Raw genomic sequence first — 115,343 nt, 5'->3', positions numbered from 1 at the left:
CTGACATACTTGAACATGGGATTTCCATTTCTACTGAAGCGGAATGTTTTAAAAAATCCATGCGAATGGCAATTGGCAATGTTCCTTTAGAGGAAATTGATGCGATTGTGATGCATGCACCCGGGACCCTTAAAGGAGATACGTCGGAATATAAGGCGATTCAGAATGTTTTTGGTGATGCTTTGCCGATGCTGACTACCAACAAATGGAAAATCGGACATACGTTTGGTTCGTCCGGAATCTTGAGTCTGGAGATGGCGGTATTAATGATGCAGCACCAGCAGTTTATTGAAGTTCCTTTTGTGAAACCGCAAGCGAAACGAAATGCCATCCGTAAAGTTCTGGTGAATGCCGTAGGTTTTGGCGGAAATGCGGTGAGTGTGCTGATTTCCAAACCGGTTTAATCTTTGGCTAAATCATTCAGTTTTTCATAAATGAGGTTGCTTTCGTAGCCTTTGCGCAGTAAATAATCGCAAAATTTCTTTTTCTTTTTCTGAATATTTCTTTCGGAAATGGAGTCCCATTGGCTTTCGGCCAAATCATGAAAGCTTTTAGTATATTCTTCGGGCATGATTTCTTTCAGCGCCCTCTCAATGTTGTATTTGGAAATTTGACGGTATTTGAGCTCGTTCACGATACGGATTTTTCCCCATTTCTTAATGTTGTGCTTCCCACGGGCAAAACTCACGGCAAAACGTTCCTCGTTTAAAAAATTATTTTCGATGAGATGCACGGTGATGGCATCGATTACCTGCGGAATCATATTTAGTGATTTCAGCTTTTCTGTAACCTCATAATGACAGCGCTCCTGGTAGCTGCAGTAATATTCCAGTTTTCGTTTGGCTTCGTCTACGGTATGGGTTTTTGGTGAATTGGTGTTCATAAGTTATTCTTAACCTAACATTAATTTAATCACAAAAGATGTTAATTCTGTTATTTTTATCTACTTTTGATGCCCGCTTTTTTGCGTTTTGTCGATTAAGGCGGATTAAATATAGGGAATTGTTTAAAATTTTACCTCAAATCTTATGAAATTAAAATTACTGTTGTTGGCTTTTTTGTTGTTTGTGACTTTGGGTTGGGGGCAAACCACTTTGGCAAATTATAAGTTTGAAAATAACCTAACAGTTGAAGCTGGCTCGATTGGTTCTCCAAATTTAACTTTTTCAATAGCACCTACATATAACGCTGGTGTTATTGGAGTTGCTTTAAGTACCGGTACCGGGGCAAATGCCAACGGGGCTTTTTTGGAAGTAACAATTGCAACAACTGGATATACTGGCGTTACTGTAAGTTGGGCTGGCAGAACCTCAAATGCTGCGACCCCTGGAAGTTGGGTTTTAACGGGTGATTCTGGATCTGGTTATGGAGCAACAATTCTTTCTCAAAGTTTAACAACAACATTTGTTAATACGGGAGATATTTCTTTGGGAGCTTCTTTTGATAATAATGCGTCAATAAAGATTAAGATAGCTGCAAATAATTCGTCTTTTAGAAATCTTAGAATTGATGATTTGATTATAAAAGGAACATTAGCGTCCCCAACAATCACTTTATCTCCAACTACTTTATCCGGATTTAATTATGTTGTGGGTTCAGGTCCTTCAGCAGAACAAACTTTTACGGCGAGTGGTTCAAATTTGGTAAACAATAGCACCGGAGATATTACGATTACACCTCCAATCGATTATGAAATTTCAACAACGTCTGGTGCGGGTTTCGGAAGTTCAATTACATTGACGCAATCAGGAGGGGTGGTAAACAATACGACAATTTATGTCCGGTTAAAAGCAGGTCTGGCTGTAAATACCTATAACGGAGAGGCTATTACGGCAAGTTCGGCAAGTGCAACCAATAAAATAGTTACTTGCAGTGGTTCGGTAACTAATCCAGTTCCGGTAATCACTCTTGCGCCTACTGCATTAGCCGGGTTCGCTTATATTCTTGGGACCGGCCCGTCTGCTGAGCAGCCTTTTATGGCAAGTGGTATAAATCTGACAAGTAATATTACCCTTACCGCGCCTGCGAATTATGAAATATCCACTGTATCGGGTGCCGGTTTTGGAAGTTCAGTATCGCTCACACAAGTGGCGGGAACTGTAACTGCAACCATTATTTATGTCAGGTTGAAAGCAGGGCTTGCTTCGGGTAATTATAATCTTGAAAATGTAACTGCAAGTGCAACGGGAGCTATAAGTAAAACGGTGGCTTGCAGCGGAACCGTTACTACGCCTACAATTACATTAACGCCTACTGCACTTACGGGGTTTACCTATGTTTTTGGATCAGGGCCTTCTACAGAGCAGACTTTTACGGCAAGTGGAGTTAATCTGTCTTCAGATATTTTGCTGACTCCGCCAACGGATTATGAAATTTCAACGACTTCTGGAGCAGGTTTTGGAAGTTCAATCACCTTAATGCAATCGGGAGGAGTAGTAAACAATACCACAATTTATGTTCGGTTAAAAGCAGGATTGGCTGTTGCAACTTATAATTCGGAAACAATCACTGCAACGGCTACAAATGCTGTAAGTAAAACGGTTACTTGTAGCGGAAACGTTGTGGCACCTCCACCAGTAAATGATTTATGCGCCAGTGCTACAGGACTGACGGTAAATGCGGTGGCGACTTCAGGAAACATGACCGGTTCTATTTTTGTAGCTCCTTTTACTGAAAAAGATGTTTGGTATACTTTTACGCCTGTCTGTACAGGAACACACACAATTACGGTAACTGGATTTACCGGTGACATTGATATCGAATTGTTTTTAGGATCATGTCCGGCTTCGACTACTTTTTTGTACAATTCTGACGGTTCAACAGTTACAGAAACAATTACACAAACGTTGACCTCTGGAGTAACGTATTATCTTCGTGTTTTGGCTTTTAATCCTGCTGCTTCAACCAGTACTTTTACTGCAAGAGTTGTTTCTGTGGGAAGTCTCACATTAACAAATGCAGGAAGTCCCACAGCGGGCAATATTTCGGCAAATACTAATAATGTAGTTTTATTTGGTTTTGATGTGACGCCAAATTCTTGTGTTTCGAGTTATGATTTTACTTCAGTTACGATCACTAAAACATTAACAGCAACAGCCTCTGATTTGTCTAATTTTAGGATATTTTATGATGCAGATGGTAACGGTGCAATAAATGGTGGGGAAAGTTCTGTTTCGGGTACTGGAATTGCTTTGGCAGCTTCGATGAATTTTACGATATCAGGTCAGACAAGTTTAATTGCTGCAAGAAAATATTTGTTAGTTGCCGATGTTGCGGTTTTAGCAACAGGCGGTAATCAATTCAGAGCAAGTATATCACCTGCTACTAATTTAACTGCGATTATAACACCAACAGGTACAGTTACAGGAACGGCAACCGGGAATATTCAAACTATTATTTATTCTGGTCCGGAAATTAATGTGACAAAAACAACAACGATCTCATCAATTCCAACGGGAAGTACTCCAAGTGTGGGTTTTGATACGGTATTTGCCACTACGAATTTAGGTTCGTCTTCAACTGCAAAGACATATAGAATATACAATTTAGGAAGTACTACGTTAAACGTGTCATCCGTTGTTTCTTCGAATCCGACTGAGTTCGTTGTGAATTCCGCAGCGCCCTTTGCTATAGCGCCCGGATTATTTGTGACTTTTACGTTAACTTTTTCTCCTGCAAATGTTGGAACGAGAACATCAACCATTTCAATTGTTAATAATGATGTTACAAATGACGGAGCTTTGACTGAAAATCCGTATACTTTTGGAGTTCAGGGTGATGGCGCTTGTGGTACTGTTTCCAATACTATTACTCCGGCTTACGGGCCTGTTGGTACAGAAGTAACGATAACTTCAACAAATGGAGCATTAAACAACTTAACTGGGGCTACTGCAACATTTAATGGAATTACGGCTACAGTTGTTTTGACTTCAGCCACCCAAATGGTTGTAATTGTTCCTGTTGGAGCTTCTTCAGGTAATTTAACTACCACAAATAGTCAGGGATGTGCGGCTTCAAATTCATTTAATATAATTAAGACTACACTTGCAGGGTGTGAAGGAGGAAACCCGGTTGGTGAATTGTTCATAAGTGAAATCACCGATGAGACTTTGGGGTCAATGACATATGTTGAAATTTACAATGGTACAGGAGCGGCTGTTAATTTAGCAGCAGGTAATTATAGAATAAAAGTGTATAATAATGGAGGAGGAGGTTCAACTTGTGATATTGCTTTAACAGGAACGATTGCAAATAACGATGTATATGTTCTCCGAATTGGAGGTAATATTTCTGAAGGGGTTGCCGGAAATGCTGGCGGTGTTATTCCGGATCAGATTGAAGACGGCTGCTCGGCGGTAAACGATAACGACAATATCAGATTGTTTAAAGGAGCTGTTCACATTGATCAATGGGGATTTCCAACAAATACAACTTTAACAGGAATTGGCGGGAAAGGTTATACGTTTAGAAGATTGAATACAGCTGCCCCTTTGCCAAGGACTACATTTGTTGAGTCTGATTGGAATGTTATTGATGCGAATGACGTTGCTGGTTTTGATTCCGCGGTAGACTATACTAATATTGGGTTGTATGATTTTTCAACGGCTACTCCGCCGTCAGTTATTTTACAGCCTTCTTACATCCCAAGTTGTAAAGAGACTTCGTTTACGGTGGCTGGAATTGAAGGTTTTCCTGCAGGAAATGCATTGGCATATCAATGGTTTGTTGCCGCTCCTGGGGCTGCTACATGGATGGTTCTTAGTGATGGTGGGGTTTATTCCGGTACTTCGACTGCTACTTTGATTGTTTCAAATAATTCAGGATTAAATAATTATCAGTACTATTGTCAGATTAGAGAAAATAGTGCCACTTGTTACAGCGCTTCCAATACTGTCAAAATAACGGAAACTCAAACAACCTGGAACGGAATAGCCTGGTCAAACGGAAACCCGACTTCAGGGGCATTGGCCATCATCAACGGAAATTATAACACGGCAATAAACGGAGATTTCGAATGTTGCAGCTTGTTGATCGACGCGACTTTTACGTTAGATATTAAAGACGGCGATTACGTGTCAATTCAAAATGACTTAACGGTGAACGGAACGCTTGAAGTGCAAAACCAAGGTTCTTTGGTGATGATTAGCGATTCGGGAATAGTAACCAATAACGGAATTACCAATGTTCGTAAGATGAGTACACCGTTCGACAGATACGATTATACGTTCTGGTCGTCGCCTATTGTAAATGCACCGATCAGTGTGTTCAGTCAATGGCAAACCAACTACATATTCAAATTAAATACAGCCACTTTCAGGGATGATAATAACGATGCTCACGATGATAACGGTGATGCCTGGGTGTTTACGCCTCAAGCCCAAGTGATGTCTCCCGGTAGAGGGTATGCGGCGATGGGTAAAATCAACCAGACGTATCCGGCTCAACAAGGCTCTGTATATAGTGGAGCGGTAAATAATGGAGTGATTACACAACCGATTGCGTTAAGTCTGGATAATGCCAAAGTGAATGATGATTTCAATCTGGTAGGGAATCCGTATCCGTCAGCCATCAGTGCCGATGCGTTTATCACGGGAAATCCGGATATTTCAGGTACGTTATATTTCTGGACACACGAAGGGAATATTCAGGTGGCAGCAATCAATCCGGGTCCGAATGCGAGGAATTTCAGTGCGGATGATTTTGCTTATTATAACTTGTCCGGTGGAACGGGTACCAGAGCCGGGCTGTTGTCCGGAAACGGAAACAGTAATGCTCCGTCCGGTTTTATTGCTTCGGGACAAGGGTTTCAGGTGGATGCTGATGCGGCCACTTCCGTTATGTTCAACAATGGGATGCGAAATAAAACGTATGCGAACACGAATTTTTACCGGACAAACACAGTTCCTGTTGAAAAAGACAGAATCTGGTTGAATTTAACCAATCCGGAAGGGATTTACTGTCAGCAGTTAATCGGTTTCTTTCCACAGGCAACCATGGCGGTAGACAGAGGGTATGACGGCTATTATACAAAATCGGCAACCTATGCTGCTTTTTATTCTATGATTGCGGATAAACCGTATAAAATCCAGGGTAGGAGTGCCTTTGATGTAAATGACAGAGTTCCGCTTGGATTCCGTTCGGCCTATCAAAAAACATATACGATTTCAATCGGTGATATAGAAGGTGTGCTTCGCAATCAAAACGTTTACATCGAAGATTTGGAACTAAATATCATTCACGATTTAAGAGTGTCAAATTATGTGTTCTCAACACCGGCGGGAGAATTTAACAATCGCTTTGTGTTGCGTTTTACAAACACCACATTGGGTAATGAGGATTTTGAAGCCACTGCGGATTCGGTTCTTATTTATACTGACCAAAGTATTAATGTAACTTCTGTTTCAGAGAGAATTAAAGAGGTCGCGGTTTATGATGTTTTAGGGCGTAGAATTGCCGAAAGGAAAAATATTGATGCCAATACGGTGTCACTGGCAAATGTCAGAAAAACACAAAGTACCTTGATTGTAAAAGTGACCTTGGATAATGGTCAGACTTTAGATCGAAAAATTGTTTATTAGTAGTTGAAAAATAATATTAAAAAAGCGTCGGATGTAAAAATCTGACGCTTTTTTATTTGGTAGAAAGAGCAAAAAAAATGCTCCCGGTAAAAGTCCCGGAAGCATAAATATTGTAACTATTTTATTAGATTAAAAGAATGGATTACGATTCTTTTCCTTTTGCCTGTGCTTCAAGGTTTCTTTCGATTTTATGTTCCGGACGGGACCATTTCGGTTTTTCGCCTAAGGCCTGGAATTTGGAATCTGCAGCTTCCACAGTTTCCGGCTGCATCAGTTTGATGAATGGTTTTTGCGGCTGCATCCCCAGCATCTCAAACATTTTCATGTCTTCGTTTACATCCGGATTCGGAGTCGTTAACAGTTTGTCTCCAGCGAAAATAGAATTCGCTCCTGCAAAGAAACACATCGCCTGTCCTTCTCTGGACATTTGGGTTCTTCCTGCAGAAAGACGCACCTGCGTTTCCGGCATAACGATACGTGTAGTAGCCACCATACGGATCATTTCCCAGATTTCAACCGGTTTTTCGTCTTCCATCGGCGTTCCTTCCACAGCCACTAAAGCATTAATCGGCACGGATTCCGGTTGTGGGTTTAAAGTTGATAAAGCTACCAACATACCCGCACGGTCTTCGATGCTTTCGCCCATTCCGATGATTCCGCCACTGCATACGGTAACATTCGTTTTACGAACATTTTCGATAGTTTGCAAACGGTCTTCAAATCCGCGGGTAGAAATAACTTCTTTATAATATTCTTCTGATGTGTCTAAGTTGTGGTTGTAGGCATACAAACCGGCTTCTGCCAAACGGTGTGCCTGGTTTTCGGTTAACATCCCTAAAGTACAGCATACTTCCATATCCAGTTTGTTGATGGTACGCACCATTTCCAATACCTGGTCAAATTCCGGTCCGTCTTTCACGTTTCTCCAGGCTGCTCCCATACATACGCGGGAAGAACCTCCTGATTTGGCGCGCAAAGCCTGTGCTTTAACCTGTGAAACCGACATTAAATCGTTGCCTTCAACATCTGTATGGTAACGGGCTGCTTGTGGACAGTATCCGCAATCTTCAGGGCAACCACCTGTTTTAATCGATAATAAAGTGGAAACCTGAACCACATTAGGGTCGTGGTTTACCCTGTGAATCGAAGCTGCCTCGTAAAGCAAGTCCATTAAAGGTTTGTTATATATCGCAATGATTTCTTCCTTCGTCCAATTGTGTCTTGTTGTTGTACTCATGCTACATTATTTGAGGGTTCAAAAATAGGTAATTCAAAACGAAGTAAAAAATTTTGTTGTAGCCTGATTTGCATGAATGTAAATCTGTACTTCAAAGAGGTAGACTTCTCATTTTTTTGATTGTTATTTTTCTGATAAAAACCTTAATGCGGATCTTTTAAAAACACAAAAGTCATTTAAAAAAAATGTAAAAAAAAGAGTTTGTGCCGGATTCAAAAAAGATGAACCATTTCATTTTGCAATTACGATTCGACACTAAAAACCGTGGCAGGAATTTTTTCCTGTTCAATCAAATAGCCTATGAAATTAAACCAGTGAGAACAATTTCTGATAATGTAAGCGTCGGATGAAACCGTAATTTTCTGCTGGTCGATTATCGCCTGATCGGCATTGTTTTCCAAAATAACGCTCCAATTCAGGTTTTCTTTATGCGATAATTCCTCAATCATCTTTTTGATTCTTCCGCTGTTTGAAACCGGCTTATCGAATATCCAGATAATGTTGCCGATTTTATGCCTCTTATAAAAACTGGCAACGCAATCCAAAGCAAGTGTGGTTTGACTCACCCTTTTGTATGTTCCGTGCACACTGGATAAATCGCGATAACAGCCGTCCAATCCCTTGAATAAATAGGCGTTGGAAAACAAAGTTTCCAGTAAAATGAGTACGTTGAATCCGTCAAATACCAAATCCGCTCCCATTAATCTGTCGATAGTGACTGCCTTGCTTTTTACAACCGTCAGTTGCTCTTCCGATGCAGCCATACTTTGAATGGCACGAAGCTGCCTTTGGGTTAGCTTGTAACGTGTACCTACTGCCTGCAAAGCGTTCTTCTCAGAATAATTTCTGGAGAGCAGATAGTGCAAATCGGATAGTGCTTCTTTGAAAGTAAGTCTTGCCTCGGTTCCAAACGAGATGTCGTCTTTGGCTTCTTTTCCTCTGTTGGTTTGTTTGCTCATGCAGGAATGTGTATTTCTTAATCAATTCCATTTGTAACCATGTGTCCTGATTCAAATTGTTCAATCAATTACAATTTAAATAATTATTTTTAAGCAGGATTTAAATCACAATGCTAAAATTTGATTTTTTTATAAAAAAGAGTGAAAGAGATAAGTAATTGTGTTTTGTTTTTCAGGATAAAGCCACTTTAATAAAAATCAGTGTTTTATAAATATTTTTCTTAAATTTATTACAATGAAAGGAATTGAGTTTTACCTTTCGGTGAGTTTTTTTGATAAATTCATGATTTTGTAAAGTATAGTTTGCTGCCTGCACCCAACAGGATAAATAATTATTCGGACTTCGACTATCAATATACAAAAGGCATTGCCTTCTTGCTTATGAAAAAGTTCTGCTTAGTATTCGGCATAAGTTTAATTTATCTAAACCTTTTAGCGCAACAGGTCAATCAGTCCGTTTTTGTAATTTCAGGACAGATAATGACTGACACGGGCTACAACTTTAATCAAATCAATCCCGATTACTTTGATGTATTGCGCCCAACACAATTGCCGGCATATAAAAATCAATACGGTACAGACGGGAATGTTTTTTTTGGTGTGCGACAATCCATGTTGGGTTTTAACAGTTCAACGCAGACCCGCTATGGTGAATTGACCACCCGCTTTGCATTTGACATGTTTGGAGTAGGTGTCGATGCTGGACAAACTACCTTTCACCTACTTTATGCCTATGCGGAAATGGGAATGTTTGGCGTTGGCCATAACTGGGGCTTGTTTTGTGATTTTGACGGTTTTCCGAATGCCGTCGAATATTGGGGACCTTCAGGGATGTCGCTTTGTAAAAATGTCCAATTGCGTTTTATTCCGCTTAATGGACGAAACAGGCTGGCTTTTGCGCTTGAGCGTCCGGGTGCAAGTGCTGATCAGGGAGTATACCGCGACAGGATTGAACTCAGCGATGTGAACTTGAAATTTGATGTGCCCGACCTGACTGCTGAATTTCGGGCAACCCGTCGATGGGGTTATGTCGAATTAGCTGGGGCTGTCCGAAAAATTGAGTGGGTCGACGAAGGCAATGAGGCGTATGATCTTAGCGGCAAGGTTGTTGGATGGGGTTTTAATCTGAGCACCAATCTTAAGTTAAGTAAAAAAAGCTTATTTATAGGCCAGACCGTAATCGGAAAGGGTATTCAGAATTTTATGAATGATGCGCCGACGGATATCGGTATCGAAAATGATTTTGGAAATGCAAATGCCCCAATCAAAGGAGTAACATTGCCGCTTTATGGTTACACAGCCTATCTCAATCATCAGTGGAATGAAAAATTCAGCAGCATCATTGGTTATTCAGCCGTAAAAATAGATAATTCCAACGGGCAAAGTGCGGATGCCTTCCGTCACGGCCGTTATGCAAGTACGAATCTTTTATTTAAGCCGTTCCCGAATGTAACATCCGGTGTTGAACTTCAGTGGATTAATCGTGAAAATTATAAAGATGGCTGGACATCATCGGCCACTAAAATTCAGATTAGTTTCAGGTATTCCTTTAAAGAAGAGATTAAAAAGTAAATCAGTGATGGACTTCAATTCAAAAGCATCTTTTTGAAAGCATAATTATGAGAATAATGCAAAAAATCCACTCGAAGGAGTTCGTTCGGCAACAAGTGGCTGTCGGAATTCGATATTTTATATTTAATTTCTGAGCAGTAAGTTGTTGGTATTCAGATAAAATACCGAAATTAGTAAGATAAACCGCTTTTTGCTTTTCAGATGGATTCAATACTTGTGGATGTACTTAATTTCAGGATGACGCAATCGGAATTTATCGTCAGGTTGCTTGTGGCTATCGGGATTGGCTGTCTGATGGGTTTGGAACGCGAACACAATGCAATGAAAGAAAAAGTACAGAGTGTTGCGGGTATAAGAACCTTCGTTTTCGTGGTGCTGTTGGGGTTTATAGGGGCAATGACCTCGTTTCTTTTTTCTCCTTGGATTTATTTCGGAGTCTTACTGGCGATTATAATTATCGTGGGAATATCGTATTGGATAACTGCATCGCGTGGTGATATCGGCGCTACAACTGAATCTTCCGTTTTGATTGCTTTTTTCTTGGGAAGTTTAACGTTTCTGGGTTTTATCGAAATTAGCCTGATGATTACGGTTGTCGCTGTAGTGCTGCTTTCCGCTAAAATAACACTCAAAGCTGTAATCGGAAAAATAACCGGAGAAGAGCTGTATGATTTTATCCGTTTTACGGTACTTGTGCTGCTGGTTTTTCCTTTTTTGCCCAATGAAACTTATGGGCCGTACAATGTTATCAATCCTCATGAAATCGGTCTGGTTATTATCCTGACATCCGGTTTGGGATTTGTGGGGTATGTGCTGATGAAATTTTTTGGTGCCGAAAAAGGGATATTGCTTTCGGGTTTAATAGGTGGACTGGTTTCAAGTACCGCCACTACTTGGATTTTCGCCAAAAAAAGCAGGGAAAACGAGCGCCTGTCACTTCATTGTGCCACCGCCATTTTTGCAGCTTCGGCGATGATGATTGTTCGCGTTTTTGTGTGGACTTTCCTTTTTAACAGATTGCTTTTTGAGGAATTGTATCTGGCAATGCTCGTTGTGTTAGGTGTGGCAGTACTTTGTGCGCTCTATTTTTATTTTAAGCAGCGTAAGGCAAACGGGATGGAAGATGTTGTTCGTAAGGATAAACCTTTGGATCTTCACGGTGCCTTGGTTTTTGGTTTTTTGTATACGGTAATTCTGCTGATTGTCAGTTATGCCAATGAGAATCTTGGTGATGAAGGGATGTTAGTGTCAAGTGCCATAGCCGGTTTTTCGGATATTGATGCTATCACAATATCGATTTCTAAATTAACCGGAAGTTCTCTGGATGTGATTCTTGCCTCAAAAGCGGTCCTGGTTGCTGCCTCGAGTAATACGCTGGTGAAAATGGGAATCGGGATTTGGACCGGCGGCCGGCTTTTGCGAAAATATCTTTATATCGGTTACGGCGCTATTATTTTGTCGGCTGTAATTGCCTTTCTTATTTTGTAGCTAACAGGGATTTAAATAAAAAAACCTCTCATTTCTGAGAGGTTTAGTACCCGGAGTGGGAATCGAACCCACACACCTAAGTACACGAGTTTGAGTCGTGCGCGTCTACCAATTCCGCCATCCGGGCTAATGGATCGGATGTTTACTTGCTAATTTTTAGAAAAAATTAATTAAAGTTGTGCCATCCGGGCGTTTCATTATGTTTGGATGTTTACTTTCTAATTTTTATAAAAAATTAATTAAAGTTGTCCATCCGGGCATTCAGATTAAGTGGCTTTAAAAAGCATCTGAACAATTGATTGTTTCAATCTGGGTGCAAATGTAAATAAAAAATATTCAAACAATCAAATATAACTTGGAAAAATATCTGAAAAAATTGCTTTCAGAGTTGAATTTAATTTCTAAATTTGCACCGCGTTATAGCAATACAACACTAACTAACTACACCCGAGGCGTTTATATGCATCAGGCTTTAGAAAATCGATAAAGCCGAATCGTATGGAGCGTAGCGGAATAATAACAACGAATAAAAATGTCGCACATTGAACCGGAAGCAAAAATTTTTGCATGTTCACAAAGTACCTACCTTGCCGAAAAGATAGCAAAGCACTATGGTGCCGAGTTGGGTAAGGTAACGTTCTCAACTTATAGCGATGGGGAGTTTCAACCGTCTTTTGAAGAGTCAATCCGCGGATTACGTGTGTTTTTGGTGTGTTCGACATTCCCAAGCGCCGACAATTTAATGGAGCTTTTGCTGATGATTGATGCGGCTAAGCGAGCTTCGGCCCGACACATCACCGCTGTAATTCCATACTTCGGATGGGCGCGTCAGGACAGAAAAGACAAACCGAGAGTGCCGATTGGAGCGAAGTTGGTAGCAAAATTATTGGAATCTGCAGGAGCGACCCGAATCATGACCATGGATTTACACGCCGATCAGATTCAGGGCTTCTTCGAAAAACCGGTAGACCACCTGTTTGCTTCAACCATCTTCCTGCCGTATGTGGAAAGTTTAAATTTGGATAATTTGACCATCGCATCACCGGATATGGGAGGTTCAAAAAGAGCCTATGCGTATTCTAAGTTCTTGGAATCCGATGTGGTTATCTGTTACAAACAAAGAAAAGCGGCCAACGTTATCGATACAATGGAGCTGATCGGAGATGTAAGAGGAAGAAACGTGATTTTGGTGGACGACATGATCGATACCGGAGGAACATTGGCGAAAGCGGCCGACATGATGATGGAAAAAGGTGCGTTAAGCGTGAGAGCGATTTGTACGCATGCGATTTTATCCGGCGGAGCCTATGAAAAAATTGAAAACTCACAAATTAAAGAGTTAATAGTTACTGATTCAATTCCTTTGAAAAAACAAAGCGAAAAGATTAGAGCGATAAGTTGTGCGCCATTGTTTGCAGAAGTAATGCACATGGTACAAAACAACAATTCGATCAGCAGTAAATTTTTAATGTAGTATTTTATTAATATTTAAATAGTTCAAATGAAATCAATTACGATTAAAGGATCAGAAAGAGAAAGCGTAGGAAAGGCTTCAACGAAAGCGGTACGTAATGCTGGAGCGGTTCCTTGCGTGTTATACGGAGGAGATCAACCAGTACATTTTTCAGCTGAAGAAAAAGCATTCAAAAACTTGGTTTACACTCCAAACGTACACACTGTTGTGGTTGAATTGGAAGGCGGAAAATCATACAACGCTATTCTTCAGGACATTCAGGTACACCCTGTATCTGACAAAATTTTACACATGGATTTCTATCAGTTACATGATGACAAAGAAATCACTATGGAAGTACCGGTTAAAGTTACGGGAACTTCTCCAGGTGTATTATTAGGAGGTGTTTTACGTCTTAACCAACGTAAACTTAAAGTTAGAGCTTTACCGGCTAACTTACCTGACTTCGTAGAGGCTGACATTACGCCACTTGAAATGGGTAACAAATTGTATGTGACTAAAATCCCTACAAACAACTTCAGATTATTACACCCGGACAACACTGTGGTTTGTCAGGTGAGAATCTCACGTGCTGCGATGAAAGCTGCTCAGGAAGCTGCAAAAGCAGAAAAAGGAGCAAAAGGAAAGAAAAAATAATTTTCAATCTTTTCAATATCAGAAAGTCCCGATTTTTTCGGGACTTTTTTTATTCCCCTCCTTCGGAGGGGTGCCCAAAGGCCGGGGTGGTTTTTGTGGATAAACCATATAGGCTTTTACCGCGGATGAAAATCGTTCAAAATCTGCGAATCTGCGGTTTATTAATTTTTTAATTCGTGCATTCGTGGCTCAACCAATTGTTTTCTGCCACGAATGCACGAATGTTTGTTTTGTGTTTTCGGAGTTTTTTCGAAGCGAATGGCTCGGGCTTTATTGGTAATCCTTATTCCCGCTTTCCGTTGCAATCTTTTCCTTTGAAAGAAAAGGAAAAGGATTTCCACTGCAATCGGGGCTATTGAAGTATTGGTATTGAATTTTTGGAAACATTTTCAAATTTTCAAATTCACAAATTTCCAAATTATAGTACTTTTGCTCTATGAAATGGTTTACAAACATCTTCAAGAAAGAAAATCCTTCAAAAGAAGTAATCAATCCCATGGAATCGGAGATTCTACAAACTCCACAAAATAACATAAACGAAGTGAGTAAAAAATTTTTAATTGTAGGTTTAGGCAATATTGGTGCCGAATACGTCAACACCCGTCACAACATCGGATTCAAAGTCGTAGATCATTTGGCGAAACAGGAAAGTGTTTCCTTCGAAACCGTAAAATTAGGTGCGCTTGCCGAATGTAAAATCAAAGGAAGAACCCTTTTGTTGTTAAAACCCAATACCTACATGAACCTAAGCGGAAAAGCCGTGCAGTACTGGATGGAAAAAGAGAAAATCGCCAAAGAAAACGTATTGGTCATTACCGACGATCTGAATTTACCCTTCGGAACCATCCGTATCAAACCCAAAGGCAGCGACGGCGGACATAACGGACTAAAAAGCATCCAACAAACCTTAAATACTTCTGATTATCCCCGTTTCCGTTTCGGCATCAGCGATGAATTCAAAAAAGGGAAACAGGTCGATTACGTGCTTGGTGAATGGGATGAAGAAGAAAAGACAAAATTACCTGAGCGTCTGGATATGGCAACAGAAGCTGTGAAATCATTCGCACTGGCCGGCTTGGGTAATACGATGAGTGAATTCAACGGAAAGTAACTTTGAGGTATCCTGGATTTTTAGTTTTACAGTAAAAAACAGGAAGTTTGCCAAAATTGTATTTTGTTGGTTGATTTATACTAAATAATACTATATTTGCACCATTGACTCGCGATGCTATAGCTTTCTATAGGTAAGTGAGTTTGACTTGGGGATGTAGCTCAGTTGGCTAGAGTGCTTGACTGGCAGTCAAGAGGTCGTGGGTTCGAGCCCCATCTTCTCCACAGTTTAAATTAAAGAAACCTTGTAAACACCTCGTTTACAGGGTTTTTTGTTTTTTATTTGTACGAGGAATTGACGATAAGTGATGCCTCTATCATTTTATACTGAAATCGTATGTTGAGGAATGTGAAAATCCAACCGTAAAGTGAAACAATGGGGGGATAAAAAATGAGCTTAGGTAAATAATCAGCTGTCGATTTTCGGTTCTTTCTTATTGTTGATACCTGAGATGTTCGTTTGCTTCACAATGATTAAAACGGTCAAATCCGGTGATTTTTTTCTCGATTAAGTTAGTTTTTATACATTTTGTTAGAATAGTAATAAAGTTGTTATCTTTGATTTTACCTAAATATAACCTCAATAATTTATGTGGAAATCGTTTTCAATTAAAACACAATTAATATTAATCCTGCTGATACCTATTTTGGGATTAATTTATATGACCACGTCAAACATTAAATTTTCTTTAAACAATTATAAAAGCATAGATCATAGTTTAGGATGTATCAATAATATAGCTTCGCTTTCAAGAGGGATATCCGAGATCAGCGTAGAGAGAGGGTTTTATGTCTATTCAATCTATGATCCTTCCAAAATGGATAGGTTCGGGGTTGAGAAACAAAAAACGCTCGATTGGTTTACAAGTACAAAATTTAACGATACCGTAATCGCCAATAATCTTATTTCCTTAAAGGCTTCAATTTTAGAACTGCAATCCGATATAGAAAGAAAAAAGGATTCTAATGTAACTACTTTTGTTAAATACACGCTTCTCAACAAAACATTATATAATTTAATTGAAAGAGAAATAGTTAATTGCGAGCATGCAAAACTGACCAAACTGGCCAATAATTATTACAATTATGTGACATTGAGAGAAGCGATGCTGTTAAAAAGAGGTGTTGTTTTGCAAAAAATAATAAACAATGAAAAGCAACTGAAACTTGATGATTCATTGTTGGAATTGTATTTTAAAGCCAAAGACTATGAAAGTGTCGTTGATTTTAAACTGGCTAATTCAGATTCTAATGATGTTAACAGAAATCTGATCAATTTCAGAAAATCAGATAGTGTTTCGGATCTAAATGCGGATGCCGAATCTATTATTGAAAACAAATCGGATAAAACTACCGAATCATGGTGGAAAGAATCGAACGCAGTCATCTCAAAATTAAAAGAATCCGAAAAAAAGAACTTGGCATACATTCTTGATTATGCTAATGATGAAAAAGAAGCTGCTTTAAAATCGATCCTACTTTCGACTTCACTTTTATTGATTTTTTTATTGGTTGTCATTTCGCTTACCTATAAATTAATCTCGAATTTATCTAAAACCCTGGTTTCAATATCTTCATCCATAAAAAAGATATCTATGGGAGAAATGATAGAAGATCAGGATTTTGTGGGGAATAGGGAGTTTGATCAAATAAGGAGTGCATTTAATGGATTATTGGCTGCTAAAAGAAATCACATTGATTTGGCATTGAAAATCGGATCCGGAGTTTTTGGAGCAACGATTCCTGTTCGAAGTGATAAGGATATACTCAATAAATCGTTGAATTCGATGTCTTTGGAATTGGACCGGTTGAACAAAGATGCTAAGGAAATAAGCCTGATGGAGAAAAGCATCATTGAGGTGAATAAATCAATTGTGGAATCTAAGGACTTATATGATTTTGGAGCTAATATCTGTCAAACCATTGTGCAGCAAACCCAAGGATGTCAGGCTAATTTTTATGTGTTGAACGAATCAGAAAGTACAGATCAATTGTACAGAATCGGCGGATATGCAGATGATAAAAGCACGCAGCAGGTAATTGCTGTCGGAGAAGGATTGGTTGGGGAAGTTGCGAAAATAAACGAGCAGAAATGTTTGAATAATTTGCCGGGAAACTACTCTTACATAGCGTCTTCACTGGGGAAATCACCGTATTACAATGTTTTAATCACCCCTGTTTCCTATAAGAAAGAAGTGATTGGCGTCATTGAAATAGGATCACTTGAAAATTTCGATGAAAGTCATAAGAAATTATTGAATGCTGTATCCCGTCCTATAGGAAGTGCCATTGAAGTGTTTGTCAGAAATGAAGAATTGAAAAAATCGGTAGACGAAATAAACCGGAAAAACAATATTCTTCAGATTCAGGAAGAAGAACTTCGACAAAGTAATGATGAGTTAAACAGACAAGCCGTACTTTTACAACAATCGGAAGAAGAGCTTCGAAATCAGGCGGCCGAATTGGAACAGACCAATGCGTACCTGGAAGATCAGCGACATGAACTTGAGGAAAAAAACCATGAAGTAGAGATCAAAAATAATGAATTGTTCATTGCTCATCAGGATTTGAATAAAAGAGCGGAAGAAATAGAACAAGCCAGTAAATACAAATCGGAGTTTTTAGCCAATATGTCTCACGAATTGAGAACGCCTCTGAACAGTATTTTAATTCTTTCAGACATACTGAAAGAAAACAGTGCCGGTAATTTAACGGAGGCTCAGATAGATAATCTTTCGGTTATTAATTCTTCCGGAAACGATTTGTTAGGACTAATAACTGATATCCTGGATATTTCTAAAATTGAATCCGGAAAAGTAGAATTTCATGCCGAAACAGCAACAGTTGAAAAGATATCTTCTGAAATTCTGGCTTTATTTCAACCTCAAATGCTGAAAAAGAATATCGAATTTACCAGTATTCTGTCAGACGACTGTCCCGGGGAATTAAATACGGATATAGGAAAACTGGAGCAAATCATAAAAAACTTTTTGTCAAACGCACATAAATTCACACCCGAAAACGGAAAGGTTACCCTGCGTTTTTCTTCGGCTAACGGTAAAGAATATTTTAATTCACCGTTTTTATCTCAATTGGCTCCGTATGAAATTCTTTCGGTACATATAGAAGATAACGGAATAGGAATATCAGAAGAAAATAAAACAAAATTGTTTCAGTCTTTCCAGCAGGCTGACAGTTCTACCAGCAGAAAATTTGGAGGCACGGGACTCGGATTGTACATTTCAAAAGAACTCTCTCATATTTTAGGCGGTGAGGTCGATTTTGAGAGTGAATTAAATAAAGGCAGTATCTTCAGCGTTTATATTCCGGCAATTTTTAAGGTCAGTGAAACATCCCAACAGATACTATCTGAAACAGTGCTTGACGAAAAACAGGAAATAGTATCAAAATCGGAGCAAGCAAAGCCGGAGATCACAATTGATTTGTCTGAGAACTTAAATGACGACAGAAATAAAGTAACTTATGATGATAAAACAATACTAATCATAGAAGACGATGTTTCTTTTGCCGAAGTATTGTTGCAGGTAGCTCACGATAACGGATTTAAAGCCATTATTGCCCATCAGGGAGAAACAGGTTTTCAATATGTTAAGCAATATAAGCCAAAAGCAATTATTCTGGACATGAAATTACCGGGAATTGACGGATGGACGGTACTGAAATGGCTAAAAGAAGACAAAGAAATGCATCACATTCCTGTACATGTAATGTCGGGGATGGACAGGGAAAAACTGGCTACAGAAATGGGAGCGTTTGATTTTCTGATGAAACCAATTACCGTTGAAAAACTAAAAAGCGCTTTTGAATCCATCGAGACTCAAATAGCTAAGGTCTTTAAAAAAGTATTGATTTTAGAAGACGATGTAAATCTTAATTATTCAATAAAGGGATTGGTTGAAAACACATATAAAAATGTTATTTGTATTCAGGCACATACTTTGGCAGAAGCAGAGGATGTGTTGAAAAATGACCTTGTGGATTGTGCAATTATGGATATAGGTTTGAGTGATTCCAATGAAATTAAAAGTATAGAAAAACTCAGAAAAATTTCAAAAAACAAAGACATTAATATTATTGTTAATACGGGAAGATCTCTATCTCAGGAGGAAGAATTGGAACTTCAGGGCAGTGTTGACGGTATTGTTATCAAAACCGCAAATGTTACCGACAGATTAAAAGATGAGTTGGTGCTTTTTTTAGATAAAGTTAAATCACCCAATGAAAGGGAGTACGAGGTAAATGAGGATTTATTGGGTGGGGGCACTCTTACGGGTAAAAAAATATTGATTGTCGATGATGATATCAGAAATATTTACGCCCTTTCGAGTGCTTTAACAGCCAAAGGAGGTGTTGTTTTAACGGCTTTCAACGGAATTGAAGCGCTTGAAGTACTTGAAAAAAATTCCGATGTTGATGTGGTGCTGATGGATATTATGATGCCTGAAATGGACGGATTCGAGGCAACTCGGAAAATAAGAGAAAAGTACGAATGGAAAAACTTGCCGATCATTGCTTTGACTGCCAAAGCAATGAAAGGGGACAGAGAAGAAATTTTGAATGCGGGAGCTTCTGATTATCAATCCAAGCCAATCGATATTCAAAAGCTTATTTCATTAATCAGTATATGGATTTATAAATAATGATTGATTTTGGCGATCTTGATGAAATTGTATTTTTGATACAAAAAATATACGGCTACGACTTTTCCGATTATTCCAGGGCTTCGTTGCTCAGGCGTATTAATCGGTTTATGGAGAATTCCAAAGTGAGGTCTGTTTTTGATTTGAAATATGAATTGGTAAATAATCAGGGGACTTTTAATAAATTTGTGAATGAAATAGTTGTTAATGTAAGTGATTTTTTCAGGGATCCGAGTTTTTTTAAATCCTTAACAACAAACGTTTTTCCGTATTTGGAAAGTTATCCGAGTATTAATATATGGAGCGCGGGTTGTTCTTTCGGGGAAGAAACCTATTCTTTGGCAATTCTCCTGAAAGAATTTGAATTGCTTCATAAATCAAGATTATATGCAACTGACATAAGTTCAAATGCCATTGAAAAGGCAAAAAAAGGGATCTATTCAAATAAAAATTTTAAAGAGTATTCCGGTAATTACTTTGCCTGCGGAGGGAAGGAATCATTCAATGAGTATTTTATTTCGGATAAAAATAATTTTATAGTAAACTCAGATTTGAAAAAAAACATCCTGTTTACCCGTCATAATTTGGTTACTGACGGTGTTTTTAAGGAATGTCAGCTTGTTTTGTGCAGAAATGTCCTGATTTATTTTAATGAAGATCTGCAGGACAAAGTTTTAAATTTATTATACGACAGTTTACCCATAAACGGTTTTTTAGCGCTGGGAAGTAAGGAATCTTTGCGCTTTAGCAGTGTTGGTGATAAGTTCATGGAAATTGATAAAACGGAAAGGATTTATAAAAAAATAAGATAAAAATGGAAATGATTGTCATTGGTGGTTCTGCCGGGGCTTTTCAGACTCTCTTATCCATTCTTGAAGGTATGGACAAGAAAATACGTATTCCGATTGTTCTTGTTTTGCACAGATTAAAAGATCAAGGTTCATTGTTGGAAAAACATATCCAATTAATGACGCATTACAAAGTTAAAGAAGCTGAAGACAAAGAATTCGTAAAAGAAGGATTTTTGTACACAGCGCCACCGGGTTATCATTTGTTGTTAGAAGAAGACAGGAGTTTTTCATTGGACTCTTCGGAAATGGTAAATTACAGCAGACCTTCGATTGATGTTACTTTCGAATCATTTTCGCGGGTTTTAAAAGAAAAATGTTGTGGTATATTGCTGTCAGGTTCAAATCATGACGGTGCAAAAGGTTTAAAGAAGATTGCTGACAATGGCGGGAAAACCATAGTGCAGGATCCTGATGAAGCCGAATTTGCTGTCATGCCAAAGGCAGCAATTGAAATTTATAAAAAGCATGACGTAGTAACGTCAAATAATATCATTAAAAGACTAAATTATGGTTTCAGCTAAGAAGCATACCCTATTGTTGGTTGATGACTTGCCGCAGAATTTAATAGCTTTAAAAAGTGTTTTAGAACGTGCCGACAGAGAAATAATTACATGTACTTCCGGAAATGAAGCGCTGCAAATATTACTGAAAGAAAAAGTTTCTTTAATTCTTGTTGATGTTCAAATGCCGGAAATGGATGGGTATGAGTTTGTGGAAATTGTAAAAAGTCACCCTGCAACTGCCAATATTCCTACCATTTTTGTGACTGCAATAAGCAATGATCAGAGCTATATAACAAAGGCTTATGACTTAGGTGCCATCGATTTTTTGTTTAAACCACTAAACGTCGAAATGACCCGTAAAAAAGTTGATTCTTTTTTGCGAATTTGGGATAATGACCAAGAGTTGAAACTTTTAAATGATAAGCTTACCGTTAAAAATCAGGAATTAGAGCAATTCGCCAGCATATTAGCACATGATTTAAAAGCACCTTTACGGAACATAAAAAGTTTATTGGAGATTATAGAGGATGAAAATGCAATGAATCTTAAAGGTGAGCCCTCTAAATTATTTGAAATGGTAAAAGCATCAACCGTAATAATGTCCAGATTGATTGATGACTTACTTCACTATACCAGAAATATTCAAAATAATGAAGGGACCGAAAAGGTGAACATATTGGCTACCGTTGAAAATGTAATAAAACTTATAAATCCTAAGAGTAATACTACTATCGAAAAAGTAAATTTGGATCATTTCATTATGTTTCAGCCAATGGCATTAAATCAAATTGTATTAAATTTAATATCTAATGCAATAAAATATAATGATAAAGATGTTGCTGATATTGTAATTACTTTTGATTCTGATAAATGTTCTTTATCTGTTAAAGACAATGGACCCGGGATAGATGAAAAATACCATACGAAGGTTTTCGAAATGTTTCAGACATTGGGTAATAAATCAAATGGGGAAAGCAGTACCGGTATCGGATTAAGTCTGGTGAAAAAATTGACTGAAAGGAATAATGCGAATATAAAAATAAATACTATTCCGGATTCCGGATGTGAATTTCTAATCACAAATTTGGTTCGGGCTACTTCATAATTAAAGTTTTTTAAATTATAATAAATCAAATTTGGCCTTTTTGAACGGGCGTGTTTTTGATTGCCATTTTCCAAGCGGTTAGGCTTGTTTGCTCGATTTTCAACCCGTTACTCAAACTCCAATCAATCATTTTGTTTTGTTTTTTCTGAGTATTCTATTGGAAACAGTGTTGCTTTTCTATATGTAATAACTGCTGAGATAGACGTCTAAAACGTTGCATATTTTTTAAATCGGAAATATGAGTGCATAATTTTTTTTCTCTTTCATAAAAATTTCTTAATTTTAATCACCTGTAAATGAAATGTTTACAGTGTCCCTATCTTAGAATTCGATCAATTTGTTTAAACTAAATATAGGGAGTTATGAGTGTATTGAAAAAGGTATTATTAGGCTTGGCATTGCTTTTAATTGTTGTTGTTCTTTTAGCAATGCTATATGTGAAAACGGTACTTCCCGATGTAGATTATGCCCCGATTATGAAAGTTGATGCTTCCCCGGAAAGAATTGAAAGAGGGAAGTATTTGGCGAATCACGTAGCAGTTTGTATTGATTGTCATTCCAAAAGAGACTGGTCTAAGTTTTCCGGCCCACCGATAGCTGGAACTTTTGGAATGGGCGGCGAATTGTTCGATCAGAAATTTGGTTTTCCAGGTGCGTACTATTCCAAAAACATCACACCGGCAGGAATCAGTGATTATACAGATGGGGAACTTTTTCGTGCCATCACAACCGGAGTAAATAAGGATGGTGAAGCGATGTTTCCGGTGATGCCCTTTCATAATTACGGCAAGATGGATCCGGAAGACATTAAGGCAGTAATTGCCTATGTTCGTACCTTAGCGCCGATAGAAAATGTAGTTCCTCAGTCATCCTCCGACTTTCCCATGAATTTTATTATTAATACCATTCCGAAAAAAGCAATGCCTTCCAAAATGCCTGATCCCAAAAACACTGTTGCCTATGGTAATTATATGGCCACAGCCGCATCTTGCTTTGATTGTCATACTCCATTTGAAAAAGGAAACTTTGTTCCGGGATTTGAATTTGCAGGCGGAAGGGAATTTCCGTTTCCGGATGGCTCTGTGGTGCGCTCCGGTAATATTTCTCCCCATACAACAACGGGTATTGGATTGTGGTCAAAAGAAAGTTTCATTGCGATGTTTAAAGCACGTGAGGACGGTTCAAAACTTCAGACGGGTATTAAGCCGGGTGAATTTAATTCGGTTATGCCCTGGACTATGTATGCGGGGATGAAAAATGAAGATCTAGCAGCTATTTATGATTATCTGAAAACACTACGTCCCGTCGAAAATAAAATCGAAAAGTTTGAAAAAGCAAAATAATTTCTTTCGCACTTCGCCTTAATTGATTGGAGATAGTATGATCTGTTTAGTAAAAAAACACGAAAAGCTACAATAGTAAGTTGTAGCTTTTCGTGTTTTTAATGATAGAAGAAAAACTATTTTTCTGTTTTCGTCAAAGGTGCCCCAACAGCGATATCACAACGGTGTCCTTCCTGACCGTGCGGCGGATTCATTCCCGGTGCAGTGGTAGTGGTTGTAGGATTCAAAAGCGCCGGAACTCCGGAGCTTTGTGCGGTTGTGGCTGTATTTCCTGAAGTTGCAGTAGCTGAAGGAGTTACAGTGAAGGATGGATTAGTCATCTTTTGAACAGTTGCAGCCCCTGGTTGTATAGTTGTTTTATTTCCCGGAGGCGAGTTTAAAGGCGCTCCCACTTTAATGTCGCAACGGTGTCCGGGCTGACCGTGAGGCGGATTCATACCTTTGGCTACCGTAACAGGCGCGGGAGGTGTAACCGTTGTAGTGGTTGTCGGTGTAACCGTCATGTTTTGTTGTGGCATTTGTGCCGGCTTTTGCGCGATATTAGTGCCGTTTACAATCTCATAGACCGAGGGAACCGGTTTTTGGCTTGCCGTATTTTCTTCAGCGGTTTCCTCTTTTTTACAGGAAACTAGCGATATGGTCACCGCTAAAACAAGGCTTGAAAAGTATTTTTTGTTCATTTTTCAAAATTTTAGTAAACCCAAAAGTACTGTTTATTGTTTTGTTTTTACAGTATAACATGTTAAAAATAAGCCCTTAGCTGAATATTTCCGGTATGGATGGTCTGACTGGTTTCACTTTTTCTGCCCTGATAATTCACATTCACATCCAAATACTGGGTTAAATTTTTCTGAACCAACAAATTCCAGGTGAGGTTTTTTCCGGGTTGCAGCCCCTCCAGCATTTGGTAAGCCACCGCCGATAATTGATTGCCTTCAAAGACGTTTTTATAAAAGGAAAACTCGCCGCTCATTGTGAATTTCTTTTCGGATGAATACGTAAAGGATGTTCCCATTCGTTGCTGCTTCAGGGTTTCCATCTCATTAATCCGGTTTTCTTTGTTCTGATATTCATAGAAAATGTCCCAACTGGCATTTAGGGAAAACAGATAAGAAATTTTCGGAGCCAACAGATAGCCTTTCAATTCATAGTTTTTGCCTGGATAGTTGTCCGAAGTAACGGTACTGGAAAGTGTCTTTCCGTCAAAACCAAACAACCATATTTTTTTAACCAGATGGGCATACTGCGCCTGATGGGAATCGTTTTTACCTTCCTGAGTCCCGGCTGAAAGCAACGCTTTTGCGTGGTTGTTAAGATACGTGTAGGTTATGGAATGGTGTTGTTTTCCGCGGTTATAAAACAAACTGTTCCGGAACGTCGCATTGAGCCCCAATAAGTCCTTATCGCTGGTGGAAAACGGATTCAGGTCGAAATTATCACCCTGCCGCTCAATTTTACGGTCCATCAGAAATGAAGTCTGGTTGTATAACGTTGACAGTACTTTTTTAAACCCGTTTTCATTCTGCCACTGAATCGGATTTAAAGTAAGCGATTGCGAGAATTTATTCTGATGGGTTTTGATGAAAATCTGATTCGGAAGAAAAACACGCACATACTTCGCCTGATCCGGAAACGGTGCGACTTCAAACTCCTGTAATTCCTGAACACCATTGAGGTTATAGTCATTCCAGGTGTAAACTCCTTGGCCGGGTTCAACTTCAAGATAGGTGTATTCCTGTTGGGCAAGATATCCGGAACTGGTTTCATAAGCGGTTGCCACTTGGATTAACTGGTCGAAAAAACGATCGGAATACAATATGCGGGAATTCAAGGAAGGTTCATTCCCACGGATGGGGTCCTCATATCGCAAATCACGATAGTTTACAAATACGGCCAAATCGCTTTTTTCGGTCTGAATCAGTTTCGATTTCAGATAATAGGAATGGGAGGTGTTCACCTTCTGAGTAAATCCGTTCTGCAAACTGTCATTGCTTCGTTGCAGATAACCGATTTCGGTATAGACTTTCGTACTGTCGCCCCGCCCGATAAAAGCACCAAATTCCTTGTAACGCTGACTCAAGGCCGAAAACTGATCGGTAGCCTTTATTTTTTCTTCGTTGTCTTCCATTCTAAAACTGCCGCCCACCCAGTTTTTCCTGAAATTGTATTTTGCCAGGGACTGACTTCGGATGAAACGGGAATCCGAATCCTTCGCGTCACTTTGTAAAGCGCTGCTATTGTTGGAAAACGTCCATTGGTTGAGTTTGAAAAGACCGTCCACCACATGACGTGTCCCCGAAAAACTCTCCGTAAAATCCAGTTTTTCCAGCTGATAGCGAGCGAATCCTTTTCCGGGCAATTCAAAATTCACTCCGGAAATCAATAAACTTTGATCGCCTTGGGGATTGGTTAAATTCCAGTCGCGATCGAATTCAATGGTAAATAAACGTTCGATGGTTTTGAATTCCTTCTGCACGAATTGGTAGTTGGCAAACCCGTCCACATTCCATTTTTTAGAAAAAAGTCGTTGCTTGGCGTTTATTTTTCCGGCAATGCCTTGGTTGTCAGTATCATCTATGGAAGAAAATAAGTTCTTGTCGTTGTTGCTGAGGCCGAATTCAAAATCAATATTGGTTTTCTCACTCGGATTATATTTACCCAAAACCGTTGCAATCTGGATTTTTGTGGGCGGAATCAATCGGATTATCGGTTCGTAATTTCCCTGTGGAACACCGGCTAGTGGTGCCACATATTGGTAAATCCGACCAATGGCCTGACTGCTTGAAAGTACATAATTTCCTAGGTTGTTGCCAAGCAGAGTGAATTTTACGTTATACAAAACATCTAATGGGTCGTTGGAATACTCAAAAACTTCGACACCACCCAATAATACTTTCTTGTACAAAATTTTATTTTCGGAATAACTGTCTTCATAGGCGGAAGGCGCGGTCATCAGATCGGGATCATCACCGGCCTGAACCAGTATCTGTGCCTGTTCCGGGGATAAGTTTTGTTGTAAAGGCTGGTTTTTTACATCATTTTCAGAATAAAGAAAACCCCCGATGCTCCATTTCTCCCGCTCATGGGTTACGCCTCCGTAGGTTACAAAACGGGTATAACTCCGATCGGAATACTGATATTCCACGTTAATCCGCATCTCGGAAGTTATTGGAAACAGTGATGTAAACCGGATTTCACCCGCGTTGTAATCAATCGTATAATCATTATTTTCGCCGCGTTCCAGCAGAATTCCGTTTACATAAACCCGCTCGGAACCTGAAATGACCAGAACATACAACTCACCGTTCGGACCTTTCAGTTTATAAGGTCCCTGATTGCCTTCCAGACCCGTAAAGGTACTTTTGGCGTACTGACCGCGAACGATGGCTCCGGCTGCAAACACATCGGTTTTGTTTTCGGGTTGGCCGAAGGTAAAATGAGTCGATAAGCCCTGTACTTTTTTGTTGAAATTCAGAAAGCGGGATTGTCGGTTTTCAAGGAATAAGTCGCCGGCACGAATTGCCCATTTATCGGAAAATAATTCCACAAAAATCTGATCAAACTCATCCAGTTTCTGCGAGTAACCGCCTTCCTGAAGCGGAATGTTACTGTCTTGTAACGAAGCGCGCAAACTGACCTTTTCTGAGATTTTACCCGTAATCTGCAAATCCAGATTAGAATTTACCACTGCATTCTGATTGTTTCCTACCGTAACACCTCTCGAAATACTTCCCGAAGTGCTCAAGCCGTCGAAAGGTTTGAAAGTGGCAATCGGTTCGCGGGAAACCCGATACAAATTTTGTCCGGCTTCGTTACTTACCACTCGGCTTTGGTCGTAAATACTGTATTTTTTAGTCAGGTAGTCGGGGAATTTCAAATACCGAACGGTCAGAGTGTCTTGCGATTGGAAATTATTTTTAAAAAACAGAGTTCCTTTCTGAAAATCAACGGTGTAGAAAAGTGTGTCGATTTCGTTTCCGGATTTATCCAAAAGCTTGAAAAATTCCTTATTGATGCTAATGCTGTCAATGAAAACCGGTTTTTCGGATACCGTAATTTTTTTGGTTTGGTAAGGCGTTTTGGTTTCCTGAGCCCAGACTGCAGAAAAACATAGGAAAAAAAGAAGTAAACACGCCTGTTTCAACATAACTACTATAACTCGGAATTCCCAAAAGTAGTATTTATAATTGACAAGAAATATAAAAGCCGAAAACGGTTATTGTTTTCGGCTTTACTTTTATTTGTTTGTTATTCTTTCGTGACAATCTGCATTGTTTCGCGGCTTATTTGTTTCACCAGAACTGTTTTGTCTTTCTCTACCATTTTGATGGCTTTGTCGGTAAAATGACGGATGGTGTACAGCGATACATTTTCATTGTAAGAAATCTTGAATTTCTTTGCCAGAATCTTTTTTAGTTCTTCGAAATTGCCGAATTTATCTTCAATGCAAACCGAGAAACTGATCGCTGTGTTCTGAATCAAACTTACTTTGACTTTGTATTTGTGGAATAATCCGAAGATTTCGCTGATGTTTTCTTCCATAATGAAGGAGAAATCAATCGAAGAAAGGGATAACAGCAATTGGTTTTTCTTCACGATGAAACATGAGGTTTCCGGCTCCAGATGGGTTCCTTTGGCGATGCTGGTTCCCGGTAAAAGCGGATTCAGGAATGATTTTACATACAACGGAATTTCTTTGCTTTGCAGCGGTTGTAAGGTTTTAGGGTGGATTACCGAAGCACCGTAAAACGCTAACTCGATAGCTTCGCGATACGAAATCTGATTCAATAAAGTGGTGTTTTCAAAATACCTCGGATCGGCATTTAAAACGCCCGGAACGTCTTTCCAGATGGTTACGCTTTCGGCATTTAAACAATAGGCGAAAATCGCAGCCGTGTAATCGGAACCTTCACGGCCTAAAGTGGTGGTGAAGTTGTTTTCATCCGAACCCAGGAATCCCTGAGTGATGTTTAAGACTTTCTTTTTTACGTTTTTGGAGATGTTTTTTTGCGTGGTTTCCCAATCTACAATCGCATCACGATAGGTATTGTCGGTTTTGATAAGGGTGCGGACATCTACCCAGTTGTTTTTTACTCCGACATGATTAAAGTAGTGACTTAGAATAGTCGTCGAAATGATTTCCCCCATGCTTACAATCTGATCGTACACGAAATTGTAATTTGGTGATTTGTTCGAGCTTAAGAAGTATTCCAAATCGCTGAAATGTTTGTTTACAGCTGCAAAAACGGAATGTTTTTCGTCTTCAAACAAATCCAGTAAAATCTGATTGTGGTATTTCTTTACTTCCTGAACCGAAGCATTCAATTCCTTGGATTTGTCAAAATAATTTTTGATTACCACTTCCAAAGCATTGGTAGTTTTTCCCATAGCCGAAACTACAAGAAGTACATCTTCATAACCTACCTGTTGTAAAACACTGTGTACGTTTTTAATGCCTTCGGCATCTTTTACGGAGGCTCCTCCAAATTTAAAAATTCTCATGTTGTTTAAAATATTCCAATCCTCTGAATTTCGGAAAAACCGGATTCAGAATTCCGGATTGATAGTTGTTGAATATAGTTAGTTGCGGTTTAAAAAGGCCGCAATTCCTTCTTCGTTCATTTGAACCACTCTCCAGTCGTCCAATATTTTCGCTCCCGATTTTTCATAGAAATCGATGGCGTTTTGGTTCCAGTCCAATACATTCCATTCAATTCTTCTAACGCCATCGGCTTTGCCTTGTTTCATGATTTCGGTATATAGTGCTAACCCCAAACCCGTACCGCGCATTTTTTCTTTCACAATCAGATCTTCCAGATGGATGGTTTTTCCTTTCCAGGTCGAATAACGATAATAATACAAGGCCATGCCTGTGATTTCTCCGTCAACTTCTGCTATAAAAGTGTGAAATAATGGCTTATCGCCAAAACCGTCACGCACCAAATCGGCCACGGTAACCACTACGGCATCGGGTTCTTTTTCGAATATCGCCAATTCGCGTATCAAATCAAGAACGGCCGGCATGTCTTTTTCGGTTCCTTTTCTGATGTGCATGGCTTTATTTTTTCTTCTTTTTCTTAGTTGTGGTTTTTTTGGTCGCCGGTTTTGCCGTTTGTTTTACGTAGGGTTTATATAAACCGTCTTTTTCGGCTCTTGCTTTTGCATTGGCGGCTCTTTCTTTGGCTTCGGGATGGGAACTTAACATTTTTTCGATGAAAGACGCCTCTTTGCCCTCGCTTAATTTGGCCAGTATGGTAAAGGCCGATTCCACAGCATTCACATTGTATCCGTTGCGTTTCATGAAATCATACGAATATAGATCGGCTTCCGATTCCTGTTTGCGGCTGTGTTTGCTGTCAATCATCGCATTTCCGATTTTACCCAACTGGCTGTCGGTTAGCTTAGCCACATCGGCTGACTGAGAAGCTACCGCATCGGTTAAGGCTTCTTTCTGGTAAGCTGCTTTGATGGCATCTCGCGAATCGTGATTGGCAACGTGTCCGATTTCGTGTCCGATTACGGCTAAAAGTTCGTTGTCGTCCATGATGTCCATCAATCCGGAATAAACTCTTACGCTGCCGTCCGCAGTGGCAAAGGCGTTTACTTCTTTTAATTTGTAAACTTTGAAATTCAGTTTTAACCCATTTTCACTGGCGTGTTTTCCGAAAACTTTTTTTAATCGGATGGTGTACGGGTCTTTGTCATCGGCAACGGGATTTTCCTTATCCATTTTGGCAACGGCTTCACGGGAAAGGTTTGCGGCATCTGCATCGCTGAATGTAAAACCGGTAATTCCTTTTTGAACCGCTCCCAATGCTTTTTCTCCTAAATTGATTTGGGCGTTGGTATTTTGTAATCCTAAAACTGCAAACAGCGTAACAAAAAGTAAAGTTGTTTTTTTCATAAAATTAAAATTAAGGCGAAAGACATTTATGATTATTTTTATATCCGTTTGAAAATGAATATTATTTCAAAATATTGCATTATAAATCAAAAATATGATTAATATTTGCAACCGCAAAAACGACATGCCAATAATGAAACATCGTAACAAGACCTTAGGTGAATTTATCATCGAAAAACAAGAAGAATTCAAGTATTCGTCCGGAGAGTTATCACGTATTATCAATGCCATTCGTCTGGCTGCAAAGGTAGTAAATTATAAAGTAAATAAAGCCGGGTTGGTGGATATTGTAGGAGCCGCCGGTGAGCAGAATATTCAAGGAGAAGATCAGCAGAAATTAGACGTTTATGCCAATGAGGTCTTTATTCAGACGCTGACTAACCGTGAGATCGTTTGCGGTATTGCTTCGGAAGAAAATGACGATTTTATCGCTATTCATGGAAAAGCCGGGGACGATAATAGTAAATATGTGGTTTTGATGGATCCGTTGGATGGTTCTTCCAATATCGATGTGAATGTTTCCGTGGGAACGATATTTTCGGTATTCCGAAGAGTGACACCGATGGGAACTCCGGTTACACTGGAAGATTTTTTGCAACCGGGCGACCAACAGGTAGCGGCAGGTTATGTGATTTACGGAACATCTACCATGTTAGTATATACTACCGGACACGGCGTAAACGGATTTACACTTAATCCGGCTATCGGAACGTTTTACCTTTCACATCCGAACATGCAGTATTCCAAAGATGGTAAAATTTATTCGGTAAACGAAGGAAACTATATTCACTTTCCGCAAGGTGTGAAAGATTATATTAAATACTGTCAGATGGAAGAGGGCGATCGTCCGTATACGTCACGTTACATAGGAAGTTTGGTTTCCGATTTCCACCGAAACATGATTAAAGGCGGGGTTTATATATATCCGACCAGTTCCAAGGCGCCAAATGGTAAACTGCGTTTGTTGTACGAATGCAATCCGATGGCATTTATTGCCGAACAGGCAGGCGGAAAAGCTTCAGACGGGTACGGAAGAATCATGGAAATCCAGCCGACGGAATTACACCAACGCGTTCCTTTCTTCTGCGGAAGCCAGAACATGGTGGAGAAAGCCGAAGAATTTATGGCGAAATACAAGTAGGTGCTAAGTTACTAAGGTACTGAGTTCTATAAAAAGGGAAAAGGAGTGAAAAGAGATGTTTTTACTCCTTTTTTCGTTATTTATGTTTTCTGTCAGTTGCTGGGAAACTTACTACCTCAGTACCTTAGCGCCTCAGTACCTCAAAAAACTATTTATTCATATGCTGCATTTCATAGATAAATGTATCCAGATCTACATGTAATATTAAGAGAGATAGTGCTTTTTCCACGATCAGTTTGACATTGCCCGGTGTAAATCCTAAGGCTAAGGCAAATTTCTCCAGAATCTCTTTTTGTTTGGGTCCCAGAACCTTGTCCGCATAAACCATTCGGGATAAATCGTAAAGCCGCTCCAGTCGGTGAATGTAAACGGATGGTGCATTAATGGGGTATTTCAGAGGATTCTCAAGGATTTCCTCATACTCCTCTTTAGAGATTTCCAACTTAACAGCAAGTTTGTCAAGAAATGCTTTTTTTTCGGGGCTCCAATCGCCGTCGGCAAGCGCAACCCTAACAATGGCAGAAAAATGTCCCTTATTACGAGCTTTAAATTCGCTATCAAATAAATCTGAAATTGACATAGTTGTATGTTTTAGTTAAACTCAAATTTACGAATTTTCTGTTTCGTTAGTATTAAATTGGTAAGCTTTTCTTAACGGAAGAAAGCAATTATCAAAATAAATTGTAAGTTTGAATACCCAATCTTTAAACTGTTTAAAATGTCGGAATTTCTAACGTATTTCAATATTGGTCTTCATCATGTGCTGGATATTAATGCTTACGATCATATCTTGTTTCTGATTGCCCTGGTGACCCCTTATGCTTTTAAAGACTGGAAACAGGTCTTCATATTGGTTTCTCTGTTTACAGTCGGACATACTTTGGCGCTGATGCTCTCTGTTTTCGGAGTGGTGTACATCAAACCAGGTCTGGTCGAGTTTCTGATTCCGATTACGATTCTGATCACCGCGCTGTTTCATTTGTTTACAGCTGGAAAATCGGGGAAACAGGAAAGTATTGCCTTTGTGGCATTGGTGACGGCATTCTTCGGAATCATCCACGGGTTAGGGTTCTCCAATTATTTTAAAACCATTTTGCCTGGAAGCGCCTCCGATAAATTAGTTCCGCTTTTGGAATTTGCCGTAGGGATAGAAGCGGCGCAGATTTTAATTGTGGTGGCTGTTTTGATACTTTCCTATGTGGTGCAGACGTTCTTTAGGTTTTCAAAACGGGATTGGTCACTGGTTATGTCGGCTTTTGTGGTTGGAGTGGTGCTGCCGATGATTATCAATAGCGAGATTTGGAACAGATAAGTTTATAATGAAAGAAAAGAAAAAAGAAAAATACGATAAGGCTTATTTGCGCATTGCCAAAGAATGGGGGCAATTGTCCTATTGTCAACGCAAAAAAGTGGGAGCAATCATAGTGAAAGACCGAATGATCATTTCCGACGGATATAACGGAACACCATCGGGATTTGAAAACTGCTGTGAAGACCATGAAGGGCTGACCAAATGGTATGTGCTACATGCAGAAGCCAATGCGATTTCAAAAGTGGCCCGTTCTACACAATCGTGTGAAGGGGCAACATTGTATATAACACTCTCGCCTTGTAAGGAGTGTAGCAAGCTGATTCATCAGTCGGGTGTGAAACGCGTGGTGTACCATGAAGGATATAAAGACGATTCCGGATTGGAATTCTTAAGAAAAGCAGGGGTTGAGGTAGATATTATGACGGAATTGGAGTAAGATACGATGCGAATTAAAAAATTATACTTGCCGATTATTCTGGCTACGGCTTTGGCGGTAGGCGTGCTCATTGGCGGTTATCTGAATTTTTCAGGACCGGGAAGGGGATTTGCATCGAATGCGAATCGAAGCAAGCTGAATAAACTTATCGAACTCATCGAAAGCGAGTACGTGGATGATATCAATACCGATTCGATAGTAGACCTGACCGTAAACGGAATCCTTGAAAAACTTGATCCGCATTCGGTTTACATAGCCAAAAGCGAAATGGAGCAGGTGGCTCAAAGTATGAAAGGTGATTTCGTAGGCATCGGTGTGAATTTTTATATGTATAACGACACCGTTGCGATTATTAAACCAATCGAAAACGGTCCGTCGGAAATTGCCGGATTAAAATCCGGAGACCGGATTCTGTATGCCGGGAAAACAAAACTCTTCGGAAGAAAACTGCCAACGGATAGTCTGTTCTCCAAACTGAAAGGGGAAGAGGGATCGAAAGTAAATTTGACCATCTATCGGAAATCAGAAAACAGAAAATTCAATGTAGCCGTTACGCGCGGAGTGGTACCTATAAAAAGTGTGGATATTGCTATCATGCTGGATAAGGAAACGGGGTATGTTAAAATCAACCGTTTTGCCGAAACCACGTATAAGGAATTTCATAACGGTTTACTCGGACTGAAAAAGCAAGGCGCAACGCAACTTATTGTTGATGTTCGGAATAACGGCGGAGGGTATATGGAAATGGCAGCCGATATAGCCGATGAATTTCTTAAGGATGATGAACTTATCGTAAAAACCAAAAATAAGAAAGGGAATATCGATGAAACCCTCGCAACCGAAGCCGGAAATTTCGAAACAGGGAAAGTGTATGTTTTGATCAATGAAAATACCGCTTCAGCGAGTGAAATTTTAGCCGGAGCGCTTCAGGATAACGACAGGGGGACTGTTGTCGGACGTCGTTCTTTTGGGAAAGGATTGGTTCAGAAAGAGATGCCTTTAGGTGACGGCTCGGCGGTGCGATTAACTGTGGCACGCTATTACACACCTTCGGGACGTTCGATCCAGAAACCTTATACAAACGGAACTGATGATTATTTCAGTGATTTCGAAAAGCGTTTCGTAAGTGGCGAACTTTTTGCAGCCGACAGTATTAAAGTGGCCGACAGTCTGAAATTCAAAACCAAAAAAGGACGTATCGTTTATGGTGGAGGCGGAATTATCCCTGATGTTTTCGTGCCGATTGAAGGAAGTCACGGTGATGAGGCATTGGGAATGTTGATGCAATCGGGTTTAATGAGTTATTTCGTTTTTGAACAATTGGATAAAGACCGAAAATCCTTCCGAAACCTGACGTTTCCTCAAATGGTGCAAAAACTGAATGCAACGGATGTGTACTTCAATAACTTTAAAAGCTATGTTTCAAGAAGCGGATTGGTTTTTAATCTGGACAGTCAAAAGGCCGTTGTAAAACGTTATATCGCTGCGGAATTTTCCCGTCAGTTGTTTGATGAGAATAAATATTTTCAAATGGTACTGAAGGAAGATGTGATGGTGAAAAAGGTGCTTGGGAAGAAATAAGATGGCTGATCACAGATTTTAGACTGCAGATGCAAACGTATTTTTGATGTGTCTGAAAAAATGAATAAACTGATATTTAAGGGCTTCCCGTCATTTAAAGACGAAGCCCTTGTTTTTTTAGAGGTTAGTATCTCAGGAAATAGTATTGGGCAAGCGGTGTAACTGCTAACTGGCTACTACTTTCTGATGCTGTCATGACTGTGTGTTTCTACACCATCATTCCATAAAACAAGAATATCGGTAGCGACAGCCGCACCACTTCCGGCCGCAATGGAAAGCTGGCTTCGGTGTCCGGCAAGTGTTCCGCAAACATAAATCCCTTCAGTTACTTTATGGTCTGTATTTCTGAGTTGGATGCGGTTTTTTTCCGTCAGTGATTTTTTGTGGGGTTCAACGTACTGCGTCAGTCCGTCGATGTCGAATAAATTGGAAGAACCGATTCCGACAACAATATTCCTTGAAGTGTACGCGTTTTTATTGGTGATAATGGTGAAATTCCCCGCTTCTCCCGTTACTTTCAGGACTTTTTCATCTTCGATCTGTTGGATGTGTGGATACACTTCCGCCATGTGCTGGGTACTTTCCGTTAATAGTTCCGAACCTAATTTTCCGTTTGGAACTCCGTATGCATTGTGGAAAATGGCGTCTTGTAAAGAGGATGCCTTCTGATGGGTAATAATGGCGATTTTTTTGTCGGCAGCAAAAGTTTTTCTGTGAGCAGATCCCAGAATAAGTGCACAGGAAACCCCTGAAACTCCACCTCCAATAATCAGTACATCAAACATAAACTAATTACCTCTGGTTTTCTCGTCAATCATTTTTGACATGCGGAAAATCAATAAAATGCAAACTGCGCAAAGCGAAGCTGCAATTCCGATAAGTGCGATCAAACTGTTGCCTTCAAAAAGATTATTGAAATCAAGTAAAGTAATGTTGAAAATAACCAAACCCAAGGCAAGGGCAATCATGATATACGTGAAAATTTTCATTTCTTTTGTTTTATTTGTTCTGAGTAATCAATGTATTTTGCTTAAAACATCTTCATTGGCATGGAAACAGCCTCTTTATCTCTTTATTCACAAAGTCCGCAAATAGGATGTGAAGTTAGTAAAATTCAGGTTAAACGAATAGTCCTTTAACATTGCCGGCAAATAATTTAACAGCAATGGCCAGAAGGATTACACCAAAGACTTTTCGGATAACTCCTAGGCCGTTTTTGCCCAATGCTTTTTCTATTTTTGAGGATGATTTTAAAACGGTATAAACGATAATTATATTAATAAGTATTGCAATGACAATGTTGATGGACTGGTATTGTGCGCGCAGTGAAAGCAATGTGGTCATTGTTCCGGCTCCTGCAATAAGGGGAAACGCCAGTGGTACTATCGATGCCGTTCCGGGCTCTTCATCCTTGTATAGGGTAATGCCTAAAATCATTTCCAATGCCAGGAAAAACAGGATGAATGATCCTGCAACCGCAAAGGATTTAACGTCCACTCCCATGAATTTGAGAATTTCTTCTCCAACGAAAAGAAAGGTAATCATGATGATTCCTGAAACCAGTGATGCTTTTTCCGATTCGATGTGCCCCACTTTCGTTCGTAGGTTTACTATGATCGGAATGGTTCCAACGATATCGATTACCGCAAAAAGTACCATGGAGATCGTTAAAATTTCTTTCCAGTCAAATCCCATATCAGTTTGGTTTTTTTAAGATGGCGCAAAAGTATTTCTTTCGGAATCTAATTTAACTAATAAATCGTTAATTTTTCATACTATCACTTTTTAGTTTGTACACGTTAAAAAATTGAAAATCAAATGATTAATTCCCTTTGTTCTGAAAAGGAATTGGTACATTTGTATGTATTTAAAAATCAGACGATTATGAAAAAGATAAGTCCGTTTTTAATTGTGATATTGTTGCTTTTGGGTAATGTGGGTTCGGCTCAGATTCTTGAAAAAATTGCTAAGGCCGTCGAAAAGAAAACCGAGGAGAAAACGTCAAAAACATCGGATAAGGAGAAAAATCAAGAAGCTGTAGTGGCAGCCTACGGGAAAAACAAAGCTGATGTGTCCACTGTTCCGGAAGTGTATGATTTCAGTTGGAAGTATACCATGAAAATAACTGGTGATGACGGTAAGACAATGTTCTCTGATTATTATCTGGAGCCCAACGCCGAGTATTACGGAGCTAAGATGCAGCAGTCAAAATCAGACATGTTCATGATAATGGATGGTAAAAACAAGTTGATGATAACAAGTTTTGTGAAGGGTGCCGAAAAAATGGCTTCCGCTTCCAAAATGCCGGATTATTCCAAAACAGAAGAAGGTGCGGATCCCAAATATTCGAAATTCACTTATCGATCTTTGCCGGGCAAAACCATTTTGGGTTATAAGTGTAAAGGAATCGAAGCGGTCAATGAAAGTTATGTGATGACATTTTATTACACCAGTGAAGCTAAAGTGAGTTTTGCGCAAACTTTCGGATTACAGCAAAATCAGAGTAAAACTCCGGATGCGTTAAAAAGTTTTTTAAAACCCGGGGAAAAGACCTTGGTGATGTTTGTGGTGATGAAGGATTTGACGAAAGGTGGTAAAACGACACAGATGGAATGTGTAACCTTGGAAAAACAGGCGCTTTCGTTTAAAAAAGCAGAATATAAATTTATGTAACGATATTTTATGATTTGTTTTTGGAATGGAATTTTTAGAAAGATTATCTTTGCGGCATGTTTCAATTAGGTAAAACCATCGTATCAGAAGAAATTCTGGAAAAAGAATTTGTGTGTAATCTTTCAGCTTGCAAAGGCGCTTGTTGTGTAGACGGCGATGCCGGCGCGCCTTTAACGGAAGAAGAAACGAAAATTTTAGCCGATATTTTCCCCAAAGTAAAACCTTTTTTACGTCCGGAAGGTATCGCTGCTATCGAAGCGCAGGGAACCTCTGTAGTGGGTGAAGACGGCGAATTCGAAACGACACTTATAGACGGTGCCGATTGTGCGTATGTGATTTTCGACGGAAAAACCGCGCTTTGCGGTATCGAACAGGCCTATAATCAGGGTTTGGTCGACTGGAAAAAACCGGTTTCCTGTCATTTGTACCCTATCCGAGTAAAGGAATTTTCGGAATTTTCGGCCGTGAATTATCATAAATGGCATATTTGTGATGATGCCTGTTCGCTTGGAAAAGAACTGGAAGTTCCGGTATACAAATTTGTCAAGGAAGCCTTGGTTCGTAAGTTTGGTACTGAGTGGTATTCGGAATTGGAAAAAGTTGCTGAGGAATACAAAAAATAGTCCTTCATTTCTTAGATTGTCAAAAGTCTTTCAAGTAACGTTTTTACTGCTGTTCACAGCGAAAGTTCAGAAAATTCATCTTTTATAAACAGTTGAAAGCCAGTAATTTGAAATGTGATTTTTCTGTCGAAAGAAAATTCTACATTGTTAAAAACTCGGCTTAATTGTGAATAAGTTTGGCTTTCTTTTTACAATACAAATGACAATCTTTGTAAACCCCAATCAAGTTAAATAATCAATTTTTAATCGTATAAAAGTCAAGATACTATGTCTGTAATCGAGCCAATATTGCAAGAAAACAAAGATCGTTTTGTAATTTTTCCCATCAAACACAATGATATTTGGGAATGGTATAAAAAAATGGAGGCAAGTTTCTGGACTGCGGAAGAAATTGACCTGCATCAGGATTTAACCGATTGGAATTCGAAGCTAAATGATGATGAGAAGTATTTCATCAAACATATTTTAGCATTTTTCGCTGCTTCTGACGGAATCGTAAATGAAAATTTAGCCGAAAACTTCGTAAATGAGGTGCAGTATGCCGAAGCGAAATTTTTCTACGGTTTCCAGATCATGATGGAAAACATTCACAGCGAAACGTATTCGTTGTTGATTGATACCTATGTGAAGGACGAAAATGAAAAAAATCAGTTGTTCCATGCGATTGAAGTGTTTCCGGCGATTAAGAAAAAAGCAGACTGGGCACTAAAATGGATCGAATCGGATTCGTTTGCCGAAAGATTAATTGCTTTTGCAGCGGTGGAGGGGATCTTCTTCTCAGGGGCGTTCTGTTCAATCTACTGGTTGAAAAAACGCGGACTGATGCCGGGATTGACATTCTCAAACGAGTTGATTTCCCGTGATGAAGGTGTTCACTGCGATTTCGCGGTACACTTACACAACCACCATTTGGTAAACAAAGTGCCGAAAGCAAGAATTAAAGATATTATTGTGGATGCTTTAAACATCGAAAGAGAGTTTATAACCGAATCGCTTCCGGTAAGTTTAATCGGAATGAACGCCGGTTTGATGACACAATATCTGGAGTTCGTAGCGGACCGATTGTTAGTGGAATTGGGATGTGAAAGAGTGTACAATTCTTCAAACCCATTTGATTTCATGGACATGATTTCGCTTCAGGGAAAGACCAATTTCTTCGAAAAGCGTGTTTCGGAATACCAAAAAGCGGGAATTCTGAACAGCGAAGGGGATTCGCAAAAAATCAGCTTCGACGCCGATTTTTAATAAGTACTGACCCGAAAGGGTTGATTGCAAAATGAAAATTCAGGGCTTTGCCCACCATAGATATAAAACCTTCAAAACAAGAACAAGATGAATGTAGTAAAAAGAGACGGTAGAAGAGAGCCTGTAATGTTCGACAAGATTACGGACCGAGTGAGAATTCTATGCTACGGATTAAACGATTTGGTTGATCCGGTAAAAGTAGCCATGCGCGTTATTGAAGGTTTGTATGACGGGGTTACCACTTCGGAATTGGATAATTTAGCGGCTGAAACAGCGGCTTCCATGACCATTACGCATCCGGATTACGCACAATTGGCAGCACGTATCGCCGTTTCCAACTTACATAAAAACACAAAGAAATCGTTTTCTGAAACGATGTCGGACATGTATCATTATGTGAATCCGAGAACAAACCAGGAATCTCCTTTGTTGTCCGATGAGGTGTATGAGGCTATCATGGCCAATGCCGAAATTTTAGATTCGACGATTATTTATAACCGTGATTTTAATTACGATTACTTCGGATTTAAAACCTTAGAGCGTTCGTATTTGTTACGTATCAACGGACAAATCGTAGAGCGTCCGCAACACATGTTAATGCGTGTTTCCGTTGGGATTCACTTAAACGATATTCCTGCAGCAATCGAGACGTATGAGTTAATGTCGAAGAAATTCTTCACACACGCTACACCTACGCTTTTCAATGCCGGAACACCAAAAGCACAAATGTCGTCTTGCTTCCTTTTAACAATGCAAGATGACAGTATTGACGGAATTTACGATACCTTAAAACAAACGGCTAAAATCTCGCAATCGGCGGGAGGAATTGGTTTGTCTATTCATAATGTAAGAGCTACAGGTTCTTATATCCGTGGCACGAACGGAACTTCAAACGGAATTGTACCGATGCTGCGTGTTTTTAATGACACGGCGCGTTACGTAGATCAAGGTGGAGGAAAACGTAAAGGTAGTTTCGCGATTTACATTGAACCATGGCATGCCGATATTTTCGACTTCCTTGATCTGAAGAAGAACCACGGAAAAGAAGAAATGCGTGCGCGTGATTTGTTTTTCGCTATGTGGATGAACGATTTGTTCATGAAACGTGTTCAGGATGACGCCCATTGGACGTTAATGTGTCCGAACGAATGTCCGGGATTATATGATGTTTATGGTGATGAGTTTGATGCGATGTACCACAAATACGAAGCGGCCGGAAAAGGTAGAAAAACCATCAAAGCACGTGAACTTTGGGAGAAAATTCTGGAATCGCAAATTGAAACCGGAACGCCGTACATGTTGTATAAAGATGCGGCGAACCGTAAATCAAACCAGAAAAATTTAGGTACGATTCGTTCTTCGAATTTATGTACGGAGATTTTGGAATATACTTCTGCGGATGAAATCGCGGTGTGTAATTTAGCATCGATTTCATTGCCGATGTTCGTTGAAAACGGTCAGTTCAATCACAAATTATTATTTGACGTAACCAAACGCGTTACCCGAAACCTGAATAAAGTAATCGACAGAAACTACTATCCGGTAGTGGAAGCGGAAAACTCGAACATGCGCCACCGCCCGGTTGGATTGGGTGTTCAAGGGTTGGCCGATGCGTTCATCTTATTGAGAATGCCGTTTACGTCTGATGAAGCTAAAAAACTGAACCAGGAAATCTTCGAAACGATTTATTTCGCGGCTGTAACCACTTCTATGGAAATGGCTAAAGAGGAAGGACCTTATTCAACATTTAAAGGATCGCCAATTTCTCAGGGTGAGTTCCAATATAATCTTTGGGGATTGAACGATGGGGATTTAAGCGGTCGTTGGGATTGGACTTCGCTTCGTAAAGAAGTTATGGAGCACGGTGTTCGCAACTCGTTGTTAATGGCGCCGATGCCTACTGCTTCGACTTCGCAAATTCTTGGGAACAATGAGGCGTTTGAGCCATATACTTCCAATATTTACACTAGACGTGTGTTGTCAGGTGAATTCATCGTGGTAAACAAACACCTGTTACAGGATTTAGTGAACTTGGGATTATGGAATGAAACGTTGAAACAAGAAATCATGAGAGCCAACGGTTCAATTCAGAATATCAACGGAATCCCGCAGGATATCAAGGAATTGTACAAAACCGTTTGGGAAATGAGTATGAAAGATATTATCGATATGTCTCGTCAACGTGGGTATTTCATTGATCAGTCACAATCACTGAACTTGTTCATGGAAGGTGCTACGTTCTCTAAATTAACATCAATGCATTTCTACGCTTGGCAGTCCGGTTTGAAAACGGGAATGTATTATTTAAGAACCAAATCCGCAGTAGATGCGATCAAGTTTACGCTGAATAACGATAAGAAAGCGGAACCGATTGCTGTTCCGGCAGAAGTGGCTAACGAAAGCGCTCCAATGACAGAAGACGAATTCAAAGCGATGTTGGAACGTTCTAAAAATGCCGGTCCTGAGGATTGCGAAATGTGTGGGTCTTAATAAGAAAATAGATTATAGAATATAGAAAAAAGAGCTGTTGTTTTAATGGCTCTTTTTTATATTAGCAAAAAAAAGAAATGGAAAACTCACAATTCAGGGTTACAAATGACATGCTGGCTTCTCAGGGCCAACGTTTGGCAAATTATTTTATTGATCTACTGGTGCAGTACGGACTGACATTCGGTTTCGGATTCGTGCTGGCAGCTTTTGCCATGTTTGCCGGTTTTGATGATTTACTGAACTGGCTTGCCAATATTGATAAAGTAACAGAGTATTTGCTGGGGTTTGTTGTGTTAATCATTTATTATTCCTTTTTTGAAATTTTGTTTTCAAGATCGATTGCCAAATATATTACCAAGACCATTGTGGTAATGGAAGACGGATCAAAACCTTCGCCCGTAACAATTGTCAAGCGAACGTTTTGCCGGATGATACCGTTTAATCATCTTTCATTTATAGGAGGGTCTTGCAGGGGCTGGCATGATTCCATTTCAGATACTTATGTGGTGAAGAAAGATTTATTGGAAATGAAAATGAGAATGTTCAATTCTTTTGATGAGATAGGTAAAGAGCAGGAATAAGTGTGGAACAGTCGTCAATTTGGCGGCTTTTTTATTTTTCGGCAAATCGGTTTGGTCTTCGTACCTTTGTAGTTCTAAAATAAAAATCATGACAAAAGATAAGAAAAAAGGCGTATACACCGGAATCATTGAAAAAGACGCCAACGGAAATTATTTCTGCGGCGAATATTTATTGGATTATCAGTATACCGAAGCTAATTTTAAAGTGGGTGACGAAATCAATATCAAATCGGTAATCGAAAATCCGAGTGATAAAAGTTACGATCAGTATCCTAAGAAATCGCGTAATTTCTTTCTTTCCAACCAAAAAGAATAACACTTCTATAATTAAATCCCATTCCCTTGAGTAGTTTGTATTTCACCGACCGAAGCAATGTTAAACTGGAAGATGTCGTTTTTAACGAAGCCGTTTCCGAACAGATCAAGCAGTTTTTGCGCGAATACCAATTTCGCGAAGTGCTCGAAAAATACGAGTTGCCGGTGGTGAATAAAATGCTGTTGTATGGTAAAACCGGCTGCGGCAAAACCATGACGGCTAAAGCTATAGCCAAGCAGCTGGATAAGAAAATCATCATTGTCAATCTGGCGAATATCGTTTCTTCCAAATTGGGGGAAACTTCCAAAAATATCGAAGGATTGTTCAAGGAAGTCAACTACGAAAGTGCTGTATTGTTCTTTGACGAGTTTGATTCTTTGGGTCAGATTCGGGACTACGACAACAAAGACAACAGCGAAATGAAACGTGTGGTGAATGCCATTTTGCAACTGATTGACAACTTTCCGAAGAAATCGATTTTAATAGCGGCGACCAATCAAATCCAGATGATTGATGATGCGTTGGTACGTCGATTTGAACTGAAACTAGAATTCACATCTCCCTCCAGAGCAGTGCTGGATAAGTATTACGATACGTTGTTGTTGAAATATCCGACGCAATTCCAAAAACTGGACCGTATTTATGATGTTTCCTTCGCCGAAGCTAAGAACCATGTCTTCAAAGAAGTCAAAAACAACATCATTCAGGCCGAAATTCACAAGCAAACCAACAAATAATGCAACTCGTTAGAACCACATCGGAAAACCCGGATTTCAAATACTTAACGCAATTATTTGACACCTATCTGATTGATATTGATGGTGACGAGAAAGATTTTTTTGCACAGTACAATCAAATCTACCTTCAAAATGTTATTGTTTGTTATGAAGATGCTGTTCCGGTAGGCTGTGGTGCGCTTAAAGAGTATGATTCCGAAACCGGTGAAATCAAGCGTATGTTTGTGCATCCGGAACACCGAAACAAAGGTATAGCCAATTCGATTGTACTGGAGCTCGAAGCATGGGCTAAAGAATTGCATTTTACAGCCTGTATCTTGGAAACCTCTTTTAAGTTAGAAAAAGCCATTGCGTTGTATAAAAAGTTTGGTTACCTGGAAATACCAAATTACGGACAATACATCGGCGTGGATAGCAGTGTTTGTATGAGAAAAAATATATAGCAAATTTCAGTTTTCAATTTGTACATTCGTAACGCTAAATTTTCAACTTTTAGGTTATGATGCAATGGGAACAGCTTTTGTCGTTAAGAAGACAAGGCGATACAAGCAAACGCTTACGCAAAGAACAGGACGACACCCGCTTGGGTTTTGAAGTCGATTACGACCGGATTATATTTTCTTCCGCATTCCGGAGTTTACAGGATAAAACACAGGTGATTCCGCTTTCCAAAACGGATTTTGTGCATACACGATTAACCCACAGTTTGGAAGTTTCCGTTGTAGGGCGTTCCCTTGGTCGTTTGGTTGGAAAAAAACTATTGGAAAAATATCCCCATTTAAAAGAAATTCACGGTTACCATATGAACGATTTCGGCGCGATAGTAGCTGCGGCTGCCTTAGCTCACGATATTGGAAATCCGCCTTTCGGACATTCTGGTGAAAAAGCTATTGGCGAATATTTTAAAACCGGAAACGGACAGTCATACAAAGGACAGCTGACCGATAAAGAATGGCAGGATCTGATCGATTTCGAAGGGAATGCCAATGGATTTTCGGTAGTGACCGGCTCGCGTCCCGGTGTGGAAGGGAGTTTACGTTTGACCTACGCAACGCTGGGTGCTTTTATGAAATATCCGAAAGAAAGTCTGCCTAAAAAACCTACCCAAAATATAGCCGATAAAAAGTATGGATTCTTCCAGCAGGACAAACCATTTTTTAAGGAAGTGGCCACCGAGCTGGGGATGATTTCCAATAAATCCGGAGAAGATATCGGTTTTGAAAGACATCCGTTAGCGTATTTGGTGGAAGCAGCGGATGATATCTGTTATACGATCATCGATTTTGAAGACGGAATTAACCTCGGACTAATTCAGGAGGAATTTGCGTTGGAGTACCTGATCAAACTGGTAAAAAACAGCATTGATTCTGAAAAATACAAATCCTTGATCACCAAAGAGGATCGCATCAGTTATTTGCGGGCCCTGGCTATCGGAAGTCTGATAAATGATGCTGTTAATGTTTTTATTGCAAACGAGAAAGTGATATTGGAAGGAAAGTTTCCCTTTGCCTTAACTGATAAAAGTGAATTTAAGGCGCAGATGAATGATATCATCAAAATCAGTGTAAAAAATATCTATCAGAGCAGGGAAGTGTTGGAGAAGGAGGTGGTTGGATATCAAGTGATTAATACATTGTTGGACAAATTCTGTTCAGCCTACAATAATAAGTTTGAAGGAAAATCGAGTAATTACGATGAACTGATTTTAAGATTGCTTCCGGAGAAATTTGTAACCGAGAAAATGAGTTTGTATGAACGGTTAATGCATATTTGTCATTTTGTTTCGATGCTGACCGATGGGAAGGCTTTACAATTATTTAAAATAATTCAGGGAATTAGTTGAAAAAAAATATTTTTTTGATTTGGTTCATTAAATGATTAATTTTGTGGAACTTAACGTTAAAACTATAATAATAAAAGCTATGAAAAAAGTTACTCTCGGATTGGTTTTTCTGGTCTCGCTTTTGGGTTTTTCACAAAGCCCTTTAGAGAAAATAAAAGCGTATGCCAATGAAAACCGTGTTAAATTTTCACTGACGGATCAGGATATTTCCGATTTGGTTATAGTGAATGAATTTAGCTCCGAAACCACAGGAATAAACAATTATCACGTTAAACAGCGTCATAATGGTATTGAGGTTTTTAATTCCGATTCCAATTTTTGGATTAAAAACGGGGAGGTTATTAACGGATGTGAAGAATTTATTCCAAATGTCAGTAAAAAAGTCAATGCATCAGGGCCATCAATAAATGTTTCTGCAGCATTATTGAACATTCAGTCACAAATTGAGAACACATTAACTTCAGTTCAGATCCTTGAGGTATCGGGACACGAATATAAATTAAGCAATGGCGCTCACGCGGAATACCCAATCAGAGCGGAGTTGGTTTATTTTATGACAGAAGAAAAAGCTTTGAAACTGGCTTGGGATTATGAGTTTTTTTCTCAGGATCTTAACCATTTGTGGAGCCTGAAAGTGGATGCTTTAACAGGTAAGCTTCTTGAAAAGCTTGACATGGTGTTGACCTGTAATTTCGGAGGAAACCATACTGGACATTCGCATTCTTCAAACCTTTTTGCACAGAATTTTTTCAAAAGCAATGCGTCTTCGGCTATGCTGACACCGGGTACTACGAATTATCGTGTGATTCCTTGGAATTATGAAAGTCCGAACCACAGTCCGAGACAACTAATGACAAATCCGGAAACGGCAAACGCTTCTCCAAACGGTTGGCATAACATTCATGCAACGATAGGAGGAGGAACTGTAACGACTCAGTTTACAAATACAAGAGGTAACAATGTTTATGCGAAAGATGATGTTGACGGAGATAACTCAGGAGGTGCGTATGCCACTTTTACCTCGGGTACTTATCCTAGTCTTACCTTTGATCATCCTTATCCCGGTACTGGGGTAGTGGCTAGTACTTACCTGCCGGCAGCTACAACAAACTTGTTCTATATGAACAATATTATGCACGATTTGTGGTATCAGTATGGTTTTACTGAAGCAAACGGCAATTTCCAAATGTCAAATTATGGCCGTGGAGGAACTGGAGGTGATGCGGTTAGTGCTGAAGCCCAAGATGGATCGCAAGCTAATCCGCCAAATTTGAACAATGCTAATTTCGCAACGCCAAGCGATGGTTCAGCGCCTAGAATGCAAATGTATTTATGGGATGTGGGACCGTCATTTACAGTTACGATCAGTGCGCCTGCATCAGTAGCGGGAACCTACGCAGTTAAGGATAATAATTTTCATCCTGGACATGTAACTATTGCACCTTCTCCGGGGGGAGTAAGCGGGACATTTGTTTTGTATAATGACGGTACTCCGGATTCTTCCGATGCTTGTACTGCCGCTATTAACGGAGCTGCATTAAGTGGTAAGATTGCTATTATCAGAAGAGGGGACTGTACTTTTGTTGAGAAGGTTAAGTTTGCGCAACAGGCCGGAGCTATCGCTGTTCTTATGGTTAATAATGTTGATGGAACTATAATTATGGGAGGTGCAGATGCAACCATTACTATTCCGGCGGTAAGTATTTCGCAGGCTGAGGGTGAAGCGCTTATCGCTGCTTTGAGCAGTGGAAGTATGACCGGAATCATTTCGGCACCGGCTTCTGCATTTGTTAATTCTGACGGTGATTTTGATAACGGGATTGTTGCTCATGAGTATGGTCACGGAATTTCCACAAGATTAACCGGTAATTGTATCAGCAGTTCTGAACAACAAGGTGAAGGATGGTCAGATTGGTTCTGGTTAGCGATGCAAATTAAACCGGGTGACACGAGAAATGGCGACAGAGGGTTTGCAACTTTTGCATTAAACCAGCCTCCTAACGGTAATGGTTTGAGAGAGTATAAGTATTCAACTAATATGTCGGTTAACCCACATACGTTTGGAGATACCAACAGCATGTGGTATACGGATGGTCAAGGTGTAAACAGGATAGACGTTCACTCTGTCGGATCGGTTTGGGCTGCTATGTTGTGGGATTTGACATGGAATTATATCGACAGATATGGTTATGATCCTAATATCTACACTGGTAACGGTGGTAATAATAAAGTGATGCGATTGGTTATGGATGCTATCAAGTTAGACGGATGTGCACCTTCGTTTGTGACTGCACGTGATGCTATACTTGCCGCTGATCAGGCTACTACAGGCGGACAGAATTATTGTATGATCTGGCAGACTTTCGCAAGACGCGGGCTGGGACTTAATGCTTCTTCTGGAACCAATACTGGTGTTGCCGGTATTCAGGATCAGGTAGAAGATTTTACTGTCCCGGCATCATGCGCAATGGGGGTAGATGATTTCAATAACCAAAAATCCATCCGTGTTTATCCGAACCCTACAAGAGGTCAGTTGAATATTGCAATCAGCAACTATTCCGGCAAATTGTCGATTCAGGTTTTTGATTTGAACGGAAGAAAAGTATACAATCAGGAAGTTAATGATTTTAACGCTGAAAGCGCTATTAATTTAGGTAATCTACAATCGGGGATGTACCTGATTAAAGTTGACGGAGAGAATCTTAACTATACTCAGAAAATTATTCTTAATTAAGAAAGAATAGAGTTTCATACAAAAAAAGGGAATCCAATTGGATTCCCTTTTTTTGTTTTTTCAGATCAAAATGTTTTGTCTGTAGTGGGCTTGCTCAACTTCAGTTATCAAACCATTTAAGTCCGGGTTGTGATTGTCCCATATTTTCCAGATGCCCTGATTTTTCTTAATGAAGTAGGTTTGTCTGTTAATCTTGTTGTATACTTTCACCGGATTGTTACTTTGGTCTTTCCATTCAATGTTCCAAAATTCTTCTGCTGACAATACAACTAAAGTGTCACTGGCGCTTATTAATCTGAAATCATATACTTCAAAATTGGAACGGTTTTCGTCGGTGTTCGCCTTAAAATTTAAGTTGGAGTATCTGTGAAGCGCGTCACTGATTCTTTTTATTAAGGGGCTGTCGGCAAACAGGTAGTCTGTCATCGCTCCCAAATCAATGTTAGGGAGCTCTTGAATGCATTTGAATTCTTCCCGGCAATAGTTAAGTACTAATGCTTCAAATTCGTCAGTAAAGGGGGTGTTTGGGGTTAATTCAGGATTTACCTCGTTGTCTTTACGATGTGCAAGGAACTCATTCAGGGAAGAGTGGCCTAAAAAAATGGCCAATTTGTCCAGTGTTTTCAGAAGACGTAAATCGGGATTCGTTTTTTCGGTATAGACATCGTTTAAAATCCTTTGCAAAGTCATACCCGAAATCGTCAGATTGGTTTTGTTCTTCTTAGAGTCCTTAGCGGTTATTGCTTTTGATAAGGCATCAGATATGATTTGCGATAAAATAATGCATTGCGTTCTGCTCCAGTTCGCATTGCTTCCAATGGAGCTGTTCACAACGGAAGGGTGCGACCTTATGCACTCCTTGAGTTGGTCAATAATAAGTTTCATTTGTAGTTGTGTTGTTGTTGGTTGGGTTTGTTTGGTTTTGCTGTTATCCTATTTCAATATATTTTCGTTTTTAGATTAAAAAATGTAAATGTAAGATTTTTTTGTTAAAAAACATAACTTAATCCTACACCCAATATTTGTTTTAACTGAAGTTTAGGTCCTCGGGTTACCTGTACGCCGTCAACGTCTTCTTTCGATTTAATGTCGTCGTCATAGATTACATTTGTGGAAATATTAGCCCGGACATACTGATTGACCACCATGTCCAATTGCAATTGCCAATCCACGTCAATGTTTCCGAAATTATTCAGATAATCACTGTACAGCACAAGACGATGGTCAAGATTGATATTCTTGAAAATTTCTTTTTTATACTGATTGGTGAATAAAATACCCATCTCGGTTCTTGTTTTTTTACCGTGACTAATAAGGTTTCCGTTTGCGTCATACGTAGCTTTATCTACACCAAAAGCACCTTGGTCTGCCAGACGTTCGTCTAAAACAAATGTGGTTTTAAAGGTCAAAGGTGAGAAATAAGCTCTGAATCCCCCATCGCCTTCTTTAAGATAGTATTCCGTTCCTACCCCCAGAAATAGATAGGCGGGTGCAAATGGTTTTGAAATGGCGTAGTCGGTGTTGGGATAAGCATACCCATTAGTAAATTGCGTGTTGAAGCTGAATTTAGCCGAATAATACCAATTTGAAATCGTATCCGTTTTAAATCCGGCTGTAGAGTTTAGCTGGATAACGTCATCTGTTTTTCTGGCTTCTATTCCGTCCTGTTTGTTTAATCCGTAGCGTGTGATAAGTTCGTTATGCCAAACGAAACGGTCTTTAGTGTACTTTCGGATAAAGGCGCCTTTTAAAATCCCTGAAATGGCATTTTCTCCACCCGCACTCCAGTTCACAAAAGCGATCTGTGTCAAATCAAGGCCAACGGTGTTTTTTGATGTCCATCTTTTGATGGTGTCCGGTTGCGAAGTCCGGATAATATCCTGAGCGAAACTTTGTTGAAAGGTAACAATACAGAGTAATCCTAAAAAGTAGGTTTTTAAGGAATTCATAATAAAGGGTTGGGTTTAATTTGATGCAAAAATGAACATTTTCAACGACTTGAGAAAATCGTTTTCAAACTATTAACGTCGATTCCGCAAATTTGTTGCTGCTCGGAAACGGTTCCCTGTTCGATGAAAACATCCGGAATTCCGATTATTTTTACAGAAACAGTATGATTGTTTTCCGTGCAGAAGTTGGAAACCAAACTTCCGAAGCCACCTATCACAGTACCCTCTTCTACGGTAACAATATGTTCGTGATTTTCGCAGATTGTCTTTAGCGTATCGGTGTCCAAAGGTTTTACAAAAGGGAAGTGATAATGCGAAAACAGCTCTGGATTCTCAATCTCATTCAGTGCTGCGGCTGCATTGTTTCCTATAAAACCGGTAGATAAAACTGCCGTTTTTGACCCTTTTCGAAGCAATTTAGCTTTGCCGATAGCTATTTTTTCAAAAGGTTGTTGCCAGTCTAAGAGAATGCCTCTTCCTCGCGGATATCGAATGGCAATCGGATGTTCCAGGCCGAGTTGAGCGGTGTACATGATGTTCCGTAATTCCGATTCGTCTTTTGGGGCACAGAGTGTCATATTAGGGATACAATTCAGATAGGCCAAATCGTATGCGCCATGATGTGTTGCTCCGTCTTCGCCAACCAGTCCGGCGCGGTCCAGACAGAAAATCACCGGTAAATTCTGCAAGGCCACATCGTGAATTAACTGATCATAAGCCCGTTGCATGAAAGTGGAGTAAATATTGCAGAAAACAACCATTCCCTGAGTGGCCATACCGGCAGCTAAGGTAACTGCGTGTTGTTCCGCAATACCCACATCAATGGCTCTTTGCGGAAAAGCCTCCATCATGAATTTCATTGAGGAACCCGTGGGCATGGCCGGTGTGATTCCGATGATTTTTTCGTTTTGTTGCGCCAATTCCACTAAGGTGTGTCCGAAAACATCCTGAAATTTCGGTGGAAGGTTTTCTTCTGATTTTGGAAGGATTTCCCCGGTTTCTTTGTCGAATTTCCCGGGCGCGTGGTATTTTACCTGGTCTTCTTCCGCCAACTGCATTCCTTTGCCTTTGGTGGTTATGATGTGCAGGAATTTAGGCCCTTTCTTATGTTTTAATCGGTTTAGTTCTTTTAAGAGGGCTTCAAAATCATGTCCGTCAATCGGACCGGAATAGTCAAAATTCAACGACTTGATCATGTTGTTGTCTTTCGGGTTTTTTCCCTCCTTAACCGAAGTCAGATAATCTTTCAAAGCACCGACACTTGGGTCAATTCCGATAGCATTGTCATTCAGGATTACCAATAAGTTGGCATCGGTAACTCCAGCATGATTCAAGCCTTCAAAGGCCATTCCAGAGGCAATCGATGCGTCGCCGATAACCGCGATGTGCTGTTTTTCGGTTTCGCCTTTTAAATTGGATGCCAAAGCCATGCCCAATGCTGCCGAAATGGATGTCGATGAATGTCCGACGCCAAAAGTGTCATACTTGCTTTCGTCGCGTTTCGGAAATCCGGAGATGCCCTGAAGTTGGCGATTTGTATGGAAAACGTCTTTGCGTTCAGTCAGTATTTTATGTCCGTAAGCCTGATGACCTACATCCCAAACCAATAAATCTTCAGGAGTGTTGAAAACATAATGCAGTGCAATTGTCAATTCAATTACACCCAGACTGGCACCCAGATGGCCTTCCTTTCGTGAAACGATGTCGATGATGAATTCCCGTAATTCTTTTGCGACTACGGGCAATTGTTCCGGTGAAAGTTTCCGTAAATCGGTCGGATTGTTGATATTTTGCAAGAGATTCTCAGACATGAGACAAATGTACGATTTGAAATTGTATTTTTGTTTTCATGGAAAACATTTTCACCGACGACTATTTTATGAAGAAGGCTTTTCAGGAAGCCGAAATTGCTTTTGAAAAAGGTGAAATTCCCGTTGGCGCCGTTGTGGTAGTGGATAATCGCGTGATTGCACGTACACATAATTTAACCGAATTGTTGAACGACGTTACTGCTCATGCCGAAATGCAGGCCATAACTTCTTCGGCCAATTTTCTGGGCGGAAAATACCTGAAGGACTGCACCCTTTATGTAACCCTCGAGCCCTGCCAGATGTGTGCGGGCGCTCTGTACTGGTCACAAATTACCAAAATTGTGTTTGGTGCACGAGACGAACACCGTGGCTATATTAAAATGGGTTCGCAATTGCATCCGAAAACCGTGGTTGTTGGTGGGGTGATGGAGGAAGAATGTGGAACTTTAATGAAACGCTTTTTTGCTGAAAGAAGAAAATAAGAACTGCTATTCACTTGAATAGCAGTTCTGTATAAAATTGTAGAATGATATGTTTTAATTGCAACCGTCTATGGTACAACTGTTTTCGTCGGTTGAATTTTGCAGGTCTAATGTGGCTTCAAAGCCGCCATCTTCCCATGCTTTTTGCAGGGTTGTTAAAAACACTTCGGGTGATTGTGCTCCGGTAACCGCATATTTATCATCAAAAACAAAGAATGGCACACTGTTTACGCCAAGTGATTGTGCCTCGTTCATTTCTTGTTCAACCTCATTAACATAGGCGTCGGAATGTAAAACAGCTTCAATTTCTTCCATTTTCAATCCAACTTTTAAAGCAAGTTGCATCAATGTTGTTTTGTCATCTATATTTAAGCCTTCAGTAAAATGTGCTTTAAACAGCAATTCTTCGAAAGCGTCGCCCAAATTATGTTTTTTGGCAAGATGGGATAAACGATGCGCGTTTAAAGAATTGGCTAAAATTAGTTTCTCGAAATGATAGTCCAATCCAACGGCTTTGGCTTGTTGGGTAACACTTTCGTGCATGGCAACCGACCAATTTCTGTCTCGTCCGTATTTTTTAGCCAAATGATCATAGGTGTTGTCCCCGGGCTGGTACTTAGCTCTTGGGTCCAGCTGAAAACTCTTCCATTCGATGGCAACGGCATTTTTATTTTCGAATTGTTCTAATGCTTCTTCCAGTTTTCGTTTTCCAATGTAACAAAACGGACACATAACATCCGACCAAATCTGTATTTTCATTTGATTTTTCATTTTTATAAGTCTTTATTCGGCTTTGCCAAATGATTTGACTGGGCAAAATTAGTGAATTTGTTTCCCGACTGTTTTTAGTTTAGGTTTTTATTAGGAAAAGAAAATCTGAAAAAAGTGCATAAAAAAACCGCCTCGTTTCTCAACGGGCGGTTTTGTTTTGGTTTTTATCGAACTTCATTTCCTTCTTTGTCAAAGAAATGATATTCGAGGAACGTGTAAGCGTCACGCGGTATGATTTTCACCCATTTTTTATGTTCAAAAAACCATTTTGAACGTATTGATGGAAAACCTTTGGTAAGGTATGCTGCCACAAAAGGGTGTGCGTTTAAAACAACCTTTTTATGGTCTTTGGTAATTCTTTCAAGATCAGCCACTATTTTATCAACAATCAAGATTGGAGCTTCAATTTCCCCGTTTTCGTTATTCGGGTCTTCTTCTCTTGTTTTGATATTCACTTCGGGTCTGACTCTTTGTCTAGTAATTTGAATCAATCCAAATTTGCTAGGAGGCAAGATCTTATGTTTCGCCTTGTCGTCACTCATTTCCTCTTTCAGAAAATCGTATAATGTTTTACGATTGTCCGGATTCTGCATGTCTATAAAATCGACTACAATAATCCCGCCCATGTCGCGAAGTCGTAACTGTCGTGCAATTTCTGCCGCGGCAATCATGTTCACTTCCAGTGCGGTGTCTTCCTGATTGGTGGCTTTGTTGGATCGGTTACCGCTGTTAACATCGATAACGTGCAATGCCTCGGTGTGCTCTATGATAAGATAAGCTCCTTTGCTCATAGAAACCGTTTTTCCGAAAGACGTTTTTATTTGTCGCTCTATATTGTACTTTTCAAAAAGAGGTAAATCCCTTGATTGGTAATGTTTGACAATTGAGACTTTAGAAGGAGCTATTTCTTGCAAATAGTCCTTAGTTTGATAATACAAATCCTCATCATCGACATAAATTCCCGTGAAGGTGTCGTTAAATACGTCTCTTAATATAGATGAAGCTTTGTTTACTTCGCCTAAAATTTTCGACGGATGATGAGCCGTAGGTATCCGTTTGCACATTGCCGACCATTTGTCGAGCAAGTTTTGCAAGTCTTTGTCCAGTTCGGCCACTTTTTTGCCTTCTGCTACTGTGCGAACAATAACACCAAATCCTTTTGGTTTGATAGACTGAACCAGTCGTTTTAATCGGTCTTTTTCTTCTTTGGAATCAATTTTCTGAGAAACCGAAACCCTGTCCGAAAAAGGGACTAAAACCACATATCTTCCGGCCAGTGAAAGCTCAGAGCTTATTCGTGGGCCTTTAGTCGATATCGGTTCTTTAACTACCTGTACCAGAATAGACTGATTGGCACTCAGCACGTCGCTGATGGCGCCATCCTTGTTTATTTCCGGCTCAAAAGGAAAGTTTTTTAGGGAGAAATCTTTTATTTTACCTGCGCTTACAAGTTTAATGAATTTCATCATGGAAGAAAGGTTCGGACCTAAATCGTGATAATGCAGAAATGCATCTTTCTCGAAGCCTACGTTTACAAACGCAGCGTTTAGTCCAGGAACCGGTTTTCTGATTTTGGCGATAAAAATATCACCTACCTGAAACCCGTTTTTTTCCTCTCCACCTTCTTCTTTGTGTAATTCAATTAGTTTTCCATCTTTTAATAAGGCAAAATCTACGGCATCTGAACTGGTTCGAATAATTAATTCTTTGTTCAAAATGTGTACATTTTTATCCGCACTTTTAAGTGAAAAGTGAAAAGTGAAAAGTGAAAAGTTGCAAATCTTAAAGAAGATGCCTTATCCCTTATCCCTTGTCCCTTATCTCCGAATTGTACAGATGGATTAAACAATTTTTTACAGGTATTGTACCCGGTTGGATTTTAGATGTCAGACTACAGATTTTAGATTGCAGAAAATTTCTGCCGTCTGAAAACTGCTAGCTGCTCTCTTAATCCAAATTTCAATGAACTTTTTAAATGAAAAAAAGAAAAAGTAGTTTTAAACTACTTTTTCTTCTTGTGACGGTTAGCTCTCGCTCTTTTTTTACGTTTGTGAGTAGCTACCTTATGTCTTTTTCTTTTTTTACCACTTGGCATAACTTGTAGTGTTTAGTGATTAATAATTAGTTAATTTTTTGCTTCAGTATTTGTTTTTACTCCATCAACAAATATTTTCGCCGGTTTAAAAGCCGGAATGTTGTGAGCAGGTATTTTAATTGTAGTGTTTTTAGAGATGTTTCTTCCGGTTTTTTCAGCTCTTGTTTTGATGATGAAGCTTCCGAAACCTCTTAAATATACATTGTCCCCAGTTTCAAGTGAGTTTTTTACTTCGTCCATAAAAGACTCAACTGTTGCCTGAACGTCTCCTTTTTCAAGACCCAATTTCTCAGAAATTTTCGCTACGATGTCTGCTTTCGTCATTTTCTTTCGTTTTATATTGATGTGTATTTTTTTGAGTGTGCAAATATAGCAATTAAAAAAACAATTTTTCAACCTTAATCGATTAAAATTTAATTACATAAAGTTTTATTTTTGTTTACCAATAATTTAGAATGAATTTTACTAACTTGCTAATTCAATGGTATTTACGTGAAAAACGTGATTTACCTTGGCGAAAAACCTCTGATCCATACGCTATTTGGCTCTCGGAAATTATGTTACAGCAAACGCGTGTCGCTCAGGGATTGCCTTATTTTTTAAGGTTTACCGAAGCATTTCCCACTGTTTTTGATCTGGCTTCCGCCGATGAGGAAGAGGTACTTAAACTCTGGCAGGGTCTGGGGTATTATTCCCGTGCCCGAAATCTGCATGCTACGGCAAAACAGATCTCTTTTGATTTAAACGGAAAATTTCCCGACAACTACAAAGACTTGCTGAAATTAAAAGGAGTGGGCGAGTATACCGCAGCAGCCATTGCTTCCATTGCCTATGGTGAAGCTGTGCCGGTAGTGGACGGGAACGTCTATCGTGTACTGTCCCGTTACTTTGGTGTGGAAACGGATATTTCTGCGGCTTCAGCCAAAAAGGAATTCTTTGCATTGGCGGCTTCCTTGTTGCCAAAAGATAGGTCATCCGAATTCAATCAGGCGCTTATGGAATTCGGCGCATTGCAATGTGTTCCGAAAAACCCCGATTGCCAAAACTGTATTTTCAGCGCAAGTTGCCACGCATTGCAGTATAAGAAGGTGGAAATGCTTCCGGTAAAATTAAAGAAAACCAAAGTGGTCAACCGTTTTTTTAACTATCTTATACTAAAGGATGGTGCCGGGAAATCGGTAATTCGTAAAAGAACCGGGAAAGGGATTTGGCGTAATTTATATGAGTTCCCTTTGGTGGAGACTTTTCAGGAAGTAGGTTTTGATGAAACGTTTCGGCTGATTGAAGAGTTTTCATCCCATTTTAAACCGAAGCACATCAGACCATTGCAGCATAATTTCATTCTTCATAAGCTTTCTCATCAACATTTGCAGATCCGTTTCTGGGAAGTGGAAACAGATCAGGAGTTACAGGACGGAATGACTGTTGAGGAGATCAGGAAATATCCCTTTCCTATCGTAATCCATAATTTTATGGAGGAACATTGGGCAGATGCATAGAAATTACTATATTTGAGTACAACTAAAAATACAAGCCATGAACGGTACATTGAATAAAGTGATTCTGATAGGGCATTTGGGCGACGATGTTAAAATGCATTATTTTGAAGGAGGAAATTGCATCGGACGATTTCCGTTAGCGACAAACGAAGTATACATTAATAAGACTACGGGTGAGAAAATCACCTCTACCGAATGGCATAATCTGGTAGTGCGCAACAAAGCAGCTGAAATCTGCGAAAAATACCTTTCTAAAGGGGATAAGATTTATGTGGAGGGTCGAATCAAATCGCGACAATGGCAAGCCGAAGACGGTACAACCAAATATACCACCGAAATTCAGGTAACCGAATTTACCTTTTTAAATGTTAAGAAGGAAACCGAACAGAAACAGGGCGGTTACAATCCGCAGACTAATGAGCCTCCTGTGGCACCAAGTGGCGGTGAAGATTTACCGTTTTAATGTCTGAATTCAAATAAACTTTCCGAAACTGCGTTTCACATTGTATCTTTACGACCTAAATTTAGCGTAAGGTTTTCTGTTATGATGAAAAATAAGACTATCGTTTTTTTGTTGGGTGTTTTTGTTTCCTTAACGGCAGTAGGATGTAAAGACGAAACGGTGCCAAAACCTAAGAGTCATTTGCGTTTGGAATATCCGTCGGCACAATATAAAACGTATTCGATTTCCGGTGCTGGTTGTGGTTATGAGTTTGAGGTGAATGAATTTTCGAAGATCAAAACCAAAGCGGATTGTTCGATGGAGATTCAATATCCTAAAATGAAGGCAACGGTATATCTGAATTATAAAAACGTAAATAATAATATCGATCAGTTGCTGCGTGATGCTCAGAAGTTAACCTACGAGCATGTAATCAAAGCGGATGACATAGCGGAACAGCCGTTTGTAAATCCCGAGCACAAAACTTACGGGATGTTTTATCAGGTGGGCGGAAATGCAGCTACCAATGCACAGTTTTACGTGACCGACAGCACAAGACATTTTTTGGTGGGATCGGTTTACTTTTACGCGAAACCGAATTATGATTCGATTCTTCCGGCCGCGGCGTATATTAAAAACGACATGCGAAAGATTATGGAATCGGTGAAGTGGAAATGATATAATGAAATAAAAAAAAGGAACTCGATCGAGTTCCTTTTTTGTTATGCTTTCTTGAAGTTAGCTACTTTATAGGTCTTGCCATCAGCAACCGCTTCCACCAGTTTGGTTAACGATTCCTGATTGTTGACGGTTTTGTCAAATGCTACAGTAGCGGTTTTGGTATCGAAATCTACTTTGGCTTCTTTTACGCCGTCCGTTTCGGTTAATTTTTTCTCGATGGTGGCGGCACAACCCATGGCGCACGTCATTCCTTTAATCTCAAAACTTGCTGTTTCCAGATTTTCAGTGGCTATTTCTTTTTTAGGAGCTGCGGCTTCGGCTACTTCTTTTGTTGTGCTCTCGGCTGTTTTTTCTTCGTTCTTACAGCTTGTAAAAGTGATTGCGGCAAGTGCAAATACCAAGGCTACTTTTGAAAATTTCATATCGTTTACTGTTTTGATTTTGAATCGGATAAATAATCGGTAGCAAAATTACCCAAAAAAAGAACTGATTCTCGTTTAAATAACAGAATTTTGGCACTTTAAAACGATCTTTTATGGAATCAAAACAACTCAAATGGATTTTACTGGCAGCGCTTTCGTTAATCTGGGGAAGTTCTTTTATTTTGATTAAACGCGGGTTAGTGGGGTTGACGCCGCTTCAGTTGGGTTCGCTGCGTATGTTGTTTGCCGCCTCGTTTCTTATCATCGTTGGATTTAAAAAGATAGCAGAGATTCCCTTAGGGAAATGGAAATACATTGCTTTGACGGCGTTGATGGGGACTTTTATTCCGGTCTTTTTATTTGCCTTGGCGCAAAGTGAAATCGACAGTTCTATCAGTGCGGTTTTGAATTCGTTAACACCATTGAATACTTTAATTCTTGGGATTCTGTTTTTCGGAATGGCTTTTCAGCGTAGTCAGTTAATAGGAGTATTGATTGGTTTGTTGGGTAGTTTGGTCTTGATTTTAAGTGGTGCGGCGCATCATCCGGAGCAAAATTATTTTTATGCGTTGTTTGTTGTGATTGCTACATTTTGTTATGCCACTAATGTGAATCTGATAAAAAAATATTTGTCCGATATTAATCCGATCGCTATCACCGTAGGGAATTTTATAGTGATGGTTATTCCGGCTCTGATTATTTTGATTTCAACCGGCTTTTTTGATGTGGTTCAGGAACAGAAAGTACAGCATTCGGTTTTGTTTATTGCTGTTTTGGGTATTATCGGAACCGGAATTGCCAATATTTTGTTTTTTAAACTGATTCAGATTACCTCGCCGGTTTTTGCTTCATCTTCGGCCTATCTGTTTCCGATTGTGGCCATTTTTTGGGGTTTACTGGATGGCGAAACGTTGTCGTTTGTTCAGATTATCGGTGCGGCAATCATTTTGTTCGGAATTTATCTTTCGGCTAAAAAATAGAAATTACTCTAAGTGTCTGAATAAAAAAAAGGTTGTCCGTTTGGACAACCTTTTTGTATTATAACTAACCTCTTCTTATTTGAAATCTTCGGCGGTTACCCCTTCGTTGATTTTTACTTCCGTAGTCATTAATTTGATTTCGATACCGATGTTCATGTCGGTAGTGTGAGGGAATTTGATTCCTTTCACTTCTTTATAATCACTGTAGTAAGTGGTTTGTGTCATTTTCTGACCCATTTGCTCCATTTCTTTAGATTCTGCTGCTTTTAATCCGGTTTTAACGTCGTAGTAGTACGTTGTTTTACCTTCTTTAACCGCATAAACATCGTTTCCGTTCATGGTTTCAATGGCTTCAAGTTTAGCGTTTGGATTCGTTACTAAAGATAATTCTTCAAAAGGAACTGCACCTTGTTTTTGTTCTTTCAGTTCTTCTGCTGTTAAGTCTTTTCTTTGGCCTTGCGTTACTCTGTAACCTGATTTGTCACCCACCACTTGTTTCATCATCGACATGCCCATTGCTTTCATTTCAACGGCCATTTTGTTGTCGGATGTAGTTTTAGTAGTTAATTCTACCGGAGTCCCCTGCACGGTTCCTGAAGAAACGGTTGCTACAGATTTTACCGCTTTTAATGCTTTTTCACCACCAATTGCGTTGATGTAATTTGTGAAAACAGTTTTGGAAGTTACGCCTGCAGGAATCGGAATGCTTACTTTTGGTTTTTCAGTCGGATTACCGAATTTGTCGAAAAACTGAATCGGTAATTTTTCCTTCGCACTCATTTTTTCAAGGTTCGGAAGTACTTCAGATGCTTTTCCAACGATTACCACTCTTGTGTTTTCTGCCAGGAAATATTTGTTAGCTGCCGCTTTGATGTCTTCCGGAGTAACTGCATTGATGTTTTTAATGTAGTTTTCGTAGAAATCAGCAGGTAATTTTTCTGTTTCCGTATTTAAAGCATAACGGGCAATAGTAGCCGGTTTTTGGATCTGCATTACAAAGTTTCCGATGTATTTTGCTTTAGCGTTTTTTAATTCTTCAGCCGAAACCAATTCGGTTCTGATTTTTTTCAATTCGCTCATGAATTCTACTACAGCACTGTCCGTAACTGCATTTCTCACAGAAGCTCCTGAACGGAATTTTGTTACATATCTTCCGGTTCCTAATGAAGAGTATGCTCCGTAAGTCCAACCATGTTTTTCACGTAAGTTCATGAACAAACGGCCTTCTCCACCGCCACCAAGAATTTGGTTAGCTAAAATGCCGGCGAAATATTCTTTGTCAGTCATTTTTAAATTCATCGTATTTACCAATGCGATTTCCGATTGAACAGCATTTGGCATGTCTACGAAATTGATTTGGCTGTACTGAACGTTTTTAGGGTCAACGTAAGTTAAATTCGGAGCCGAAGCTTTTTCCCATGGGCCGAATTGTTTTTCAACCATTTTCTGAACGTCTTTCAGTTTTACATCACCTACGATTACCAAATAAGCGTTACCCGGTACAAAGTATGAGCTGTAATTCTGGTTAACGTCATTTAAGGTAACATTTTTAATGGTTGCTTCGCTTAAATATTCTCCGGCTGGATGTGTTTTTCCGAAAGCTAAAACGCTTTCCACACGACCTGCAACAGCCGTTACGCTTTTTTCTTCCGATTTAAGGTTTTCCAGCATTTTTTCTTTCTCCTTGTCTAATTCCTCCTGAGTGAAAACAGGGTTTAAAAGACCGTCAGCCATTAATTCCATGATTCTGGCGGAGTATTTTGATAATCCGCTGGCAAAAGCTCCGTTTGAGCTGAAATTGATGTTGGCGCCTAAGAAATCCACTTCCTCGTTAAAAGCGTCTTTCGGCATTTTTTTGGTTCCGTTACCGATCATTGAACTGGTTAAATCGGATACTCCTTTTTTGTCGCCTTCGGCATAAGGTGGATAATCGATGGCAAGACTGTAGCTTACACGTGGAAGTTTGTGGTTTTCAACGACCAATACTTTTAAACCATTTTTCAGGGTGAAAGTGCTCGGTTTTCCAACGTTGATGGTTGGTGCCGGTCCCGGTTTTGGTTGTGCTCTGTCTTGTGCTTGCATAGTAATTGTTAAAAACAAACTCGCTGCGATATAAATGTATTTTTTCATAATGATTGTCAACTTAGTTTTGTGCTTTGTCTTTTGCAGGTACATAATCTAAAAGCAAACGTTGGTTTGGATTCAGGTATTTTTTTGCAACTTCTCTGATTTCCTCTCTTGTAATCGAACGGTAAATGTCAATTTCAGTATTGATCAGGTTTACATCGCCATACAGTAAATAGAAAGAAGCAAGGTTTTCTGCAATACCTTCTACGCTCGCATTAGCGTTTACGTATTGGTTTTCGAATTTGTTCTGTAGTTTTTGGTAATCTTTTTCAGAAATCAATTCGGTTTGTAATTTCACGATTTCCTCATCTACTTCTTTAACTAAGTCCTGGGTAGTGTTTTTTCCCATTGGAAGACCGTATAAAATGTACATTCCGTAATCTTCCTGGCTGTAGTTGAAAGCGCCGATTTGCAATGCCATTTTCTTGTCGTCTACCATTTTCTTGTACAATCTTGAACTTTTTCCGTCGGAAAGAACAGAAGAGATCATGTCTAAAACTCTGGCATCACGCGTTTTCATGGAAGGTGTTCTGTAAGTGGCTACCATCATCGGAATCTGGATGTTCGGATCTTGATAGGTTGCTTTGATGGTTTCTGTTATAGGTGCTTCCTCGAATTTTTGTCTTTGTACGTCTGCTCCTTTAGCGATAGGGCTGAAGTAGTCTTTGATCCATGTTTTGGCCTGAGCAGGATCAAAATCTCCGGCAACCACTAAAACAGCGTTGTTAGTAGTGTAGAATTTTTTGTTGAATGCCTGGAATTCCTCTAAAGTTGCAGCATCCAAATGTTCCATTGAGCCGATTGGTGCCCAACGGTAAGGGTGTACTTTGTAGATGTTTTGTTTAACAGCAGCAATCAGGCTACCGTAAGGCTGGTTGTCAACACGAAGTCTTTTTTCTTCTTTTACCACTTCGTTTTGAGTGTCAACACCAATTTGATTGATTACCGGATGCATCAATCTTTCTGATTCCATCCATAAGGCCAATTGCAGGTTATTGGAAGGGAAGACTTCATAGTAATATGTTCTGTCTTCCGTAGTGTTTGCATTGTTGTTTCCTCCGTTAGCGGTTACGATTTTAAACCAATCACCACGTCCGATATTCTTGGTTCCTTCGAATAAAAGGTGCTCAAAAAAGTGTGCGAAACCTGTTCTTTGCGGGTTTTCGTCTTTCGATCCCACGTGATACATTACTGATGTAATTACAACCGGAGCCGATTTGTCCTGATGTAAAATTACATGCAGACCATTGTCCAGTTTGTATTCTTCAAATGCTACCTTTTGAGCGGAAGCAACACTTCCAAGCATTAAGAGCGAACCCAAAGCCATTAAAGATTTTTTCATAAGAGTTAATAGTTATTTTATTATCATGAATGAGTGTGCAATTTCGTGATTTTGTTACAAGTAAGTTGAAATTTTTTTAATGGTGCTGATTTTTAGTTTTTTAGCTTTAAATTTTAATCGAGAAGTTGTAAGATTAAGAAATAGTTGTATATTTGCACACTTAAAAATTAATTAAACATTATTGTTATGTACGCAATCGTAGAGATAGCAGGGCAACAATTCAAAGTAAGCAAAGACTTAAAGGTTTATGTTCACCGTTTAGCTGTAGAAGAAGGTGCAAAAGTTTCTTTTGACAAAGTTCTTTTATTAGATGACAACGGAAACGTAACTTTAGGCGCCCCAGCTGTAGAAGGTGCTTCGGTAGAAGCCAAAGTGTTACAACACTTAAAAGGTGATAAAGTAATCGTTTTCAAAAAGAAAAGAAGAAAAGGTTACAAGAAGAAAAACGGTCACAGACAATCTTTAACTCAAATTGTAATCGAAGGTATCGTTGCAGGTGGAGCTCCAAAGAAAAAAGCGACTAAAAAAGCGGAAGCTACAGAAGAATAATTAACATTAAAAACTAGTACGTCATGGCTCACAAGAAAGGTGTCGGTAGTTCCAAGAATGGTAGAGAATCAGAATCGAAACGTTTAGGTGTTAAGATTTATGGTGGTCAAGCTGCAATTGCTGGAAACATTATCGTAAGACAAAGAGGTTCTAAGCACAATCCAGGTGAAAACGTTTACATGGGTAAAGATCATACTTTACATGCAAAAGTTGATGGAGTAGTGAAATTTCAGAAAAAAGGTGATAACAAATCATTCGTTTCTGTAGTTCCATTCGAAGCTTAAGAAATTCTCTTAGACAATATAAAACCCCATTTCGGAAGAAGTGGGGTTTTTTGTTTTTGGAGGTTTTTGAATAGGCTGGGTAAGGATGTGTTTTTTATATGGTAAGGATATTTTGGCGTATGTTCATTCTGATGCTGTCCTATGCTTTAAAGTTTATTTGCCTTTTGCTATGGAATGCGCTGTCGGGAATGTCTGATTAGTTTAAGGGCATGTGTCCTATTGTGTCTTTTGTCCGGAATGGATTTAGGCCTCTTTCTTAAAGGTAATCTGCATCGTGGTTCCTTTTCCGATTTCCGAGGAAGCGACTTTAATCAGTCCGTTATGGTATTCCTCCACGATTCTTTTGGTTAAGGACAGTCCAAGACCCCAGCCGCGTCTTTTGGTCGTGAATCCGGGCTCAAAAATACTCTTAAACTGGTTTTTAGGAATCCCGCTCCCAGTGTCGGTAATTTTAATCTTAACAAAACGATCGGTTTCCTCAATAATAACTGCCAGTTTTCCTTTTCCTTTCATGGCATCAATCGCGTTCTTCACCAGATTTTCGACTGTCCAACTGTGTAAAATGGGGTTGAGCCTGATGTATATTGGATGATCAGGCGCCTTAAAAGAGAATTCCACCTGTTTGGAAGTTCGTGATTTCAGATAGTCAAAGGATTGTTCCGTTTCCTGAACCAGATCACGGCGCTCCAGAACCGGCTCGGAACCGATTTTCGAGAAACGGTCGGTGATGGTCTGCAGTCGGTTAATGTCTTTCTCGATTTCTGTAATAGTAGTCTCGTCCACATTATCGGCTTTCATTATTTCGAGCCAACCGATTAGCGACGATAACGGTGTGCCAATCTGATGTGCGGTTTCTTTTGCCATCCCGGCCCAAAGTCGGTTTTGGGTGGCCATTTTGCTTGCGCGGTAAAAGTTGAAAATCATTCCGCTGAAAAACAGTCCAATCAGCACCAGGGCAATCGGATAGTATTTTAATTTCGTAATCAGGGACGAGTTTCCGTAATACAACAAATGCTTTTTTCCGGCATAATCTATCGTTATCGGCGAGTTTTCCGACTTTAAGCGGTTCAGGAAGCCAATCGATTTTGCTTTGTCTTTCTTTATGGCATCTTCCACATTAATCATGTCGATAATGCTGTCCTTATCCGTGGTTTTAATGATGGGGATCGTTGTGTTTTTGCTTAGGATCTGCAGCGGCAATTCGAGTTCCGTGTTCTCATCGGCATTGTTGACCGTTTTTAAGGCCGATGCCCAAACCTCCATTTTTAACCGCTCTTCGCTTTTAAAAGTCTGAAAAAAAGTATAAGTATTCCACAGTATCAGTACCAGAAAATTGAAGGAGGCGAGAATGATGATCCAGCGTATTAAACTGCGTCTGTCTGAAGAAAAGTTCATGCTTTGTTTGGAATGGCTGAGTTATAGAGTAGCTAAGTTACTAAGTTTATCGGGATAGTCAAAGTTTATTTTTGTTTTGAAATTTTTTTCTTACATTTGTTTTGCATAAAATTACAGGAAGTTTCGGGTCAAAAAAGTATCTTTGTCAAAATTTTTGAGATTATGATTAGCGTTGATCCGAAGGAGTTGGCTCCGATGAAATTACAGGCATACCTTCAGGGTGCCGTTGGGCCGAGACCGATAGCTTTTGCCAGTACGTTGGACGAAAACGGAAACCCGAACCTTTCGCCGTTCAGTTTCTTTAATGTGTTCAGTTCCAATCCGCCGATATTGATTTTTTCACCCGCACGACGTGTACGGGATAATACGGTTAAGCATACGTTAATCAACGCCGATGCAACTCGCGAAGTGGTGATTAATGTGGTGAATTACGATATCGTGCAACAAGCGTCTCTTTCGAGTACCGAATATGCCGACGGAGTGAATGAATTCGACAAAGCAGGATTGACCATGGTTCCTTCCGATGTGGTAAAACCGTACCGCGTGGGTGAAAGCCCGGTGCAGTTTGAATGTAGGGTAAATGACATCGTTCATTTGGGAACCGAAGGCGGAGCAGGAAATCTAATCATCTGTGAAGTAGTGAAAATTCACATCAACGAAGCGATTTTGGATGACAACGGAGCAATCGATCAGCATAAAATCGATTTGGTGGCGCGTATGGGGGGCAACTGGTATACCCGAGCCAATCAGGGACTTTTCGAAGTGGAAAAGCCACTGACAACCTTAGGTGTTGGAGTGGATGTGGTTCCTGATTTCGTAAAAGAAAGCCCGATTTTTGACGGCAACGATTTAGGGAAATTAGGAAACATAGAAGCCGTGCCAACCGAAGAAGAAATTGCTATATTTGTAAAAGAGAATTTCTCAATCAAAGCGGTTCTGAGCTCGGACGATGAGGTGAAGAAATTTCAGATGGCCAAAGAACATTTAGATAAAAACGAGGTACTGACCGCTTGGAAAGTGCTTTTAGCAAAACAATAAATATTTAATACGATGGAAGTTACAGGTAAAGTAAAAGTGATTAATGCAGCACAACAAGTGAGTGCTACGTTTAAGAAAAGAGAATTGGTAGTTACTACAGAAGAGCAATATCCTCAAACGATAATGATTGAGTTTACTCAGGATAAATGCGATTTGTTAGACCAATACAGAGTAGGTGAACAAGTAAAAGTTTCCATCAATTTAAGAGGAAGAGAATGGGTGAATCCACAGGGAGAAACCAAATATTTCAACTCAATTCAGGGTTGGAGAATCGAAAGATTACAGGCTGAAGCTCCGGCCGGTGCACCACAAATGCCGCCAATGCCAGCGAGTGAAGCGTTCGAACCGGCTGCGAATTTTAAAGAAGAAGAGCACGACGATTTGCCTTTCTAAGTCGGAATTTAGAAATGAGAATTTAGAAAAAAAGAGAGTCCAGAAATTTGAGTAATTTTAAATTTCTGGATTTTTTTATTTTGGAGCGTCCCGATAGCTATCGGGAGGCTCGGGCTTTTTCAATAATCCCTGTTCCCGCTTTCCGTTCTATTTTTACACCTGACAGGTTTTTAAAACCTGTCAGGTGTAAAAGATATCTCTCCAATCGGGGCTATTGGAGTAACTTTTTGATTGTTTGTAAAGATTTTAGTTGTGCCGCAGAAAATACATTTTTTAGACAAAGAACTTTGGTTTCCACCTGTTTCCGAAACGCATCCTTCGGGCATCATTGCCGTGGGCGGCGATTTGAGTACGGAACGCCTTTTATTGGCCTACCGAAGCGGTATATTTCCCTGGTTTGAAGACGGTCAGCCCATCACCTGGTGGTCACCCGAAGATCGTATGGTATTATTTCCGGACGATTTCAAGCCTTCCAAAAGCATGCGGAATATTCTTAACCGTAATCATTTCAAAGTCACATTCAATCAGGATTTCAGAGCCGTAATTTCCAATTGTCAGAATGTAAAACGCGAAGGCCAAAACGGCACCTGGATTACCGATGACATGATTGAAGCCTATTGTAAATTACACGAACTCGGTTATGCGAAATCCGTTGAGGTTTGGCAAAATGACCGGCTCGTGGGTGGTTTATACGGAATTGATTTAGGACATATTTTCTGTGGGGAAAGCATGTTTTCCAAAGTCTCCAATGCCAGTAAGGTGGCGTTTGTGTCGTTGGTGAATTCCCTTAAAGAGAACAATTACCTGTTATTGGATTGTCAGGTGTATAACGAACATCTGGAAAGTTTGGGTTGTGGTGAAATCGATCGGGAAGATTTTATGCAGATTTTGAATTACCAACCGAAGTAATTCTTATTCTTTTTTCATTTTAGGCAACGTACGGATGTACAGTTCTTCCACTTTGGTTCTGGCCCAATCGGTTTTTCTCAAAAACGTCAAACTTGATTTTACCGATGGGTTTTCCTTAAAACATTTAATATTAATCAGTTCACCCAGAGTGTCAAAACCGTAGAAATTCACTAATTCTTCTACGATGGTTTTTAGGGTTATGCCGTGTAGTGGGTCGTTACTCATTCGTTCTTTTTTTAAATCCGTTTAGGATGTTTTTAGTGCCTTTTTTTCTGAATTTTCTTCTGGTGAAATTATAATAAAATATCAGATTATCCATGGTTAAAGCTATTGTAATTAGTAGGGCAGCCGCAAGTAGTGCTTTGATGCCAATCTGATAAAACAACAATGTACCCAAAATACAGCCTGCAAAAAAGAAAATAATGATTGAAAGTTTCAGGAAAATGTTCTTTCTCAGTTTGATGGCATTCGGATGATTTCTGTAGAAAAAATATTGTGAGATTTCAATTCCCAAATCGGTAAAAAGGCCTGTTAAGTGTGTAGTACGAACAGTCGACAGCGATATTTTTGTTACCAAAGCATTCTGTAAGCCCATTGAAAACAAAAGGATATATGCGATTTGATTTGCATCTGCAGTAGCCGTAAAAGCCCAATCGTTCCAGAAGCCTACCAGTACAATCAGAAATATTTCCAAAAACATGGGAGCGGTATGAATGTATTTCTTTTTATTGATTGTGGCGATTTCAATAAAAGAATTCGAAACGAAAGCGCCCAAAAAGAAAAAGAAGATGTAAAGGAGGTGCGGTATGGCTTTGGTATATTGTCCGACAATCAGTTCCTTGGAAAAATAAGCAAAATGTCCCGTTACGTTTGTAGTTAACGTACTAATGGTTAAAACACCTACGCTGTTAACTATCCCGGCAACCAAGGACAAATTGGAAGCCAGTCGCAGGTTATGTCTGAATGTCCTGTTTTTACCTTGGTGTCTAAACATTGATAAAAGAAGATTTAGTAGTTTCTTTCAATGTATAAATGTAGTTAAAATTTCAGCTTCGTAAAATTCCAATTCAAGGTGTTGAAAAGCACTAATTCATTTTCAAGTGTGGGTAGCTCCATAATCAGCTTTAGAGTTTCATGCGACATCATCGTTCCGATAATTCCCGGCAAGCTTCCCATTACACCGTTCACACTACAACTCGGCACGTCCTTTGGATTGGGTGGTTCCGGAAACAAATCGCGTAAATTTTTGGAACCTTTGTGATTGAAAACTGCCAGTTGGCCCTCAAATTTCAGAATGCTTCCGTAAACCAACGATTTTCCTAATTTAACACAGGTGTCGTTTACCAAGTAACGTGTCGTAAAATTATCGCAGCCGTCCACAATTACATCAAAAGTACTGATAATGCGTTCGGCGTTTTCAATCGTCAGTTTATCTTCAAAAGCCTCTATTTCAATATTCGGATTCAAAGCTTCCAAAATGGTTTTGGCTGTGGTTGCTTTCGGAGTGTCGATGTGATTTTCGGTATATAATATCTGTCGGTGCAAATTGTGCAGTTCGACTTTGTCAAAATCGACTATGCCGATGGTTCCGACTCCAGCCGTGGCCAAGTATTGCAAAATCGGACAGCCTAATCCGCCGGCACCAATCACCAGAACTTTGGCTTTTTTTAGTTTTTCCTGACCCGATTCTCCAATTTCGGGTAACATCATCTGACGGTTGTAACGTAAAAAATCTTGTATCGTAATCATGGTTTGTGTTTGAAGTCTGCTTTCATTGGACGTATTGCTGAAGGATAAGGTGGTTTTTCTAAAACAGGTAATTGTAATTTAAAGACTGAAGCTTCTGTCCCAGTCTTTCCAAACCGGTTCATAACCTTTGCTTGAAATCATCGAGGCAATTTCGTGTGCCGAACGTTCATCGCTCGTTTCAAACTGTTCCAGCGATTCCACGTCAACCGCATAACCGCCTGGGTTGGTTTTCGATCCGGCACTCATTGAAGTCACGCCAATCGGAATGATATTGTCTCTGAATTTCTCGTTTTCACGGGTCGAAATGGATATTTCCAAATCTTCATTCCAAAGACGATAGGCGCAAATCAATTGGAGTAGTTCGCTGTCTTCCATGATGAAATTCGGCTCGATAATCCCTTCCGCCGGACGCAAACGTGGGAAGGAAACGGAATATTTGCTCTGCCAATAGGTTTTTTGCAGATAATCGAGGTGTAAGGCGTTAAAGAAACTGTCGGTACGCCAATCTTCCAGTCCCAGCAAAACACCCAGTCCGATTTTGTGGATTCCGGCTTTGCCCACACGGTCCGGGGTTTCCAAACGGAAATCGAAATTGGATTTTTTTCCCTTTGGATGGTATTCTTTATACACTTCCCGATGGTAGGTTTCCTGATACACCAAAACGGTATGCACACCCGCTTCGTGTAATTGCTGATACTCTTCTTCGGTTAACGGCTGCACTTCCACAGAAATAGAAGAAAAATGCTCCTTAATTTGTGTCACGGCGGTCAGGAAATAGTTGATGTTCACCGTGTAATTCGCTTCTCCGGTGACCAGCAACACATGGTCGAATCCTGCTTTTTTCAGTTCGGCCACTTCCAGTTCAATTTCGCTGTTTGTCAGTGTTTTTCGTTTGATTTTATTGTCCAGACTGAAACCACAATACGTACAGATGTTCTGGCATTCGTTGCTCAGGTACATAGGGGCATACATCTGGATGGTTTTTCCGAAACGTTTTTTTGTTAAAACATGACTTTGTTGGGCCATTTCTTCAAGAAATTGTTTCGCTGCCGGGGAAATCAGTACAAGAAAGTCATCCATATTTTTTTTGGATTTTGCTAAGGTGTTTCGGACTTCCGTTTCCGTAGTCTGGTATATTTTATTTTGAATGGTGTCCCAATCGTAATTTTCAAAAATGTTTTTGAATGTGCTCATTTTTTTTGTCTTTTTCACGCGGACTTCGCAGATTTTCGCAGCCTGGATTTTATAATTGGTTTGCAATTCGTCTGATGCCACTGAATATATCAGCCGAGTTAAAATTTACAAGTAAGCCAAGTTTTTTATCCGTTAGTTTCAAATAAGTTGTGAGTTGTTTGAAATGTATAGGAGCTAAATCTTCAACCGATTTTAATTCTATGATTACTTTGTCTTCAACAAGTAAATCTATTCTAAAAGCCACATCTAATATGATGTCATCATAAGGCACAGAAATTTCCACTTGTCTTTGGACTTTCAAGTTCACTTTTGTTAATTCATGATATAAAGCACTTTCATAAACGGATTCAAGTAGTCCCGGACCAAGTTTTCTGTAAACTTTTGAAATTGCTCCTCTTACGGCGTATGATATTTCATTTTCTGTCATGGCTTTGATATTTATTTATAGTATGGATTGAATTAGATAGAAAATTTATTAGATTATTTTTCACGCAGACTTCGCAGATTTTCGCAGACTTTTTAATGTCAATATGCTTAATTCTATTTCTGCGCAAGTCAGCGAAGTCTTCGTGATTTTGTATTAGTAATTAAAACAATTATTCATACAAAAATGCCGTCAATGGACTTGATGCTACCGCTTTATTCCCGGTTTGTGCCAATTGTGCTTCATAAGCTTTTCGTCCGGCAATGACAGCTTCTCTGAAAGCTTCCGCCATCAATTTCGGATTTCCGGCCACGGCAATGGCGGTGTTGACCAAAACGGCATCGGCACCCATTTCCATGGCTCTTGCCGCGTGGGATGGTGCGCCAATTCCTGCATCCACAATTACGGGTACTTTACTTTGTTCAATTATGATTTCCAAAAAATCTTCGGTTTTTAATCCTTTGTTGCTTCCAATCGGAGAACCTAAGGGCATTACCGCTGAAGTTCCCGCATCTTCCAATCGTTTGCACAACACCGGATCGGCATGGATGTAAGGTAAGATGATAAAACCCAGTTTCGCCAGTTCTTCCGTGGCTTTCAGGGTTTCAATAGGGTCGGGTAGTAAATATTTCGGATCTGGGTGGATTTCAAGTTTCAGCCAGTTCGTTTCCAATGCTTCCCTCGCCAATTGAGCCGCAAAAATCGCTTCTTTCGCATTGCGTGCACCTGAAGTATTCGGCAATAAATTGATATGCGAATGGTTGATGTGGGATAAAATTGCATCGGTTTCGGTTTCCAGATCGACGCGTTTTAGGGCTACTGTAACCAATTCGCTTCCTGAGGCCAGGATCGCTTCTTCCATTTGTGGGTTGGAACCGAATTTTCCCGTTCCCAAAAACAAGCGCGAAGAAAAGGTTTTATCTGCTATTTTAAGTGTTGACATAGAGTTTTTCGTTGAGTTGTGTAATCAGTTGTGGGTTTTCGGTTATTAGTCCGGAAACGGCAATTCCGTGAAGACCTGTATCGATTAGGCTTTCAATATCATTCGATGCAATGCCGCCGATGGCATAAACGGGAATCTGAATGTTTTGTTCCTTGATTTTGCCGAGAATGTTTTGATAGCCTTCCAGACCTAAAATCGGACTCAGGTTTTCCTTGGTAGCAGTGAATCGGTAGGGGCCAAGTCCGATGTAATCACAGTTTTCTGTAGTGCGTTGCAAAATATCTTCCAGTGTATTTGCGGTTCCTCCAATGATTTTATGATTGCCTAATAAGGCTCGGGCATCTTTGACTTTCATGTCATTTAGTCCCAAATGCACCCCATCGGCATTGATTTGAAGTGCCAAATCGACTTTATCGTTGATGATGAGGGTTGCCAGATATTCTTCACAGAGCGTTTTTACCGCTTCCGCTAAAGCGAAAAGTTCTAACGAATTTCCGTTTTTAAACCGCAACTGAATCCAGTCACAGCCGTTGTCGAGCACCTTGTGGATGTTGTACAGTTGTTCGTCAACCGTAGTTCCCTGAGAAATGTACTGTAATTTGCTAAACATAATGGTATCCTAATAAAGTGGCGTTTGAGTTAAGGTATTTTTCGATATAGGTTTTGGCTTTCAGGGAGGCTAAAATGATATCATGTCCCAGACCGAGATTTGCTGTAATTGATGAAGACAAGACACAACCCGATCCGTGCTTTTCGGAAACGGCCATAAGTGTGCTGTTTAGTTTTGCACATTCCTCATCGAAATATAAGTAATCCACCCCTTTTTGATTGGGATTATGACCACCTTTGAGTAACACGAAACAATGTGTCGAGAGATTTTGCGCAATTTTTTCGGCAGAATTTTCAGAATCGGAAAGTTTCAGGATTTCGTTGTAATTTGGCGTTATCAAATCGATTTGCTGTAAAATCTCAATTAGTTCTGTTTGATTTTCTATGGTGGTGAATTCAAATTCGGTGGACGATTTCAGTACCGTGTCCCAAACAATTTTTGTTTTAGGCGACCTTTTTTTTATTTCGGTTACGATTTTTTTCAAATAAGCAAGTGAGGGGATAATTCCGATTTTTACGGCTTTGATATCGTAATTTCTAAAAAGCGTTTTTATCGAATCCAGCACGAAATCCAGCTCCGTCCATTGTATTTCATGGAATTTGTTTTCCGTTTGGATGGTATTACCGGTTGAAACGGCTAAACCATACACCTGATGCTGTTCGAATGTTTTGATATCTGATAAAATGCCGGCGCCACCTGATGGGTCGTGTCCGGCAATGGTTAAAACGAATGGGCGATTTGCTGACATTTTTTAAAATTTTCAATAGGGTTAGTACTGTGCCAAATGGTGCCTAAAAGAGCAACGTCATCAAAACCGTTTTCTAATGTTTGTTGAATGTTTTCTGATGAAAGACCTCCCAAAGCAACGAGTTTTGTTCTGAAATTGGTGCGTTTTTTTATTGCTTCGATTTGATTCGTTTCGGAAACATAATTTGGTTTTGAAATGCTTGGGTAAACTGGACTCACAAAGGCGTATTCAAAATCAGTTTCCAATGCGTTGAAAGCCTCGATACTATGTGTTGATGTGGAATAATACCTGATAGGTTTCCAAAATCTGTCAGGTATGGATTTTCTTTTCAATTCTGAATAATGAATCCGGTTGATTTCAAACTCTTCTGCCAAATGATGCTGACTGTGTAAAACCAGTCGGTCCTTAAATTCCGATCCTATTGCCAATACAAACAATTTCATTTCCGCCTCCGTAAAATCGGGTTTACGGATGTGCAGCAGTGATAATCCTTCTGCGAAAAGCGAATGGATAATGCTGATTTCGTTTGGAACGGGAATCGGATTGGTAATTACGATCATGTTTTTATTTTGGATGATAGAATATAGAGAATAGAAAAAAGACTGTAATTAGTTATTTGAAAAGTGTCTCAGGTCTATATTCTTTTCTCTATATTCTATGTTCTTCTTATAGATAAATTTCTTTACCACTTTCAACGAATTCCTCCGATTTGGCTTTCATTCCTTTTTCGGCTTCGGCGACATCGCGGATTTCCTGTGAGATTTTCATGGAACAGAATTTAGGTCCGCACATCGAACAGAAATGTGCCACTTTTGCGCCGTCCGCAGGCAGAGTTTCATCATGGAATTCTCTTGCGGTGTGCGGATCTAAGGCTAAATTAAACTGGTCTTCCCAGCGGAATTCGAAACGGGCTTTACTCAAGGCGTTGTCGCGGTATTGCGCTCCCGGATGTCCTTTGGCCAAGTCGGCGGCGTGGGCTGAGATTTTATAGGTGATCACGCCGTCTTTTACGTCTTTTTTGTTGGGTAAGCCTAAGTGTTCTTTCGGCGTTACGTAGCACAACATCGCACAGCCGTACCAGCCAATCATTGCTGCTCCGATGGCGGATGTGATGTGGTCGTAACCCGGAGCAATATCCGTAGTTAATGGGCCTAATGTATAGAAAGGTGCTTCGGAACAATGTTCCAACTGCTTGTCCATATTTTCTTTAATCATGTGCATCGGTACGTGTCCCGGACCTTCGATAAATACCTGTACGTCATGCTTCCAGGCAATTTTGGTTAATTCTCCCAAGGTTTCCAGTTCTGCGAATTGTGCGGCGTCATTGGCATCGGCGATGGAACCCGGTCGTAAGCCGTCACCCAATGAGAAAGCCACGTCGTATTGTTTCATGATTTCGCAGATTTCCTCGAAATGCGTGTAAAGGAAATTTTCCTTGTGGTGGAACAAACACCATTTTGCCATGATCGAACCGCCTCGGGACACGATTCCTGTAACGCGGTTGGCGGTTAAATGGATGTAACGCAATAAAACTCCGGCGTGAATGGTGAAATAGGAAACGCCTTGCTCGGCCTGTTCGATTAAGGTGTCGCGGAAAATTTCCCAGGTTAGATCTTCGGCTACCCCTTTTACTTTTTCCAAGGCTTGATAGATTGGTACGGTTCCGATGGGTACGGGTGAATTTCGGATAATCCATTCGCGGGTTTCGTGGATGTTTTTTCCGGTGGATAAATCCATAATGGTGTCGGCACCCCAACGACAAGCCCAAACGGCTTTTTCAACTTCTTCCTCGATGCTGGAGGTTACGGCGCTGTTTCCGATGTTGGCGTTGATTTTTACTAAGAAATTACGGCCCACAATCATCGGTTCGCTTTCCGGGTGGTTGATGTTGTTTGGAATGATGGCACGTCCGGCTGCGACTTCACTGCGCACAAATTCTGCTGTGATTTTGCTTTTTGGTGTGTTGGCCCCGAAACTGTGACCGGCATGTTGGCATTGCATTGCTTTTTGTGCCGTTTCCAATTGCTCGATGCGTTGGTTTTCACGGATGGCGATGTATTCCATTTCGGGAGTGATGATGCCTTTTTTTGCGTAATGTAATTGTGAGACATTTGCTCCTTTTTTAGCGCGCATCGGTTGGTGTAAATATTCGAAGCGTAGATGGTTTAGTTTTTCATCGTCAAGACGCTCTTTTCCGTAATCGGAGGTGATTTCGGTTAGTTCTTCCACGTCGTTTCGGTCCAGAATCCATTGTTCGCGGAGTCTTGGCAAGCCTTTTCGAACGTCGATTTCTATATTTGGGTCGGTGTAAGGTCCTGAAGTATCGTAAACCGTCACGGGCGGGTTTTTTTCGATGCCTCCGTTGGATAATTTGGTGTCGGAAAGTGTGATTTCGCGCATGGCGACTTTAATCGGGTGGATTTCCCCGTCGATGTAGACTTTTGTGGAATTGGGGAAGGGTTGTCTGGATATTTTTTCTTCTGAATTCATGTTTTTTTTTAGTTTCTAAGTGACTGAGTAACTGAGTTGCTGAGTTTTACTTTTGGGGATTATTGTTCTCTTGTATCTTGGTTTTTATTTTCACGCAGATTGCGCAGATTTTCGCAGATTTTGAGTCGCTTCTTTTCTTGTGGATTTGGTTGATTTCGTCTTTTTTCTTGTCTCTTGTTTCTATATTCTCTTCTCTGCCAGGGATGGGAGTGGAAAGCCCGTAAAGGCAAAAGCTGTAAAAAAACAAGTGCTGAAAGTAGCGACCAACGGAAGCTGCTTGCAGGGCTATGTTTTTAAGGCTTTTGACTGCGGACTTGGAACGTACAGCCCGCCCGTGCAGCCTAATAATCAACCTCCTTGTGTGGCTGTAATGATTAAAATGTCGTCGGTTTCGTTGAGGAGTGTGGTTTCCCAATTGGTTTTGGGAATGACGGTATTGTTTACGGCAAGCGCGATTCCGTTTTGTCTGTCGGGAAATTCGAGGTCAAGCAAAGCCTGTGCGGAAATACTTTCGCGGTCGAATTGTTTGTACTGGTTGTTGATTTTTAGTTCCATTCCTGTTGTTTTTAGCGACTTTAGGAATGGCTGCAAGGTGTACGCAATGGTACTATGAAGTCATCTTACTTTTCCCTACGCTAGTATTAACCAGATCAGGTTCAGAGGGTAAAATCTCAGCCTGCGTGTTGCAGACACCCCTAAAGTGAGACAAATGTATTAAAAATTATGAATTATCAGTTATGAATTTTGAGTTTTGAGTGAAGTCGTACTGAAAACTGAGACTGCGACTGAAAACTATTTCCTCGTCCAGCAGTCTTCCACATGATCATTCACCATTCCGGTGGCCTGCATGTGGGCATACACTACGGTGGAACCGACGAATTTGAAGCCGCGTTTTTTTAGGTCTTTGCTCAAGGCATCGGAGATTTCTGAAGTTGCGGGAACGTCTTTTAGGGTTAGAGGTTTGTTGTCAACAGGTTGATGATTTACGAAACCCCAGATGTATTCGGAGAAGGAGCCGAATTCCTTTTGAATTTCCATGAAGGCGATGGCGTTGGTAACGGCGGCTTTGATTTTTAACCCGTTTCGGATGATGCCGGCGTCCTGTTTTAGGGTTTCGATTTTGGTTTCGGAATAAGTGGCTACTTTTTTATAATCGAAATTGTCAAAGGCGTTGCGGAAATTTTCTCTTTTGGCTAAAACAGTATACCAACTTAGGCCGGCCTGAAAGGTTTCTAGAATCAGGAATTCAAATATTTTTTGATCGTCATAAATGGGAACGCCCCATTCCTGATCGTGGTAGTTGCGGTATAAATCGTCTTTTTCGCACCAGGCGCAGCGGTTTTTAAGATTCATCTTCTTTTCCTTTGAATCAAATATAATGTAAAACTTTTTTCAAAAGATGAAAAATATTTTGTTAATCGTGTATAACCAACAAATAAAAAGAGCAATCAGCGGGACTAATTGCTCTTTTTATATTTTTTTAAAGTAAACTAGTAAGGATTCTGCTCTTCTCTGCATGGACAAGGATCGCAAGGATCTTCTAAAACGACATCACCATGGTTTTCTATGTGCTTCTCCACAGCATTTGTGCTAATTGTTATTTTTTGAACATTGCCCGGATTTCCAGGAGGATAATGGCAGATGGTGACTTTATGCGCTTTGTCATTCTCTTTAGCGTTTGTGGTAAAGGCAAATGCAATCAGCACGGCACCCACAGCTCCCAATAATAATACATACTTTCTCATAATGCATAAATTTGATTGTTTAGGGGGTAAAATTAGCTAATATACTGTATATCAATCTGTTAAAAATTACATATTTGTTGAACTGCTCGAATTCTATGATGAAATGCACAATTTGGTTTTTAGTGCTTTTTTATTCAGGATTGGTACTATCTGTTTCGGGATTTGCGGTGTGCAAATATTTTTCAATTAGATAATGACCAAGATAGATAAGGGGTGTTAATGCAACGGCTAAGATTAATTTGAAGGTATATCCTGTAAAGGACATGTTGATGTATTGGCTGGTTGTGATTTTGCCTGTTAGCCAAAAGGCGATTCCGGAAACGATAAAGCTGTCGATGAGTTGCGAAATGACGGTAGAACCGGTGCTGCGAAGCCAAATCATTTTCTTTCCGGTTTTGTTGCGAAGGAACCAGAAAACGGTAACGTCGATAAGCTGTGAGACAAGAAAGGCAATAATACTCGCCACCATGATAAATAAACCCTGACCGAATACAGCGTAAAATTGTTCGTCGTTTACGGTTTCTGCGGTTTCAAAAGCCGGTATTTTGGTTCCGATGAAAAGTATGAGAATGCAATAGGCAATGAGTCCGGCGGTTATGAAGGATAATTTTTTTACACCATCGCGTCCGAAGTGTTCGTTGATGATGTCGGTAGTTATGAAGACGATGGGCCAGGGCAATATACCGATGCTCATGATGAATGGGCCAATCTGGATGAGTTTTCCTCCGGTGAGTTCGGCTACTATGGCGTTGGTGATGAAGAGGCCGGCTAGGATAATATAGACGATGTCTTTTTTGCTTTTGAACATTTTTTCAGGTGTAAACTCAAATGTACACCATTTCGGAGAATAAAAAAACCCCAATCTTGCGACCGGGGTTTGTATATTTATGTTCAGGATGGATTATCCTAAAGCCACACGTTTGAAACCTGTAACAGTTAAACCACCGTCAACCGATTTGATATAAGCGGCAACGCTCATAGAACCGTCTTTGATGAAGTCTTGGTTTACCAAAGTGTTGTCTTTGAAGAAACGTCCTAATTTACCTTTAGCGATGTTATCAATCATAGCTTCCGGTTTGCCTTCCTGACGTAACAAATCTTTAGCGATTTCGATTTCTTTTTCGATAGTTGCAGCATCAACACCAGCTTCGTCTAAAGCGATTGGGTTCATTGCAGCAGCTTGCATAGCTACGTTTTTAGCAGCTTCTTCGCCACCAGCAACGTTAGCGGATAAAGCAACTAAAGTAGCGATTTTTCCAGCGTGGATGTAAGATCCTACAAAAGCACCTTCTAAACGCTCGAACTGACCAACTTCAATTTTCTCACCGATAACACCAGTTTGCTCGATTAATTTTTCGTTAACTGTGATTCCACCGAAATCAGAAGCCAAGAAAGAATCTTTATCAGCATAGTTTAACGCTTGGTTAGCTAAATCTGTAGCTAATTTTACGAAACCTTCATTTTTACCTACGAAGTCAGTCTCACAGTTCAAAGTGATTACTACACCAGCCGTTTTGTCACCGTTTACCACAGCGATAGCAGCACCTTCTGTAGATTCTCTATCAGAACGGTTTGCAGCTACTTTTTGACCTTTTTTACGTAAGTTCTCGATTGCTAAATCGAAATCCCCATCAGCTTCCACTAATGCTTTTTTACAATCCATCATACCAGCTCCGGTGATGGTTCTTAATTTATTTACGTCTGCAGCAGTTATTGTTGCCATTTTGTATAAAATTTAAATTGTGTTAAAAGTAAAAATTCCAAATCTTAAAATCCAAATTCCAAAGTTTTCAAATCATCAACTGAATGTTATTGATTTTGTTTGGAGCCCGGAATTTAAAATTTGGAATTTAATGTTTATTTATTCTTCAGTTGAAGTTGTAGCTTCAGTTTGAGCTGCTGCTACTTCTCCAGCCGGTTGCTCATCTTTGTCAGATTTTCTATCAGAAAGTCCTTCGATGATTGCGCCAGATACTAAAGATAAAACTTTGTCGATTGATTTTGAAGCATCATCGTTTGCCGGGATAACGAAATCAACCTGACGTGGGTCAGAGTTGGTATCTACCATAGCGAAAACTGGAATGTTTAATTTTTGAGCTTCTTTAACAGCGATGTGTTCTGCTTTGATATCCACAACGAATAACGCAGCCGGAAGTCTTGTCATGTCTGCAATAGAACCTAAGTTCTTCTCTAATTTCGCACGTAAACGATCTACTTGTAAACGCTCTTTTTTAGATAATGTCATGAAAGTACCGTCTTTCTTCATTTTATCGATAGAAGCCATTTTCTTAACAGCTTTACGGATAGTTACGAAGTTAGTCAACATACCACCTGGCCATCTTTCAGTGATGTACGGCATGTTAGCTGCTGCAGCTTTTTCTGCAACGATATCTTTTGCTTGTTTTTTGGTAGCTACGAAAAGTACTTTTCTACCAGATGCAGCGATTTTTTTCAAAGCTTCATTAGCCTCTTCAATTTTAGCTGCAGTTTTATATAGATTGATAATGTGAATACCATTACGCTCCATATAGATGTAAGGAGCCATGTTTGGGTCCCATTTTCTAGTCATGTGTCCGAAGTGAACACCTGCTTCTAGTAATTCTTTAACTTCTACTTTGTTTGCCATTTTGTAATAGTTTACGTTCTTGTGTATTAGCAATGATTTAGTAGCGATTGTCTCGGTCTTAACCATTTAGATGCTAAACTAATTCCTGCCTCAGCAGGAGAGCAACAAAAACTTAGTGTTTTTAAATAATAATAAATATTAACGTTTAGAGAATTGGAATCTCTTACGAGCTTTCTTCTGACCGAATTTCTTACGCTCAACCATACGAGGGTCACGAGTAAGTAAACCTTCTGGTTTCAAGATAGCTCTGTTTTCAACTTCCACTTCGCACATTGCTCTTGCGATAGCCATACGAACAGCCTCAGCTTGTCCAGTAGTACCACCACCGTATACATTAACTTTTACGTCAAAGTTTGATGCGTTCTCAGTCATGGAAAGAGGTTGCATTACTTTGTACTGTAATGTAGCAGTTGGGAAGTAAGTTGTAAATTCTTTTTTGTTTACGGTAATGTTTCCTGTTCCTTCTGAAACATAAACACGTGCCACAGCACATTTTCTTCTACCGATTTTGTGAATAACTCCCATTACTTAAGATCGTTTAAGTTTACAGTTTTTGGTTTTTGAGCCTCATGTTTGTGCTCAGAACCAACATTTACATTCAAATTACGGAATAACTCAGCACCTAATTTGTTTTTAGGAAGCATTCCTTTTACAGCTTTTTCTACCAATAATGCAGGGTTTTTTTGTTGCATTACTTTAGCAGTTAAACTTCTTTGTCCACCTGGATAACCTGTGTGACGGATGTACGTTTTGTCATCCAACTTGTTACCTGTTAGGTTGATTTTCTCTGCGTTAATAACGATTACGTTATCTCCACAGTCCACATGCGGTGTATAACTTGGCTTGTACTTACCTCTTAAGATCATAGCGACTTTAGAAGCAAGACGACCTAAGTTATGACCTTCAGCATCTACCACGATCCACTCTTTCTGAGCAGTCGCTTTGTTTGCTGATACTGTCTTGTAGCTTAAATTGTCCACGTTTTTTTATTTTAATTAAACATTCCATTCCCAATAAAGGGAGTGCAAAAGTACAATTATTTATTTATTATACAAATGCCAGAGGGATAATTTTATAAGTTGATTGTCAGGCGAGTAGTTGAATATGAGATTTCTATGCGATAAAAATTATTCTTTAGCGAACTTAATTTCCATTCCGCCCTGCTTTAAGAGCATGGTTTTATCGCCGAAAGTCATGTTTACACCGGCCGCATCGAACACGAATTCGGTTTCGCTTACGGCATTTAAAGGGAAGGCGCCCTGCCCGGTGGCTTGTGCTATAAGTTGACCTTTGTCAGTTTTAATGTTGATTTTGAGCGGAATTTCTTTTGAGGCATATGTTCCTTCGTACGATTTCAGGATTTTTTCATCGACTTTAAACGATTTCAGATTCGGAAACGCATACGGCATTTTGTAGTAAATGCTCAGAATTCCGATCATGATGTCGTTTCGGTTATAATTGTCACCATTCACAATAAGGGAAATGCCTAATTTTTCTGTCGGATAATAGCCTACCACGGATTTGAATCCTTCTATTCCTCCGGTATGACCAAAGAATTTGCGCTCGCCGAAAGGAAAAGTCACCAAGCCGATGCCGTAACTTTCTTTTAGTTGCGTCATTTCATCCACGGATGAGGGTTTCAGTAATTTTCCGTTGAAGATGCCACGCATAAGGGCAGTTAAGTCGTTCGCGGTTGAGGAAATGGCTCCTGCTGAAAACGGAAGTGACATATCCCATTCCGGGATGACTTCCCATTGGTCGCCTTTATACATATAGGATGGAATCTCATTTCGCTTTGGATCCACATTATCCACCATATAAGTGTTTTTCAGTTTTAACCTGTCGATAATTCTGGTTTTCAGATTGGTTTTATACGGTGTCTTGGTAATTTCTTCGATAATACAGCCCAAAATGTAATAATTGGAGTTGCTGTATTCTGCTTTGGAATTGGGTTCGAAAACCGGTTTGTAAGCAGCTATTTTACTCAGCATGTCTTTCTTGGATATTTTTACCATCATGTTTGTGGTACTGTCGGCATTCACATAATCCACAATTCCGGATCGGTGACGTAACAAATCATTGATAGTGATTTTGTCGGCATTTGGAATTTGCGGATAAAATTTCGAAAGTTTGTCTTCGAGTTTCAGCCTTTTTTCTTCCGCCAATTGCATGATCATTACCGCCGTAAAAGTTTTGGTAACCGAACCGATTTTGTATTTCGTATTCTTATTGGGTTGTTCTTCTTTCTTAGTCGTTGGCAATCCATACGCTTTTTCATAAACCACATTGTCGCCTTCACGGATGCTGATTTGTCCCATAAATCGGTTGTTATGGTTCAGATAACTGAGCAAACTGTCAATTTTTCTGAAACGGGCATTTTCCTGAGCGGTGATTGTCAGTGAAAATATTGCCGTAAGGATTAGAAATAGTTTTTTCATGTTTTTTTATTGTTTTTTGATTTTCTGAAATTCGATGTAAGATTACATTTTCGGAATTATGCTCATAACGAAGATAATTCCCATAAAAGTATAAAATTGTGCTTTACCTTTTAAAAGAAAAGTCAGTATGATGAGTAATTCATTTATAAACCGAAGATTTCCTGTGGTGTTTCATCCTTTACTGCTTTAAAAAGGCATTCAAGGTTTATGATGTTTAGATAAATATCTGATTATTATCTTGGATTTAGAAAGGCTGATGTAAAAAGTAAACCCGACAGATTTTGAAAACTTGTCGGGTTTTTTAATTGTGAGTTCCTGTTTTATGAGATTTCTCCTTCCGTCGAAATGACAGTCTGCGAGTTTCTGTAAACTGACCACTGCGACTGAATACTGCTTAATGCGCTTCCAACCAGTCTCTTCCTGTGCCCATATCCACGTCCAATGGAACATTCAGTTTGAATGCATTCTCCATTTCGTGTTTGATCATCGGTTTGATTTTTTCCAATTCACTATTGTGAACGTCAAAAACAAGCTCATCGTGTACCTGAAGCAACATTTTTGATTGCCAGTTTTCGGAAATCAACTTTTTATGGATATTAATCATTGCAATTTTGATGATATCGGCAGCACTTCCCTGAATCGGGGCGTTCACGGCATTTCGCTCGGCAGCACCACGGACCACGGCATTAGCGGAATTGATGTCTTTCAGATAACGACGGCGACCGGAAACGGTTTGTACATAGCCATGACTTCTTGCAAATTCAATCTGTTCCTGAATGTACTCGCGTAATCGTGGATAGGTTTTGTAATACGCGTCAATCAATGCGGCACTTTCGCTTCGGGATAAATTCGTCTGGTTGCTGAGTCCGAAAGCCGAAACCCCGTAAATGATCCCGAAGTTAACGGTTTTAGCGTGGCTACGCTGTTCTTTGGTGACTTCTTCCAAAGGTACGTTGAATACTTTTGCTGCTGTACTTCTGTGGATATCTTCGCCGTGCTGAAACGCCTTAATCATGTTTTCCTCACCACTCATCGCGGCAATGACGCGCAATTCAATCTGCGAATAGTCGGCAGAAAGCAGTGTGTAATTTTCATCTTTCGCGATAAATGCTTTTCTAATCAATCGGCCTCTTTCGGTACGGATAGGGATGTTCTGTAAGTTCGGATTGTTTGAACTCAAACGTCCGGTTGCGGCCACGGTTTGCATGTAATCGGTGTGAACGCGGTTGGTTTTTTTATCTACTTGTTCCGGCAAGGAAATGATGTAAGTGCTCTGCAATTTCACCATCTGGCGCCACTCGAGAATCTGTTTTACGATTTCGTGTTCGTTGGCCAGATAACTTAGGACTTCTTCGCCGGTGGCATACTGTCCGGTTTTGGTTTTCTTTTGTTTGGCTCCACCGATTTTCATCTTGTCAAAAAGTACTTCGCCCAATTGTTTCGGGGAAGCCAGATTGAATTTCTCACCAGCTGTTTCATAAATCTGTTGTTCCAGCGTTTTGATTTCGACATCCATATCTTTCGACATTGCTTTCAGATAATCGACATCCAGACGGATTCCTTCACGCTCCATATCAGCAAGGACTTCGATTAACGGAATCTCGATTTCTTCGAAAAGTTTTTTGGTGCCGGTACTGTCGAGTTTTGGATCGAAAACTTCTTTCAGTTGTAAGGTGATGTCGGCATCTTCGGCGGCATATTCCTTAATGTCTTCCAAAGCCACATCACGCATCGATTTCTGGTTTTTTCCTTTTTTACCGATTAGAGTTTCAATCGATTTTGGAGAATATTTAAGATAGGTTTCCGATAAAACGTCCATGTTGTGACGCATGTCGGGGTTAATCAGATAATGGGCAATCATCGTGTCGAAAAGTTTTCCTTTCACGGTGACTCCATAATTGGCTAGTATTTTTAAGTCGTATTTGATGTTCTGACCGATTTTTTCAATTTCTTCATTTTCGAAAAACGGAACCACTTTTTCCAGTAAGGTTTTGGCTTCGTCCTGATCTTCCGGAAACGGAATGTAAAATGCTTTTCCCTTTTCCCAGGAGAACGACATACCAACGAGTTCGGCATTCAGGGCGTCAATTCCGGTGGTTTCGGTGTCAAAACATACCGACTTCTGCTGCAATAAGGTTTGCATGAACAGTTGAACGCCTAAATTTCCCTGTACCACTTCATAGTGGTGGTTGGTGTTTTCCAGTGTATTGTAGTAACTGTGGTGGCCTTCCGGTGTTTCGCTGTCACCACTGTCAAAAAGCGAAAACTGATCTTCGTTTTTGGCGGTTTTCTTAGCGGCCGGTTTCGGTGTTCCGTCTCCGTTTATGGTGTTTACTTCGTCGTATTCTTTTCCGCCGCTGAACAATTTGTCAAATTGGGTTTTCATCTGACGGAATTCCAATTCGATGAAAAGTGCATCAGTTTTCTCTACATCGGGTTTGGATAATTCGTAGTCGGTTTCGTTAAACGTTACCGGACAGTCGAGTAGGATGGTTGCGAGTTTTTTGGACAAAATCCCTTTCTCTTTGTTGGCTTCGATTTTTTCTTTCAGAGCGCCTTTCAATTTATCGGTATTGTCCAATAGGTTTTCCATGGAACCGAATTCCGCCAGCAATTTCTTCGCTGTTTTTTCGCCCACACCTGGTAATCCCGGAATGTTATCGACGGCATCGCCCATCATTCCCAAAAAGTCAATGACCTGTAGCGGATGTTCGACTTCAAATTTTGCCTGAACTTCGGGTATTCCCCAGATTTCTATATCGTTACCCATACGGGCCGGTCGGTACATGAAAATGTTTTCGGAAACTAATTGTCCGAAATCTTTATCGGGTGTCACCATAAAAACCTGATAGCCTTGCTTTTCAGCTTGTTTCGAAAGCGTTCCGATTAAATCATCGGCTTCGTATCCGGCTTCTTCAATGATAGGGATGTGCATGGCACGTAAAATTTCCTGAATGTATGGAACGGCTATTTTTATCGCTTCGGGAGTGGCATCGCGATTGGCTTTGTATTCCGGGAACATCTCATTTCTGAAATCACTTCCGCCTTTATCGAAGGCTACTGCCAAATGATCCGGTTTTTCACGTTTAATGACGTCAATCAGCGAATTCATGAATCCCAATACGGCCGAAGTGTCGACACCTTTGGAATTGATTCGCGGATTTTTGATGAAAGCATAGTATCCGCGGAAGATTAAGGCATAGGCATCTAAGAGAAAAAGACGTTTTTGTTGTGACATGATTTTGAAAAATTTAGCAGGTAAAAATACGTAAAGTGATAAGATTAATCTAAAACTTGAGTTCCAAATCAATCGCTGCGTTAAAATTAATCTAATTTATGTTCGCTAAGCCCTTCATTCTTCGTTACTTTGCTTATTCCAAATACAAATAATGATGCGTTTAGTTTTTATAGGGGTGATCCTGCTTTTAATAGAGTTGTATGCTTTTCAGGCGGTGAAAACCATTACCAGAGAGCGTTGGGTTCTTATTGCCTATCAGGTAATCAGTTTTTTAGCTTTCGCTTATATTTTGTACGGTTTCAGTCAGTTTGACCGTAAGGTGGGGCAAAATGCGCAATCGCTGTTTACTATCGGTTTGTTTTTGCTGATGCTGGTTCCGAAATTATTGGTAGCCGTAATTCTTTTGGGAGAAGATTTTTTCAGAATGTTCGCCACCATCATCAATTATTTTACGCAGACCGACAGTATTGCAGAGTCGATACCCGGACGAAGGAAATTTATAAGTCAGATTGCGCTGGGTATCGCGGCGATTCCGCTAACGTCGTTGTTGTATGGAATGACCAAGGGGAAATATAATTATAAAGTAATTCGTCAGACCTTATTTTTTCCTGATTTGCCGGAAAGTTTCGATGGTATGACGATCACTCAGATATCGGATATTCATAGCGGAAGTTTTGACAATGCCGAAAAGATTGAATATGCTATTGATTTGGTGAATCAGCAAAAATCGGATCTGGTGCTTTTTACCGGGGATATCGTGAATACCCATGCCACGGAAATGCACCCTTGGATTGATACTTTCCGTAAAATTGAGATGCCGAAATTTGGAAAATATTCGGTTTTGGGAAATCATGATTACGGCGAATATGTCGAATGGCCATCCCAAGCGGCTAAAAAAGAGAATTTTGAAGCTATTAAGGATTTGTACCGTCAGATTGATTTCAAATTACTGCTGAATGAAAACGTCAAAATAAAAAATGGCGGAGAAGAAATTGCTTTGATCGGTGTTGAAAACTGGGGTGTGAAGTTCAAACAGGCTGGTGATTTGGCTAAAGCGTCCCTCGGAGTCAAAAAAGAGGACTTTAAGATTCTGATGAGTCATGATCCTTCCCATTGGAATGCCGAAGTGCAGCATCACGAAAATCATTACCAACTCACCTTGTCCGGTCATACACACGGTTTGCAGTTCGGTATCGAAATTCCGGGAATTATACGCTGGAGTCCTGTGCAATACGTGTACAAACAATGGGCCGGCCTCTATGAAAATTTGGGCCGTTACATCTATGTAAACCGCGGTTTCGGGTTTCATGCCTATCCGGGAAGGGTTGGTATTTGGCCGGAAATAACAGTAATTCAACTAAAAAAAGGAGAAAGAGTAGCATAAATGCGTAAAAATGCTATATTTGTATACTATTTTTTTAAGAACAAAAGTTTTTAATTAATCTAAATTTCTCGCTTATGTCAAAATTTGGAGAACTAATCAATACACAAGTACCCGTTTTAATCGATTTCTATACCGATTGGAATGAGTCTTCTGTTTCCATGCATCCGGTAATCAGGGATGTTGCTGCGGCACTTGGCGATAAGGCAAAAGTGATTAAAATTGACGTTGATAAAAATCAGGAGTTGGCAGAGGCTTTACGAATTAAGGGGTTGCCGACTTTAATGATTTATAAAGAAGGTCAGATGGTCTGGAGACAATCCGGGGAATTAGATGCGAATACCATTATCGGTCTTGTTCAGGAAAATTCCTAATCGATTGTAGCAAACTGAAATCCTTTTTCTTTTAAAATTTTAATCGCTTTAGGCAGGACATATTCCACATTCCGGAAAGCTTTTTTGCTGTCGTGAAATACGATGATGGATCCTTGCGCCGTATTTTCTACTACGTTAGACAGGCATTTTTCGGGAGAAACCTTGTAGTCGAAGTCGGCACTTAAAACATCCCACATTATTATTCTATATCCTTTTTTTCGCAATTGGGCAGATTGCAAAGGACGTATTTTGCCATAAGGAGGGCGGAAAAGTTTAGATTTCAGATTGCTGGTTGCAGTCTGCAGATTTTTTGTTAGAGAAGTTTCGTTTTTTTGTGAGCTATTTTCTGGCGGTTGAATTCCGATTTCTGCTGTCTGTTGCCTGCTGTCTGCTGCCTGCTGTCTGTTGTTTGTCATCTGTATTCTGATCTCTTCCTCACACAAACGAATGTTTTCCAGATATGCTTTGTTGGTTGTTTTCCAGCCCTGCAAATGATGATAGGTGTGGTTTCCTATGGAATGTCCTTCTGAAACTATTTTTCGAAAAAGGTCCGGATGTTTTCGGATGTTATCGCCGATGCAGAAAAAGGTGGCTTTCACGGCGTGTTCTTTTAAAACGGACAATATCCACCCTGTGGCCTCTGGAGTAGGGCCATCATCAAAAGTGAGGTAGATTTTCTTTTCGGTATTCGGGAGGTCCCAAACCTGATTGGAAAATATCTGTTTGATGATTTTGTTCGTTTTTATCCAGTAAAAATCCATGCTTTGATTTGAAAATTTAATGACTCGTCAATTTGGAATTAGGACATCCTAATTTAAGATAAAATGCGCACCGATTAAAATAAAAAATGTAGTAATTCTGATGAATTACTACATTTTCAAATTATCTCATTTTCTTCCGAAAAAAACATTGTTTGCCCAAGGTTGTCAGGAACCTACTTTTTTATTTCATTGGAAGAAAAATGTTTTTTGATGCAGGTTTCAATTTAATTTACTCCATGTCTCTTTCAAAAAGGGGGAACAGTTTGTTGTAGCTGTTAAATTTGGCTCTGTTCTGATTGTAGAATTCCATATCGCCTCTTTTTTTCATTACTTCCAGTAATCCTCTGTAGCTTTCGATTTCCGTAACGATATCAACATACGCCTCATTCTGATCGGTAGGTTTTAAGGTACTGTAATACATGAGGTTCTCCTGATATTTTTTCATCAGTTGGGACAGGACAGCTCTTGCTTTCGCTTTTTCGCCAATTTCATAATACCCACCAGCAAAAGGGTCTACAAAACGATAATAGTTGAAGTAGTCAATCGGCATTTTTGTCATTGCCAGGTCTATCACTTTTTTGGCTTTGTCTTTTTTGCCTTCGTTGATTAAAGCTTCCATCAAACGCGATAAATTGGTTCTGTAGGAAATACTGTTTTTACGGGTTTCCGGGTCGTGATAAATATTCGGACTCTCACTATTGCCCCAATCCCACGACATTACGTTTTTATACATTTTTTCCGTATCGATAAAGCCCATTTCAAATTGGTTGGATTCTTCGTTACGAGTTGTTTTTACAGGAACCAAACGGTAGACCATTCCTTCCAGTTGAAGGTATTCCTTCATCCAGATGTAATCTTCGTCGTCAAAACTTCCAGGGGAGAAATAAATAGGGCGTTTCCAGTTGTTGTTGGCTACAACGTCCAGCATCATTAATCGGTTTTTGTAAATTACGCCTCCTCTGATATCCACATCGATGCTTGAAACGATAGAGTCATTCAGGTGTGGCGCAACCACCTTGTTTTTGATAACCGTGTTTTTATCGACGGGAATACTGATCTTGTCGGTAGGATAGAATTGGACTTTCTGTCCGTTAGGCATGGTTTCCATTGTTCGTTCGTCTCCGGATTCGATGAATTTCAAAAACTGTTCGATTGGAATTCGTTCTTTCGTCAGTTCCTTATGAATAACATAATCACGGGTGCCCGCCACATATTGGTTGTGTGTAAAACGGATAGGTAATGGTTCCGATTTGTATGCTTTGGCCTTCATTTGGTCGATATACCAGTCGGTTGCAAAAAGCTGTGTATTTACAATTCTTACATCCGTTCTGTAGCCTTCAATTTCCTGTGCATACCACAAAGGGAAAGTGTCATTGTCACCAATAGTAAATAAGATGGCGTTTGGTTCACAGGAATCAAGATAGGATTTTGCCATAGCAATCGCGGTATATCTGTCCGAACGATCGTGGTCGTCCCAGTTTTCTTTAGCCATTAATATTGGGGCTGCAAATAAAGAAACGATAATAACAAGTGGAACTGCGATTTTTGGTTGCAGGATTTTTTTAACGGTGTCATAAATAGCATACACGCCAAAGCCTAGCCACATTGCAAAAACGTAGAAGGAGCCTACAACGGCATAATCTCTTTCTCTTGGTTCGAAAGGACGCTCATTCAGGAAGATTTTCAAAGCGAAACTTGTGAACAGGAAAAGGGCTAATAAGACATAAAAGCTCTTCAGGTCTTTTTTGGCATGGAATACCATTCCGATGATGGCTAATATGAAAGGCAGGAAAAAATAGGTATTTCTTGCTTTGTTGTTCAGTACGTCCGGCGGAAGGTTTTCCTGTGATCCAAGGTGTATTTCGTCGATAAAATTGATTCCGCTTAACCAGTTTCCGTTCTGGGAGTCATATTTTCCCTGGATGTCGTTCTGACGGCCTGCAAAGTTCCATAGTAAATACCTCCAGTACATGTATCCGAACTGGTATTCGAACATAAATTTCATGTTGTCTCCAAAAGAAGGTTTTTCAATGATCAGGTAGTCGCCATAGGATTTCAGGAATTTATCATAACCGTCAAGGCCAATTTTTCCTGCTGCAAACGCGCTTCTGAATTCGGAAACGATTTGTACCAGTTCGTCTTCGTGGGAATACTCTGGGTTGATGGTGAAGTCCAGTGGTTTTGTAAACGTCATGTAATTCACGCGGGCATCCTCGCTGTCGCCGTACCACATTCTGGGTAATACACCATTATGTTTGTCGTCTGCGTTGCTTTTTGCGTTTACGTAATTGTTTACGATTACATATTTACCTGTTTTGTAATCTCTTTCGTAGTTGGGTTTGTCGTCTTCATAAGGCTTGTCTTCGTCTAAACCGGCATAGGTTTCTGAAAATAGCGGGCCGTAGAAAGTTTTTTGTTCTCCGTATTGCTCACGATTGTAATAAGCCAAAACCTCTGCAGCATCCGAAGGTTTGTTTTCGTTGATTACCACGTTTGCATTGGCGCGAATCGGAAGCATTAACCAGGTTGAGAATCCGATTAAAACGAACAGAACGCAAAGTAAGATAGTGTTGTAAAAAGGAAGTTCTTTCTTTTTGGTGTAATTTAATCCGAAATAGAAGAACGCGATGATCAGTAAAAGGGCGAATATGGTGCCGGAGTTGAACGGCAGTCCAAGGCTGTTTACCATGAAGATTTCTGTCTTTCCGAAGAAGGCTAATGTGTAGGGAAGTAAAAATTTGAAGACAAAGAATAAAACCGCCACCATTACAATATTGGCTATAATGAAGTTTTTAATGGTGATTTTTTCGTAATTCTTAAAGTAGTACAGTAATCCTATGGACGGAATCGTTAGTAAGGCCATGAAGTGAACCCCGAAGGAAAGACCGATTACAAGAGAGATCAGTAGTAACCATTTGTTTCCGCGCGGAGTATGCATTTCTTCTTCCCAGCGCAAGCCCATCCAAAGTAATAAGGCAATGAATAAAGAGGCCATGGCGTATACTTCCGCTTCGGTGGCACTGAACCAGAAACTGTCTGTAAAGGTGAAGGCTAAAGAACCTACAAAAGCACTTCCCAGTATCACGATTGAGTTTTCTTTACTTAAAACGGAATACGATAATATTATTTTTTTTAAAATAAGTGTCATCGACCAGAACATAAACAATATGGTAAATGCACTCGAGAAAACTGAGGTCATGTTAACCATTAATGCTATTTTGTCGGCGCTTGGTGCGAACATTGCAAAGAAGGCGCCAATCATTTGAAAGAGCGGTGCTCCGGGTGGATGTCCGACTTCCAGTTTTGCTGAAGTGGCGATGTATTCTCCACAGTCCCAAAAACTTAGCGAAGGTTCTACAGTTAAAGTGTAGGTTATAAGCGCGATGGCAAACGTAAACCATCCTAAAATGGTGTTCCACTTTTTGAAGTTTAAAGTAGTCATATAAGATATGTCGATTTTTTCAGATTGAATTCTACTACAAAGAAACTCTTTTTTTGCATATAGAAACATGCAAATAATTTTTTTAATATTTTTTTATAGAAAAATTTGGATTGAAAAAAATATATACTACATTTGCACCCGCAATCACAATGATAGCAATGGTTATTGGCCTATGGTGTAATGGTAACACTCCGGTTTTTGGTACCGTCATTCAAGGTTCGAGTCCTTGTGGGCCAACAAAAAATCCTCTCAATTTGAGAGGATTTTTATTTTATGTTTTTTTTATTTTTTTACTCTAGAAGTTGTTCTGGTTTTGTTTTGTATAAAATTATAGTATATTTGTACCCGCTATCGCAAGATGGTGTTGGTTATTGGCCCATGGTGTAATGGTAACACTCCGGTTTTTGGTACCGTCATTCAAGGTTCGAGTCCTTGTGGGCCAACAAAAAAAATCCTCTCAATCTGAGAGGATTTTTTTATTTTAATATGATGTTGAATTAGTTGATATAAAAAAAAGTCTGCTTACTAAGCAGACTTTTTTGTTTTTTATGTTGTTTTCTTAAATTAGATTTTGAAAGTCACAACGGGTCTTACAGAGTGGTTTACTAAATCCTCACTGATGCTTCCGTTAAAGAAATGCGCAAGGCCTCTTCTTCCGTGTGTGCTCATTCCGATTAAATCGGCTTCGATGCTGTTGGCGAAATTCAAAATACCTTTTTCCACATTTACGTCGTTATATATGTGTGTGGAAAAATTGTCAATTTTGTATTTGGAAACGAAATCAGCCATGATTTTCTCGGCAACTGCTGTTGATTTGAAGTTGTTAGGCGTGTTTACGGAAACTAAGTGTAAATGTGCACCAAATTTGTTGGTGAATTCTACTGCTTTTTCAAAAGTTTTGGATACTTCGTCTGAGAAATCAGATGCAAAAACAAATTTATTAACGTTGAAATCGCTCATTTCTTTTTTGATTACCAAAACCGGAATGTCTGAGGTTCTAACCACTTTTTCGGTGTTGGAGCCGATTATCATTTCTTTGAAACCGTTCACGCCGTGTGATCCCATCACGATTAAATCGATATTGTTGGTTTTGCTGATGTCGATAATTCCTGTAAAAGTGGATTGTAGTTTGATGATTTCGGAAACTTCAATGCCTTCCAGAAAACTGGCTTGGGTAAGCTCGTCTAATTTTTCTTCAGCTCTTTTTTTGAAATACATGATTTCGGGTATTGCATGACCTTGGGATTGAGCGTCGCTTCCTTCGTGCGGAAGATCAAGCATATGTAGTAAGAAAATTTCTCCGTCGTTTTTTTTGGCAATTTGTGCGGCTACTCTAAGGGCATATTCTGCATGGTTTGAAAAATCTGTTGGTACTAAAATTCGTTTCATAATTATTAATGTGAGAAATTGGAGTTAATTTAGTTTTTATAAAGGTATAAATTTATTTAGAAATGACAATGATTTTTAAATATTTAAAAAAAAATGTATATTTGCACAGTTATTTATTACCGAACTAGATAATGAGGCACGCCATGCGTGCCTCTTTTTATACAAATATGACATTTAAAGAAAAAGTAAATAATGTTCTCAGTGAAGCTTTGGAGCAAAGGCCATCGCTTTTTCTGATTGATCTGACGATTACCGAGGCATTCAAAATTATCGTAACTTTAGACGGTGATAATGGGGTTGTTCTTCAGGATTGTATTGATGTCAGCAGAGCTATCGAGGATAATCTGGATAGAGAAGAACAGGACTTTTCGTTGGAGGTAGCATCGGCAGGTGCAACATCGCCTTTGAAATTAGTGCGACAGTTTAAAAAAAACATTGGGAGAAAACTGAAAGTGACAACCGCAACCGAGAAAATCGAAGCGAACATCACTGAAGCCAATGATGAGTTTATTGTTTTGGAGTGGAGCGCAAGGGAACCAAAGCAAGTTGGAAAAGGGAAAGAGACTGTTCAGAAAAGAGCAGAAATCAAATACGAAGATATTAAAGAAGCAATTGTTATAATAACATTTTAAATAGAGAGTTGGCATGGAAAATATTGCATTAATCGAGTCGTTTTCAGAGTTTAAAGACGATAAACTTATCGATAGAGTTACCTTAATGGCGATTTTAGAAGATGTGTTTAGAAATGCATTGAAAAAGAAATACGGTTCAGATGATAACTTCGATATCATTATCAATCCTGACAAAGGGGATATGGAAATCTGGAGAAATCGTGTGGTGGTTGCTGATGGTGAAGTAGAGGATGAGAATTCTGAAATTTCGTTGTCGGAAGCCAGAAAAATCGAACCGGATTTTGAAGTGGGTGAGGATGTTTCTGAAGAAGTGAAATTAATACAATTGGGTAGAAGAGCGATTTTGGCCTTACGTCAGAATCTGATTTCTAAAATTCATGAGCATGATAATACGAATCTTTACAAACAATTTAAAGATTTAATTGGCGATATTTATACGGCTGAAGTGCATCATGTTCGTCCAAAAGCTGTAATTTTGGTGGATGATGAAGGAAACGAAATCGTGCTGCCGAAAGAAAAACAGATTCCGTCCGACTTTTTCCGCAAAGGGGATAACGTTCGTGGGATTATTGAAAGCGTTGAATTAAAAGGAAATAAGCCGCAGATTATCATGTCAAGAACATCTGAGAAATTCCTTGAAAAATTATTCGAACAGGAAATTCCTGAGGTGTTCGACGGTTTGATTACGGTTAAAAAAGTGGTACGAATTCCGGGTGAAAAAGCGAAAGTGGCCGTGGATTCTTATGATGACAGAATCGATCCGGTTGGAGCATGTGTGGGTATGAAAGGTTCCCGTATTCACGGTATTGTTCGTGAATTAGGTAACGAGAATATCGACGTGATCAACTATACAACAAATACACAATTATATATTACAAGAGCATTGAGTCCTGCAAAAGTTTCTTCGGTTAAGATCGATGAGGACAAAAAAGCAGCAGAAGTGTTCCTGAAATTAGAAGAAGTTTCCAAAGCAATTGGACGTGGCGGGCACAACATCAAATTAGCAGGTTTGTTAACCGGGTACGAATTGGATGTTATCCGTGAAGGAAATATTGCTGAAGAAGAGGATGATGTTGAATTAACAGAATTCTCAGATGAGATTGACGGATGGGTTATCGACGAGTTTGCGAAAATTGGCTTGGATACGGCAAGAAGCGTGCTGAAACAGGATGTTGCCGATTTAGTAAGACGAACTGATCTTGAAGAAGAAACTATTTTGGATGTTATGCGAATTCTGAAGAACGAGTTCGAAGAATAGCCCGCAATAACAACAACACACACGCATTAAGGTAATAATAAAAAGATTATATGTCTGAAGAAAGAGTAATAAGAATTAACAAGGTTTTAAGGGAATTAAACATTTCTCTAGATAGAGCTGTGGACTATTTGAAAGATAAGGGTCATACCATCGAATCAAGTCCGAACGCCAAAATTTCTAATGAGGAATACTCTATCTTGTGCGGTCAATTCTCTGCTGATAAAGGAAAAAAAGTAGCTTCTCTTGAGGTGAGTGAAGAAAAGAAGAAGGAAAAAGAAGCCCTTCGTATCGAGCGTGAAAGAGAGATTGAGGAAAAACGCAAACAAGACGAGGAAAGACAACGTCAGGAAGTAATCAAAGCCAGAGCATCCCTAGCGGGGCCTAAAGCGGTTGGTAAAATTGATCTTGAGCCCAAAAAGCCGGAAGTTGTTGCTGAAACACCATCTTCAGAGAAAATCGAAAAGCCGGTTGAGCCTACTCCGGAAAAAGTGGTTGAAAAACCAGTTGCGGCTGAAAAACCAGTTGTGGAAGAGGTTAAAGCGGTGGAAAAGGTTGAGCCGATTCAACAAACTGAAAAAGTTGAAAAAGCGGAACCGGTAGAAAAAATCGAGAAAAAAGAAGCTCCTGTAGTGGCTGTGGCTCCAGCAGCTGTCGAACCTGTGGAAGACGAAAAAATCGAAACACAATACCAAAAACTTACGGGTGCAACTTTTACCGGTCAGACTATTGATCTTTCTCAGTTCAATAAGCCTAAGAAAAAGAAAGAAGATTTCAAAAAAGACGCGGCTATTAAGCCTAATGCTCCCGGAGCCCAAGCGGGTCAGGGACAAAGTAATGCGAATAAAAATAAAAGAAAACGTATTCCGGGTAAACCAGGAGCGCCGGGAACCGGAACACCAGGTCAAGGTGGTGGTGCTCAAGGCGGTGCTAACAGACCAGGTGGCGGAAAATTCGGACCGAACAAACCAGGTGGTGGAGGATTCCAAAAAGGAAACCGTCCGGCTATTGTGGCGAAAGTGGAGCCGACCGAAGAAGAAGTTAAAAACCAAATCAAAGAAACTTTAGAAAGACTTCAGGGTAAAGGAGGGAAATCTAAAGCGGCAAAATACAGAAGAGACAAACGTGATTCTCACCGTCAGAAATCTGATGATGAACAAAGAGCAATCGAAGAAGGAAGCAAAGTGCTTAAAGTAACGGAATTCGTTACCGTAGGTGAAATTGCAACCATGATGGACGTGCCTATCACGAAAGTAATCGGTACTTGTATGTCGCTTGGAATCATGGTTACCATGAACCAACGTTTGGATGCTGAAACTTTATCTATTGTTGCTGATGAGTTCGGTTATGAAGTGGAATTCATTACAACGGATATCGAAGAAGCTATCGAAGTGGTTGAAGATCGTCCGGAAGATTTAACACACAGAGCACCAATCGTAACGGTGATGGGTCACGTTGACCACGGTAAAACATCCTTGTTGGATTACATTCGTAAAACCAATGTAATTGCTGGGGAGTCCGGAGGTATCACGCAGCACATCGGAGCGTACGGAGTGGAGTTAGACAACGGTCAGGAAATCGCTTTCCTTGATACACCGGGTCACGAAGCGTTTACCGCGATGCGTGCACGTGGAGCTCAGGTTACCGATATCGCGATTATCGTGATCGCAGCCGATGATGACATCATGCCACAAACCAAAGAGGCAATCAGTCACGCTCAGGCAGCTGGGGTTCCGTTGATTTTTGCCATCAATAAAGTGGATAAACCGAATGCGAATCCGGAAAAAATTAAAGAGCGTTTAGCAGCCATGAACTTGTTGGTGGAAGACTGGGGTGGTAAATACCAATCTCATGATATTTCAGCCAAAACAGGATTAGGTGTTAAAGAATTATTGGAAAAAGTATTGCTTGAGGCTGAAATTTTAGACCTGAAAGCAAATCCGAATAAACCAGCTGTTGGAACAGTTGTTGAAGCGCAATTGGACAAAGGTCGCGGTTATGTGTCAACAATCCTAGTGCAGGCAGGTACCTTGAAAGTAGGTGATTATGTGTTGGCCGGTAAAAATCACGGAAAAGTGAAAGCCATGTTTGATGAGCGTGGAAATTCCGTGAAAGAAGCAGGTCCATCCACACCAATTTCTATCTTAGGTCTTGACGGTGCACCTACTGCTGGAGACAAATTCAACGTGTTTGAAGACGAAAGAGAAGCAAAACAAATTGCAGCAAAACGTATGCAGTTGTTGCGTGAGCAGTCTGTTCGTACACAAAAACACATTACACTTGCCGAGATCGGTCGTCGTATCGCATTAGGTCAGTTTAAAGAATTAAACATTATCCTTAAAGGAGATGTGGACGGTTCAGTGGAAGCGTTATCGGATTCCTTCTCTAAATTATCGACTGAAGAAATTCAGATTAAGATTATTCATAAAGGAGTAGGGGCGATTACCGAATCGGATGTATTGTTGGCTTCGGCTTCTGATGCGATTATTATCGGATTTAACGTTCGTCCTGCAGGAAATGCGAAACAATTGGCTGATAAGGAAGAAATCGACATCCGTCACTATTCGATCATCTATGATGCTATCGACGATTTGAAAGATGCGATGGAAGGTATGTTGTCTCCGGAAATGAAAGAAGAGATTACCGGTACTGCTGAAATCAGAGAGTTGTTCAAAATTTCAAAAGTGGGAACTATTGCCGGATGTATGGTTACTGACGGTAAAATTCTTAGAAATGCGAGAATCCGCTTAATCCGTGAAGGTGTGGTTATTTACACCGGTGAATTATTAGCATTGAAGCGTTTCAAAGACGATGTGAAAGAAGTTTCTAAAGGATACGATTGTGGTATGCAGATTAAAAACTACAACGACCTTAAAGAATACGACTTGATCGAATGCTTCCATGAAGTGGAAGTGAAAAAGAAACTTAAATAATTTAATAAGTTCAGATATAAAATCCCGATTCGTCGGGATTTTTTTGTTACCAGATATGGGTATAGTACAATATTTTTATTTATTTTCGTTTATTATTGTGTAATTAAATTCTTAAAAATAATGAACAGATTGAAATGTTGCCTTACCTTGTTTTTTTTATCCGTCTTTACGACCGTTTTTTCACAGAATTACCGTGACACTGTCATCAATGAGGTACGCAATGTTTCATTCCTTCTCAGTAGAAAAGATAAGGAGCAGTATCAGATTACAAAAGAAAAAATTCTGAAACTGGAAGAGGATTACGGTTACGAAGTCGATTTGAAGTTGAGGCTTATCGAGTACAGTTATTTGCACAAAGATCTGGAGTTTTTTAAAGAGCAACTCGAGATTCTGGTTAAGAATCATGGTTTTACGGTGGCTTATATGTCTGGAGGAGAATCGTATTCCGATGCGCTTTTAAAAGGTGAACTGTCGCCGTGGTTTAAGGCAATGTACCTTAAAAATCATTTTATCTGGCTTGAAAATAATTTTGACAAGCAAATCGATCAGCGCAAGCTGCATGATAATCAGATAAAGATTGAGGCCATACGGTCGGTGGTTTCAAAAGTAAATGATACGGAAACGCTATCTGATGCTGACAAAAAAACGGTTGACACCAAATGTAATGAAGTTCTTTTCAGTACCGTATCGCTCCTGCATGACCTTTGTCGTAAATACGATCAGTTTCTGACTGGGAAAAATTTCGGAATAGTTCAGACAAGCCCTTTTCCAAATTTACATACGAATTTAAAAATAAAGGAAAATATCGAGCGAACCTGGTTGCTCTTTGAACCGTATATAACAAAAAGCTATTTAAAGCACCAGACTGATTACAGCGAATATGTTGCTTTCGATGCTTACAGTTTTATTCATTTCGGGTATCAGAAATACGGATTGCTTAAAAAGGAAAATCTCCCCTTACATATGCGTGGACTGATCAGGGATCAAGTTGAAATTCCGATTCAAAATGCTTTTTTTACCGACAAAGTCAAAAGGGAAATGGGGTGGCAATAGTTAGTTCAAATCCTGTTTTTTTTTGTTTTAATTTTTGGTTTTGGAAAAGTTTGATTCGATGTTATGTTTCTGGTTGTGTTTTGATGTAAAAGTCTGAATTTTAAAAAATTGCATGAATAAAATGAGTTGTAAAATGCTTAATATTAATATAAAAAATAGTACATAACCAACTAAAATTCATAATTTTACTATTAAATTCAGTGTTATTTGAAGGACTTAAAAAGTACAGTTATGAAATCAAAAATTGCTGTTTACGAAACGCATCAAAAAGCTGTGGATGCTATTAAAGTGTTGAATGACGAAGGCTTTCCCATGGAAAATGTTTCGCTTATAGGAACGGCGGAAATAGTTGACGATCATATTCACATGCGTTCTGTGGATACATTTCAAAAAGCTCCGGCGGTGATCGGTATGGGAGCGGGGACAGTTATTGGTCTGCTTTCAGGTATCGGGGTTTTTACAATTCCCGGTTTTGGATTTCTATATGGCGCTGGTGCCTTGATAGGTGCTATAGCCGGTTTTGATCTAGGTATAATTACGGGAGGACTTATTTCTTTTTTATCTCTTCTTGGAATAAAAGATAATGAAGTCTTAAAATATGAAGAACATTTGAAGGAAGGGAAATTTATGGTGATAGTGAACGGTACACTTGAAGAAATAGAATCAGCTGAGCATATTCTGCACACAGAAGGAACTCATCTGGAAATGTCAGATTTATAAAAAACGAAAGCCGGCTTGCATTCATAATGCTAATCAACGGTTGAATCTGCAACTTTTTGATTCTCGACACAAACCAGACATGTTTTTAAAACATCCCATACTTAACATTTAGTATATCTGTGTTTTATTTTAGATTTGATTCATCTTAATAATTAAAATTGGTATTTTAACCCCGCATAGTAATTTCTTCCGGCTGCATTGATACCGGATGCAAAAGTTCGGTATTGTGTGTCTAAAATATTTTCGACTCCCGCATACAATGTCGCTCCGTAAATCGATTTACTGGAGGCTTTGAAGTTATAAGTTTTCCAAGCAGGCATGCCTCCTTGCGGCGCATATTGTTCGTTGTCTTCACCGTTCGGGAAATAATCGCTGATGTCTTTTTTGCCGTTGTAAAGCATATAAGCTTCAGCCATGAAATAACTGTGATCGTAGTTGATCCCTATTTTTCCGTAATACGGGGCAATGTGATCCAGCGGGCTACGGGTGCCGTCCTCATTTATGATTCTCCCTAAAGTGTAATTAAAGTTGGCAGTGAATAAAACATTGTCAATTAGATACGACTTAATACTTGTGGAAAAGCCAGTGACAAATGCCTTTCCCTTGTTTTGATTTGCCATGACCTGACTGATGGAGCCGTTGTAATCAATGGTCTCGGAACCGTTAAAGGTAAATTCATCGGTTACAATGGCATCAAACAATCGGGTATAATAATAAGTGTAGTCTAGCTGGAAGCGCTTGTTGTTGTTTTTTATAGTAAAGCCCAAATCGGCTGTAATGGTTTTTTCGGGTTTCAGATTCTCATTCGGTACAATAACGGTAGCGTTGCCTGATTCGAAAATTTTAGCCACATCGTCTATGTTCGGTACCCTGAATCCGGAACTCACATTGGCTGCCAGACGTACTGTTTTACTCGGGTAATGAATGATTCCTGTGGTGGCGCTGTATGTGAAGTGTTTTTGACTTATTGAAGTGAAAGGCAACTGAAAAATACTGTTATCTGCAATGGTGCTTTTTAATGACGCATAACCGCCACGTGCACCAATGTTCCATGATGTGTGAATGTTGTTTTTAGTGTTGTAGGTAATGTAAGTATCCGTTCGCAGCATATTGTTTTTTCCGTTCGGATAACGGGTGTCTATTGTTTCAGTCTCACCTGTGTTTATGTTGTTTGAGTAGGCGGAGGAATTCAAATCATCATAATAGGCCTCCAAACCGTACTGTAAGTCTCCGGAAGTGAATCCTTTTTTTAAATCGGCGTTCAAAGCAAATACGTTTACTTTTTCAATTCTGTTTTGCAGATTGTAATTTCCAAAGCGTCTGTTATGCCTGCTTTCTTCAACGTTTTGATAACTGACGGTTATTTTTAAATCGCTCCCGATAATTGCCTTGTCTTTAGTGAAAGTATAGGCGGAAAGAATTCTTTTTTGCGGACCATAAAACCACTCTGCATTTCTCAGTCCGCTTCCGTTTGGATCCGTCAATCGGTCGTATCTTGGAATATCGGAAGAAGTTGAAAACTGTAAATTTAAATCATGTAAATTTCCATTGTCCTGTTTATAGGCCAGCTTTTGCATGAAATTATATTGTTTGTAGCCCGAAAATTTCTGAACGTATTTATTGTCGTTTGGCATCAGTACATCAACCCCGTTTTGGGTTGTTACATAATGATCACGTTCTCCAAAATAGTCGGCACCGTGGTTCTTTTTTCTTCCCATTTTCAAATCGCCGAAATCATTGTAGGAAAAAGAAGTGAACGACGCCAGTTTTGTGCCGGCATAATTCAGATCGAAATAAGCGGTTTTTTCTTCATTGGCTGATGAAAAACGGGTAATGGCCTTGCCTGAAAAAATCTTCTTTGTATCATTTATAAATTGAGCTTTTTTGGTGCTGATGTTTATTGCGCCACCCAAAGCGTCACTTCCGAAAACCGTTGAGGAGGGGCCGAAAAAAACATCAAGGTTTTCAATGCTGTTTGCGTCAACGGTAATGATGTTCTGAAGATGCCCGGCTCTGAAAATCAAATTGTTCATTCGGATTCCATCAACCAGTAATAAAATTCTGTTTGCCTCAAAACCTCTTATTACCGGACTTCCTCCGCCTTGTTGTGACTTTTGAATCGTAACGGTTCCTGAATTTGCCAGAATCTCGGCCGTATTTTGGGGATTTTGGAATTCAATTTCGTTTTTGGAAATGATTTCAATCTGTTGCGGAATATCCTTCTTTGGTTTTAGGTACTTTTGAGTCGTAATCACTACTTCTTCAAGATGTTTTACTTCAGTCGTGTCTTTTTTAGTTTGTGTATAGGCACTTAGTGTTATTAGCGTCAGCAGTGAAAAATATTTTTTCATTTTTACGTAAGGGTGATAAAGTCAGGGCTATTTTATAGGGGGTTTTTAAAATATTTCCCAAAAGAAAGCGGGAGCAACTTGAATGAAAAAAGGAAGTATGAGTATATGGATTTAAGTAATCAGTGTTTCTCTCTGATAGTTGAATCATTTCTAAAGCCTGTGCATAAGCAATTGCTGAAACTCTTTTGAGATTCTGTTGGTCTTGTTTTTGGGTAACTGTTTTTTGACCGCCTTTTCGCGTCTTGTATTCGGCAATGTGCCTTATTTGTTTGGACGGATTAAAAGTGCCGTCGGGTATTTTTTTAGAATTTCCTTGTAATTTTTTTCGGCTTCAATTCTCGTTTTGAAGGTACCCACCCAAACCTTATAATTAGGATTGGAGTAGATGATAGTCCCGTCCAGGCTTTTAAACTCTTTTTTAAATTGTGATAGCGTTTTCTTTGAATCCTCGCTTGTACCGTAGAATATCTGAACCTTGTATTTGTCGTTTACCGTGATGGAGGAGTTTATCTTTCTTTTTTCGTTTAAGAGTGTTTCGAACTTCGGATCCTGTATAATGTTAATTTTTGAAGTTTGCGAATGGGCTTTTATGCCTGAAAAAGAGCACACAATAAAAAATGCCAAAAAAGGAAGGTTTCTTAAAATTCTCATAATGAAGTATGTTTGAAACAAAAATACAATTAAATAATTCAATCTGAAAACGCCTGATTATTTAGAATTGGTATAAATTGCAATTTATGATAAATTTAAGGTTTTGATAATAGGACATAAGTCGTATTTTTGTCCGAGTTTTTAAATAGGGTCTGTGCTTATCAGTGTAAGAGCAGTGCCAAATTTAGTTGATAATCATTTTAATTATGAAAAAAGTGGGTAACCATAATTCGTTTTCAAAAAAATTAATATTCAGTCTGGCGATGGTGTTGTCGCTGTCACTGAGTTCTTTAGCCCAAGATGCGGCGGCTCCTGCTGCCGGTGCAGGAGATCCTGCGAAAGGGAAAGCTATTTTCAATACAAATTGTGCGGCTTGTCACAAGCTTGATGCAAAATCCACAGGGCCTGCCTTGCGTGGTGTTGCGGATAAGTATGACAGGGAGTGGATTTATAAATGGGTTCACAATAGTGCGGACTTGATTAAATCCGGTGATGCCGATGCGGTTAAGATATTCGAAGAGTTCAATAAGACTCCAATGACAGGTTTTCCTCAATTATCAAATGAGGATATTGATAATATTTTAGCCTATACTTCGGCTCCTGCAGAAGAAGCTCCGGTTGCTGCCGCTACTGCTGTAAAAGGTGGTGAGTCTCAGGAAGGTGGTGTTTCCAATAACTTGATATTGGGTGTGTTAGCTGTTGTTTTGGGAATGTTAATAGCAATGTTGTTCTTTGTTAAGAATGTGCTTAATAAGATTGCAGCTGCCAATGGTGTGGAAGTGCCGGTTAAAGAAGGCTCTGTGTCGTTATGGAAAGCATTTGCTAAAAATCAGTTTTTGGTTTTGGTTTCTTCTATTGTGATGATATTAATAGGTATGTATTTTATCTATGGTTATACGATGCAGTTAGGTGTGGATCAGAACTACGAGCCGATTCAGCCGATTCATTATTCACACAAAATTCACGCTGGTGATAATAAGATTGAGTGTAAATATTGTCACTCATCTGCCAGAGTAAGTAAGAATGCGGGTATCCCTTCTCTGAATGTTTGTATGAATTGTCATAAAAATATCTCTGAGTTCCAGGGTGATAAAGATTCTACTTATGTTGAATATTCAAAAGAATTTTACACTGCTGAAATTCAAAAGTTATATGATGCAGTAGGATGGGATAAGAATACTATGTCTTATACTGGAAAAGTTAAGCCTGTGAAATGGGTGAGAATCCATAATCTTCCGGACTTTGCATATTTTAACCACTCTCAGCACGTATCTGTTGCCGGAATCGAGTGTCAGAAATGTCACGGTAAAGTGGAGACTTTTGAGATCATGAAACAAGATCAGCCGTTAACAATGGGATGGTGTGTGAATTGTCACAGAGAAACTAGTGTGAAAGTGGAAGGTAATGCTTACTATGCTAAAATTCACGATGAACTTTCTAAAAAATACGGTGTAGACAAATTGACGGCTGCACAAATGGGAGGTTTAGAGTGTGGTAAGTGTCACTATTAATAATAAATTAAGAAGCTAATATTTATATACAATGGCATCAAACAAAAAATACTGGAAAAGTGTTGAGGAGCTAGACCAAAATAGCTCTATTGTTGAGACGCTAAGAAACAATGAATTTGTTGAAGAGATCCCAACGGATGAATTCCTGGGAGATGCGGCTACACTGTCTGCTTCATCAACAACTCGTCGTGACTTTTTGAAATACGTTGGATTCTCTACGGCTGCTGCTTCTTTGGCTGCTTGTGAAGGTCCGGTTGTTAAGTCTATTCCTTATGTAGTTCAACCTGAAGAGATTATCCCTGGTGTTGCGGATTATTACGCAACTACAATGATGGATGGTTTTGATTTTGCAAATATCTTGATCAAAACACGTGAGGGTCGACCTATTAAGGTTGAAAATAATAATTTACCAAATGCTAAATTTGGTGCAAACGCAAGGGTTCATGCTTCCGTATTGTCGTTGTATGACAGCATGCGTTTGAAACAGCCAAAGATTGCTGGTAAAGAAGCTTCTTGGTCTGATGTAAATGCTGCGGTTGCTAAAAGTTTGTCTGAAGCGAAAGCAAAAGGAGGTCAGGTTGTGTTGTTGACCAATACAATGGCAAGTCCTTCAACAGACAGATTGATTGCTGATTTCATTGCGAAAAACCCGTCAGCGAAACACGTTGTTTATGATGCGGTTTCTTCTTCTACAGCTTTGGATGCTTTCCAAATGGTGTATGGTGAAAGAGCTTTAGCGGATTATGACTTTGGTAAAGCGGATGTTATTGTTTCAGTTGGTGCGGATATCTTAGGAGATTGGCAGGGTGGAGCTTATGATGCCGGTTATGCAAAAGGTCGTGTTCCTAAAAACGGAAAAATGTCCAAACATATCCAGATAGAAGCAAACATGTCTTTGGCTGGAGCAAATGCAGACAAACGTATTCCTTTGACTGTTACTGAGCAAAAACATGCTTTAGTTAAAATATATAATGTTATTACAGGTGCTTCAGCCGGTGCTGCCAATTTAGGTAAGCAGGAAGAAGCGGTAATGAAAGCAGCACAACAATTAAAAGCTGCTGCCGGAAAAGGTGTTTTGGTTTCCGGTTTAGATGATGTTAATGCGCAATTATTGGTATTGGCTATCAATAAAGCGTTAAACTCAGAAGCTTTCAATCCAGCAGCTGCACGTCTAATCCGTAAAGGAGACAGTAAGGCTGTTGCGCAATTGGTGGCTGATATGAAAGCAGGTTCGGTTCATACTTTAATTATGAACGGCGTTAACCCGCTTTATACTTTAGCAAATGCTTCAGAATTTGCTGAAGGTTTGACAAAAGTTAAAACATCGGTTGCTTTCACTTTGAGAGAAGATGAGACAGCTGTTAAATCTACTATCGTTGCACCTGCTCCTCATTATTTGGAGTCTTGGGGTGATGTAATGATTGCAAAAGGACACTATGCTATCATGCAGCCGACAATCCGTCCGTTGTTTGATACTAAACAATTCCAGGAAGCTTTAATGGCTTGGACTGGTAATACAGCCTCTTATTACGATTTCTTGAAAGCAGTTGGTTCTTCAATTGCTGTAGGAACAACTTGGAACAAATTGGTTCACGACGGAGTGTATACTTCTGAAGCGGCCGCAGTTGCAGGTGGTTCTGCTGATTTCGGTACTGCTGCTGCTACTTTGGCTCAGGCTAAAAATGAAGGCGGATTGGAATTGGTATTGTATACTAAAACCGGAATGGGTGATGGCCAGCAGGCAAACAACCCTTGGTTACAAGAATTCCCGGATCCTATTACAAGAGCTTCTTGGGATAACTACGTAACCGTTTCTAAAAAGGATGCTGAGAAATTAGGTTTAGAAAACTATAACGTGGCTAACGGAGGTCTTAACGGTAGTTATACAACTATTGAAGTGGCTGGAGTTAAGTTGCAGAATGTTCCTGTGATCATTCAACCAGGTCAGGCAGTTGGTACTATCGGTTTGGCTTTAGGTTATGGTAGAAAAGAAGCAATGAAAGAGGAAATGCAGGTTGGTGTTAATGCATACAAATTATATGCTAACCAAAATGCAAATCAGGTTGCTAAAGTTACCAAGACAGAAGGAGATCACGAATTTGCTTGTGTTCAGTTACAAAAAACATTAATGGGTAGAGGTGATATCATCAAAGAAACTACCTTAGAAATATTCAATACTAAAGATGCGGAATTCTGGAACCCGATTCCAATGGTATCTTTAGACCACCAGGCTACTCCTGCTACTGAAGTGGATCTTTGGAATTCTTTTGACCGTACTATCGGACATCATTTCAATCTTTCCATCGATATGAATGCTTGTACCGGATGTGGTGCTTGTGTAATTGCCTGTCATGCGGAAAATAACGTTCCGGTAGTTGGTAAGTCTGAAGTAAGAAGAAGCCGTGATATGCATTGGTTGCGTATCGACCGTTACTATTCTTCTGCAGAAACTTTCAAAGGGGACGGAGAATTGAAAGCAAAAGCAAGCGGATTAATGAATTCTATCGATACCTTAACAGGTATGGAAGATCCTTCAGAAAATCCTCAGGTGGCTTTCCAACCGGTAATGTGTCAGCACTGTAACCACGCGCCTTGTGAAACAGTATGTCCGGTAGCGGCGACATCACACGGTCGTCAGGGCCAGAACCACATGGCATACAACCGTTGTGTGGGTACTCGTTACTGTGCAAACAACTGTCCGTATAAAGTGCGTCGTTTCAACTGGTTCTTATACAGCAAAAACAGCGAGTTTGATTATCACATGAATGATGATTTAGATCGTATGGTATTGAATCCGGATGTAAACGTTCGTTCTCGTGGGGTTATGGAAAAATGTTCTATGTGTATCCAAATGACACAGGCAACTATCCTTAAAGCGAAAAAAGAAGGACGTCTGGTTAAAGATGGCGAATTCCAAACAGCATGTTCGGCGGCTTGTACAAGTGGTGCGATGGTATTTGGAGATGTAAATGATAAAGAAGGTCAGGTAGCTAAATTGGCAGAAGACGAAAGAATGTATCATTTATTAGAGCATATCGGTACCAAACCAAATGTATTCTATCACGTAAAAGTTAGAAATACTTAAGAGTAATAAAAATATTAATTAAGAAACAATATAAAGGATTATGTCGTCTCATTACGAAGCACCCATTAGAAAACCTTTAGTTATAGGTGATAAAACTTATCACGATGTAACAGTAGACGTGGCTAAGCCTGTTGAAGGTAAAGCAAACAAACTATGGTGGACCGTTTTCTCAATTGCATTAGCAGCTTTCCTTTGGGGAGCAGGATGTATGGTTTACACCATTTCTACCGGTATCGGAACTTGGGGATTAAATAAAACAGTTGGTTGGGCTTGGGATATCACTAACTTCGTTTGGTGGGTAGGTATCGGTCACGCCGGAACACTTATCTCTGCTGTATTATTATTATTCCGTCAAAGATGGAGAATGGCAATCAACCGTTCTGCGGAAGCCATGACCATTTTCTCGGTTGTTCAGGCAGGTTTGTTCCCAATCATTCACATGGGTCGTCCATGGTTAGGGTACTGGGTATTACCGATTCCAAATCAATTTGGATCACTTTGGGTAAACTTTAACTCGCCATTACTTTGGGACGTATTTGCGATTTCAACGTATCTTTCGGTGTCATTGGTATTCTGGTGGACTGGATTATTACCGGATTTCGCTATGATTCGTGACAGAGCGGTAACACCTTTCAACAAAAGAATTTATTCCATCCTTTCTTTCGGATGGTCAGGTAGAGCAAAAGACTGGCAGCGTTTTGAAGAGGTTTCTCTTGTTTTGGCTGGTTTGGCAACACCATTAGTACTTTCTGTACACACGATTGTATCCTTTGACTTTGCTACATCGGTAATTCCGGGATGGCATACGACAATCTTACCTCCGTACTTCGTTGCGGGAGCTGTATTCTCAGGTTTTGCAATGGTAAATACCTTGCTTATCATTATGAGAAAAGTGTCCAATCTTGAAGATTATATCACAATTCAGCATATCGAATTAATGAATATTGTAATCATGATTACAGGTTCAATTGTTGGTATTGCATACATCACCGAGTTATTTGTGGCTTGGTACTCAGGTGTAGAATACGAGCAATATGCATTCTTGAATCGTGCGACAGGTCCATACTGGTGGTCATACTGGTTGATGATGACTTGTAACGTATTCTCACCACAGTTCATGTGGTTCAAAAAATTAAGAACAAGCATCATGTTCTCTTTTATCATCTCTATCGTGGTAAATATTGGTATGTGGTTCGAGCGTTTCGTAATTATCGTTACATCATTGCACAGAGATTACCTTCCATCATCTTGGACAATGTTCCAGCCAACATTTGTTGATGCAGGTATTTACATCGGAACAATTGGTTTCTTCTTCGTATTGTTCTTGTTATATTCGAGAAGTTTCCCTGTAATTGCTCAGGCAGAGGTTAAAACAATTTTGAAAACTTCTGGTGACAATTATAAAAGAGAAAGAGAAAAAGAAGGACATCATTCACATAATCATTAATAGATCATGAGTACTAATAAAGTTATACATGCGATATACAATGATGATGATATCTTAATGGATGCAGTAAAAGCATCAAGAGCTGCTCATCATCACATCGAAGAAATTTATACACCTTTCCCGGTTCACGGTTTGGATAAAGCAATGGGATTGGCGCCAACTAGAATTGCAATTGCTTCATTCCTTTATGGAGTTGTTGGATTAACGGTAGCAGCTAATTTATTGAATTATATGATGATTGTTGATTGGCCACAGGATATCGGAGGGAAGCCAAGTTTTGCATTTTATCAGAATATGCCTGCTTTCGTGCCTATCTTGTTTGAATTAACAGTATTTTTTGCAGCCCACTTAATGGTTATCACTTTCTATTTAAGAAGTAAATTATGGCCGTTCAAACAAGCTGAAAATCCGGATGTGAGAACCACAGACGATCACTTCTTAATGGAAGTTGCCGTAAGTGGTAACGAAGAAGATATGGTTTCTTTCTTCAAAAATACCGGTGCTGTAGAAGTTAAAGTAATTGATAAGCATTAATAGAAGATATGAAAGCCTTATATAAAATAGTAGCATTAGTAGGTGTGTCGATCGCGGCAACTTCTTGCTTTGACAAGTCGAAACCTAACTATCAGTTCTTTCCTAATATGTATGAATCGGTTGCATACGAAACGTATTCAGAATCCAGTGCTTTTAAAAGTGGTAAAGAAGGTCAATTACCTGCAAAAGGAAGTATAAAAAGAGGTTTTGAACCTTATGATTATGAAAATACTCCAGCCGGTTACATGCAGGCTAAAACCGAATTAAAGTCACCGTTGGATTCGTTATCTGTTGATACGGAAAAAGGTGCTGAACTGTACAATATCTATTGTGCTGTTTGTCACGGTGAAAAGGGTGATGGTCAGGGTAATCTTGTGAAAAGAGAAAAATTCTTGGGGGTTCCTAATTATGCGGACAGAGATATTACCGAAGGAAGTATTTTTCACGTAATTACTTATGGTTTAAACTCCATGGGTTCTCACGCAAACCAATTGTCTCAGAAAGAGCGTTGGATGGTTACGGATCACGTGTTGAAATTAAGAGGAGAATTAAAGAAGTAAAACTCATTTGAACGTTTAGAAATATGTACACATTTTCAAACAAATTAAAAACCTTTGCATTCGTCCTTATGGCCCTTGGGTTGTTAGGTATTGCGTATGGTTTTTTAACTGCACCTAAAACTACGCAAGACGTAGAAAAAATATTAGCGGAAAGTCATCATGATGGAGGACATCATACTGCAGCCACAGCACATGAAGTGGCTCCAGCGACTGAAGCACACCACGAGGTTGCGGATACTGTAGCCCATGAAGCTCCAAAATCTGAAGCACACACAGTGGCAGCCGACTCTGTAAAAACAGTGGAAGCAGATTCAACAAAAGCGGTAGTTGCTCCAGTTGCAGAAGAGAATCATCATGATGCTCATGCAGCTAAAGCAGATACGCATGAAGCAGATGCGCACAAAGAGCATGAGAAACATTTAGAGCATGTTTTACATCAATTGCAAAACAAACCATGGGCAGCATTGTACGTGGCTTGTATTTTCTTCTTGTTGATTTCTATGGGTGTTTTAGTGTTTTACGCGATCCAATGGGCGGCACAGGCAGGATGGTCTCCGGTATTGTTCCGTGTAATGGAAGGAATCACTGCTTATTTGTTACCAGGTTCAATAATCTTCTTTGTATTGCTTGTTTTATCAGGGATGCATATGAATCATTTGTTCGCATGGATGGCAGAGGGTGTTACTGATCCGAAAAGTGAAAACTACGATGCTATCATCGCTGGAAAAGCCGGATTCTTAAACGTTCCTTTCTTCCTGATCAGAGCAGCTGTTTTCTTGGCAGGTTGGAACTTATATCGTTATTTCTCTAGAAAAAACTCATTGGCTCAGGACGATGCTACTGATGATTCTTTCTACAAAAAGAATTTCAAAATGGCGGCAGGTTTCTTAGCGTTCTTTATCGTTACGGAATCCATTGCTTCTTGGGACTGGGTTATGTCAGTTGATCCACACTGGTACAGTACATTATTCGGGTGGTATGTGTTTGCCAGCTTCTTCGTAAGCGGTATTACTACTATTGCATTCGTTACTTTATACTTAAAATCAAAAGGATATTTAGAATATGTGAATACAAGTCACATCCATGACTTGGCAAAATTCATGTTTGGTATTTCAGTATTCTGGACCTATTTATGGTTCTCTCAATTCATGTTAATGTGGTATTCCAACATTCCGGAAGAGGTAACTTATTTCGTAACCAGAATCGAAGACTTCAAATTACCATTCTTCGGTATGGTTGTTATGAACTTTGTATTGCCAATCTTAATCCTTATCAACACAGACTTTAAACGATTGACTTGGGTTGTTGTTATGGCAGGTATCATTATACTAACAGGTCATTATATAGATTTCTTCAACATGATTATGCCGGCTACTGTTGGTGATCAATGGTTCATCGGAGTATCTGAGATCAGTGCATTGTTATTCTTCTTCGGATTATTCATTTTTGTAGTGTTTACTGCTTTAACGAAATCACCGTTATTGGCAAAACGCAATCCGTTAATCGAAGAAAGTAAACATTTTCATTATTAATATTTTAAAGAAATAAACAAATGACAAGTTTATTGGTACTTATAGTTGTAGTTTTATTAGGAATTGCTGTTTGGCAATTGACTAAGATATTCGATCTGACACAAATCGGGGCAAAGAAGGATAATTCTGAAATTGCCAATGATAACGATAATAATGTGAATGGTTATTTGATGTTTGGCTTTTTAGTCTTCATTTATCTGACTACTATTTACTGTGTTGTGAAATTTGGTGATTTGCCTTTGATGAGCGGTTCTGCTTCCGAGCACGGAAAAGATGTCGATCAGTTGATGTGGATTTCAATGATTTTAATTTTCATTGTTCAGACTATCACTCAGGCTTTACTGCATTTTTTCGCTTTCAAATACAGAGGAAAGCAAGGAAACAAAGCATTATACTTCGCAGATAATGACAAATTAGAGTTCATCTGGACTATTATTCCGGTTATTGTTTTGGCAGGTTTGATTCTTTACGGATTGTACGCATGGACAAACATCATGTTTGTTGATGAGGAAGAAGACGTAATGTATGTTGAATTGTATGCAAAGCAATTCAGTTGGGAAGCAAGGTACGCTGGGGCAGATAATACTTTAGGAAAGGCAAACGTTCGTTACATCGAGGGAGTTAACACTTTGGGTGTTGATTTGTCCGATCCTAACGCACAGGATGACAAGCAGGTTGCGGAACTTCACTTGCCGGTTGGTAAGAAAGTTGTTTTCAAAATGCGTTCTCAGGATGTATTGCACTCGGCTTATATGCCTCACTTCAGAGCACAAATGAACAGTGTTCCGGGTATGGTAACGCAATTTGCATTTACTCCAACGATGACTACAGATCAGATGCGTAACACTCCTGATATGGTGGAAAAAGTTGCCCGCATCAACAAAATCAGAGCTAAGAAAAGTGCTGAGTTGGTAGCACAAGGAAAAACTGCTTTGGATTCCTATACGTTCGATTATTTATTGTTGTGTAATAAAATTTGTGGACCTTCTCACTTCAACATGCAGATGAAGATCATAGTGGAAAGCGAAGCGGATTACAAAAAATGGTTAAGCCAACAGCCTTTGTTAAGCAAGACTATTAAAGAAGCAAAAGCGGCTGAAGCTCCTGCAGCTGACGCTACAGTTCCTGCGGTTAAGATGGAAACAGTAAAAGTAGATACTACCAAAGCTTTAGCTCAGGTTAAATAATAATTGATTTTTTAATACTATTCAAATTAAAAAAATATGTCAGCAGTAGGACACGATTTAAGTCACGATCACGGACACGAACACGAACACCACCATAAAGATACTTTTATCACAAAGTACATCTTTAGTATCGATCATAAAATGATTGCCAAGCAGTATTTGATTACTGGTTTAATCATGGGTATTATTGGTGTTGCGATGTCATTATTATTCCGTATGCAGATTGCTTGGCCGGAAGAATCTTTCGGTATTTTTAAATTCCTTTTAGGAGAAAAATTTGCTCCGGGTGGAGTAATGCGTAATGATATTTACCTGGCTTTAGTTACGATTCACGGTACCATCATGGTATTCTTCGTATTAACTGCCGGATTAAGCGGTACCTTCAGTAACTTGTTGATTCCGTTACAAATTGGAGCGCGTGATATGGCTTCCGGTTTCATGAACATGATTTCATACTGGTTGTTCTTTGTCTCAACAGTTATCATGTTGTGCTCTTTGTTTGTTGAATCAGGACCGGCTTCTGCGGGATGGACAATTTATCCTCCTTTGAGTGCCTTGCCTCAGGCGATTCCGGGTTCAGGAACAGGAATGACTTTATGGTTAGTATCCATGGCTATCTTCATCGCTTCGTCTTTGATGGGGTCTTTGAACTACGTGGTTACCGTAATCAACTTAAGAACTAAAGGAATGTCAATGACAAGATTACCATTGACTATCTGGGCATTCTTCGTAACGGCTATCATCGGTATCGTATCGTTCCCGGTTTTATTATCAGCTGCTTTATTATTGATTTTCGACAGAAGTTTCGGAACATCGTTCTTCTTATCTGATATATTTATTTCGGGTGAGGTTTTACATTACCAAGGTGGTTCACCGGTATTGTTCGAACACTTATTCTGGTTCTTAGGACACCCTGAAGTATACATCGTATTATTGCCTGCTTTAGGTATTACATCTGAAATTATTGCGACGAATTCACGTAAACCAATTTTCGGTTACCGTGCGATGATTGCTTCTATTTTGGCGATTGCGTTTTTATCGACTATCGTTTGGGGTCACCACATGTTCATCTCCGGTATGAACCCATTCTTAGGATCGGTATTTACATTTACAACATTATTGATTGCGATTCCTTCTGCGGTAAAAGCATTCAACTATATTACGACATTATGGAAAGGTAACCTGCAGTTAAACCCTGCAATGTTATTCTCTATCGGATTGGTTTCTACATTCATCACAGGTGGTTTAACAGGGATTATTCTTGGAGACTCAACTTTGGATATCAATGTTCACGATACCTATTTCGTAGTAGCGCACTTCCACCTGGTAATGGGTATCTCTGCACTTTACGGATTCTTCGCTGGTGTATACCACTGGTTCCCTAAAATGTTCGGAAGAATGATGAACAAAAACTTGGGTTACATTCACTTCTGGGTAACTGCAGTTTGTGCTTACGGAGTATTCTTCCCAATGCACTTCATCGGTATGGCTGGTTTACCAAGACGTTATTATACTAACACAGCATTCCCGTTATTCGATGATTTAGCTGATGTTAACGTATTGATTACTGTATTTGCCTTAGTAGGGGCGGCTTTCCAAATTGTATTTATCTGGAACTTCTTCTACAGCATTTTCTACGGTAAGAAAGCGCCAATGAACCCTTGGAGATCAAACACGTTAGAGTGGACTACTCCGGTAGAACACCTACACGGAAACTGGCCTGGTGAAATTCCTCACGTACACAGATGGGCTTATGATTACAGTAAGCCGGGTCATGACGAGGATTTCGTACCTCAAACGGTTCCTTACAAAGACGGAGAAGAAAAACTTCATCACTAAGATTATAAATTCACATAAAAGGCCTTTCCAAACGGAGAGGCTTTTTTTATTTCTGATTAAATTCATTTAACTACTTTCGTATATAATTTAGTGCTATAAATATGACCGAAGAAATTGTTTGCAATGTTTTAGGTGAGGTGAAACAGCAGGTTTATGACAAATGTGGTTTTGTACTTTTAAATCCAATAGAAGAAAAGGAAAGCACCGATTACGCAGCTTGTCGCTTTCAATTGAACAACCTAAACATAGTATTTCGTTCGGCGAAAACAACACCAACCAAAATCGGTCAGTTCGTTACGATATGGAAACGGATTGAAAACGGACCTATTCAGCCTTTTGATTTTTCCGACAATGTGGATTTATTCGTAATCAACACAAAATCCGAAAATCATTTCGGACAATTTGTATTTCCCAAATCGGTGCTTTTAGAGCAAGGTGTGCTTACTTCTGAATTGAAAGAAGGTAAGCGTGCTATTCGGGTTTATCCGCCGTGGGATGTAACCATCAGTAAACAGGCGCAGAAAACACAAAATTGGCAACGGAACTATTTTTTAGAAATCCCATTTGACGGGTTGACGGATTTGGATCGGGTATCTAAACTTTATTTTCAGAAACCATAAAAAAATTTTAGTCTTTAAATGAAGGGAACTATCATTCAGGAAGTTCATAAGATTAAACCCTACTAAGAAAAGTGTTCTGACTTTACGAAGCGGTACACAGCAAAAAGAGGTGTTATTGTCCATTCTTTTTATAACTATCAGTGTAGGAACCTCTTTTTTGCGGTCTAAATAAAAAGAGGCCATATTTCTATGACCTCTCGCAATAAATTCTTGATTTACTATCACCCTACACTTTTAACAATAGATAGGATAGCGCCCGAAAAAGAACACGTTCGTAGTGCCTCTTATTCAAACATACAACAAATCAAAAATCTTAGAGTAAAATTACGTTTTTTTTGTATGGCAACCAACTGAAAAACAGGTTTTAAGAAAATTTTATGTGCATCTATCAGCGGATTTGCATTCGAGCGAAGCAACAGACGAAGGAATCCCTGCCCGCAAAGTATTTCAAACAAAAAATCCTAACTTAAAAAGCTACCGTCTGGCCGCATCTCTGAAAAATAGTGTGCAGATGATCCAGATTGAAAAGATTTGCACTGATTTCATATTCTTACTTAAAAAATTTTAGCCACGAATTCA

The 115,343-nt window shown here is 39.6% G+C and carries 99 protein-coding genes, 4 tRNA genes and 1 riboswitch (1 of these 104 running past the window's edge); of the genes, 55 read left to right on the top strand and 48 right to left on the bottom strand.

Annotated features, from left to right (window positions below):
* Nucleotides 1-404, top strand: the 3' end of a protein-coding gene (locus FLJC2902T_RS05095) for a beta-ketoacyl synthase N-terminal-like domain-containing protein (RefSeq protein WP_035677464.1). 757 nt of this gene lie to the left of the window's left edge; the window shows 404 of its 1,161 coding nt (coding positions 758-1,161); its start codon lies off the left edge, out of view; it ends in the stop codon at nucleotides 402-404.
* Here the strand turns inward: FLJC2902T_RS05095 and FLJC2902T_RS05090 are convergent.
* Nucleotides 401-883, bottom strand: coding sequence for a regulatory protein RecX (locus FLJC2902T_RS05090; protein WP_023578702.1), 483 nt, complete (start codon nucleotides 881-883; stop codon nucleotides 401-403). The genes FLJC2902T_RS05095 and FLJC2902T_RS05090 overlap by 4 nt on opposite strands.
* 145 nt (nucleotides 884-1,028) lie before the next feature.
* Here FLJC2902T_RS05090 and FLJC2902T_RS05085 point away from each other — a divergent pair, with 145 nt between their 5' ends.
* Entirely contained in the window at nucleotides 1,029-6,578 is a 5,550-nt protein-coding gene (locus FLJC2902T_RS05085) for a T9SS sorting signal type C domain-containing protein (protein WP_023578701.1), read from the top strand.
* A gap of 142 nt (nucleotides 6,579-6,720) precedes the next feature.
* Here the strand turns inward: FLJC2902T_RS05085 and bioB are convergent, their stop codons facing one another.
* Together bioB and FLJC2902T_RS05075 are read right to left on the bottom strand one after the other, a co-directional pair.
* Nucleotides 6,721-7,815, bottom strand: coding sequence for a biotin synthase BioB (bioB, locus tag FLJC2902T_RS05080; RefSeq protein WP_023578699.1), 1,095 nt, complete (start codon nucleotides 7,813-7,815; stop codon nucleotides 6,721-6,723).
* 242 nt (nucleotides 7,816-8,057) lie between these two features.
* Nucleotides 8,058-8,774 (bottom strand): DUF434 domain-containing protein, encoded by a 717-nt coding sequence (locus tag FLJC2902T_RS05075; protein WP_023578698.1) that lies wholly within the window; start codon nucleotides 8,772-8,774, stop codon nucleotides 8,058-8,060.
* A 381-nt stretch (nucleotides 8,775-9,155) separates the two neighbouring features.
* Here FLJC2902T_RS05075 and FLJC2902T_RS05070 point away from each other — a divergent pair, with 381 nt between their 5' ends.
* A complete protein-coding gene (locus FLJC2902T_RS05070; protein WP_035677460.1) occupies nucleotides 9,156-10,346 on the top strand; it encodes a DcaP family trimeric outer membrane transporter in 1,191 nt (396 codons plus the stop codon).
* Between the two features lie 201 nt (nucleotides 10,347-10,547).
* A complete protein-coding gene (locus FLJC2902T_RS05065; protein ID WP_035677321.1) occupies nucleotides 10,548-11,834 on the top strand; it encodes an MgtC/SapB family protein in 1,287 nt (428 codons plus the stop codon).
* A gap of 47 nt (nucleotides 11,835-11,881) precedes the next feature.
* Here the strand turns inward: FLJC2902T_RS05065 and FLJC2902T_RS05060 are convergent.
* Nucleotides 11,882-11,961: transfer RNA gene (locus FLJC2902T_RS05060), tRNA-Leu, on the bottom strand.
* A gap of 405 nt (nucleotides 11,962-12,366) precedes the next feature.
* On the opposite strand from FLJC2902T_RS05060, the gene FLJC2902T_RS05055 reads away from it, so the two are divergent.
* From FLJC2902T_RS05055 to FLJC2902T_RS05015, 9 genes are all read left to right on the top strand, one after another.
* Complete coding sequence (locus FLJC2902T_RS05055; RefSeq protein WP_023578693.1) at nucleotides 12,367-13,308, top strand: ribose-phosphate pyrophosphokinase; 942 nt, start codon at nucleotides 12,367-12,369, stop codon at nucleotides 13,306-13,308.
* 27 nt (nucleotides 13,309-13,335) lie between these two features.
* Nucleotides 13,336-13,944: a 50S ribosomal protein L25/general stress protein Ctc gene (locus FLJC2902T_RS05050; RefSeq protein ID WP_023578692.1), complete on the top strand. Its 609-nt coding sequence runs from the start codon at nucleotides 13,336-13,338 to the stop codon at nucleotides 13,942-13,944.
* 496 nt (nucleotides 13,945-14,440) lie between these two features.
* Nucleotides 14,441-15,055 carry an aminoacyl-tRNA hydrolase gene (pth, locus tag FLJC2902T_RS05045; protein ID WP_051364257.1) on the top strand — a complete coding sequence of 205 codons (615 nt, stop codon included), beginning with the start codon at nucleotides 14,441-14,443 and terminating at the stop codon, nucleotides 15,053-15,055.
* A gap of 150 nt (nucleotides 15,056-15,205) precedes the next feature.
* Nucleotides 15,206-15,279 (top strand) — tRNA-Ala (locus FLJC2902T_RS05040).
* A gap of 365 nt (nucleotides 15,280-15,644) precedes the next feature.
* A complete protein-coding gene (locus FLJC2902T_RS15725) occupies nucleotides 15,645-19,715 on the top strand; it encodes a response regulator (protein WP_023578689.1) in 4,071 nt (1,356 codons plus the stop codon).
* On the top strand, nucleotides 19,715-20,527 hold the full coding sequence (locus FLJC2902T_RS05030; protein WP_035677318.1) for a CheR family methyltransferase: 813 nt from the start codon (nucleotides 19,715-19,717) through the stop codon (nucleotides 20,525-20,527). Before FLJC2902T_RS15725 ends, FLJC2902T_RS05030 begins: the two co-directional genes overlap by 1 nt.
* A gap of 2 nt (nucleotides 20,528-20,529) precedes the next feature.
* Nucleotides 20,530-21,087 carry a chemotaxis protein CheB gene (locus FLJC2902T_RS05025; protein WP_023578687.1) on the top strand — a complete coding sequence of 186 codons (558 nt, stop codon included), beginning with the start codon at nucleotides 20,530-20,532 and terminating at the stop codon, nucleotides 21,085-21,087.
* Nucleotides 21,074-22,174, top strand: coding sequence for a sensor histidine kinase (locus tag FLJC2902T_RS05020; protein WP_035677315.1), 1,101 nt, complete (start codon nucleotides 21,074-21,076; stop codon nucleotides 22,172-22,174). Before FLJC2902T_RS05025 ends, FLJC2902T_RS05020 begins: the two co-directional genes overlap by 14 nt.
* A 362-nt stretch (nucleotides 22,175-22,536) precedes the next feature.
* Entirely contained in the window at nucleotides 22,537-23,517 is a 981-nt protein-coding gene (locus FLJC2902T_RS05015; protein WP_023578685.1) for a c-type cytochrome, read from the top strand.
* Nucleotides 23,518-23,633: 116 nt separating this feature from the next.
* Here the strand turns inward: FLJC2902T_RS05015 and FLJC2902T_RS05010 are convergent, their stop codons facing one another.
* The 5 genes from FLJC2902T_RS05010 to FLJC2902T_RS04990 form a co-directional block, all read right to left on the bottom strand.
* Nucleotides 23,634-24,197, bottom strand: coding sequence for a hypothetical protein (locus tag FLJC2902T_RS05010; RefSeq protein ID WP_023578684.1), 564 nt, complete (start codon nucleotides 24,195-24,197; stop codon nucleotides 23,634-23,636).
* 62 nt (nucleotides 24,198-24,259) lie between these two features.
* Nucleotides 24,260-27,664, bottom strand: a complete 3,405-nt coding sequence (locus FLJC2902T_RS05005; protein WP_023578683.1) for a hypothetical protein — start codon at nucleotides 27,662-27,664, stop codon at nucleotides 24,260-24,262.
* Between the two features lie 101 nt (nucleotides 27,665-27,765).
* A complete protein-coding gene (locus FLJC2902T_RS05000) occupies nucleotides 27,766-29,019 on the bottom strand; it encodes an aspartate kinase (protein ID WP_023578682.1) in 1,254 nt (417 codons plus the stop codon).
* Nucleotides 29,020-29,097: 78 nt separating this feature from the next.
* On the bottom strand, nucleotides 29,098-29,571 hold the full coding sequence (locus FLJC2902T_RS04995) for a GNAT family N-acetyltransferase (RefSeq protein WP_023578681.1): 474 nt from the start codon (nucleotides 29,569-29,571) through the stop codon (nucleotides 29,098-29,100).
* 4 nt (nucleotides 29,572-29,575) lie between these two features.
* A complete protein-coding gene (locus tag FLJC2902T_RS04990) occupies nucleotides 29,576-30,421 on the bottom strand; it encodes a M48 family metalloprotease (protein ID WP_023578680.1) in 846 nt (281 codons plus the stop codon).
* A 133-nt stretch (nucleotides 30,422-30,554) separates the two neighbouring features.
* Between FLJC2902T_RS04990 and fbp the strand changes: the two genes are divergently transcribed.
* Nucleotides 30,555-31,562 (top strand): class 1 fructose-bisphosphatase, encoded by a 1,008-nt coding sequence (gene fbp, locus FLJC2902T_RS04985; RefSeq protein ID WP_035677312.1) that lies wholly within the window; start codon nucleotides 30,555-30,557, stop codon nucleotides 31,560-31,562.
* 148 nt (nucleotides 31,563-31,710) lie between these two features.
* On the opposite strand, the gene FLJC2902T_RS04980 is transcribed toward fbp, so the two are convergent.
* Nucleotides 31,711-32,142, bottom strand: coding sequence for a TerB family tellurite resistance protein (locus tag FLJC2902T_RS04980; RefSeq protein WP_023578678.1), 432 nt, complete (start codon nucleotides 32,140-32,142; stop codon nucleotides 31,711-31,713).
* Between the two features lie 138 nt (nucleotides 32,143-32,280).
* Between FLJC2902T_RS04980 and FLJC2902T_RS04975 the strand changes: the two genes are divergently transcribed.
* Genes FLJC2902T_RS04975 through FLJC2902T_RS04965 form a run of 3 tightly spaced genes read left to right on the top strand, consistent with a single transcriptional unit; the run spans nucleotide 32,281 to nucleotide 34,891 of the window.
* Complete coding sequence (locus tag FLJC2902T_RS04975) at nucleotides 32,281-32,874, top strand: HupE/UreJ family protein (protein WP_023578677.1); 594 nt, start codon at nucleotides 32,281-32,283, stop codon at nucleotides 32,872-32,874.
* A gap of 7 nt (nucleotides 32,875-32,881) precedes the next feature.
* A complete protein-coding gene (locus FLJC2902T_RS04970) occupies nucleotides 32,882-33,310 on the top strand; it encodes a deoxycytidylate deaminase (RefSeq protein WP_023578676.1) in 429 nt (142 codons plus the stop codon).
* A gap of 6 nt (nucleotides 33,311-33,316) precedes the next feature.
* Nucleotides 33,317-34,891, top strand: coding sequence for a S41 family peptidase (locus tag FLJC2902T_RS04965; protein WP_035677309.1), 1,575 nt, complete (start codon nucleotides 33,317-33,319; stop codon nucleotides 34,889-34,891).
* Nucleotides 34,892-35,067: 176 nt separating this feature from the next.
* On the opposite strand, the gene FLJC2902T_RS04960 is transcribed toward FLJC2902T_RS04965, so the two are convergent.
* From FLJC2902T_RS04960 to FLJC2902T_RS04950, 3 genes are all read right to left on the bottom strand, one after another.
* Complete coding sequence (locus tag FLJC2902T_RS04960) at nucleotides 35,068-35,676, bottom strand: FAD-dependent oxidoreductase (protein WP_023578673.1); 609 nt, start codon at nucleotides 35,674-35,676, stop codon at nucleotides 35,068-35,070.
* A gap of 3 nt (nucleotides 35,677-35,679) precedes the next feature.
* On the bottom strand, nucleotides 35,680-35,880 hold the full coding sequence (locus FLJC2902T_RS04955; RefSeq protein WP_023578672.1) for a hypothetical protein: 201 nt from the start codon (nucleotides 35,878-35,880) through the stop codon (nucleotides 35,680-35,682).
* 130 nt (nucleotides 35,881-36,010) lie between these two features.
* Nucleotides 36,011-36,586: a MarC family protein gene (locus FLJC2902T_RS04950; protein ID WP_023578671.1), complete on the bottom strand. Its 576-nt coding sequence runs from the start codon at nucleotides 36,584-36,586 to the stop codon at nucleotides 36,011-36,013.
* A 123-nt stretch (nucleotides 36,587-36,709) separates the two neighbouring features.
* On the opposite strand from FLJC2902T_RS04950, the gene FLJC2902T_RS04945 reads away from it, so the two are divergent.
* The 10 genes from FLJC2902T_RS04945 (at nucleotide 36,710) to FLJC2902T_RS04900 (ending at nucleotide 48,133) form a co-directional block, all read left to right on the top strand.
* Nucleotides 36,710-37,564, top strand: a complete 855-nt coding sequence (locus FLJC2902T_RS04945) for a hypothetical protein (protein ID WP_023578670.1) — start codon at nucleotides 36,710-36,712, stop codon at nucleotides 37,562-37,564.
* 56 nt (nucleotides 37,565-37,620) lie between these two features.
* Nucleotides 37,621-38,187, top strand: coding sequence for a DUF3109 family protein (locus FLJC2902T_RS04940; RefSeq protein WP_023578669.1), 567 nt, complete (start codon nucleotides 37,621-37,623; stop codon nucleotides 38,185-38,187).
* Nucleotides 38,188-38,454: 267 nt separating this feature from the next.
* Nucleotides 38,455-39,432: a ribonucleotide-diphosphate reductase subunit beta gene (locus tag FLJC2902T_RS04935; protein WP_023578668.1), complete on the top strand. Its 978-nt coding sequence runs from the start codon at nucleotides 38,455-38,457 to the stop codon at nucleotides 39,430-39,432.
* Between the two features lie 87 nt (nucleotides 39,433-39,519).
* Nucleotides 39,520-41,922, top strand: coding sequence for a ribonucleoside-diphosphate reductase subunit alpha (locus tag FLJC2902T_RS04930; protein ID WP_023578667.1), 2,403 nt, complete (start codon nucleotides 39,520-39,522; stop codon nucleotides 41,920-41,922).
* A gap of 77 nt (nucleotides 41,923-41,999) precedes the next feature.
* A complete protein-coding gene (locus FLJC2902T_RS04925) occupies nucleotides 42,000-42,503 on the top strand; it encodes an RDD family protein (protein ID WP_023578666.1) in 504 nt (167 codons plus the stop codon).
* Nucleotides 42,504-42,591: 88 nt separating this feature from the next.
* Nucleotides 42,592-42,819 carry a hypothetical protein gene (locus FLJC2902T_RS04920; protein ID WP_023575635.1) on the top strand — a complete coding sequence of 76 codons (228 nt, stop codon included), beginning with the start codon at nucleotides 42,592-42,594 and terminating at the stop codon, nucleotides 42,817-42,819.
* Between the two features lie 26 nt (nucleotides 42,820-42,845).
* Complete coding sequence (locus tag FLJC2902T_RS04915; protein WP_023578665.1) at nucleotides 42,846-43,556, top strand: AAA family ATPase; 711 nt, start codon at nucleotides 42,846-42,848, stop codon at nucleotides 43,554-43,556.
* Nucleotides 43,556-43,999, top strand: a complete 444-nt coding sequence (locus FLJC2902T_RS04910) for a GNAT family N-acetyltransferase (protein WP_023578664.1) — start codon at nucleotides 43,556-43,558, stop codon at nucleotides 43,997-43,999. The genes FLJC2902T_RS04915 and FLJC2902T_RS04910 overlap by 1 nt, the downstream gene beginning before the upstream one ends.
* 59 nt (nucleotides 44,000-44,058) lie before the next feature.
* On the top strand, nucleotides 44,059-45,399 hold the full coding sequence (locus FLJC2902T_RS04905) for a deoxyguanosinetriphosphate triphosphohydrolase (RefSeq protein WP_035677448.1): 1,341 nt from the start codon (nucleotides 44,059-44,061) through the stop codon (nucleotides 45,397-45,399).
* Between the two features lie 79 nt (nucleotides 45,400-45,478).
* Nucleotides 45,479-48,133: a T9SS-dependent M36 family metallopeptidase gene (locus FLJC2902T_RS04900; protein ID WP_023578662.1), complete on the top strand. Its 2,655-nt coding sequence runs from the start codon at nucleotides 45,479-45,481 to the stop codon at nucleotides 48,131-48,133.
* Between the two features lie 60 nt (nucleotides 48,134-48,193).
* Here the strand turns inward: FLJC2902T_RS04900 and FLJC2902T_RS04895 are convergent, their stop codons facing one another.
* The 3 genes from FLJC2902T_RS04895 to FLJC2902T_RS04885 all read right to left on the bottom strand — a co-directional run bounded on the left by FLJC2902T_RS04895 (nucleotide 48,194) and on the right by FLJC2902T_RS04885 (nucleotide 51,893).
* Nucleotides 48,194-49,018, bottom strand: coding sequence for a hypothetical protein (locus FLJC2902T_RS04895; protein ID WP_023578661.1), 825 nt, complete (start codon nucleotides 49,016-49,018; stop codon nucleotides 48,194-48,196).
* Between the two features lie 104 nt (nucleotides 49,019-49,122).
* Nucleotides 49,123-50,082: a DUF3078 domain-containing protein gene (locus tag FLJC2902T_RS04890; protein WP_023578660.1), complete on the bottom strand. Its 960-nt coding sequence runs from the start codon at nucleotides 50,080-50,082 to the stop codon at nucleotides 49,123-49,125.
* Nucleotides 50,083-50,123: 41 nt separating this feature from the next.
* Nucleotides 50,124-51,893: a 1-deoxy-D-xylulose-5-phosphate synthase gene (locus tag FLJC2902T_RS04885; RefSeq protein WP_035677302.1), complete on the bottom strand. Its 1,770-nt coding sequence runs from the start codon at nucleotides 51,891-51,893 to the stop codon at nucleotides 50,124-50,126.
* 38 nt (nucleotides 51,894-51,931) lie between these two features.
* Here FLJC2902T_RS04885 and FLJC2902T_RS04880 point away from each other — a divergent pair, with 38 nt between their 5' ends.
* On the top strand, nucleotides 51,932-52,375 hold the full coding sequence (locus FLJC2902T_RS04880; RefSeq protein WP_023578658.1) for a nucleoside deaminase: 444 nt from the start codon (nucleotides 51,932-51,934) through the stop codon (nucleotides 52,373-52,375).
* 54 nt (nucleotides 52,376-52,429) lie between these two features.
* Here FLJC2902T_RS04880 and FLJC2902T_RS04875 read toward each other — a convergent pair whose 3' ends face one another.
* The 3 genes from FLJC2902T_RS04875 to FLJC2902T_RS04865 all read right to left on the bottom strand — a co-directional run bounded on the left by FLJC2902T_RS04875 (nucleotide 52,430) and on the right by FLJC2902T_RS04865 (nucleotide 55,565).
* Entirely contained in the window at nucleotides 52,430-53,134 is a 705-nt protein-coding gene (locus FLJC2902T_RS04875) for a DsbA family oxidoreductase (RefSeq protein WP_023578657.1), read from the bottom strand.
* A gap of 176 nt (nucleotides 53,135-53,310) precedes the next feature.
* Nucleotides 53,311-54,861 carry an Rne/Rng family ribonuclease gene (locus FLJC2902T_RS04870; RefSeq protein ID WP_023578656.1) on the bottom strand — a complete coding sequence of 517 codons (1,551 nt, stop codon included), beginning with the start codon at nucleotides 54,859-54,861 and terminating at the stop codon, nucleotides 53,311-53,313.
* A 410-nt stretch (nucleotides 54,862-55,271) separates the two neighbouring features.
* Nucleotides 55,272-55,565, bottom strand: a complete 294-nt coding sequence (locus FLJC2902T_RS04865) for an HU family DNA-binding protein (protein ID WP_023570530.1) — start codon at nucleotides 55,563-55,565, stop codon at nucleotides 55,272-55,274.
* A 131-nt stretch (nucleotides 55,566-55,696) separates the two neighbouring features.
* Between FLJC2902T_RS04865 and mutY the strand changes: the two genes are divergently transcribed.
* From mutY to gldD, 3 genes are all read left to right on the top strand, one after another.
* The gene (mutY, locus tag FLJC2902T_RS04860; RefSeq protein ID WP_035677300.1) at nucleotides 55,697-56,740 is read left to right on the top strand and encodes an A/G-specific adenine glycosylase; all 1,044 of its coding nucleotides are present in this window, start codon (nucleotides 55,697-55,699) and stop codon (nucleotides 56,738-56,740) included.
* A 37-nt stretch (nucleotides 56,741-56,777) separates the two neighbouring features.
* Entirely contained in the window at nucleotides 56,778-57,203 is a 426-nt protein-coding gene (locus FLJC2902T_RS04855; protein WP_023578654.1) for a single-stranded DNA-binding protein, read from the top strand.
* Between the two features lie 84 nt (nucleotides 57,204-57,287).
* Complete coding sequence (gldD, locus tag FLJC2902T_RS04850) at nucleotides 57,288-57,860, top strand: gliding motility lipoprotein GldD (protein ID WP_035677446.1); 573 nt, start codon at nucleotides 57,288-57,290, stop codon at nucleotides 57,858-57,860.
* 44 nt (nucleotides 57,861-57,904) lie between these two features.
* On the opposite strand, the gene FLJC2902T_RS04845 is transcribed toward gldD, so the two are convergent.
* Nucleotides 57,905-58,285: a cation transporter gene (locus FLJC2902T_RS04845; RefSeq protein ID WP_023578652.1), complete on the bottom strand. Its 381-nt coding sequence runs from the start codon at nucleotides 58,283-58,285 to the stop codon at nucleotides 57,905-57,907.
* A 113-nt stretch (nucleotides 58,286-58,398) separates the two neighbouring features.
* Here FLJC2902T_RS04845 and FLJC2902T_RS04840 point away from each other — a divergent pair, with 113 nt between their 5' ends.
* Entirely contained in the window at nucleotides 58,399-59,265 is an 867-nt protein-coding gene (locus FLJC2902T_RS04840) for a DMT family transporter (protein WP_023578651.1), read from the top strand.
* 75 nt (nucleotides 59,266-59,340) lie between these two features.
* On the opposite strand, the gene FLJC2902T_RS04835 is transcribed toward FLJC2902T_RS04840, so the two are convergent.
* A complete protein-coding gene (locus FLJC2902T_RS04835) occupies nucleotides 59,341-61,395 on the bottom strand; it encodes a M16 family metallopeptidase (protein WP_035677443.1) in 2,055 nt (684 codons plus the stop codon).
* Between the two features lie 13 nt (nucleotides 61,396-61,408).
* Nucleotides 61,409-62,734 carry a M16 family metallopeptidase gene (locus FLJC2902T_RS04830; protein ID WP_035677298.1) on the bottom strand — a complete coding sequence of 442 codons (1,326 nt, stop codon included), beginning with the start codon at nucleotides 62,732-62,734 and terminating at the stop codon, nucleotides 61,409-61,411.
* 186 nt (nucleotides 62,735-62,920) lie between these two features.
* Here FLJC2902T_RS04830 and rplU point away from each other — a divergent pair, with 186 nt between their 5' ends.
* Together rplU and rpmA are read left to right on the top strand one after the other, a co-directional pair.
* Nucleotides 62,921-63,283, top strand: coding sequence for a 50S ribosomal protein L21 (gene rplU, locus FLJC2902T_RS04825; protein ID WP_023578648.1), 363 nt, complete (start codon nucleotides 62,921-62,923; stop codon nucleotides 63,281-63,283).
* Nucleotides 63,284-63,306: 23 nt separating this feature from the next.
* On the top strand, nucleotides 63,307-63,567 hold the full coding sequence (rpmA, locus tag FLJC2902T_RS04820; RefSeq protein WP_023573269.1) for a 50S ribosomal protein L27: 261 nt from the start codon (nucleotides 63,307-63,309) through the stop codon (nucleotides 63,565-63,567).
* Between the two features lie 243 nt (nucleotides 63,568-63,810).
* On the opposite strand, the gene FLJC2902T_RS04815 is transcribed toward rpmA, so the two are convergent.
* Nucleotides 63,811-64,962 carry a sensor histidine kinase gene (locus tag FLJC2902T_RS04815; RefSeq protein ID WP_023578647.1) on the bottom strand — a complete coding sequence of 384 codons (1,152 nt, stop codon included), beginning with the start codon at nucleotides 64,960-64,962 and terminating at the stop codon, nucleotides 63,811-63,813.
* 162 nt (nucleotides 64,963-65,124) lie between these two features.
* On the opposite strand from FLJC2902T_RS04815, the gene FLJC2902T_RS04810 reads away from it, so the two are divergent.
* The 3 genes from FLJC2902T_RS04810 (at nucleotide 65,125) to aat (ending at nucleotide 67,302) form a co-directional block, all read left to right on the top strand.
* Nucleotides 65,125-66,000 carry a flavin reductase family protein gene (locus FLJC2902T_RS04810; RefSeq protein ID WP_023578646.1) on the top strand — a complete coding sequence of 292 codons (876 nt, stop codon included), beginning with the start codon at nucleotides 65,125-65,127 and terminating at the stop codon, nucleotides 65,998-66,000.
* Between the two features lie 12 nt (nucleotides 66,001-66,012).
* The gene (locus FLJC2902T_RS04805) at nucleotides 66,013-66,393 is read left to right on the top strand and encodes a DUF3127 domain-containing protein (RefSeq protein ID WP_023578645.1); all 381 of its coding nucleotides are present in this window, start codon (nucleotides 66,013-66,015) and stop codon (nucleotides 66,391-66,393) included.
* Nucleotides 66,394-66,657: 264 nt separating this feature from the next.
* Complete coding sequence (gene aat, locus FLJC2902T_RS04800; protein ID WP_035677440.1) at nucleotides 66,658-67,302, top strand: leucyl/phenylalanyl-tRNA--protein transferase; 645 nt, start codon at nucleotides 66,658-66,660, stop codon at nucleotides 67,300-67,302.
* 3 nt (nucleotides 67,303-67,305) lie between these two features.
* Here the strand turns inward: aat and FLJC2902T_RS04795 are convergent, their stop codons facing one another.
* The 20 genes from FLJC2902T_RS04795 to polA form a co-directional block, all read right to left on the bottom strand.
* The gene (locus tag FLJC2902T_RS04795) at nucleotides 67,306-67,527 is read right to left on the bottom strand and encodes a VF530 family protein (RefSeq protein ID WP_035677295.1); all 222 of its coding nucleotides are present in this window, start codon (nucleotides 67,525-67,527) and stop codon (nucleotides 67,306-67,308) included.
* Nucleotides 67,520-68,296, bottom strand: a complete 777-nt coding sequence (locus tag FLJC2902T_RS04790) for a YoaK family protein (RefSeq protein WP_023578642.1) — start codon at nucleotides 68,294-68,296, stop codon at nucleotides 67,520-67,522. The genes FLJC2902T_RS04795 and FLJC2902T_RS04790 overlap by 8 nt, the downstream gene beginning before the upstream one ends.
* 44 nt (nucleotides 68,297-68,340) lie before the next feature.
* Nucleotides 68,341-69,051: a HesA/MoeB/ThiF family protein gene (locus FLJC2902T_RS04785; protein ID WP_023578641.1), complete on the bottom strand. Its 711-nt coding sequence runs from the start codon at nucleotides 69,049-69,051 to the stop codon at nucleotides 68,341-68,343.
* A 78-nt stretch (nucleotides 69,052-69,129) separates the two neighbouring features.
* The gene (thiH, locus tag FLJC2902T_RS04780; RefSeq protein WP_035677437.1) at nucleotides 69,130-70,245 is read right to left on the bottom strand and encodes a 2-iminoacetate synthase ThiH; all 1,116 of its coding nucleotides are present in this window, start codon (nucleotides 70,243-70,245) and stop codon (nucleotides 69,130-69,132) included.
* 49 nt (nucleotides 70,246-70,294) lie between these two features.
* Nucleotides 70,295-70,672, bottom strand: coding sequence for a GxxExxY protein (locus FLJC2902T_RS04775; RefSeq protein WP_035677293.1), 378 nt, complete (start codon nucleotides 70,670-70,672; stop codon nucleotides 70,295-70,297).
* Between the two features lie 169 nt (nucleotides 70,673-70,841).
* The gene (locus FLJC2902T_RS04770) at nucleotides 70,842-71,612 is read right to left on the bottom strand and encodes a thiazole synthase (protein WP_035677291.1); all 771 of its coding nucleotides are present in this window, start codon (nucleotides 71,610-71,612) and stop codon (nucleotides 70,842-70,844) included.
* Nucleotides 71,599-72,222, bottom strand: coding sequence for a thiamine phosphate synthase (locus FLJC2902T_RS04765; RefSeq protein WP_035677289.1), 624 nt, complete (start codon nucleotides 72,220-72,222; stop codon nucleotides 71,599-71,601). The genes FLJC2902T_RS04770 and FLJC2902T_RS04765 overlap by 14 nt, the downstream gene beginning before the upstream one ends.
* A complete protein-coding gene (locus FLJC2902T_RS04760; RefSeq protein ID WP_035677288.1) occupies nucleotides 72,215-72,970 on the bottom strand; it encodes a hydroxymethylpyrimidine/phosphomethylpyrimidine kinase in 756 nt (251 codons plus the stop codon). Before FLJC2902T_RS04760 ends, FLJC2902T_RS04765 begins: the two co-directional genes overlap by 8 nt.
* Nucleotides 72,943-73,530, bottom strand: coding sequence for a thiamine phosphate synthase (locus tag FLJC2902T_RS04755; RefSeq protein ID WP_023578636.1), 588 nt, complete (start codon nucleotides 73,528-73,530; stop codon nucleotides 72,943-72,945). Before FLJC2902T_RS04755 ends, FLJC2902T_RS04760 begins: the two co-directional genes overlap by 28 nt.
* A gap of 106 nt (nucleotides 73,531-73,636) precedes the next feature.
* On the bottom strand, nucleotides 73,637-75,460 hold the full coding sequence (thiC, locus tag FLJC2902T_RS04750; RefSeq protein ID WP_023578635.1) for a phosphomethylpyrimidine synthase ThiC: 1,824 nt from the start codon (nucleotides 75,458-75,460) through the stop codon (nucleotides 73,637-73,639).
* Nucleotides 75,461-75,808: 348 nt separating this feature from the next.
* The gene (gene thiS / locus FLJC2902T_RS04740; protein ID WP_023578634.1) at nucleotides 75,809-76,015 is read right to left on the bottom strand and encodes a sulfur carrier protein ThiS; all 207 of its coding nucleotides are present in this window, start codon (nucleotides 76,013-76,015) and stop codon (nucleotides 75,809-75,811) included.
* A gap of 55 nt (nucleotides 76,016-76,070) precedes the next feature.
* Nucleotides 76,071-76,167: riboswitch (TPP riboswitch) on the bottom strand.
* Nucleotides 76,168-76,252: 85 nt separating this feature from the next.
* On the bottom strand, nucleotides 76,253-76,813 hold the full coding sequence (locus FLJC2902T_RS04735) for a DNA-3-methyladenine glycosylase I (protein WP_023578633.1): 561 nt from the start codon (nucleotides 76,811-76,813) through the stop codon (nucleotides 76,253-76,255).
* 137 nt (nucleotides 76,814-76,950) lie between these two features.
* The gene (locus FLJC2902T_RS04730; RefSeq protein WP_023578632.1) at nucleotides 76,951-77,205 is read right to left on the bottom strand and encodes a hypothetical protein; all 255 of its coding nucleotides are present in this window, start codon (nucleotides 77,203-77,205) and stop codon (nucleotides 76,951-76,953) included.
* Nucleotides 77,206-77,335: 130 nt separating this feature from the next.
* Complete coding sequence (locus tag FLJC2902T_RS04725) at nucleotides 77,336-78,013, bottom strand: queuosine precursor transporter (protein ID WP_023578631.1); 678 nt, start codon at nucleotides 78,011-78,013, stop codon at nucleotides 77,336-77,338.
* Between the two features lie 93 nt (nucleotides 78,014-78,106).
* Complete coding sequence (gene tsf / locus FLJC2902T_RS04720; protein ID WP_023578630.1) at nucleotides 78,107-78,928, bottom strand: translation elongation factor Ts; 822 nt, start codon at nucleotides 78,926-78,928, stop codon at nucleotides 78,107-78,109.
* Nucleotides 78,929-79,066: 138 nt separating this feature from the next.
* Complete coding sequence (rpsB, locus tag FLJC2902T_RS04715; RefSeq protein ID WP_023578628.1) at nucleotides 79,067-79,831, bottom strand: 30S ribosomal protein S2; 765 nt, start codon at nucleotides 79,829-79,831, stop codon at nucleotides 79,067-79,069.
* Nucleotides 79,832-79,969: 138 nt separating this feature from the next.
* Nucleotides 79,970-80,356: a 30S ribosomal protein S9 gene (rpsI, locus tag FLJC2902T_RS04710; RefSeq protein WP_035677283.1), complete on the bottom strand. Its 387-nt coding sequence runs from the start codon at nucleotides 80,354-80,356 to the stop codon at nucleotides 79,970-79,972.
* The gene (rplM, locus tag FLJC2902T_RS04705; RefSeq protein WP_023578626.1) at nucleotides 80,356-80,811 is read right to left on the bottom strand and encodes a 50S ribosomal protein L13; all 456 of its coding nucleotides are present in this window, start codon (nucleotides 80,809-80,811) and stop codon (nucleotides 80,356-80,358) included. The genes rpsI and rplM overlap by 1 nt, the downstream gene beginning before the upstream one ends.
* A 147-nt stretch (nucleotides 80,812-80,958) precedes the next feature.
* Entirely contained in the window at nucleotides 80,959-82,269 is a 1,311-nt protein-coding gene (locus FLJC2902T_RS04700; protein ID WP_023578625.1) for a serine hydrolase domain-containing protein, read from the bottom strand.
* A gap of 394 nt (nucleotides 82,270-82,663) precedes the next feature.
* On the bottom strand, nucleotides 82,664-85,507 hold the full coding sequence (gene polA / locus FLJC2902T_RS04695) for a DNA polymerase I (protein WP_023578624.1): 2,844 nt from the start codon (nucleotides 85,505-85,507) through the stop codon (nucleotides 82,664-82,666).
* A 151-nt stretch (nucleotides 85,508-85,658) separates the two neighbouring features.
* Here polA and FLJC2902T_RS04690 point away from each other — a divergent pair, with 151 nt between their 5' ends.
* Together FLJC2902T_RS04690 and FLJC2902T_RS04685 are read left to right on the top strand one after the other, a co-directional pair.
* A complete protein-coding gene (locus FLJC2902T_RS04690) occupies nucleotides 85,659-86,891 on the top strand; it encodes a metallophosphoesterase (protein WP_023578623.1) in 1,233 nt (410 codons plus the stop codon).
* 74 nt (nucleotides 86,892-86,965) lie between these two features.
* Nucleotides 86,966-87,262 carry a thioredoxin family protein gene (locus FLJC2902T_RS04685; RefSeq protein ID WP_023578622.1) on the top strand — a complete coding sequence of 99 codons (297 nt, stop codon included), beginning with the start codon at nucleotides 86,966-86,968 and terminating at the stop codon, nucleotides 87,260-87,262.
* Here FLJC2902T_RS04685 and FLJC2902T_RS04680 read toward each other — a convergent pair.
* Together FLJC2902T_RS04680 and FLJC2902T_RS04675 are read right to left on the bottom strand one after the other, a co-directional pair.
* On the bottom strand, nucleotides 87,259-88,023 hold the full coding sequence (locus FLJC2902T_RS04680; protein ID WP_023578621.1) for a polysaccharide deacetylase family protein: 765 nt from the start codon (nucleotides 88,021-88,023) through the stop codon (nucleotides 87,259-87,261). The genes FLJC2902T_RS04685 and FLJC2902T_RS04680 overlap by 4 nt on opposite strands.
* Nucleotides 88,024-88,252: 229 nt before the next feature.
* The gene (locus FLJC2902T_RS04675; protein ID WP_035677278.1) at nucleotides 88,253-91,465 is read right to left on the bottom strand and encodes a glycosyltransferase family 117 protein; all 3,213 of its coding nucleotides are present in this window, start codon (nucleotides 91,463-91,465) and stop codon (nucleotides 88,253-88,255) included.
* Nucleotides 91,466-91,631: 166 nt separating this feature from the next.
* Here FLJC2902T_RS04675 and FLJC2902T_RS04670 point away from each other — a divergent pair.
* Nucleotides 91,632-91,702: transfer RNA gene (locus FLJC2902T_RS04670), tRNA-Gln, on the top strand.
* A gap of 135 nt (nucleotides 91,703-91,837) precedes the next feature.
* Nucleotides 91,838-91,908 (top strand) — tRNA-Gln (locus FLJC2902T_RS04665).
* 121 nt (nucleotides 91,909-92,029) lie between these two features.
* On the opposite strand, the gene FLJC2902T_RS04660 is transcribed toward FLJC2902T_RS04665, so the two are convergent.
* A complete protein-coding gene (locus FLJC2902T_RS04660) occupies nucleotides 92,030-92,854 on the bottom strand; it encodes a universal stress protein (RefSeq protein WP_023578619.1) in 825 nt (274 codons plus the stop codon).
* Nucleotides 92,855-93,021: 167 nt separating this feature from the next.
* Between FLJC2902T_RS04660 and rimP the strand changes: the two genes are divergently transcribed.
* From rimP to FLJC2902T_RS15720, 5 genes are all read left to right on the top strand, one after another.
* A complete protein-coding gene (gene rimP, locus FLJC2902T_RS04655) occupies nucleotides 93,022-93,486 on the top strand; it encodes a ribosome assembly cofactor RimP (protein ID WP_035677433.1) in 465 nt (154 codons plus the stop codon).
* A gap of 13 nt (nucleotides 93,487-93,499) precedes the next feature.
* A complete protein-coding gene (nusA, locus tag FLJC2902T_RS04650; protein WP_023578617.1) occupies nucleotides 93,500-94,744 on the top strand; it encodes a transcription termination factor NusA in 1,245 nt (414 codons plus the stop codon).
* Between the two features lie 1,007 nt (nucleotides 94,745-95,751).
* On the top strand, nucleotides 95,752-97,674 hold the full coding sequence (gene infB, locus FLJC2902T_RS04645) for a translation initiation factor IF-2 (protein WP_394331689.1): 1,923 nt from the start codon (nucleotides 95,752-95,754) through the stop codon (nucleotides 97,672-97,674).
* A gap of 120 nt (nucleotides 97,675-97,794) precedes the next feature.
* Entirely contained in the window at nucleotides 97,795-98,727 is a 933-nt protein-coding gene (locus FLJC2902T_RS04640) for a hypothetical protein (protein WP_023578615.1), read from the top strand.
* Nucleotides 98,728-98,958: 231 nt separating this feature from the next.
* A complete protein-coding gene (locus tag FLJC2902T_RS15720) occupies nucleotides 98,959-99,447 on the top strand; it encodes a hypothetical protein (protein WP_023578614.1) in 489 nt (162 codons plus the stop codon).
* 152 nt (nucleotides 99,448-99,599) lie between these two features.
* On the opposite strand, the gene FLJC2902T_RS04630 is transcribed toward FLJC2902T_RS15720, so the two are convergent.
* Together FLJC2902T_RS04630 and FLJC2902T_RS04625 are read right to left on the bottom strand one after the other, a co-directional pair.
* Nucleotides 99,600-101,798 (bottom strand): TonB-dependent receptor plug domain-containing protein, encoded by a 2,199-nt coding sequence (locus tag FLJC2902T_RS04630; RefSeq protein ID WP_023578613.1) that lies wholly within the window; start codon nucleotides 101,796-101,798, stop codon nucleotides 99,600-99,602.
* 261 nt (nucleotides 101,799-102,059) lie between these two features.
* Nucleotides 102,060-102,449 carry a hypothetical protein gene (locus tag FLJC2902T_RS04625; RefSeq protein WP_023578612.1) on the bottom strand — a complete coding sequence of 130 codons (390 nt, stop codon included), beginning with the start codon at nucleotides 102,447-102,449 and terminating at the stop codon, nucleotides 102,060-102,062.
* A gap of 206 nt (nucleotides 102,450-102,655) precedes the next feature.
* Here FLJC2902T_RS04625 and FLJC2902T_RS04620 point away from each other — a divergent pair, with 206 nt between their 5' ends.
* The 9 genes from FLJC2902T_RS04620 (at nucleotide 102,656) to FLJC2902T_RS04580 (ending at nucleotide 114,764) form a co-directional block, all read left to right on the top strand.
* Complete coding sequence (locus FLJC2902T_RS04620; protein ID WP_023578611.1) at nucleotides 102,656-103,960, top strand: c-type cytochrome; 1,305 nt, start codon at nucleotides 102,656-102,658, stop codon at nucleotides 103,958-103,960.
* A 31-nt stretch (nucleotides 103,961-103,991) separates the two neighbouring features.
* Entirely contained in the window at nucleotides 103,992-107,045 is a 3,054-nt protein-coding gene (locus tag FLJC2902T_RS04615; protein ID WP_023578610.1) for a TAT-variant-translocated molybdopterin oxidoreductase, read from the top strand.
* 40 nt (nucleotides 107,046-107,085) lie between these two features.
* Entirely contained in the window at nucleotides 107,086-108,492 is a 1,407-nt protein-coding gene (gene nrfD / locus FLJC2902T_RS04610; RefSeq protein WP_023578609.1) for an NrfD/PsrC family molybdoenzyme membrane anchor subunit, read from the top strand.
* Nucleotides 108,493-108,498: 6 nt separating this feature from the next.
* Nucleotides 108,499-109,026: a DUF3341 domain-containing protein gene (locus FLJC2902T_RS04605; protein WP_035677276.1), complete on the top strand. Its 528-nt coding sequence runs from the start codon at nucleotides 108,499-108,501 to the stop codon at nucleotides 109,024-109,026.
* An 8-nt stretch (nucleotides 109,027-109,034) separates the two neighbouring features.
* Nucleotides 109,035-109,586, top strand: a complete 552-nt coding sequence (locus tag FLJC2902T_RS04600) for a c-type cytochrome (RefSeq protein WP_023578607.1) — start codon at nucleotides 109,035-109,037, stop codon at nucleotides 109,584-109,586.
* A gap of 23 nt (nucleotides 109,587-109,609) precedes the next feature.
* A complete protein-coding gene (locus FLJC2902T_RS04595) occupies nucleotides 109,610-111,118 on the top strand; it encodes a ribonuclease E domain-containing protein (RefSeq protein WP_023578606.1) in 1,509 nt (502 codons plus the stop codon).
* A gap of 20 nt (nucleotides 111,119-111,138) precedes the next feature.
* Nucleotides 111,139-112,305 carry a cytochrome c oxidase subunit II gene (locus FLJC2902T_RS04590; RefSeq protein ID WP_023578605.1) on the top strand — a complete coding sequence of 389 codons (1,167 nt, stop codon included), beginning with the start codon at nucleotides 111,139-111,141 and terminating at the stop codon, nucleotides 112,303-112,305.
* Nucleotides 112,306-112,341: 36 nt separating this feature from the next.
* On the top strand, nucleotides 112,342-114,144 hold the full coding sequence (locus tag FLJC2902T_RS04585) for a cytochrome c oxidase subunit I (RefSeq protein WP_023578604.1): 1,803 nt from the start codon (nucleotides 112,342-112,344) through the stop codon (nucleotides 114,142-114,144).
* A 101-nt stretch (nucleotides 114,145-114,245) separates the two neighbouring features.
* On the top strand, nucleotides 114,246-114,764 hold the full coding sequence (locus FLJC2902T_RS04580; protein ID WP_023578603.1) for a MepB family protein: 519 nt from the start codon (nucleotides 114,246-114,248) through the stop codon (nucleotides 114,762-114,764).
* Nucleotides 114,765-115,343: the final 579 nt, after the last annotated feature.

The organism is Flavobacterium limnosediminis JC2902 (assembly GCF_000498535.1).
In the GTDB taxonomy this organism is placed as follows: domain Bacteria; phylum Bacteroidota; class Bacteroidia; order Flavobacteriales; family Flavobacteriaceae; genus Flavobacterium; species Flavobacterium limnosediminis.
The sequence above is the reverse complement of the archived record's forward strand: the minus strand, read 5'-3'. Positions and strand labels throughout refer to the sequence as shown.

Bases quoted from the DNA above. Each gene is read 5' to 3' on its own strand.
- FLJC2902T_RS05090 (WP_023578702.1), bottom strand. From the start codon at position 883: ATGAACACCAATTCACCAAAAACCCATACCGTAGACGAAGCCAAACGA.
- FLJC2902T_RS05085 (WP_023578701.1), top strand. From the start codon at position 1,029: ATGAAATTAAAATTACTGTTGTTGGCTTTTTTGTTGTTTGTGACTTTG.
- bioB (WP_023578699.1), bottom strand. From the start codon at position 7,815: ATGAGTACAACAACAAGACACAATTGGACGAAGGAAGAAATCATTGCG.
- FLJC2902T_RS05075 (WP_023578698.1), bottom strand. From the start codon at position 8,774: ATGAGCAAACAAACCAACAGAGGAAAAGAAGCCAAAGACGACATCTCG.
- FLJC2902T_RS05070 (WP_035677460.1), top strand. From the start codon at position 9,156: ATGAAAAAGTTCTGCTTAGTATTCGGCATAAGTTTAATTTATCTAAAC.
- FLJC2902T_RS05065 (WP_035677321.1), top strand. From the start codon at position 10,548: ATGGATTCAATACTTGTGGATGTACTTAATTTCAGGATGACGCAATCG.
- FLJC2902T_RS05055 (WP_023578693.1), top strand. From the start codon at position 12,367: ATGTCGCACATTGAACCGGAAGCAAAAATTTTTGCATGTTCACAAAGT.
- FLJC2902T_RS05050 (WP_023578692.1), top strand. From the start codon at position 13,336: ATGAAATCAATTACGATTAAAGGATCAGAAAGAGAAAGCGTAGGAAAG.
- pth (WP_051364257.1), top strand. From the start codon at position 14,441: ATGGAATCGGAGATTCTACAAACTCCACAAAATAACATAAACGAAGTG.
- FLJC2902T_RS15725 (WP_023578689.1), top strand. From the start codon at position 15,645: ATGTGGAAATCGTTTTCAATTAAAACACAATTAATATTAATCCTGCTG.
- FLJC2902T_RS05030 (WP_035677318.1), top strand. From the start codon at position 19,715: ATGATTGATTTTGGCGATCTTGATGAAATTGTATTTTTGATACAAAAA.
- FLJC2902T_RS05025 (WP_023578687.1), top strand. From the start codon at position 20,530: ATGGAAATGATTGTCATTGGTGGTTCTGCCGGGGCTTTTCAGACTCTC.
- FLJC2902T_RS05020 (WP_035677315.1), top strand. From the start codon at position 21,074: ATGGTTTCAGCTAAGAAGCATACCCTATTGTTGGTTGATGACTTGCCG.
- FLJC2902T_RS05015 (WP_023578685.1), top strand. From the start codon at position 22,537: ATGAGTGTATTGAAAAAGGTATTATTAGGCTTGGCATTGCTTTTAATT.
- FLJC2902T_RS05010 (WP_023578684.1), bottom strand. From the start codon at position 24,197: ATGAACAAAAAATACTTTTCAAGCCTTGTTTTAGCGGTGACCATATCG.
- FLJC2902T_RS05005 (WP_023578683.1), bottom strand. From the start codon at position 27,664: ATGTTGAAACAGGCGTGTTTACTTCTTTTTTTCCTATGTTTTTCTGCA.
- FLJC2902T_RS05000 (WP_023578682.1), bottom strand. From the start codon at position 29,019: ATGAGAATTTTTAAATTTGGAGGAGCCTCCGTAAAAGATGCCGAAGGC.
- FLJC2902T_RS04995 (WP_023578681.1), bottom strand. From the start codon at position 29,571: ATGCACATCAGAAAAGGAACCGAAAAAGACATGCCGGCCGTTCTTGAT.
- FLJC2902T_RS04990 (WP_023578680.1), bottom strand. From the start codon at position 30,421: ATGAAAAAAACAACTTTACTTTTTGTTACGCTGTTTGCAGTTTTAGGA.
- fbp (WP_035677312.1), top strand. From the start codon at position 30,555: ATGAAACATCGTAACAAGACCTTAGGTGAATTTATCATCGAAAAACAA.
- FLJC2902T_RS04980 (WP_023578678.1), bottom strand. From the start codon at position 32,142: ATGTCAATTTCAGATTTATTTGATAGCGAATTTAAAGCTCGTAATAAG.
- FLJC2902T_RS04975 (WP_023578677.1), top strand. From the start codon at position 32,281: ATGTCGGAATTTCTAACGTATTTCAATATTGGTCTTCATCATGTGCTG.
- FLJC2902T_RS04970 (WP_023578676.1), top strand. From the start codon at position 32,882: ATGAAAGAAAAGAAAAAAGAAAAATACGATAAGGCTTATTTGCGCATT.
- FLJC2902T_RS04965 (WP_035677309.1), top strand. From the start codon at position 33,317: ATGCGAATTAAAAAATTATACTTGCCGATTATTCTGGCTACGGCTTTG.
- FLJC2902T_RS04960 (WP_023578673.1), bottom strand. From the start codon at position 35,676: ATGTTTGATGTACTGATTATTGGAGGTGGAGTTTCAGGGGTTTCCTGT.
- FLJC2902T_RS04955 (WP_023578672.1), bottom strand. From the start codon at position 35,880: ATGAAAATTTTCACGTATATCATGATTGCCCTTGCCTTGGGTTTGGTT.
- FLJC2902T_RS04950 (WP_023578671.1), bottom strand. From the start codon at position 36,586: ATGGGATTTGACTGGAAAGAAATTTTAACGATCTCCATGGTACTTTTT.
- FLJC2902T_RS04945 (WP_023578670.1), top strand. From the start codon at position 36,710: ATGATTAATTCCCTTTGTTCTGAAAAGGAATTGGTACATTTGTATGTA.
- FLJC2902T_RS04940 (WP_023578669.1), top strand. From the start codon at position 37,621: ATGTTTCAATTAGGTAAAACCATCGTATCAGAAGAAATTCTGGAAAAA.
- FLJC2902T_RS04935 (WP_023578668.1), top strand. From the start codon at position 38,455: ATGTCTGTAATCGAGCCAATATTGCAAGAAAACAAAGATCGTTTTGTA.
- FLJC2902T_RS04930 (WP_023578667.1), top strand. From the start codon at position 39,520: ATGAATGTAGTAAAAAGAGACGGTAGAAGAGAGCCTGTAATGTTCGAC.
- FLJC2902T_RS04925 (WP_023578666.1), top strand. From the start codon at position 42,000: ATGGAAAACTCACAATTCAGGGTTACAAATGACATGCTGGCTTCTCAG.
- FLJC2902T_RS04920 (WP_023575635.1), top strand. From the start codon at position 42,592: ATGACAAAAGATAAGAAAAAAGGCGTATACACCGGAATCATTGAAAAA.
- FLJC2902T_RS04910 (WP_023578664.1), top strand. From the start codon at position 43,556: ATGCAACTCGTTAGAACCACATCGGAAAACCCGGATTTCAAATACTTA.
- FLJC2902T_RS04905 (WP_035677448.1), top strand. From the start codon at position 44,059: ATGCAATGGGAACAGCTTTTGTCGTTAAGAAGACAAGGCGATACAAGC.
- FLJC2902T_RS04900 (WP_023578662.1), top strand. From the start codon at position 45,479: ATGAAAAAAGTTACTCTCGGATTGGTTTTTCTGGTCTCGCTTTTGGGT.
- FLJC2902T_RS04895 (WP_023578661.1), bottom strand. From the start codon at position 49,018: ATGAAACTTATTATTGACCAACTCAAGGAGTGCATAAGGTCGCACCCT.
- FLJC2902T_RS04890 (WP_023578660.1), bottom strand. From the start codon at position 50,082: ATGAATTCCTTAAAAACCTACTTTTTAGGATTACTCTGTATTGTTACC.
- FLJC2902T_RS04885 (WP_035677302.1), bottom strand. From the start codon at position 51,893: ATGTCTGAGAATCTCTTGCAAAATATCAACAATCCGACCGATTTACGG.
- FLJC2902T_RS04880 (WP_023578658.1), top strand. From the start codon at position 51,932: ATGGAAAACATTTTCACCGACGACTATTTTATGAAGAAGGCTTTTCAG.
- FLJC2902T_RS04875 (WP_023578657.1), bottom strand. From the start codon at position 53,134: ATGAAAATACAGATTTGGTCGGATGTTATGTGTCCGTTTTGTTACATT.
- FLJC2902T_RS04865 (WP_023570530.1), bottom strand. From the start codon at position 55,565: ATGACGAAAGCAGACATCGTAGCGAAAATTTCTGAGAAATTGGGTCTT.
- mutY (WP_035677300.1), top strand. From the start codon at position 55,697: ATGAATTTTACTAACTTGCTAATTCAATGGTATTTACGTGAAAAACGT.
- FLJC2902T_RS04855 (WP_023578654.1), top strand. From the start codon at position 56,778: ATGAACGGTACATTGAATAAAGTGATTCTGATAGGGCATTTGGGCGAC.
- gldD (WP_035677446.1), top strand. From the start codon at position 57,288: ATGAAAAATAAGACTATCGTTTTTTTGTTGGGTGTTTTTGTTTCCTTA.
- FLJC2902T_RS04845 (WP_023578652.1), bottom strand. From the start codon at position 58,285: ATGAAATTTTCAAAAGTAGCCTTGGTATTTGCACTTGCCGCAATCACT.
- FLJC2902T_RS04840 (WP_023578651.1), top strand. From the start codon at position 58,399: ATGGAATCAAAACAACTCAAATGGATTTTACTGGCAGCGCTTTCGTTA.
- FLJC2902T_RS04835 (WP_035677443.1), bottom strand. From the start codon at position 61,395: ATGAAAAAATACATTTATATCGCAGCGAGTTTGTTTTTAACAATTACT.
- FLJC2902T_RS04830 (WP_035677298.1), bottom strand. From the start codon at position 62,734: ATGAAAAAATCTTTAATGGCTTTGGGTTCGCTCTTAATGCTTGGAAGT.
- rplU (WP_023578648.1), top strand. From the start codon at position 62,921: ATGTACGCAATCGTAGAGATAGCAGGGCAACAATTCAAAGTAAGCAAA.
- rpmA (WP_023573269.1), top strand. From the start codon at position 63,307: ATGGCTCACAAGAAAGGTGTCGGTAGTTCCAAGAATGGTAGAGAATCA.
- FLJC2902T_RS04815 (WP_023578647.1), bottom strand. From the start codon at position 64,962: ATGAACTTTTCTTCAGACAGACGCAGTTTAATACGCTGGATCATCATT.
- FLJC2902T_RS04810 (WP_023578646.1), top strand. From the start codon at position 65,125: ATGATTAGCGTTGATCCGAAGGAGTTGGCTCCGATGAAATTACAGGCA.
- FLJC2902T_RS04805 (WP_023578645.1), top strand. From the start codon at position 66,013: ATGGAAGTTACAGGTAAAGTAAAAGTGATTAATGCAGCACAACAAGTG.
- FLJC2902T_RS04795 (WP_035677295.1), bottom strand. From the start codon at position 67,527: ATGAGTAACGACCCACTACACGGCATAACCCTAAAAACCATCGTAGAA.
- FLJC2902T_RS04790 (WP_023578642.1), bottom strand. From the start codon at position 68,296: ATGTTTAGACACCAAGGTAAAAACAGGACATTCAGACATAACCTGCGA.
- FLJC2902T_RS04785 (WP_023578641.1), bottom strand. From the start codon at position 69,051: ATGATTACGATACAAGATTTTTTACGTTACAACCGTCAGATGATGTTA.
- thiH (WP_035677437.1), bottom strand. From the start codon at position 70,245: ATGAGCACATTCAAAAACATTTTTGAAAATTACGATTGGGACACCATT.
- FLJC2902T_RS04775 (WP_035677293.1), bottom strand. From the start codon at position 70,672: ATGACAGAAAATGAAATATCATACGCCGTAAGAGGAGCAATTTCAAAA.
- FLJC2902T_RS04770 (WP_035677291.1), bottom strand. From the start codon at position 71,612: ATGTCAACACTTAAAATAGCAGATAAAACCTTTTCTTCGCGCTTGTTT.
- FLJC2902T_RS04765 (WP_035677289.1), bottom strand. From the start codon at position 72,222: ATGTTTAGCAAATTACAGTACATTTCTCAGGGAACTACGGTTGACGAA.
- FLJC2902T_RS04760 (WP_035677288.1), bottom strand. From the start codon at position 72,970: ATGTCAGCAAATCGCCCATTCGTTTTAACCATTGCCGGACACGACCCA.
- FLJC2902T_RS04755 (WP_023578636.1), bottom strand. From the start codon at position 73,530: ATGATCGTAATTACCAATCCGATTCCCGTTCCAAACGAAATCAGCATT.
- thiC (WP_023578635.1), bottom strand. From the start codon at position 75,460: ATGAATTCAGAAGAAAAAATATCCAGACAACCCTTCCCCAATTCCACA.
- thiS (WP_023578634.1), bottom strand. From the start codon at position 76,015: ATGGAACTAAAAATCAACAACCAGTACAAACAATTCGACCGCGAAAGT.
- FLJC2902T_RS04735 (WP_023578633.1), bottom strand. From the start codon at position 76,813: ATGAATCTTAAAAACCGCTGCGCCTGGTGCGAAAAAGACGATTTATAC.
- FLJC2902T_RS04730 (WP_023578632.1), bottom strand. From the start codon at position 77,205: ATGAGAAAGTATGTATTATTATTGGGAGCTGTGGGTGCCGTGCTGATT.
- FLJC2902T_RS04725 (WP_023578631.1), bottom strand. From the start codon at position 78,013: ATGTTCAAAAGCAAAAAAGACATCGTCTATATTATCCTAGCCGGCCTC.
- tsf (WP_023578630.1), bottom strand. From the start codon at position 78,928: ATGGCAACAATAACTGCTGCAGACGTAAATAAATTAAGAACCATCACC.
- rpsB (WP_023578628.1), bottom strand. From the start codon at position 79,831: ATGGCAAACAAAGTAGAAGTTAAAGAATTACTAGAAGCAGGTGTTCAC.
- rpsI (WP_035677283.1), bottom strand. From the start codon at position 80,356: ATGGGAGTTATTCACAAAATCGGTAGAAGAAAATGTGCTGTGGCACGT.
- FLJC2902T_RS04700 (WP_023578625.1), bottom strand. From the start codon at position 82,269: ATGAAAAAACTATTTCTAATCCTTACGGCAATATTTTCACTGACAATC.
- polA (WP_023578624.1), bottom strand. From the start codon at position 85,507: ATGTCACAACAAAAACGTCTTTTTCTCTTAGATGCCTATGCCTTAATC.
- FLJC2902T_RS04690 (WP_023578623.1), top strand. From the start codon at position 85,659: ATGATGCGTTTAGTTTTTATAGGGGTGATCCTGCTTTTAATAGAGTTG.
- FLJC2902T_RS04685 (WP_023578622.1), top strand. From the start codon at position 86,966: ATGTCAAAATTTGGAGAACTAATCAATACACAAGTACCCGTTTTAATC.
- FLJC2902T_RS04680 (WP_023578621.1), bottom strand. From the start codon at position 88,023: ATGGATTTTTACTGGATAAAAACGAACAAAATCATCAAACAGATATTT.
- FLJC2902T_RS04675 (WP_035677278.1), bottom strand. From the start codon at position 91,465: ATGACTACTTTAAACTTCAAAAAGTGGAACACCATTTTAGGATGGTTT.
- FLJC2902T_RS04660 (WP_023578619.1), bottom strand. From the start codon at position 92,854: ATGAAACGAATTTTAGTACCAACAGATTTTTCAAACCATGCAGAATAT.
- rimP (WP_035677433.1), top strand. From the start codon at position 93,022: ATGACATTTAAAGAAAAAGTAAATAATGTTCTCAGTGAAGCTTTGGAG.
- nusA (WP_023578617.1), top strand. From the start codon at position 93,500: ATGGAAAATATTGCATTAATCGAGTCGTTTTCAGAGTTTAAAGACGAT.
- FLJC2902T_RS04640 (WP_023578615.1), top strand. From the start codon at position 97,795: ATGAACAGATTGAAATGTTGCCTTACCTTGTTTTTTTTATCCGTCTTT.
- FLJC2902T_RS15720 (WP_023578614.1), top strand. From the start codon at position 98,959: ATGAAATCAAAAATTGCTGTTTACGAAACGCATCAAAAAGCTGTGGAT.
- FLJC2902T_RS04630 (WP_023578613.1), bottom strand. From the start codon at position 101,798: ATGAAAAAATATTTTTCACTGCTGACGCTAATAACACTAAGTGCCTAT.
- FLJC2902T_RS04625 (WP_023578612.1), bottom strand. From the start codon at position 102,449: ATGAGAATTTTAAGAAACCTTCCTTTTTTGGCATTTTTTATTGTGTGC.
- FLJC2902T_RS04620 (WP_023578611.1), top strand. From the start codon at position 102,656: ATGAAAAAAGTGGGTAACCATAATTCGTTTTCAAAAAAATTAATATTC.
- FLJC2902T_RS04615 (WP_023578610.1), top strand. From the start codon at position 103,992: ATGGCATCAAACAAAAAATACTGGAAAAGTGTTGAGGAGCTAGACCAA.
- nrfD (WP_023578609.1), top strand. From the start codon at position 107,086: ATGTCGTCTCATTACGAAGCACCCATTAGAAAACCTTTAGTTATAGGT.
- FLJC2902T_RS04605 (WP_035677276.1), top strand. From the start codon at position 108,499: ATGAGTACTAATAAAGTTATACATGCGATATACAATGATGATGATATC.
- FLJC2902T_RS04600 (WP_023578607.1), top strand. From the start codon at position 109,035: ATGAAAGCCTTATATAAAATAGTAGCATTAGTAGGTGTGTCGATCGCG.
- FLJC2902T_RS04595 (WP_023578606.1), top strand. From the start codon at position 109,610: ATGTACACATTTTCAAACAAATTAAAAACCTTTGCATTCGTCCTTATG.
- FLJC2902T_RS04590 (WP_023578605.1), top strand. From the start codon at position 111,139: ATGACAAGTTTATTGGTACTTATAGTTGTAGTTTTATTAGGAATTGCT.
- FLJC2902T_RS04585 (WP_023578604.1), top strand. From the start codon at position 112,342: ATGTCAGCAGTAGGACACGATTTAAGTCACGATCACGGACACGAACAC.
- FLJC2902T_RS04580 (WP_023578603.1), top strand. From the start codon at position 114,246: ATGACCGAAGAAATTGTTTGCAATGTTTTAGGTGAGGTGAAACAGCAG.